Source organism: Streptomyces sp. NPDC017095, from assembly GCF_044332325.1.
Taxonomy (GTDB): Bacteria; Actinomycetota; Actinomycetes; order Streptomycetales; family Streptomycetaceae; genus Streptomyces.
On the sequence record NZ_JBIROU010000007.1, the window covers coordinates 257,399 to 371,936 of the forward strand.

The following is a 114,538-nucleotide window of genomic DNA, read 5'->3' on the forward strand; positions in this document are numbered from 1 at the left end:
CGCGGCCCTGCCCGCTGACGTGGTCGCCCCCCAGGACGCGGCCCTGCCCGCAGAGGCGGTCACCCCTCAGGACGCAGCGCCCTCCGCCGAGGCGGTGGCCGCCCAGGACGCGGCCCTGCCCGCTGACGTGGTCGCCGCCCAGGACGCGGCCCTGCCCGCAGAGGCGGCCGCCCCTCAGGACGCAGCGCCCTCCGCCGAGGCGGTCGCCGCCCAGGACGCGGCCCTGCCCGCCGAGGCGGTCGCCCTCCCGGATGCAGCGCCCTCCGCCGAGACGGCCGTCCTCCCGGACGCGGCCCCGTCCGCCGACGCCGGCGCCCTCCCGGACGCGGCCCAGCAGACCGCCGCCGCCCCTGAGGCCGACGCCGCCCTCGCGGCCACCGAGCCCGTCACGGCCGGGGAACCCGAAGCGGCAGCCCTCCCGGCGCAGCCGGCCCCGGACGCCCCCGTGGCCGCCGAGGTCCCGGAGTCCGCCGCCCCCGCTGCCGAGGCGGAACACCCTGCCGTACCCGATGCCCTCCAGGTGAGCGAGCCGGTCGCCGCCCCGGCCCCGCAGCTCGCCGAAGGCGCCCCGTACGCCGCCGAGTCCGCCGTACCGCAGCCGCAGCCGACGGACACCGCCGTACCGCAGCCCCACCCCCAGGGACAGAGCGCCGCCGAGCCGCAGCCCCACCCCCAGGCGCAGGACACCCCCGTACCCCCGCACCCGGAACACCCGGGCGTGCCGGGGGAGGGCCTGGTGTCCGCCGCCCCGCACCCGGAGGCCGCTCCGCACCCGGAGGCCGCTCCGCACCCGGAGGCCGCTCCGCACCCGGAGCCCGCCCCGCCGCACCCGCTCGTCCTGCCCGCGCAGAACCCCCCGGCACCCCAGGGGCCCCAGGGACAGTCCGAGCCGGTGGCCACCGTGCCCGCGCCCCGTGAGGGCGAGCCGGCCGGCGTACCGGGCACCGAGCCGGACCCCGACGTCGTACCGCACCCGGCGGACCTGGAGACCAGGGCCGCCGGCCAGGAAGAGAGCACGGCCGCAGTGGCGGAAGCACGACAGTCCACCGGCCCGGCCGCGCCCGGCTACGCCGACGCCGAACGCGAGGCCGTCCTGAAGGTGATGCGCGAACGCCGCGACATCCGCAACGGCTTCCGCGGCGACCCCATCCCGCACGAGGTGCTGCTCCGGGTCCTGGAGGCCGCGCACACCGCGCCCTCCGTCGGCCACTCGCAGCCCTGGGACTTCGTCGTCATCCGGTCCGCCGAGACCCGGCGGACGATGCACGAACTGGCGACGCGTCAGCGCGAGGCCTACGCCAAGTCGCTGCCGAAGGGCCGGGCGAAGCAGTTCAAGGAACTGAAGATCGAGGCCATCCTCGACACCCCGGTCAACATCGTCGTCACCGCCGACCCCACCCGCGGCGGCCGGCACACGCTCGGCCGTCACACCCAGCCGCAGATGGCGCCCTACTCCTCGGCGCTCGCGGTGGAGAACCTCTGGCTCGCCGCCCGCGCCGAAGGCCTCGGCGTCGGCTGGGTCAGCTTCTTCGACGAGCGGGAGATGGTCCGCGCGCTCGGCCTGCCCGAGCATCTGGAGGTCGTCGCCTACCTGTGTGTCGGGTACGTCGACGAGTTCCCGGACGAGCCGGAGCTGATGCAGGCCGGCTGGTCCAAGCGACGCCCCCTGTCCTGGGTGGTGCACGAGGAGACGTACGGCCGCCGCGCCCTGCCCGGAGAGGAACCCCACGACCTGCTCGCCGAGACCGTCGCACAGATCCGCCCGCTCGACGCCAAGGCGCTCGGCGAGGCATGGGAGCGCCAGAAGCGCATGACCAAGCCGGCCGGCGCGCTCGGCATGCTGGAGATCATCTCCGCGCAGTTGTCGGGGCTGTCCCGGCAGTGCCCGCCGCCGATCCCGGAACCCGCCGCCGTCGCCATCTTCGCGGGCGACCACGGCGTACACGCCCAGGGCGTCACTCCCTGGCCGCAGGAGGTCACCGCCCAGATGGTGGCCAACTTCCTCGGCGGAGGAGCCGTCTGCAACGCCTTCGCCGCCCAGGTCGGCGCCGAGGTGTGCGTCGTGGACGTGGGCGTCGCCGCCGACCTGCCCGCCACGCCGGGTCTGCTGCCGCGCAAGATCCGCGGTGGCACGTCCGACATGACCGCCGGTCCCGCGATGACCCGCGAGGAGGTCAAGGCGGCCATCGAGGTGGGCATCGAGACCGCCCGCGACCTCGTGGCGGCCGGCAACAAGGCGCTGCTCACCGGTGAGATGGGCATCGCCAACACCACCGCGTCCGCCGCGCTGATCTCCGTCTACACCGGCGCCGATCCGGCCGAGGTGACCGGCCGCGGCACCGGCATCAACGACGAGACGCTGGCCCGTAAGACCGAGGTGGTCCGGCGCGCGCTGGAACTGCACCAGCCGGACCCGGCCGACCCGGTCGGCGTCCTCGCGGCCGTCGGCGGCTTCGAGCACGCGGCCCTGGTCGGCCTGCTGCTCGGCGGCGCGTCCCTGCGTACGCCGGTGATCCTGGACGGCGTCAGCGCCGGCGCCGCCGCCCTCGTCGCCCGCGCGATCGCCCCCGAGGTCCTCGCGGCCTGCATCGCCGGCCACCGCAGCGCCGAGCCGGGCCACGTCGCGGCGCTGAACAAGCTGGGCCTGCGCCCGCTGGTCGACCTGGACCTGCGGCTCGGGGAGGGCACGGGCGCGCTGCTCGCCCTGCCGCTGGTGCAGAGCACGGCCCGGGCGATGCACGAGGTGGCGACGTTCGACGCGGCAGGGGTCACCGAGAAGTAGCCGGGCGCCCCCGGGAAGCGGCCGTCGCGGCCCGGGGCGGGCGGTCCGGTGTTCAGCTGCCGGACCACCCGTGCCGGCTGCCGCGTACACGGCATAAAATCCGCACGTCAGGGCCGCTCCAAAGGTGCGGCGTGCCCGTCTCACCGCTGCACGAGGAGCCGTACCTCATGGCCGAACACCCCGCCTACCCCGTAGGTCTCCGCCTCGCCGGCCGCCGCGTGGTCGTCCTCGGCGGCGGGCAGGTCGCCCAGCGCCGCCTCCCGGCGCTCATCGCGGCCGGTGCGGACATCGTCCTCGTCTCCCCGCACGCGACGCCCTCGGTCGAGGCCATGGCGGACGCCGGCGAACTCGCCTGGGTGCGGCGCGGCTACCAGGACGGCGACCTCGCCGACGCCTGGTACGCCCTCATCGCCACCAGCGACCCCGACGCCAACACCCGGGCCTCCGCCGAGGCGGAGCGGCACCGCGTCTGGTGCGTCCGCTCCGACGACGCCGACCAGGCGACGGCCTGGACCCCGGCGACCGGCCACAGCGAGGGTGTCACCGTCGCCGTGCTGACCACGCACGCGCGGGGCCGCGACCCCCGGCACACCGCCGCCATCCGGGACGCCGTGGTGGAGGGCCTGCGCGACGGCACCCTCGTCGCCCCGCACCACCGCACCCGCACGGCGGGCGTGGCGCTGGTCGGCGGCGGCCCCGGCGACCCCGACCTGATCACGGTCCGCGGCCGGCGGCTGCTCGCCGGGGCGGACGTCGTCATCGCCGACCGGCTGGGCCCGCGCGATCTGCTCGCCGAGCTGCCGCCGCACGTCGACGTGATCGACGCGGCCAAGATCCCCTACGGCCGCTACATGGCCCAGGAGGCCATCAACAACGCGCTCATCGAGCACGCCAAGCAGGGCAAGGCGGTGGTCCGGCTCAAGGGCGGCGATCCGTACGTCTTCGGGCGGGGCATGGAGGAGGTCCAGGCACTCGCCGAGGCGGGCATCCCCTGCACGGTGGTCCCGGGCATCTCCAGCTCCATCTCGGTGCCGGGGGCGGCCGGCATTCCGGTCACGCACCGGGGCGTCGCCCATGAGTTCACCGTGGTCAGCGGCCATGTCGCGCCCGACGACGAGCGCTCCCTGGTCGACTGGCCCGCGCTGGCCCGGCTCACCGGCACCCTGGTGATCCTGATGGGCGTCGACAAGATCGGGAAGATCGCCGAGACGCTCATCGCGCACGGCAAGGCGCCGACGACGCCGGTGGCCCTGGTCCAGGAGGGCACGACGGCCGCCCAGCGCCGCGTGGACGCCACCCTGGCCACGGTCGCCGGGACGGTGACGGCCGAGGACGTCAGGCCCCCGGCGGTCATCGTCGTCGGCGAGGTCGTGCGGGTCGGCCCCGAGCCCGTCGCCTGAGCACTCCCCACCGGGGGTGAGACCACCCCTGACCAGCCGTTGGCAGCCCCTACAGAGCAAGGCAGTATCACCCCGTGGCCGATCTCATCACCGTCGACGACCCCGACGACCCGCGCCTGGCCGACTACACGGACCTGACCGACGTCGAGCTGCGCCGCAGGCGGGAGCCCGCCGAGGGCCTGTTCATCGCCGAGGGCGAGAAGGTCATCCGCAGGGCCAGGGAAGCGGGCTACGAGATGCGGTCGATGCTGCTCTCGGCCAAGTGGGTCGACGCCATGCGCGACGTCATCGACGAACTCCCGGCCCCGGTGTACGCCGTGAGCCCGGACCTCGCCGAACGGGTCACCGGCTACCACGTGCACCGCGGCGCCCTCGCGTCCATGCGGCGCAAACCGCTGCCGGCGGCCGCCGGACTCCTCGGCTCCGCCCGCCGGGTGGTGATCATGGAGTCGGTGAACGACCACACCAACATCGGCGCCATCTTCCGCTCGGCGGCGGCCCTCGGCATGGACGCCGTGCTGCTGTCGCCGGACTGCGCCGACCCGCTGTACCGGCGGAGCGTCAAGGTCTCCATGGGCGCGGTGTTCTCCGTGCCGTACGCCCGTCTGGAGACCTGGCCGAAGGGCCTGGAGGCGGTCCGCGAGGCCGGCTTCACCCTGCTCGCCCTCACCCCGGACGAGCAGGCCGTCCCCCTGGACGAGGCCGCCCCGCACCGGATGGACCGGGTGGCGCTCATGCTCGGCGCGGAGGGCGACGGGCTCACCCGGCAGGCCCTGGCCGCCGCCGACCGGTGGGTCCGCATCCCGATGTCCCACGGCGTCGACTCCCTCAACGTGGGCGCGGCGGCGGCGGTGGCGTTCTACGCGGTGACGACGGGCCGCCCGGAAGCGTGACGCGACGGCCCGGCTGACCAGGAGCATGGCCCGGTGGCCCGGCAGCGTGACCCGACGGCCGGCTGACCAGGAGCATGGCCTGGCGGCCCGGGACCGGCCGGGCAGGAGGCGGGTCGCCAGGCGTTGCGTCCCGGCCTGGCCGCCTTTTCGCGCGGGCCCCGGTGCGTGTGGCCCGGCACCGGCCCGGGACTCTGCCGCCTGGCTCCGGTGTTCCGTTCGGTTCCCGGTCGCGGCTCGGGGCCAGCACCCTTTCGCCCGGCGTGAGGTCCGCGCGGGCCCTGGTGCGCGTGGCCCGGCACCTGCCGGAGACCCTGACGCCTGGCTCCGGTGTCCCCTTCAGTTCCCGGTGTCGCGGCTCGGTGCGGGCACCTTTCCGTCCGGCACGAGTGCCTCGGCGCCCGTCGACGCGGGGCCGGACTGGGCGTACCGCTGCCGCGGGACGCCGCCGCCGTCGCCGCCGAGTCCGCGCGCCGGACCCTGGCAGCCCTGGGCCAGCGCGATACCGAGCGCCACCAGCAGCGTCACCACCACGAACACGAACAGCCGCTGCCGTAGCAGCCGGGGATTGGCGGGCCGCCGCCCGGTGCCCGCCGGCCGCCGCCCGGGCCGGGCTCCACCGCCACGCGGAGCGGACCGGCCGCCGCCGGGCCGCTGGCCGCCGCGCGGCGCCGGCGTATTGCGTGCCGTACCCGGCCGGCCGGCGGCACCGCCGCGCGCCCCGTTGCCGCCGCGTGCGGACATCCCGCCGCGGGACGGCACGTCAGCGCGCGCGGACATCCCGTTCCTGGACGGCGCGCCGCCCCGCGCCGGGGTGCCGCCCCGCGGCAGCGGCGTACCGGGCGAGGCGCGCCGCTGGGTGCGCTGCGGCTCGGGGTAGGTGTCGACGAGCCGCCCGGTGGGCCGGTCGGCCTCGGCGGCACGCGGCGCGGGCGGCCGTACGTCGGTCAGGCCCTGCGCCTCCCGGGCGGCGATCTCCTTCAGCCGCAGCGAGAGCTGGAGCGTGCTGGGCCGCTCCTCGGGGTCCTTCGCCAGACAGGCCCGGAGCAGCGGGGCCAGCGCGTCCGGCACGCCGGCGAGTTGGGGCTCCTCGTGCACCACCCGGTACAGCATCACCTCGGAACTGCCCTGTCCGAAGGGGGAGTCACCGGTCGAGGCGTACGCCAGGGTCGCGCCCAGCGAGAACACGTCGGTGGCCGGCGTGACCGTCGCGCCGCGCACCTGCTCCGGGGCGAGGAAGCCGGGGGAGCCGACGGCGGTGCCCACATGGGTGAGCGTGGAGGCGCCGGTGGCCCAGGCGATGCCGAAGTCGATGATCCGCGGCCCCTTGGGGGACAGCAGGATGTTGGAGGGCTTCAGGTCCCGGTGGACGACACCGGCCTCGTGCACGGCGACCAGCCCCTCGGACAGGGCCGCGCCGATCGCCGCGGTGTCCGCGGCGCCGAGGGCGCCCTCCCCGGCGACCTTGTCGTGCAGGGAGGGGCCGGGCACGTACTGGGTGGCGAACCAGGGCCGCTCGGCCTCCAGATCGGCGGCGACCAGACGGGCCGTGCAGCCGCCTCGGATGCGCCGGGCCGCGGACACCTCGCGCGCGAACCGCGACCGGAACTCCTGGTCCTCGGCCAGATCGGGCCGGATGACCTTGAGCGCCACCCGCTGGCCCTTCTTGTCGGAGCCGAGGTAGACCACGCCCATCCCGCCCGCGCCGAGCCGTCGGTGAAGCCTGAACGAGCCGACGACGCGCGGGTCCTCGCGCCTCAGGCGCATCATCGCCATGTTCATCCCCGCTGCCCGGTCCCTGTGACGTGGCACAGCTTACGTTTCCCCGGCCGCCCGCGCGCAGAGGCCGCGCCCTCCGGGCCGGACGGATTGTGCGGGCCGTCCGGGTGAGGTGAAACGAAGTCAGCAGGACGGCTCTTACGGCGACTTTGAGCCGAACGACCTGTCAACCACCCGATACGGCAAGGAGGTTGGGCTCGCGCGGGGACGCGGTGCGCGGGGCGGTGCGCCGGCCGGCCGGCGGACGCCGACCGACCGCGGACGGGACCGGGCGCCGGATCCCGGCGGGCCCCCGCCACCCCTTCCGGCAGCGGCCCGAGTGAGGGAAGTCACTCCTTCCGGTGGGCGGGATGCTTCCGAAATGACCGGACAGAGCGGGCGGCCTCTCAGGGAAGACCCCGAGAGCCGGGTCCGTGTCTCCACCCAGGGGAGTACTCCGCAGGTCGGGGCTCCTCCTCGGGGAGGCCCGGCAAGCGGTACGAGGGCATGACGTGCCCCGTGCGCGGCGGCCCTAGATTTGAGGACAAGCGGCGGGTGCGGTACTCGTCCCCCGAGGTTCGAACACTCGCCGCTGCCGATGACAACCGAAACGGTCAGGAGAGGGACCATGGCCCAGACGGCACCGCGACGTACCGCGTTCGCCCACCGCCGCACGGGCCGTCGCCATCCACTGGTGGCGACGCTCATGGCCCTTCCCCTGGCGGCCCTGCTCCTGCTGGTCTTCGACGGCTGGGAGACGGTGGCCACACAGGCGTCGTCCGTGGGTGCGATGCTGGGGCGCTGAGCGGCGACCCCAGGCCCGGAAGAGCGGTCCGGGCGGGGACATCCAACCATGAAACCCCGTGGGGACGGGGGTACGGCGGACGGCACGAATGCCGGCGCAGCTGGGGAGCTGCGCCGGCATGAGCCGTTTCCCGCCATAACGAAGACGGCACGGGCGCGACCGTCGCCCACGCTCACGCCGCCCCTGGGTGCCGCCGGGGTGGGACGGGCGGCACCTCGCGCACACGGATGAGCGTCCCCGCCCGCCACCGGCCCCAGTACTCTCGGCCGAACAGCCCACCCGCACGAGGCAGCCTTGACCGCAGACACAGCCGCAGCCACGCATACCGGCACGAGCACCGGCGCGGACACCGACCCCCACCCCACCGCTCCCGCCCTCCCCGCGCAGGCCGAAGCCAGGGTCGTCCGGCCCGCCGGCACCGTCGCCGTCGCCAAGTCCCACGCTCCGGACACCGACCCCGCGGAGGCCGGAGCCACCGGCGCCAAGCCCCACGCCCCGGACACCGACCCCGCCGGCCCGCACCCCGCTGCCCCGCGACCCACCGCTCCCGCCCTCATACCCGCGCTCGCCGCGGCGGCCGAGGCCGCCGCCCACCCCGGCGACTCCGCCGCCCCCTGCTCGTGCCGCAGCGGCCTCCTCGCCGACCGCCCCGACGCCACCGTCGTCCGGCACGCCGGCGCCGTCGCCAAGGCCCACGCCCCGGACACCGACCCCGCCGGGCTCGCCCTCCGTATCGCCACGGCCGCCCGCCTCCCCGGCGTACTGCTGCCCCCGCTCGCCCCCGGCCCGGCCCCGCTGCACGACCGGCTCGTCACCCTCTGGCCGTACGGCGCTCCCGTGGACCCGGACGACCCGGACGCGGCCCCCTGGGAGGCCGCCGGCACCCTCCTGGCCCGGCTGCACCGCGCCCCCGTCCCCGCCGGGCTCCCCCTGATGCGCGGCCCCGCCAAGGCCGCCCGCGCCCTCGACCGGCTCCACGCGGCCCTGCGCACCGCCCCGCCGGACGCGCCGGCCCGTTCCGCCGCCCGCCCCGTCCTGGCCGCCTGGTCCGCCCTGCCCGCCTGGGCCCGGGCGGCGGCCCCGATGCCCGGCCCGGCGGCCCTCTGCCACGGCGACCTGCATCTGGGCCAGCTCGTCCGGCACCCGGCCCCGGACGGACCGTGGCGGCTGATCGACGTGGACGACCTGGGCGCCGGCGTGCCGGCCTGGGACCTCGCCCGGCCCGCCGCCTGGTACGCCTGCGGACTCCTCCCGCCCGCCGAGTGGACCCGTTTCCTGACCGCCTACCGGCAGGCCGGCGGCCCGGCCGTGCCCGCGGACGGCGACCCGTGGGCCGCCCTGGACGTCCCGGCCCGCGCGCTCACCGTGCAGACGGCCGCTCTGGCCACCGGCAAGGCGCTCGCCGCCGGCCGCCCGCTGGACGAGGTGGAGCAGGCCGTGGCCGACGCCTGCGCGCGCATGCCGTCCGCCCCCGCTCACCCTGCCCAATCCGTGCCCGGCATCCCGGGCTAGGGCCTCTCGTTTGGATCATGCCGGGCTCGCGGGCCCTGGTGCCGCACCTCGCGGCGTTGTCGTCGGTTGCCATGGCTCCGCCATGGCGCCCTCCTCCGCCTTGCGATGCACGGCACCAGACCCCGCTCCCTGATCCGGCCTGATCCAAACGAAAGACCCTAAGCTGCAACCGCCCGGGGCCGGACGGAGTCTGTCCTGGGGAAACACCAAGCAGGACCGACCGGCGAGGAGTTGAGCCGACCATGCAGTGTCCGAAGTGCCATGCGCCGATGCACACCTACAACCGCAACGGCGTCCAGATCGAGCAGTGCAGCGGCTGCCGCGGCATCTTCCTCGACTACGGCGAGCTGGAGGCGCTGACCCGGCTGGAGTCCCAGTGGTCGCAGCCCGCCCCGCCCCCGCCGCCCGCCCCGCAGGCGTATCCCGCCGCCCCGCCCGCGCCCGCCTGGGGCGCCCCGCACGGCGGTCACCACGGCGACCACGGTCACTACGGCCACCAGCGCCACAAGAGCTTCGGCCGCATGCTGTTCTCCAGCTGAGGACACGCGAAAGCCCCCGGCCGTACGAGACGGCCGGGGGCTTCCTGCGGTGTGGACGATACTGGGATTGAACCAGTGACCTCTTCCGTGTCAGGGAAGCGCTCTCCCGCTGAGCTAATCGTCCGCGGACCGTGACCCAGGGGTCACAGGCGGTGCGCGATACTGGGATTGAACCAGTGACCTCTTCCGTGTCAGGGAAGCGCTCTCCCGCTGAGCTAATCGCGCGGGTGGGACCTTCGAGAAGATCCGGGATCCGGGGATCCAGTGGACGATACTGGGATTGAACCAGTGACCTCTTCCGTGTCAGGGAAGCGCTCTCCCGCTGAGCTAATCGTCCTTGGAGGTGGAGACGGGATTTGAACCCGTGTAGACGGCTTTGCAGGCCGTTGCCTCGCCTCTCGGCCACTCCACCAGGAGTGTAGGGGATCGGGACGACCCCTTCTTCCTGCGAGCGGACGACGAGGTTCGAACTCGCGACCTCAACCTTGGCAAGGTTGCGCTCTACCAACTGAGCTACGTCCGCCTGTCGTTTCGGTCCGCTTCCGCGTCCCGGCGACGTGTTGAACTCTAGCGGATTCCCGGGCCAGCACAAAAACGCGTTTGCGCAGCGTGCTGCGGTGCGCCCCGCGTACCCGGTGGTCAGGGGCCCCTGCGGGACATCCCGGGGCCCCCGGACGGGCACCCGGCCTAGACTCGACCCCGTGCTCCCTCACCCCTCCGGACTCCCTCCTCTCGCCCGTTTCGGCGACCGTGTCGCCACCGGACTGCTCGACGTCACGAGCGACCCGGCCGCCCTGGACTCCACCGGTTTCTGGGCCGTGTGCGCGGACTTCGAGGGCGGGCTGACCTGCGCCCGCTTCGCGGACGTGCGCGAGGAGCCGGTGCCGGCGCCGGTGCCCGGCCGGTGGCGGGGCCCGGAGCGGGGGCAGTGGTCCTCCTCGCTGGACCGCGCCGCGTACACGGCGGCGGTCCGCCGCATCCGGGAGCACATCGCGGCCGGCGAGGTCTACCAGGTCAACCTCTGCCGGGTCCTCGGCGCGCCCGTCGCCCCCGACGCCGACGTGGACGCCCTGGCCGCCGTGCTGGCCCGCGGCAACCCGGCGCCGTACGCCGGAACCGTCCGGCTGCCCGGCCACGGCGTGGAGATCGCCACCGCCTCGCCCGAGCTGTTCCTGCGCCGGCGCGGCCGTACGGTCGAGTCGGGGCCGATCAAGGGCACCGGGCGCACCGAGGCGGACCTCACGGAGAAGGACCACGCCGAGAACGTGATGATCGTCGACCTGGTCCGCAACGACATCGGACGGGTCTGCGTTCCCGGCAGCGTCGGCGTCCCCGACCTGTGCGCCGTGGAGAAGCACCCGGGGCTCGTCCACCTCGTCTCCACCGTCCGCGGCGAACTGCGCGGGACCGCCGGCTGGCCGGAGCTGCTGGCCGCGGCCTTCCCGCCCGGCTCGGTCAGCGGCGCCCCCAAGCAGAGCGCCCTGAGCATCATCGCGGCGCTGGAGACGGCACCGCGCGGCCCGTACTGCGGCGGCATCGGCTGGGTGGACGCCGACCGGGGCACCGCCGAGCTGGCCGTCGGCATACGCACCTTCTGGATCGACCGCGCCGAGGGCGTCCTGCGCTTCGGCACCGGGGCCGGCATCACCTGGGGATCCGACCCGGAGGGGGAGTGGCGGGAGACCGAGCTGAAGGCGTCCCGGCTGCTCGCGGTGGCGTCGGGGACGTACACGGAGACCGACGACACCGAGGAGACCCGCGCATGAGGATCTGGCTGGACGGCGCCCTGCGCGAGGCGGACTCCGCCCGGGTCTCCGTCCTCGACCACGGCCTGACGGTCGGCGACGGCGTCTTCGAGACCGTGAAGGTGGTCGCAGGCCAGCCCTTCGCGCTCACCCGGCACCTCGACCGGCTGACCCGCTCGGCCCGCGTCCTCGGCCTGCCCGACCCCGACCACGACGAGGTCCGCCGCGCCTGTACGGCCGTACTGGAGGCCGGTCCCATGCCGCTGGGACGGCTGCGGATCACCTGCACCGGCGGCCACGGCCCGCTCGGCACCGGCCGCGGCCCGCACGGTCCGACCCTGGTCGTCACCGCCGCCGAGACCACCCGCCGTCCCGGCTCCACCGCGGCGGTCACCGTCCCCTGGACCCGTAACGAACGCGGCGCCCTCGCCGGCGTCAAGAGCACCTCGTACGCCGAGAACCTCGTCGCCCTGGACCACGCCCGCCGGCTCGGCGCCTCCGAGGCGCTGCTCGGCAACACGGTCGGGCAGCTCTGCGAGGGCACCATGTCGAACGTCTTCGTCGTCCTGGACGGCGAGATCCACACCCCGCCCGTCTCCTCCGGCTGCCTGCCCGGCGTCACCCGCGCCCTGGTCGTCGAGTGGACGGGCGCCAAGGAGACCGATCTGCCGCTGGACGTCCTCGGACGCGCCGACGAGATCTTCCTCACCTCGAGCCTGCGGGACGTGCAGGCGCTGCACCGGATCGACGGACGCGAACTGCCCGGCGCCCCGGGCCCGGTGACCGCCGAGGCCATGCGGATCTTCGACGAGCGCTCCGGCCGGGACCTGGACCCCTGACCCGGACACCGGACCGACGGCGGCGGCCCGCCGCGGACCACGGGCCGGGCCGTCGGCCCGCCGTCGCGCACGTACGTCGGGCCGACGACAGCGGGCCGCCGTTGCGCCCGCGGCCGCGAACGGTGGCGAAAACCGGCTGACTCGGCCGGTCGGCGCGGGTAGAACACCTGTTGATGACCACGACCCTGCGGCCGGCCGAGCCGCTCCAGCAGAACCCCGACGGAACCCGCTCCCGGCGCTTCACGGTGTGCGTGAACAGCCGCCCCGTCGGCGAACTCCACCTCGGCACCTCGCCCGCCCTCGGCGACTCGGTGGCCCGCGTCATCGACCTGCGGATCGCCGGGCCCGACCGGCGGCGCGGCCGGGGCACCGTGGCCGCGCTCGCCGCGGAGGAGGTGGCCCGCGGCTGGGGCTGCGGGCAGATGGAGGCCCTGGTGCCCGCCACCGCGGACGCGGCGCTGCGCCTGTTCGGCGCCCTCGGCTACACCCCGCGCAACCGCGGCATGGAGAAACAGCTCGGCGGCACCGCGCCCGAGCTGCCCGCGGGCAGTCACGCACGGCCCATGACCGGGGCCGAGTTCGGCGCGTGGCAGGAGGCGGAGGCCGAGCGGTTCGCGCGGACCTGGATGGAGCGGGGCGTCCCGGAGGCCGTGGCCCGCGCCAAGTCCCGCGACGACCACGCGCGGCTGCTGCCGGACGGGCTCACGACCGACGGCATGGTCTTCACCGTGCTGGAGCACGCGGGCAGCCGGGTGGGCACCCTGTGGGTGGCCCTCCAGGACACCAAGGCGTACGTGTTCGACGTGGCGACCGAGGAGGCGCACCGCGGCCGGGGGCACGGCCGTACGCTCATGCTGCTGGCGGAACGCCAGGCGATCGGGGCCGGCCACCCGGTGCTCGGCCTCAACGTCTTCGCGGGCAACACCCCGGCCGAGCGCCTGTACGCGTCACTCGGTTATGAGACCGTCACCCACTCCTTGAGCAAGCCCTTGCTCTAGGAGGTCTCGTCCTGGTCGGCCGGGCGCGGCGCCCCCGGTCCCCCGGCCGGTGGCCGCCGCTTCAGTCCGTCCCCCGGCCGGTGGCCGCCGCTTCCGTCCGTCGGCCGCTCAGGCCGGGTCGGCCAGCAGCCGGTCCGCGATCTCCTCGATACGCGCGCGCAGACCCTCCTGGCTCTTGCCGCCGTCCAGCCGCTCGCCGCCGATGACGTACGTCGGCGTGCCGGTCACACCGATCGCCTTGCCCTCGGCCTGGTCGGCGTCCACGATCAGGATGTGCCGGCCGTCGATCAGCGCGGTGTCGAACTCCTCGGCGTCCAGGCCGAGTTCGCCCGCAACCTCGACCAGGAAGGGTTCTCCCCGGCGGTCCAGCTCCGCCACCCGCTCCAGCACGGCCTCCACATACGGCCAGCCCTTGCCCTGCTCCAGCGCCTCCTCGGCGGCCTGCGCGGCGGCGAAGGCGTGCCGGTGCTTCTCCAGCGGGAAGTGCCGCAGCCGCAGCTCCAGCCGGTCGCCGTAGCGGGCGCGCAGGGCGCGTACGTCGTCCAGGGCGGTGCGGCAGTCGGGGCACTGCAGTTCGCACCACACGTCGAGGACGACGGCAGCGGTGCGTGCGGGGGAGGAGTCGCTCATGCCCACCAGTCTCCCAGGCCGGACGCGGACGGCCCAACCTGGCCTCGGCGGGCGCACGCCGTCCCGCGCCGGCACCGTCCCGGGACCGGCCCTCCCCTTAGGACCGTCCCGTAGGAGAGGACCCGGAGATGCCCCTGATGTCCGGCTGGACCATGGCCACGCGGGGACCCGGCGGTGCACGATGGAAGCGATCGAACCCAGCCAGCCGGGAGGACCGGATGATTGCCGAGACAGTCTGCTCCGCCGTGTCGGCGGCGGGCCTGGGAATCGCGGTGGTCACGGCCTACCGCAGACGCTTCCTGGCGGCCGCCCGCGTCGCGGCCTACGCGCTGGTGCCGATCGGCCTGGTGATGACCGGTGTCGTCGGCTGGCTCACCCGCACCGCGCTGAGCCCCACCGCCTGGGTCGGCCTCGGCGTGCTGGGCGCGGCCTGGCTGCTGTTGGCCGGCACGCGCGCCGTGGAGCGCCGCCGCGGCGGCCGTGCCGGGCGCGCGGCGGCCGGCACGGCGGACCGGGACCCGGTGGCGCCCGCGGCACCGGCACCGCCCCTGGGCGGCGCGGCCCGGACCGCGGCACGCCCGACCGCGCCCCGGTCCGCCGCGCCCCGGACCGGGGACTCCGCGGACGACTTCAGCGACATCGAGGCCATCCTCAAGAAGCACGGCATATGACAGTCACATAACTGGCTGAAGTGACACAGTGGGTCACGCGGGTGGCCGGAATCGTTCACCAGCCGAACGAGACCTCGCGGTATCGGCGCACTCCCGCACGATCCATGGGCGCCGATCGCGGGCGGGGTGTCCGGTGCGTCATGATCTGCGCGAGATGCTGGACACGTCACAGAGCGAGGCCCCGCCACAGGAGGACGAGCCTCGCGGGTGCCTCTACGCCCTTTCCCAGCCACCGCTGATGATCTTCCTTGCGGTGATCGGGTGTCTGCTGCTCATGGCTGCGCTGCACGACCTGCTGCTGCTGTGAGCCGTACACGTCCGTCCCGGCGCCACCCGCCGGGACCGACGTCGCACCGGGCAGCGGTCGCGCCCTTCTCCGGTCCGGCCCGGTGGCCTCCGGCCCGCCCCGCCCCCTCCTCAGCCCGCCGCCTCCTTGCGCCGGGCGCGGTAGGCGGCGACATGCAGCCGGTTGCCGCAGGTGCGGCTGTCGCAGTAGCGGCGCGAGCGGTTGCGGGAGAGGTCCACGAAGGCGCGCCGGCAGTCCGGTGCCTCGCAGCGCCGCAGCCGTTCCCGCTCGCCGGCCACCACGAAGAAGGCGAGCGCCATCCCGCAGTCGGCGGCGAGGTGATCGGCCACGGAGGCGCCCGGCGCGAAGTAGTGCACATGCCAGTCGTAGCCGTCGTGGTCCGTCAGCCGGGGGGTGGTGCCCGCGGCGGCGACCAGTTCGTTGATCATCAAGGCCGCCGACCGGGCGTCGGGGGCCGCGAAGACCGCCGCGAACCGGCCCCGGACCCTGCGCACCGCCGAGAGATCGAACTCGGACAGCACGCCGACGTCGCTCATTTTGTGGTTCCGCACGAAATCCGCGAGCGCCGGGACATCGGGCAGGCCGTCCGCCGCCGCGTCGTCCTCGGGCGCGGTGTTCACCAGATCCACCATGGTGTCGAGGGCGCACCGGGTGTCGTGGGTGATCAGCACGTTTCGCTCCCTGGCGTGGAGGTCGGGCGGGCGCCCGCCGATGCTGGCCGATCGTAGCGACAACCGCGCCGACCGCACCCGTCCTTGCCCGACCCCGGTCGCCGGGAGAACGCCTCGGCGGGGTGACCGGGTTCCCGGCGGCCCGTCCAGCCGTCCGGGCCCGACGCGGTCCGTGGACGCACGGTGGCCGCGCGGGCGCGCACCGCGACCGGCACCCCGCAGCCCGACGCCGCCCCGTGAGCGCTCACGGAGACGGCGTCGGTCCCATGCCGTATGCGGTTGTCTCGGCCCGCGCCGTCTCCCCGAGTGGACGGCGTCGGGCTGCTCCGAAGGGCCGCGGCCTAGCTCTCCGCAAGGATGTGCGACAGCTCCTGATCCAGGTCGAAGTGCCGGTGTTCCGTGCCGGGCGGCACGGCGGCGTCGGTTCGCTTCAGGAAGGACTCCAGGGCTCGCGCCGGAGCCTCCAGCAGGGCCTCCCCCTCCGGGGAGCTGAGGGCGATGCACACGACGCCCTGGCCATGACTGCGCGATGGCCAGACGCGGACGTCGCCGGTGCCGGTGGGCCGGTGCAGGCCCTCGGCGAGGAGGTCGCGGGCGAACACCCACTCGACGGTCTCCTCGGCTCCGGTGTGGAAGGTGGCGTGCACGGCGTAGGGGTCGGCCGTGTCGTACCGCAGGCCTGCGGGGACAGGCAGGGAGGACTCGCTCGACACAACGAGGCGCAGGTGCAGCTCGCAGCTGACCGTGGTGTTCATAAGCGCCAGGGCCTTTCGCTCAGTGTGCGCTCGGGGATTCGCACGTCGGCGAAATCGACATGCCACCTACGGTGCCGTTGTAAACCCCTCTGAGGGTTTTGCGTGGGTTTACGTAACTCTTCCGGCCGAGAACTCGTACCGGATCTGCGGCCATTCCGGTGACTGGATTCACTCGGGTAGGGTTTGTCTGTATGAATACGGGGAGTGACGAACCGGGCGAGGTCGCCGTGATGGCAGACGAAGCGGGGACGGACCGGCCGGAGGCCGGCCAGGAGAGCGGGGACGGAAGCGGGCTCGGCTCGCGGGCGCCGGAGTTCGTCAGGTCCCGCCGGCTGCTGCATCTGAGCTGGCAGGTCGGCATCTTCGTGATCGGCCTGGCGGTGGTCGTGGCGGGCATCGTCATGCTCCCGCTGCCCGGCCCCGGCTGGGTGGTGATCTTCGGCGGCATGGCGATCTGGGCGACCGAGTTCGTCTGGGCCCAGCTCGTGCTCCGCTGGACCAAGCGCAAGGTCACCGAGGCGGCCCAGCGGGCCCTCGACCCCAAGGTGCGGCGCCGCAACATCACCCTGACCGTGCTCGGCCTGGTGATCATCGGGGTGCTCGCCGGGATCTACCTGTGGAAGTTCGGCCTCGTCATGCCGTGGAAGATCAAGGACCAGTGACAGGCCGGCGGGGCCCGGCGGCACCCGCCGCCCGGCCCCGGTCGGAAGCACCCTCTGACATGCGGTAATGTTCTTCCTGCGCCCGGGCGATTAGCTCAGTGGGAGAGCGCTTCGTTCACACCGAAGAGGTCACTGGTTCGAACCCAGTATCGCCCACCCGGACCGACGGCCCACCTGCGACCAGCAGGTGGGCCGTCGGCGTTCGTGCAGTCGTCACAGGGTGAAGCCGACCGCTGGCGCCTGTCGCCGTCAGCCGTCAGAGGGTGATGACGAGCTTTCCCTGGGTGTGGCCGCGTTCGGCCTCCCGGTGCGCCTCGGTGATCTCGTCCAGCGGGTACGTCGCGGCGAGGTGGGGGGTGAACCTGCCCCGGCTGCCCAGGGCGGCACCTTCCGCGAGCACCGCGGCATCGTTCTCCGCGTACAGGTGCCGTACTCCGAGATCGCCCGCCCGAGCCGCGTCGGCGACCGTCACGACGCGGTCCGCGTGGCCGGCGATGGCGACCAGGTCGGCGAGCGAGCCGGAGGCGGCCAAGTCGAGCACGGCGTCCACTCCCGCGGGGGCGAGTGCGTGGACCCGGTCGGCCAGTCCCTGGCCGTACGTCGTGGGCAGAGCTCCCAGGGTGCGCAGATAGGCGTGCTTGCCCGCGCTCGACGTGCCTATGACGGTGGCGCCGCGGGCCGCCGCCATCGCGACGGCGGCGCTGCCCACACCGCCGGCGGCCCCTTCGATCAGCAACGTGCGGCCGGACAGGTCGCCGAGCGCGTTGAGCGCCCGGCCGGCGGTGGCGACCGCCAGTCCGGCCCCGGCGGCCTGTTCCAGGGTCCACGGTTCCGGCACCGGGGCCCAGGCGCTCAGCACGGCGTACTGCGCGGTCGCGCCGAACAGGCCGCCGAGACCGAACACCCGGTCACCCGCAGTGACACCCGTGACGCCCTCGCCGACCTCGTCCACCACACCGGCGGCGTCGCGACCTGGGATCGCCGGGAAGTCGACCGGGAAGTGGGCGCGGGACGCCCCCGAGCGCAGCTTCCAGTCGACGGGGTTGACGCTGGCCGCGGCGACCTGGATACGGATCTCGCCGGGACCGGCGTGAGGCTCCGGGATGTCCTCGATGACGATCACGTCGGCGGAGCCGTAGTCGTGGTAGCGGGCAGCATGCATGGAAGACTCCTCGGGCAGCGGTTGCTTGCTTCGGAAAGTAATCTAGTAGCCCCATGCTTTCCGTAGCAAATAACGTACAGTCACTTTCCGGGGAAAGTGACACATGCTACGATCAGGCGTGTGGAAGCGGAATACGAGCTCGCCCCGGCCGAGGCGGAAGCGTGGGACTCGCTGCTGTCGGTGCTCCTCTGGCTTCCGGCAGCCCTGGACGGGCGGCTCAGGCAGCAAGGCCTCAGTCATCACGAGTTCCTGATCCTTTGGTGTCTGACGCGGCATCGGGACCGCGCCCACACCATGAGTTCGCTCGCGGAGCTGTCCCGGGTCACCCCGTCGCATCTGTCCCGCATCGCGTCCCGGCTGGAGAGGCAGGGCTGGCTCGTGCGCCGGCAGGACCCCTCGGACGCCCGCGTCACGATCGCGTCACTGACCGAGGCGGGATCACTGAAGTACGCGGAGTCGGCTCCCGGCTACTACGCGACCTTGCGCGAACACCTCTTCGGCCGGCTCACCGAGGAACAGGCCGGGCAGCTCGGCGGGATCGCCGCGCGTATCGCCCGGTCCCTCGATCCCCGCGCTGACAGGCGCGGTGCCGAGCCGGAATCTTCAGGCGGGTCGGCCGCGGAGCCGGGGAAGGGTGCCGCGTAGGCGGAGTCCGGCGAGGCGGCTGCGTCACGTTCCGGCTCGCCGCGACGCCCAGGTGCGGTGGCCACCGTGGCTCCGGAAGCGGGACGGTGACGGTCCGTTACTCGTGGTGGGATGCCGAGGCGAGGGCCGAGGGAATCCACCGGAGCGCCACGTCCCTCGCGAAGAAATACCTGAAGACCGGGGGGGAAGACGGACTTCCGGACGTACCAGTCCTTCCGGGGGAAATTCCCGACACGGGCGGCGGGCGGAAATCCACCGGACGTTTTCCAAAGCCCCGTCACATTCCTGCGGAAGTGCGACAAGCGAGGAATTCTCCTCGATCTCAAGCCGCAGGTGCAGGCCGGACATCTGAGGCCGGATCACTTCCGTGCGGGCCGCGACCGCGTGCCGGCCCGGGGCAGTGGGGGAGCGCCGTCGCACGGGCGGCGGCGCTCGTCCTCCCAGCGTGCGGGCGGCCACGGCCCGGCGCATGAGTACCCGTACTCAGATCCACGCCCCCGTTGCCACCCGCCCACCCCGGGCAGACTCACCCCATGGACTGGAACCACTACCGTTTCCGCAGCCTGTGGCCCCTGCCCGCACCGCCCGCCGACGTGTACACGGCACTGGAGCGGCCCGAGGACTACCCCCGCTGGTGGCCCCAGGTGCGGTCGGTGACCCTGCTCGGCGAGGACACCGGAGTGATCACCATCCGGTCGGCGCTGCCGTACGGCCTCACCTCCACCCTGCGGGCGGCCCGCCGCGACCCGGCCGCCGGCGTCCTGGAGGTCACCCTCAGCGGAGACATCGACGGCTGGGCCCGCTGGTCGGTGACCGGCGACGGCACCGGCTCGCTGGTCCGCTACGAGCAGGAGGTCACCGTGCGCAAGGCGCTGCTCAGGCGGCTCGCCGTACCCGGACGGCCGCTGTTCCGCCTCAATCACCGCCTGATGATGCGGTCCGGGCGGCGCGGGCTGCGGCGGCACCTGGCCGCGGTTTGAACGAAGGGCGCCCGGGCCTGTATGGTTCAGTGCGTTCCCGGGCGATTAGCTCAGTGGGAGAGCGCTTCGTTCACACCGAAGAGGTCACTGGTTCGAACCCAGTATCGCCCACCGGGAAAGGCCGGTCCGCAGCAGCGGACCGGCCTTTTTGCCGTCGCCCTTGCCGTCGTCCGCCGCTCACGCCGCCGCCGGCACCTCCGGGCGCAGCGGCCAGTCGGTGCACACCGTCTCCGCCGAGCCGCTGCGCGCGAACCACGCCTGGAGCCCCCGCGCCTGCGCCGCGTGCCAGTCCGCCTGGAGCGCGTGCAGCTCGGCGGGAGACAGCCGCTCCAGCCGGGCGGCGAAACGGTGCCCCAGGGCCCGGACGACCTCCAGCGCGGCCAGCGCGTCCGCCGCCGCGTCGTGCGCGTCCTGGAGCGTCACGCCGTAGTGCCCGCACAGGTCGGTCAGCGTGCGGCGGCCCTTGCGGTACCGGTCGAGCTGCTTGTCCAGCACCCGCGGGTCCAGCACCAGCAGCGGCACCGAGGGAAACCACCGCTCCAGCGGAGACGCCCGGTGCCGGCGCAACTCCCGGTCCAGCAGTGTCAGGTCGAACGGCGCGTTCATCACCACCAGCGGGCGGCCCAGCGTCGCGTGCTCCGCCAGCTGCTCGGCTATCTCGTACATCACCGGCGCCGGCCAGCGCCCGTGGTGCTGCAGGTGCTCCTCCGTCAGCCCGTGCACCGCCGTCGCCGCCTCCGGCACCGGCACCCCCGGGTTCACCAGCCAGCGCGACACCCGGGGCCGGGTCCCCGGCGCGTCCTGGACGACGACGGCGGCCGAAACGATCCGGTCGGCCTCGACGTCCACGCCCGTCGTCTCCGTGTCGAAGGCGGCCAGCGGCCCCTCGTACCAGGTCGTCATCGCAACCCCAACTCCTCGCTCACCCATGGCGGGTGACGTTCCGTCTTCCGCCCGTTTGGTGATACCCGGGCCGTTTGCGCCGTACGCCGCGAGGAGACAACAGGTGTACGGGTCCTGGCTGTTCAGTGATCCGTGGCACAACGCACCGGGTTCGAAAGGCTGTTGGTCATGGCCATCGCGCAGCCCGAGCGGGGCGGGCCTGGCACCTCGGCCACAGCGCGCCCGGCCACACCGTGGACGACGAGGTCACCACCAAGGTGCAGCTGAAGGCCACCTACCAGATCGCGCCCCACGCGCCGGGCCGCTTCTTCTCCTTGCCGCTCGACAACGCCCACCTGCGCAAGCTGGCCCGCACGCCCGTCTCGGTGCACAAAATCCTGGTCGTCATGCTCGTGCCGCGCTCCCGGGACGACTGGCTGCGCGCCGGCCACGACCGGCTCGACCTCAGGCACTGCTGCTACTGGACCAACCTCGCCGGCCACCCCGTCACCGGCCGGCACCGGACCACCGTGCGGGTACCGACCTCGCGCATCTTCGACGATCGGGCCCTCTGCGAGATCATGACGCGGGTCGGGGCGGGAGGCAGACCATGAGGAACCGCCCCGACGGCCCGCCGGCCGGACGGATCCCGCCCCGCCCCGACGGCCCGCCCCCGCCCCGGCACCCGCGGCCCGCCGACGTCGATCCCGCCGTGCTCGGCGTCCTGCTGCACCGGCACGGCTGGCAATGGCGCGGCGGCACGCCCGGCCGCTACGGCCGCTGGACCCCGCCCGGCCCGGCCGGCCGCGGCACCAGCCTGCTCGTCCCCGAGGACCGCGCCTTCCCCGACAGCGACGACCTGCTCGGCGAGGCCCTCGGCGCCCTCGCCCGCAGCGGCACCGTCCACGCCCGCGAGGTGCTGCTCGCCCTCGCCGTGCCCAGCGACGAGATCCGCTGGTGGCGCGACACACCCGGCGCGGCCGCCGGCGCCGCCTCCTGGGGCGCCGACGAGCACCTGCGCGGCGCCGCCCGGCAGGCGCTGCTCGCCGCCGCGCTCGCCACCCGGGCGCGGGCCGGCTACCACGGCGCCGCCACCGCCGCGCCGCCACCGCCCTCCTCGACGGCGTCCTGGTCGCTCCCGCCGCCGCGCCCTGGCCGCCTTCGTGCCCGTGCCCGCCGGCCGCGCCCTCACCGTCCGCCTCCACCAGGCCCTCCACGCGGCCCGCGAGGCCGTCGACTACCGGCGGGCCACCGGCCGGATGGACGCCTTCGAGGCCGGCGTCAGCCGGGAGCCGACCGAGGCGCTGGCCGCGCTCGTCCGGGGCATGCAGGGCGCCCGCCTCGCCGTCGCCTGGGCCCCCGGCGCCGGCGTCCCGGACGGCTGCGCGCCCCTCGCCGGCCCCGTCGAGTTCTCGCCCGGCGACCTGCCCGCGCTCCGCGAGGCCGCCGCCCGCTATCTGCGCGCGGAGCCGTCCGTCCCGGTCGGCATCACCGGCGCCGTCGTCCGTATGCGCCGCGGCGGACACGGCGGCGAGGGCACCGTGCGCCTGCGCGTCCTCGCCGGCGCCGAGGTGCCCTACGTCCGCGCCACCCTGGGCGAGGCCGACTACCGCACCGCAGGCCACGCCCACCTCGACGGCCTGCCCGTGCGCGTGCACGGCCGGCTGGAGCGCCGCGGCGGCTTCCGCGGGCTCACCGGCGCCTCGGGCGCCGTCCCCGTCCCGGTGGACGAGGCCGAGCGGGACCGGCTGCTGAAGGCCCTCCAGGAGAACCCCGTGCACCCCGGCCTCTTCGAGGAGGCCGGCGGGGACGGGTGAGGGCCCGGGGACGCAGCGTAACCGTTTCGCGGTCTCAGCCGTCGGGTCGGTACGATCGCCCTGCGCGCGCTCCTGGTATGGCGCCGCACCCCCCTTCAGTCAGGAGAGACCGGTGTCAGACGTCCGTGTGATCATCCAACGCGATTCCGAGCGGGAAGAACGCGTGGTGACGACGGGCACCACGGCCGCCGACCTGTTCGCGGGCCAGCGCTCGGTCATCGCCGCGCGCGTGGGCGGCGAGCTGAAGGACCTCACCTGGGAACTGTCCGACGGCGACGAGGTCGAGGGCGTCGAGATCTCGTCCAAGGACGGCCTGGACATCCTGCGCCACTCCACCGCGCACGTCATGGCGCAGGCCGTGCAGGAGCTGTTCCCCGAGGCCAAGCTGGGCATCGGCCCGCCCGTCAAGGACGGCTTCTACTACGACTTCGACGTCGAGAAGCCGTTCACGCCCGAGGATCTCAAGGCCATCGAGAAGAAGATGCAGGAGATCCAGAAGCGGGGCCAGAAGTTCGCCCGCCGCGTCGTCACCGACGAGCAGGCGCGCACCGAACTGGCCGCCGAGCCGTACAAGCTGGAGCTGATCGGCCTCAAGGGCGCCGCCTCCAGCGACGACGGCGCGGACGTCGAGGTCGGCGCCGGCGAGCTGACGATCTACGACAACCTGGACGCCAAGACCGGCGAGCTGTGCTGGAAGGACCTGTGCCGCGGTCCGCACCTGCCCTCGACCCGGCTCATCCCGGCGTTCAAGCTGATGCGCAACGCCGCCGCCTACTGGCGCGGCAGCGAGAAGAACCCGATGCTCCAGCGCATCTACGGCACCGCCTGGCCGTCCAAGGACGAGCTGAAGGCGCACCTGGACTTCCTCGCCGAGGCCGAGAAGCGCGACCACCGCAAGCTGGGCGCCGAGCTGGACCTCTTCTCGATCCCCGAGCAGATCGGCTCCGGCCTCGCCGTCTTCCACCCCAAGGGCGGCATCGTCCGCCGGGTCATGGAGGACTACTCGCGCCGCCGCCACGAGGCGGAGGGCTACGAGTTCGTCTACACCCCGCACGCCACGAAGGGGAAGCTCTTCGAGACGTCCGGGCACCTGGACTGGTACGCCGACGGCATGTACCCGCCCATGCAGCTCGACGAGGGCGTGGACTACTACCTCAAGCCCATGAACTGCCCGATGCACAACCTGATCTTCGACGCGCGCGGCCGGTCGTACCGCGAACTGCCGCTGCGCCTCTTCGAGTTCGGGACCGTGTACCGGTACGAGAAGTCGGGCGTCGTGCACGGCCTGACCCGGGCGCGGGGCTTCACCCAGGACGACGCGCACATCTACTGCACCCGTGAGCAGATGTCCGAGGAGCTGGACAAGACGCTCACCTTCGTCCTCGGCCTGCTGCGGGACTACGGCCTGACCGACTTCTACCTGGAGCTGTCCACCAAGGACCCGGAGAAGTTCGTCGGCTCCGACGAGGCCTGGGAGGAGGCGACCGAGACCCTGCGCCAGGTCGCCGAGAAGCAGGGCCTGCCCCTCGTCCCGGACCCGGGCGGCGCGGCCTTCTACGGCCCGAAGATCTCCGTCCAGGCCAAGGACGCGATCGGCCGGACCTGGCAGATGTCGACCATCCAGCTCGACTTCAACCTGCCCGAGCGGTTCAACCTGGAGTACACCGGCCCGGACGGCTCCAAGCAGCGCCCGGTCATGATCCACCGCGCGCTGTTCGGCTCCATCGAGCGGTTCTTCGCCGTCCTGCTGGAGCACTACGCGGGCGCCTTCCCGGCGTGGCTGGCCCCGGTCCAGGCGATCGGCATCCCGATCGGCGACGCGCACGTGGAGTACCTGGAGAAGTTCGCGGCCGCGGCCAGGAAGAAGGGCCTGCGCGTCGAGGTGGACTCCTCCTCGGACCGCATGCAGAAGAAGATCAGGAACGCGCAGAAGCAGAAGGTGCCGTTCATGGTCATCGTCGGCGACGAGGACATGTCGAACGGCTCGGTCTCCTTCCGCTACCGCGACGGCTCCCAGGAGAACGGCATCCCGTTCGACGAGGCCATCGCGAAGATCGAGGGGATCGTGGCCGAGAGGACCCAGGTCTGAGCCGCCGCCCGCACCGCGAGGGCCCCCGGGAACACCGTCCCGGGGGCCCTTTGCCGTGCCTTTCCGGTGAGGCCATATGCTGCCTGGTATGACGAGTGAGCCGGAACAGCAGATCGGAGTGGGGACCCAGGACGCGTTCCAGCGTCTGTGGACGCCTCACCGGATGGCCTACATCCAGGGCGAGAACAAGCCGACCGGCCCGGGAGCCGACGACGGCTGCCCCTTCTGTTCGATTCCGGCCAAGTCGGACGAGGACGGGCTGATCGTCCGGCGCGGGGAGCGGGTGTACGCCGTCCTCAACCTGTACCCGTACAACGGCGGCCACCTGATGACCGTGCCGTACCGGCACGTGGCCGACTACACCGAACTGACCGACGCGGAGACCGCCGAGCTGGCGGAGCTGACCAAGCAGGCGATGACGGCGCTGCGTACCGCCTCCGGCGCGCACGGCTTCAACATCGGCATGAACCAGGGCACGGTCGCGGGTGCGGGCATCGCCGCCCATCTGCACCAGCACATCGTCCCGCGCTGGGGCGGCGACACCAACTTCATGCCGGTCGTGGGCCACACGAAGGTGCTGCCGCAGCTGCTGGCCGACACCAGGACGATGCTGGCGCAGGCCTGGCCGGCGTAGGACGGGCCCGGCCCTTGCGCGTGCGGGTGACGGCGGCCCAGGGGCCCGTCACCCGCGGGCGGCCTACGCGTCGTACAGGTCGGCTTTCCTCGGGCTCGGGTCCTGGACGTTGCCGCTGAGGAACGACGAGCGGGCGCCGAACTTCTCGGTGTCCACGCCGTTCTCCTTGAGCACCTTGATCGCGGCCGAGTGCACCACGCGCAGCACCGGAGTGGCCGCGCGCAGCGCGTCGTCGGCCATGAAACGATGACGCCACGGCTGGTCGGCCCAGGCGTGCCGCAGACCGAACGGCTCGGGCAGCCCGAGCGAGCCGCCCAGCCAGTTCAGCAGCGGCGGATACCAGGTCAGCGGGGCGCGGGCGGCGAGCCGCACCACCTCGTCGGTGGTGACCAGCGGCAGCTTGACGGTGCGGTTCTCCCAGGGCTTGAGGGACTTCGCGACCTCCTTGGTCGGCGCCTCCGGCTTGCTGGTGAACAGCGAGTTGACCGGCCCCAGCGCATGGCCGGTGACCTCGATGCGCAGGGTCTGGTGCAGCACGGTCACCGTGATCAGCATGGTGATGACCAACTGCCCGTCCCAGAGGGTCCACTGCACGCCCAGATAGTGCCGGTCGCCGCTGCCGAACTGCTGGTTGTTGCAGATCTCCTGTATGGCGTGCGGCTTCACCCGGAACGCCTCCACGTCGGTGCCCTCGGGCCGGGACACCGACCCGGCCTTCTCACCGATCGGCGTGACGATCCAGTGCCGTACCGACGGCTTGGGGAAGCCGCCCGTGTGCAGCGGGCCGCGCTCCAGCAGGGCCAGCTGGTCGTGGATCGCGCGTATCACGTCCCAGCTGCGGAAGGGATGGATCTCCCGGCCGGCCTCGGCGGGCACGAGATCCTCGGCGAGCTGCCAGGCGCCCCAGCGGGTGCCCATGCCGAGTATGCCCTTGGGCCCGGCGTAGAAGACCGAGTTGGACTGCTGCTCGGCGCTCAGCCGGGCCAGGGACTGGCGCAGGTCCTCGGCGGAGGTGTGGCCGGGCCCGCGCGGCACGGCCTCCGGGACCTTGGCGCCGACGCTGGTCCCGGACAGCAGGCCGTCCCAGCGGGCCCGCAGGTCGTGGGCGGTGCGCTCACAGATCCGCCGGGCCCAGAACCAGCCGAGCACGGGGACGACGACGCAGGCGCGGGCGTACCACGCCCAGAAGCCGGTGAACGGCATCTTGACCAGGAACAGCGCCGCGAGCAGGCCGAAGCCCAGCAGGAGCGTGGTGGCCAGCGTCCCGGCCCGTCGGTCGTCGCGCCGGGCGACGAAGGAGCGCAGCAGGAAGACGAGCAGCCAGCCGAGCAGACCGGGCAGGAAGAGCAGGCCGCAGACGACGGTGATGACGCTGAGCAGATTGTCCCGTTCCCGGCGGATGTTGTTCGCGGCCAGCGCGTGCTCCACCACGAACTGCGGCTCGACGCCGAAGGACTGGATGAGCGCCTTGCGGCCCGGGGCCAGCATCCGGTCCACCAGGGCCCGGGAGAACGCCTCGCCCAGATTGGGCCGGAGCATCTTGATCCGGCCCGCCTTGACGGTCGACTGATGCCACTCGTTGTCGGCCTTCTTGATCTCCTCGACAGGGCTGTCCCGGTACGCCGCCGAGGCCAGCGCGGCCGTCGCCGCCTGACCCTCGCCGCCCGAGACGGGCACCTGGGGCCCGTCCCACTCCGTGCCAAACGACATTCCCGCCCCCATCGCCGCCGGTGCCGTTCCTGCGGCCTTCCCGACTTCCCTGCTCCGCACACCTGTTGGACCACGCGCCGTGCCCTACCGGCCGACTGCGGACGGTCGTGGCACGACGTGATCAGGGTATCCGCCGGCACCGGCGGCCCGCGGGCGGACGGCGGAAGCCGCCCGTCCGTGCGCCCGGTCCGTGCTCCCGTGCTACCCCTCGTCCCCGGCCAGTTCGCGCAGGCGGGCGGCGATCTGCGGCGGCATAGGCTCGTGCCGGGCGTAGGCACGGTCGAAGCGGGCCGTGCCGTGCGAGAGCGAGCGCAGGTCGACCGCGTACCGGCCGATCTCGAACTCGGGTACCTCCGCGTGGATCAGCGTCCGTCCGGAACCCGCCTGTTCGGTGCCGAGCAGCCGGCCGCGCCGGCCGGACAGGTCGCTCATCACGGCGCCCACGTAGTCGTCGCCGACCAGCACGCTCACCTCGGCCACCGGCTCCAGCAGATGGATCCCGGCGTCGGCCGCGGCCTCGCGCAGGGCGAGCGCGCCCGCGGTCTGGAAGGCGGCGTCGGAGGAGTCCACCGAGTGGGCCTTGCCGTCCAGCAGGGTGACCCGCACGTCCACCAGCGGATAGCCGGCCGTGACGCCCTTGGCGGCCTGGGCCCGTACGCCCTTCTCGACGGACGGGACGAACTGCCGGGGCACGGCGCCGCCGACCACCTTGTCGACGAACTCGATGCCCGAGCCGACCGGCAGCGGCTCCACCTCGATCTCGCAGATGGCGTACTGGCCGTGACCGCCGGACTGCTTCACGTGCCGGCCCCGCCCGGTGGCCCTGGCCGCGAACGTCTCGCGCAGCGGCACCCGGTGCGGGACGACGTCGACCTGGACGCCGTAGCGGCTGCGCAGCAGCTCCAGGGCGACGTCGGCGTGCGCCTCGCCCAGACACCACAGGACCACCTGGTGGGTGTCCTGGTTCTGCTCCAGGCGCATCGTCGGATCCTCGGCGACCAGCCGGGCGAGGCCCTGGGACAGCTTGTCCTCGTCGGCCTTGCTGTGCGCCTGGATGGCGAGCGGCAGCAGCGGGTCGGGCATCCGCCAGGGCGCCATCAGGAGCGGGTCGTCCTTGGCGGAGAGGGTGTCGCCGGTCTCGGCGCGGCTCAGCTTGGCCACGCACACCAGATCGCCGGCGACGGCGTGGGTCACCGGGCGCTGCTGCTTTCCGAACGGCATGGACAGGGCGCCGGTCTTCTCGTCGACGTCGTGGTCCTCGTGCCCGCGGTCGGCGAGGCCGTGCCCGCAGACGTGCACCGTCTGGTCCGGGCGCAGGGTCCCGGAGAAGACGCGGACCAGTGACACCCGGCCCACGTACGGGTCGGAGGCGGTCTTGACGACCTCGGCGACCAGCGGGCCGTCCGGGTCGCATGGCTTCAGCTCGCGCGGCTCGCCGCCGGTCGTGGTGACCGCGGGCAGCGGGTGCTCGGACGGGGTCGGGAAGCCGCCGGTGACCAGTTCCAGCAGCTCCACCGTGCCGAGGCCCTGCCGGGCACCCTCGGCGGCGGGGGCGGCGGCCAGCACGGGGAAGAACGAGCCGCGCGCCACGGCCCGCTCCAGGTCCCGGACGAGGGTCTCGACGTCGACCTGCTCGCCGCCCAGATAGCGGTCCATCAGGGTCTCGTCCTCGCTCTCCGCGATGATCCCCTCGATAAGCCGGTCGCGGGCCTCCTCGATGCCGGGCAGCTGCTCCTCGCCGGGCTCGGACTCCTTGCGCTCGCCGGTCGAGTAGTCGAACAGCTTCCGTGACAGCAGCCCGACCAGCCCGGTCACCGGTGTGTGCCCGTCCGGGCCCTCGGGGGCGCGCAGCGGCAGGTACAGGGGCAGGACCGCGTCGGGGTCGTCGCCGCCGAAGACCTCGGCGCACACCCGGGTCGTCTCCTCGAAGTCCGCGCGCGCGGCCTCCAGGTGCGTGATCACGATCGCGCGGGGCATGCCGACGGCCGCGCACTCCTCCCACACCATCCGCGTCGAGCCGTCCACCCCGTCGGCGGCGGACACCACGAAGAGGGCCGCGTCCGCGGCGCGCAGCCCGGCCCGCAGCTCCCCGACGAAGTCGGCGTAGCCGGGGGTGTCCAGCAGGTTGACCTTGATGCCGTCCCAGGCGACCGGCACCAGGGAGAGCTGGACCGAGCGCTGCTGGCGGTGCTCGATCTCGTCGTGGTCGGAGACGGTGCCGCCGTCCTCCACGCGGCCCGCCCGGTTCACCGCCCCCGCGGTCAGCGCGAGGGCCTCCACCAGGGTCGTCTTTCCCGAACCGGAGTGGCCGACCAGCACCACATTGCGCAGGGACGCGGGCCGGTGGGCCGTGAGAGCCCTGCCGGCGGCCCCGGGGTGGTGTGACTGTGCCTTGTCGCCCATGATCCTGCCTCCCGTGCACGGTGAGGTCACTGTGGGCGCGGACACGCGGGATCCGCGTGCTCTGGCGGCTCCGGCGACGCCCGCGGTTATTCGAGCTTTCCACTCCCGTCACGCCCCGTCCATACGAAGGACTACGAAGCGTGCGCGCGGGTGACCGTTTCCGTGACCGGCGGGCCCGTGCGCCGCCGCGCGCACCGCTCGCCGGCGCCGCCGCCGGGTGCCCGCCCGCCGGCCCCGTGCGCGCCTGGCTACGATGGGCCAGCCGGCGGCCAGCAGGGCCGCGGCGTCACCGACCGTCGGGAAGGCCATGCTGAACAAGTACGCGCGTGCATTCTTCACGCGTGTCCTCACACCGTTCGCCACGTTTCTCATCCGCCGGGGCGTGAGCCCCGACACGGTCACGCTCATCGGCACCGCCGGCGTGGTCGCGGGAGCGCTGGTCTTCTACCCCAGGGGAGAGTTCTTCTGGGGCACGGTCGTGATCACCCTGTTCGTCTTCTCCGACCTGGTCGACGGCAACATGGCCCGTCAGCTGGGCCGCTCCAGCCGCTGGGGCGCCTTCCTCGACTCCACCCTGGACCGGGTCGCCGACGGCGCGATCTTCGGCGGCTTCGCGCTCTGGTACGCGGGACAGGGGCACGACAACGCGCTGTGCGCGGTGTCGATCTTCTGCCTGGCCAGCGGGCAGGTGGTGTCGTACACCAAGGCGCGCGGCGAGTCGATCGGCCTGCCGGTCGCCGTCAACGGCCTCGTCGAACGCGCCGAGCGGCTGGTGATCTCGCTGGTCGCGGCCGGTTTCGCGGGCCTGCACAAGTTCGGGGTGCCGGGCATCCAGTGGCTGCTGCCGATCGCGCTGTGGATCGTCGCGGCGGGCAGCCTCGTCACCCTGGTCCAGCGGGTCGTCACCGTCCGCCGCGAGTCCGCCGAGGCCGAGGCGGCCGCCCGGCAGAGCACCGGCGGAGCCGCGCAGTGAGCACCGCCGACCGGCTCACCGACGCGCTGTACGGCCTGGGCTGGAGCGGCGTCAAGAAGCTCCCCGAGCCCGCCGCCGTGCGCCTCGGCCGCACCATCGCCGACCTCGCCTGGAAACAGCGCGGCAAGGGCGTGCTGCGGCTGGAGGCGAACTACGCGCGCGTGGTGCCCGGCGCCGGCCCCGAGCGGCTGGCGGAGCTGTCCCGCGCGGGCATGCGTTCGTACCTGCGTTACTGGATGGAGTCCTTCCGGCTGCCGGCCTGGAGCGCCGAGCGGGTGCGGACCGGCTTCGACCCCCAGGACGTCCACCACCTGACCGACGGGCTCGCCGCCGGCCGGGGCGTCATCCTCGCCCTGCCGCACCTGGCCAACTGGGACCTGGCCGGCGCCTGGGTCACCACCGCGCTGCGGACCCCGTTCACCACGGTCGCCGAGCGGCTCAGGCCGGAGACGCTCTACGACCGCTTCGTCGCCTACCGCGAGGGCCTGGGCATGGAGGTCCTGCCGCACAGCGGCGGCACCGCCTTCGGCACCCTGGCCCGGCGGCTGCGCGACGGCGGCCTGGTCTGCCTGGTCGCCGACCGCGACCTGTCCGCCTCCGGCGTCCAGGTCGACTTCTTCGGCGAACCGGCCCGGATGCCGGCCGGTCCGGCGCTGCTCGCCCAGCAGACGGGCGCGCTGCTGCTGCCCGTCACCCTCTGGTACGACGACTCACCCGTCATGCGGGGCCGGGTCCACGCCCCGGTCGACGTACCGGAGTCGGGCACGCGCGTGGAGAAGACCTCCGTCATGACACAGGCGCTGGCCGACGCCTTCGCCACCGGGATCGCCGCGCACCCGGAGGACTGGCACATGCTGCAGCGCCTGTGGCTCGCCGACCTCGACCCCGCGAAGGGACCCGCGTGAGAATCGGGATCGTCTGCCCGTACTCCTGGGACGTGCCCGGTGGCGTCCAGTTCCACGTCCGCGACCTCGCCGAGTACTTCATCCGCCTCGGCCACCACGTCTCCGTCCTCGCCCCGGCCGACGACGACACCCCGCTGCCGCCGTACGTCGTCTCGGCCGGCCGCGCGGTCCCGGTGCCGTACAACGGCTCGGTGGCCCGGCTGAACTTCGGGTTCCTGTCGGCCGCGCGGGTACGGCGCTGGCTGCACGACGGCGCGTTCGACGTGGTGCACATCCACGAGCCGACCTCGCCCTCGCTGGGCCTGCTGACCTGCTGGGCGGCCCAGGGCCCCATCGTCGCGACGTTCCACACCTCCAACCCGCGCTCGCGCGCCATGATCGCCGCCTACGCGATCCTCCAGGCGGCGCTGGAGAAGATCAGCGCGCGGATCGCGGTCAGCGAGTACGCCCGGCGCACGCTGGTCGAGCACCTCGGCGGGGACGCGGTCGTCATCCCCAACGGCGTCGACGTCGACTTCTTCGCCGGAGCCGAGCCGCGGCCCGAGTGGCAGGGCGGGACCATCGGCTTCATCGGCCGGATCGACGAGCCCCGCAAGGGCCTGCCCGTCCTGATGAAGGCGCTGCCGGCGATCCTGGCGGCCCGGCCGGGGACCCGGCTGCTGGTGGCCGGCCGGGGCGACGAGGAGGCGGCCGTCGAGCACCTGCCCGAGGAGCTGCGCCCGCGCGTGGAGTTCCTCGGCATGATCAGCGACGAGGACAAGGCCCGTCTGCTGCGCAGCGTCGACCTGTACGTGGCGCCCAACACCGGCGGCGAGAGCTTCGGCATCATCCTGGTCGAGGCGATGTCGGCGGGCGCGCCCGTGCTCGCCTCGGACCTGGACGCGTTCGTGCAGGTCCTCGACCAGGGCGAGGCCGGCGAGGTGTTCGCCAACGAGGACGCCGACGCGCTGGCCGAGGCGGCCGTACGGCTGCTGGCGGACCCGGCCCGCCGCGCCGGGCTGCGCGAGCGCGGCAGCGCCCATGTGCGGCGCTTCGACTGGTCGACGGTCGGCGCGGACATCCTGTCCGTGTACGAGACGGTGACGACCGGCACGTCGGCCGTCGCCACGGACGAGCGCACGGGTCTGCGGGCGCGGCTCGGCCTGGCCCGGGACTGACCGGCGTACGGCGCGGGACGCCGGTCGGCGCCCCGCCCCGCCGGGCCCGCCCCGTATCGCGCCTTGGAGGCCGTACCCCGCCTGCCGATAGCCTTCCGCCGTGACCGCAACCCTCATCTGGATCCTCGTCGCCCTGCTCGCCGTCGGCGTGTACCTCGGCTGGACGGCCGGCCGGCTGGACCGGCTGCACGTGCGGATGGAGGCGGCCCGCGCCGCGCTCGACGCCCAGTTGCTGCGGCGGGCCTCGGTGGCCCAGGAGCTGGCGACCTCGGGCGTCCTGGACCCGGCCGCCTCGATCGTCCTGTACGAGGCGGCGCACGCGGCCCGGCAGGCCGAGGAGGAGCAGCGCGAGGTCGCCGAGAGCGAGCTGAGCCAGGCGCTGCGGGCGGTCTTCCGGGACGCGGCCCAGGTGGAGGCCGTCCGCGTGGCCCCGGGCGGCGACGAGGCCGCCCGTGAGCTGGCCGAGGCGGTCCGCCGGGTGCCGATGGCCCGCCGCTTCCACAACGACGCCGTGGGAGCCGCCCGCAGGCTCCGCGAGCACCGCAAAGTCCGCTGGTTCCGGCTGGCCGGCCACGCCCCCTTCCCGCTGGCCTTCGAGATGGACGACGAGCCGCCCGCGGCGCTGGTCGAGCGGGTGTCCTGACCCCGGACCGGCCGAAAACGATCCACCGGCTTTCCATTGGCCCTTGCTGTGGCCTGGTCCGCTCGCGTTTTCTCGGGAGTGCAGAAACCCTCTTTCACCACCAGCGAGGTCACCCGTGTCCACCATCGACAACCAGGCTCCCGAGACCGGCACCGCCCGCGTGAAGCGCGGCATGGCCGAACAGCTCAAGGGCGGCGTGATCATGGACGTCGTCACGCCGGAGCAGGCGAAGATCGCCGAGGACGCGGGCGCCGTCGCGGTCATGGCCCTGGAGCGGGTCCCGGCCGACATCCGCAAGGACGGCGGCGTGGCCCGCATGTCCGACCCGGACATGATCGAGGGCATCATCGAGGCCGTCTCGATCCCGGTCATGGCCAAGTCCCGCATCGGCCACTTCGTCGAGGCCCAGGTGCTCCAGTCCCTCGGCGTCGACTACATCGACGAGTCCGAGGTGCTCACCCCGGCCGACGAGGTCAACCACTCCGACAAGTGGTCCTTCACCACGCCGTTCGTGTGCGGTGCGACCAACCTGGGCGAGGCCCTGCGCCGCATCTCCGAGGGCGCCGCGATGATCCGCTCCAAGGGCGAGGCCGGCACCGGCAACGTCGTGGAGGCCGTCCGCCACCTGCGTCAGATCAAGGGCGACATCGCCCGGCTGCGCGGCCTGGACAACCACGAGCTGTACGCCGCCGCCAAGGAGCTGCGCGCCCCGTACGAGCTGGTCAAGGAGGTCGCCGAGCTGGGCAAGCTGCCGGTCGTGCTGTTCTCCGCCGGCGGTGTCGCCACCCCGGCCGACGCGGCCCTGATGCGGCAGCTCGGCGCCGAGGGCGTGTTCGTCGGCTCCGGCATCTTCAAGTCCGGCGACCCGGCCAAGCGCGCCGCCGCCATCGTGAAGGCCACCACCTTCTACGACGACCCGAAGATCATCGCGGACGCGTCCCGCAACCTCGGCGAGGCCATGGTCGGCATCAACTGCGACGTCCTCCCCGAGTCCGAGCGCTACGCGAACCGCGGCTGGTAACCCACAGGTACGACACCCCATGAACACTCCTGTCATAGGCGTCCTGGCCCTCCAGGGCGACGTCCGGGAGCACCTCATCGCCCTGGCCGCGGCCGACGCCGTGGCCAGGCCGGTGCGGCGCCCCGAGGAACTCGCCGAGGTCGACGGCCTCGTCCTGCCCGGCGGCGAGTCGACCACCATCTCCAAGCTGGCCGTCCTCTTCGGAGTGATGGAGCCGCTGCGCGCCCGCGTGCGCGCCGGCCTGCCCGTCTACGGCACCTGCGCCGGCCTCATCCTGCTCGCCGACAAGATCCTCGACCCGCGCTCGGGCCAGGAGACGGTCGGCGGCATCGACATGATCGTGCGCCGCAACGCCTTCGGCCGGCAGAACGAGTCCTTCGAGGCCGCGGTCGACGTCAAGGGCGTCGCGGGCGATCCTGTGGAGGGCGTCTTCATCCGCGCCCCCTGGGTGGAGTCCGTGGGCGCCGCGGCGGAGGTGCTCGCCGAGCACGAGGGACACATCGTCGCCGTGCGCCAGGGCAACGCGCTGGCCACCTCCTTCCACCCGGAGCTGACCGGCGACCACCGCGTGCACGCCCTGTTCGTGGACATGGTGCGCGCCAACCGGACGCACGAGTCCTTGTAGGATCTCTGCCGTTCGTACAGAGATGGGTTACGCGAAGGAGACAGGCAGATGTCCGGCCACTCTAAATGGGCCACGACGAAGCACAAGAAGGCCGTGATCGACGCCAAGCGCGGCAAGCTCTTCGCGAAGCTGATCAAGAACATCGAGGTCGCGGCCCGGATGGGCGGTGCCGATCCGGACGGCAATCCGACGCTGTACGACGCCATCCAGAAGGCGAAGAAGTCGTCGGTCCCGAACAAGAACATCGACTCCGCGGTCAAGCGCGGCGCGGGCCTGGAGGCCGGCGGCGCCGACTACGAGACGATCATGTACGAGGGCTACGGTCCGAACGGTGTCGCGGTGCTCATCGAGTGCCTCACCGACAACCGCAACCGCGCCGCCTCCGAGGTCCGCGTCGCCATGACCCGCAACGGCGGCTCCATGGCCGACCCCGGCTCGGTGTCGTACCTGTTCCACCGCAAGGGCGTCGTCATCGTCCCCAAGGGCGAGCTGTCCGAGGACGACGTGCTCGGCGCGGTGCTGGACGCCGGTGCCGAGGAGGTCAACGACCTCGGGGAGAACTTCGAGGTGCTCAGCGAGCCGACCGACCTCGTCGCGGTGCGCACGGCCCTCCAGGACGCCGGCATCGACTACGAGTCCGCCGAGGCCAACTTCGTCCCGACCATGCAGGTCGAGCTGGACGAGGAGGGCGCCAAGAAGATCTTCAAGCTGATCGACGCGCTGGAGGACAGCGACGACGTGCAGAACGTCTTCGCCAACTTCGACGTGAGCGACGAGATCATGGAGAAGGTCGACGCGTAACGCGCACGGCTGGCCGACCGGGCCGACGGGACACGTCCCCCGTCGGCCCGTCGCGTTGTACGGCGTTGTCAGTGTCACCCGATAGCCTGCACAAACATGTGTTTGGGTGAGGGAGGGAGCGGCGCGTGCGTGTCCTCGGGGTGGACCCCGGCCTGACGCGGTGCGGTGTCGGTGTCGTCGAAGGGGTCGCGGGCCGTCCGCTCACCATGGTCGGCGTCGGCGTCGTCCGGACCCCGGCGGACGCCGAACTCAGCCACCGCCTCCTCGCCGTGGAGCAGGGCATCGAGCAGTGGCTGGACGAGCACCGGCCCGAATGCGTCGCCGTGGAGCGCGTCTTCAGCCAGCACAACGTGCGGACGGTCATGGGCACCGCCCAGGCCAGCGCCGTCGCCATGCTGTGCGCCGCCCGGCGCGGCATCCCCGTCGCCCTGCACACCCCCAGCGAGGTCAAGGCCGCCGTCACCGGCAGCGGACGCGCGGACAAAGCCCAGGTGGGCGCCATGGTCACCCGCCTGCTGCGGCTCAGCGCCCCGCCCCGGCCGGCCGACGCCGCCGACGCCCTCGCGCTCGCCATCTGCCACATCTGGCGGGCCCCCGCGCAGAACCGGCTCCAGCAGGCCGTCGCCCGGCACGCCGTCCATGCAACGAAAGGCCCCACGGCATGATCGCCTTCGTCAGCGGCACGGTCGCCGCGCTCGCCCCGGACGCCGCGGTCGTCGAGGTCGGCGGCGTCGGCATGGCCGTCCAGTGCACCCCGAACACCCTGTCCACGCTCCGGGTGGGCCAGGCGGCCCGGCTGCACACCTCCCTGGTGGTCCGCGAGGACTCGCTCACCCTGTACGGCTTCGCGGACGACGACGAGCGCCAGGTCTTCGAGCTGCTGCAGACCGCGAGCGGCGTCGGCCCGCGCCTCGCCCAGGCCATGCTGGCCGTGCACACCCCGGACGCGCTGCGCCGCGCGGTCGCCACCGGTGACGAGAAGGCCCTCACCGCGGTCCCCGGCATCGGCAAGAAGGGCGCCCAGAAGCTGCTGCTGGACCTGAAGGACCGGCTCGGCGAGCCCGTCGGCGGGCCGGCCGTCGGCGCCCCGGCCGGCCAGGGCTGGCGCGACCAGCTGCACGCGGCCCTGATCGGCCTCGGCTACGCCACCCGCGAGGCCGACGAGGCCGTGGCCGCCGTCACGCCGCAGGCCGAGGCCGCCGGCGGCGCCCCGCAGGTCGGGCAGCTGCTGAAGGCCGCCCTGCAGACCCTGAACCGCGCCCGCTGACCCGAACCGTCGTAAGGCAATCACATGAACTGGGACGACCCGACCGAAACGCCGGCCCCCGACCCGGCAGGCGAGCGGCTCGTGGACTCCGTCGCCGACCGGGAGGACCAGGCCGTCGAGGCCGCCCTGCGCCCCAAGGACCTCGGCGAGTTCATCGGACAGGAGAAGGTCCGCGAACAGCTCGACCTGGTGCTGCGCGCCGCACGCGCGCGCGGCGCCACCGCCGACCACGTGCTGCTCTCCGGCGCGCCCGGCCTCGGCAAGACCACCCTGTCGATGATCATCGCGGCCGAGATGGGCGCCCCCATCCGCATCACCTCCGGACCGGCCATCCAGCACGCCGGCGACCTCGCCGCGATCCTCTCCTCCCTCCAGGAGGGCGAAGTCCTCTTCCTCGACGAGATCCACCGGATGTCCCGGCCCGCCGAGGAGATGCTGTACATGGCGATGGAGGACTTCCGGGTCGACGTCATCGTCGGCAAGGGCCCCGGCGCCACCGCCATCCCGCTGGAGCTGCCGCCGTTCACGCTGGTCGGCGCCACCACGCGCGCGGGCCTGCTGCCGCCGCCGCTGCGCGACCGCTTCGGCTTCACCGCGCACATGGAGTTCTACGAACCGCGCGAGCTGGAGCGCGTCGTCCACCGCTCGGCGCGTCTGCTGGACGTCGAGATCGAGCCGGCCGGTGCCGCCGAGATCGCCGGCCGGTCCCGGGGCACGCCCCGGATCGCCAACCGCCTGTTGCGCCGCGTCCGGGACTACGCACAGGTCAAGGCCGACGGCGTGATCACCCGCGAGATCGCCGGGGCGGCCCTCGCCGTCTACGAGGTCGACGCGCGCGGTCTCGACCGGCTCGACCGCGCGGTCCTGACGGCGCTGCTGAAGCTGTTCGGCGGCGGACCGGTCGGACTGTCCACGCTGGCCGTCGCGGTGGGGGAGGAGCGGGAGACGGTGGAGGAGGTCGCCGAACCGTTCCTGGTCCGCGAGGGACTGCTCGCCCGCACCCCGCGGGGCCGGGTCGCCACCCCCGCGGCCTGGGCCCACCTCGGCCTGACCCCGCCGCACGCGCCGGCCGCCGGAACCGGACAACAGGACCTGTTCGGGGCGTGAGGGCCGTCCCGCGGCGAGGGCGGTGGCCCGGCAGGAACCCAGGTGCCATGCTGAGCGTTGTTCCATGAGAGCGGACTCGCTTAGACTCCGCCGATGCCGCCCTTGCGGGCGGCGCCGACCACACCCCCGTCAACAGGCCGCTCACCGCGCGGTCGCGCGAAGGAAATGCCCGTCCCGTGAATGCCTATACCCTCCTCCCGTTCATCGTGCTCATCGCGGCCATGTTCCTGATGACGCGTTCGGCCAAGAAGAAGCAGCAGCAGGCCAGTCAGATGCGGAACGAGATGCAGCCCGGCTCGGGCGTCCGCACGATCGGGGGGATGTACGCGACGGTCAAGGAGGTCAACGAGGACACGGTCCTCCTCGACGCCGCACCGGGCGTCGACCTCCTCTTCGCCAAGAACGCCATCGGCGCCGTCCTCACCGACGACGAGTACAACCGCATCGTCCACGGCATCGAGCACGACCTGAAGTCCGACGCCGGCCTCGTCCCGGACGACGCCTCCTCCCTCACCGAGGCGGACGAGACCGACGGATCGGCCGCTGCCGCCGGCTCCGACGACCGGATCGACCTCGGCAAGAAGGACGCCGCCGCCGAGCGCGGCGCGGACGCCGTCCAGGCCGCCGAGGACAAGGCGGCCGCCGCCGAGGCCAAGACGGAGGAAGACGCCAAGAAGACCGACGGCGACTCCGACGCGAAGTAGTCACGCCCCGGGAGGCGCGGCGGCGGCATGACGACGCCCCCGCGAGTCCCGGGCGCGTCTGTTCCCGCAGGGGAGCCCGACACCATGTCATGGCCGACCGCGCCGACCGGGCGCGGGGCGGCCCGAGAGGGAGTACGAGAAGGTGGCAGCACCTAAGAGGGGCCGTAGCGCGAGCGCCCAGAGCAAGCCAGGGCGCTCGCTGGCCCTCATCCTGATCGCCATCGTGGCGCTCACCGGAGGGATGTTCGCCTCCGGGCACACCACTCCGCGTCTCGGTATCGACCTCGCCGGTGGTACGAGCATCACGCTCAAGGCGAAGGCCGACCAGGGGTCCGCGATCAACAAGGCCAACATGGACACCGCGGTCGACATCATGAACCGCCGGGTCAACGGCCTGGGCGTCTCCGAGGCGGAGGTGCAGACCCAGGGGAACGACAACATCATCGTCAACATCCCCAAGGGCACCAACTCCAAGGAGGCCCAGGAGCAGGTCGGCACCACCGCCAAGCTGTACTTCCGGCCGGTCCTGACGAGCGAGCCCAGCGGCCCCGCCGCGAAGAGCCCGTCGCCGAGCGCCTCCTCCGGCTCCAGCTCCTCGCCGAAGCCGGGCGCCAGCGCGTCCGCCTCCGCCTCCGACAAGGAGACGGCGACCTCGACCGGCGGCTCCGCTTCCCCCTCCGCTTCGGCGACCTCCCAGGGCCGTGCCGTCACCGACGCCCTGAAGGCCGACTCGACCCCCTCGCCGGGCGCCTCCGCCTCGGGCGGCGGCAAGCCGTCGGCGAGCCCCTCGGCCCCGGCCGGCGGCTCGGACGCGAACGCCAGGCTGCAGGCCCAGTACGCGGCCCTGAACTGCGCCAAGCCCACCGACCGGGCCAACGCCGGCAAGAACGTCAAGCCCGGCCAGCCGACCGTGGCCTGCGGCCAGATCGACGACGCCTGGTTCAAGTACCTGCTCGGCCCGGCCGCCGTCGACGGCACCGAGGTGAAGAAGGCGCAGGCCGTCTTCGACACCCAGGGCGCCGCCGGCTGGCAGGTCCAGATGACCTTCACCTCCGGCGGTGCCAAGAAGTTCGCCGACATCACCGGCGAGCTGGCCACGAAGACCCAGCCGCAGAACGAGTTCGGCATCGTCCTGGACGGCGAGGTCGTCTCCAGCCCGACCGTGCGCCAGGCCATCACCGGCGGCCAGGCGGAGATCTCGGGCAGTTTCCAGCAGGACGAGGCGCAGAACCTCGCCAACATGCTGTCGTACGGCGCGCTCCCGCTCTCCTTCCAGGAGCAGTCCGTCACCACCGTCACCGCCGCGCTCGGCGGCGAGCAGCTGCACGCCGGTCTGCTCGCGGGAGCGATCGGCCTGGCGCTGGTCGTGATCTACCTGGTGGTCTACTACCGCGGTCTGTCGCTCGTCGCCATGGCCTCCCTGCTGGTCTCCGCGATCCTCACCTACGTGATCATGGCGCTGCTCGGCCCGGCCATCGGCTTCGCGCTGAACCTGCCGGCGGTCTGCGGTGCCATCGTCGCCATCGGTATCACCGCGGACTCGTTCATCGTGTACTTCGAACGCATCCGGGACGAGATCCGCGAGGGCCGTACGCTGCGCCCGGCGGTGGAGCGGGCCTGGCCGCGTGCCCGGCGCACCATCCTGGTCTCCGACTTCGTGTCCTTCCTCGCCGCCGCCGTGCTGTTCATCGTCACCGTGGGCAAGGTGCAGGGCTTCGCCTTCACGCTGGGCCTGACCACCCTGCTCGACGTGGTCGTGGTCTTCCTGTTCACCAAGCCGCTGATGACGCTGCTGGCCCGCCGCAGGTTCTTCGCCGACGGCCACAAGTGGTCCGGGCTCGACCCGAAGGGCCTGGGCGCCAAGCCGCCGCTGCGCCGCACCCGCCGTCCCGCCGGTCCCGCCGCCGGCCCCGTCGACCCGAAGGAGGCGTGAGCGATGTCGAAACTCGGCAACCTCGGCGCTCGACTGCACCGCGGCGAGATCTCCTACGACTTCATCGGCAAGCGCAAGATCTGGTACGGCATCTCGATCCTGATCACCATCACGGCCATCGTCGGCCTGGCGGTGCGCGGCCTGAACATGGGCATCGAGTTCCAGGGCGGCGCGGTCTTCACGACGCCCACGAAGATGAGCGCGTCGGTGGCGCAGGCGGAGAAGTTCGCCACGGACGCCTCCGGCCACGAGGCGATCGTGCAGAAGCTGGGCAACGGCAGCCTGCGCATCCAGATCGCCGGCATCGACACCGCCCAGTCCGACCGGATCAAGCAGGAGCTGGCCAAGGACCTGAACCTCGACTCCGAGAAGCTGGCCGCCGACCTGGTCGGCCCGAGCTGGGGCGAGCAGATCGCCAACAAGGCCTGGGAGGGCCTGGCGATCTTCATGGTCCTGGTGGTGATCTACCTGGCGATCGCCTTCGAGTGGCGGATGGCCATCGCGGCGCTGGTCGCGCTGATCCACGACATCACCATCACGACCGGCATCTACGCCCTGGTCGGCTTCGAGGTCACGCCCGGCACGGTCATCGGTCTGCTCACCATCCTCGGTTACTCGCTCTACGACACGGTCGTCGTCTTCGACAGCCTCAAGGAGCAGACGAAGGACATCACCAAGCAGACCCGGTTCACCTACAGCGAGATCGCCAACCGGTCGATCAACGGCACCCTGGTCCGCTCCATCAACACCACGGTCGTCGCCCTGCTGCCGGTCGCCGGTCTGCTCTTCATCGGCGGCGGCTTCCTCGGCGCGGGCACGCTCAACGACATCTCGCTGTCGCTGTTCGTCGGTCTCGCGGCCGGTGCCTACTCGTCGATCTTCATCGCCACCCCGCTCGTCGCCGACCTCAAGGAGCGCGAGCCGGCGATGAAGGCCCTCACCAAGCGCATCCTGGCCAAGCGCGCCCAGGCCGCCGCGGACGAGGACGTGACCGAGCCCCGTACCACCGCCGGTGACGACGACGGCGCTCCCGCCGTCGTCGGCCCGCGCAGCCAGCCCGTCTCCCGCGGCCGGGGCCGCGGCCGTGCCTCGGGGAAGCGCCGATGACCGACATCCGGGACCTGCTGCTCAGCCGCATCCGGGACGTGGCCGACTATCCGGAGCCGGGCGTGATGTTCAAGGACATCACCCCGCTCCTGGCCGACCCGGCGGCCTTCACCGCGCTCACCGACACGCTGGCCGAGATCGCCGCCGGCACCGGCGCGACCAAGATCGTCGGCCTGGAGGCCCGGGGCTTCATCCTCGGCGCGCCGGTCGCCGTCCGCGCGGGCCTGGGCTTCATCCCGGTCCGCAAGGCGGGCAAGCTGCCCGGAGCCACCCTGCGCCAGGCCTACGACCTAGAGTACGGCTCGGCGGAGATCGAGGTGCACGCCGAGGACCTGGCCGCCGGCGACCGCGTCCTGATCGTGGACGACGTCCTGGCCACGGGCGGTACGGCCGAGGCCGCGATCCATCTCATCCAGCGGGCCGGTGCCGATGTGGCCGGTCTGGCGGTGCTGATGGAACTGGGCTTCCTGGCCGGACGCTCCCGGCTGGAACCGGCCCTGGGCGACGCCCCGCTCGAGGCGCTGCTCCAGGTCTGACCGGTCCGCACGGCCCGGTCCGGCCGGTACCCACGGCACGACGGCCGCCCCGCGAGCACCGGGGCGGCCGTCGCCGTACCGGGACGCGCCGTACCCCCGCGGGCCCGTCGCTGGATATTTCCCAAAATCCCCGGGGAGTCCCGTGTGTTGCGGGGGTACACGGTCCTCACAGCCGCCTGAAGGCGATGACCGGGCGCAGGATCGCTACCATGGGGTTTCCGGAGCCTGACCGGGGACCCGGATCGCGCACGAGGAGCCCTCTTGCCAGACGAGGCCCAGCCACTGACCGCCGCCAAGCCCGAGTCCGCCTCGGCCGCCGCGGCGAAGCCCGCGCCGCACGCGTCCCAGGTGAAGAACGACACCCGCGGGCCGGTGGAGCACGCCCACTCGGCGCCCGTCGAGAAGAGCGCCGAGTCCGTGCGGCCCAAGCAGGCCCCGGCCGAGCGTCCGGCGCAGCCCCCGGTGGTGCGTCAGCCGGCCGCGCAGCCCGCCCGCAGCGGCTCCTCCAACCGGGTCCGGGCCCGCCTCGCCCGCCTCGGCGTCCAGCGCGCGAACCCCTACAACCCGGTCCTGGAGCCGCTGCTGCGGATAGTGCGCAGCAACGACCCCAAGATCGAGAACTCCACGCTGCGCCAGATCGAGCGCGCCTACCAGGTCGCCGAGCGCTGGCACCGCGGCCAGAAGCGCAAGAGCGGCGACCCGTACATCACGCATCCGCTCGCCGTCACCACCATCCTCGCCGAGCTGGGCATGGATCCGGCCACCCTGATGGCCGGGCTGCTGCACGACACGGTCGAGGACACCGAGTACGGCCTCGACCAGCTCCGCCGGGACTTCGGCGACACCGTCGCCCTGCTCGTCGACGGCGTGACCAAGCTGGACAAGGTCAAGTTCGGCGAGGCCGCGCAGGCCGAGACGGTGCGCAAGATGGTCGTGGCGATGGCGAAGGACCCGCGGGTCCTGGTCATCAAGCTGGCCGACCGGCTGCACAACATGCGCACCATGCGCTACCTGAAGCGCGAGAAGCAGGAGAAGAAGGCGCGCGAGACGCTGGAGATCTACGCTCCGCTCGCCCACCGCCTCGGCATGAACACCATCAAGTGGGAGCTGGAGGACCTCGCGTTCGCGATCCTCTACCCCAAGATGTACGACGAGATCGTACGGCTGGTGGCCGAGCGGGCGCCCAAGCGCGACGAGTACCTGGCCATAGTGACCGACGAGGTCCAGTCCGACCTGCGCGCCGCCCGCATCAAGGCGACCGTCACCGGCCGCCCGAAGCACTACTACAGCGTCTACCAGAAGATGATCGTGCGCGGCCGCGACTTCGCCGAGATCTACGACCTGGTGGGCATCCGCGTCCTCGTCGACACGGTCCGCGACTGCTACGCCGCGCTCGGCACGGTGCACGCGCGCTGGAACCCGGTCCCCGGCCGGTTCAAGGACTACATCGCGATGCCCAAGTTCAACATGTACCAGTCGCTGCACACGACGGTCATCGGGCCCAACGGCAAGCCGGTCGAACTGCAGATCCGCACGTTCGACATGCACCGCCGCGCCGAGTACGGCATCGCCGCGCACTGGAAGTACAAGCAGGAGGCCGTCGCCGGCGCCTCCAAGGTCCGCACCGACGTGCCGAAGGCGTCCGGGAAGGACAAGGACGCCATCAACGACATGGCGTGGCTGCGGCAGCTGCTGGACTGGCAGAAGGAGACCGAGGACCCCAGCGAGTTCCTGGAGTCCCTGCGCTTCGACCTGTCCCGCAACGAGGTCTTCGTCTTCACCCCCAAGGGCGACGTCATAGCGCTGCCGGCCGGGTCCACCCCGGTGGACTTCGCGTTCGCGGTCCACACCGAGGTCGGCTACCGCACCATAGGAGCGCGGGTCAACGGCCGCCTCGTACCGCTGGAGTCCACCCTGGACAACGGCGACCTGGTGGAGGTCTTCACCTCCAAGGCCACCGGCGCCGGCCCGTCCCGGGACTGGCTCGGCTTCGTCAAGTCGCCGCGGGCGCGCAACAAGATCCGCGCCTGGTTCTCCAAGGAGCGCCGCGACGAGGCGATAGAGCAGGGCAAGGACGCCATCGTGCGGGCCATGCGCAAGCAGAACCTGCCGATCCAGCGCATCCTGACCGGCGACTCGCTCGTCACGCTCGCCCACGAGATGCGCTACTCGGACATCTCCGCGCTGTACGCGGCGATCGGCGAGGGCCATGTCTCCGCGCAGAACATCGTGCAGAAGCTGGTGCAGGCCCTGGGCGGCGAGGAGGCGGCCACCGAGGAGATCGACGAGTCGGTCCCGCCGTCCCGCGGCCGCAGCCGTAAGCGGCGCTCCAGCGCCGACCCGGGCGTCGTGGTCAAGGGCGTCGAGGACGTGTGGGTGAAGCTGGCCCGCTGCTGTACGCCGGTGCCGGGCGACCCGATCATCGGCTTCGTCACCCGCGGCAGCGGTGTGTCGGTGCACCGCAGCGACTGCGTCAACGTCGACTCGCTCTCGCGCGAGCCGGAGCGCATCCTCGACGTCGAGTGGGCGCCCACCCAGTCCTCGGTCTTCCTGGTCGCCATCCAGGTGGAGGCCCTGGACCGCTCCCGGCTGCTCTCGGACGTCACCCGGGTGCTGTCCGACCAGCACGTCAACATCCTGTCGGCGGCCGTCCAGACCTCCCGGGACCGGGTGGCCACCTCCCGGTTCACCTTCGAGATGGGCGACCCCAAGCACCTCGGCCACGTCCTGAAGGCCGTCCGGGGCGTGGAGGGCGTGTACGACGTGTACCGCGTGACCTCGGGCCGCAGCCGGTCCTAGGACCCGGCCGCCACGACGCGGCACCCGGAACGGCGAAGGGCCCCGTACGCGCGTACGGGGCCCTCGTGGCTTCGGCTGGGGAAATCAGCCGCCGAACTCCTGCAAGCCCTTCAGGGCCTGCTCCAGGAGTGCCTGGCGGCCCTGCAGCTCCTTCTCCAGCTTGTCGGCCCTGGCGTTGTTGCCCTGGGCGCGCGCCTGCTCGATCTGCGCCGTCAGCTTGTCCACGGCGGCCTGGAGCTGGCCGGTCAGACCCTCGGCACGCGCGCGTGCCTCCGGGTTCGTCCGGCGCCACTCGGCCTCCTCGGCCTCCTGGATCGCGCGCTCGACGGCGTGCATGCGGCCCTCGACCTTCGGCCGGGCGTCCCGCGGGACGTGGCCGATGGCCTCCCAGCGCTCGTTGATCGAGCGGAAGGCGGCGCGCACGGCCTTCAGGTCGCCGATCGGCAGGAGCTTCTCGGCCTCCTCGGCCAGCTCCTCCTTCAGCTTCAGGTTCTCCGACTGCTCGGCGTCCCGTTCGGCGAAGACCGAGCTGCGGGCGGCGAAGAACACGTCCTGGGCGCCGCGGAAGCGGTTCCACAGGTCGTCCTCGTGCTCGCGCTGCGCCCGGCCCGCGGCCTTCCACTCCGCCATCAGGTCGCGGTAACGGGCGGCCGTCGGCCCCCAGTCCGTCGAGCCCGACAGCGCCTCCGCCTCGGCGACCAGCCGTTCCTTGACCCGGCGTGCCTCCTCGCGCTGCGCGTCCAGCTGCGCGAAGTGCGCCTTGCGGCGCTTGGAGAACGCCGACCGGGCGTGCGAGAAGCGGTGCCACAGCTCGTCGTCGGACTTGCGGTCCAGGCGCGGCAGCCCCTTCCAGGTGTCCACCAGCGCCCGCAGCCGCTCGCCGGCGGCCCGCCACTGGTCGGACCGGGCCAGCTCCTCGGCCTCGGTGACCAGGTCCTCCTTGGCCTTGCGGGCCTCGTCGGACTGCTTGGCCCGCTGGGCCTTGCGCTCCTCGCGGCGGGCCTCGACGGTGGCGACCAGCTTGTCCAGCCGGACGCGCAGCGCCTCCAGGTCGCCGACCGCGTGGTGCGCGTCCACCTGCTCGCGCAGGTGACCGATGGCGGCCTGGGCGTCCTTCGCCGACAGGTCGGTGGTCCGCACGCGCTTCTCGAGGAGGTCGATCTCCACAACCAGGCCCTCGTACTTGCGTTCGAAGTAGGCGAGCGCCTCGTCGGGCGATCCTGCCTGCCAGGAACCGACGACCTGCTCGCCGTCGGCCGTCCGCACGTACACGGTGCCCGTCTCGTCGACGCGGCCCCACGGGTCGCTGCTCACAGCGCCTCCTCCACATGATGCCTGCGGGGGGCCTCAGCACCCCCGGGCATCGTCCACAGTTTCGTCACGGCCAACATAGGCGACCAGCGGGTTGCCTGTCCGCATCCAGCGCCACAGAATTGCGCCGACCGCCCTGCTCAGCTCCGGGGTCCGGCACCGGCGGGCGGTCGCGCGGAGTCAGGACTTGGCGACCGTGGCCTTGTCGATCACGACCGTCGCGTTCGGTGCGCCGTCACCGCCGCCGGTGTTCTCGCCGGCCGCCGCGATCTTGTTCAGCACCTTCATGCCCGCCGCGTCGATCGTGCCGAACGGCGTGTAGCTGGGCGGCAGCGGACTGTCCTTGTAGACCAGGAAGAACTGGCTGCCGCCGGTGTGCTTCTGCCCGGTGTTGGCCATCGCCACCGTGCCCGCCGGGTAGGTGTTGTTCTTCAGGCTCTTGTCCTCGAGGTTCTCGTCCGGGAGCGTGTAGCCGGGGCCGCCCGAGCCGGTGCCCTGCGGGTCGCCGCACTGCAGGACGTAGATGTCCTTGGTGGTCAGCCGGTGGCACTTGGTGTGGTCGAAGTACCCCTGGCCCGCCAGGAAGTCGAACGAGTTCACCGTGTGCGGCGCCGCCGACGTCTTCAGCGCGATGCCGATGTCGCCGCAGGTCGTCGCCAGCTTGAGGGTGTAGTCGGCCGACGTGTCGACCGTCATCGCCGGCTCCTTCTTCCAGCTCAGCTTCTTCACCGAGCCGGCCGCGGGCTTCGCGCACGGGTCCGGGGCCTTGCTGGTGGGCGGGGCGCTCGGGGTGACCTGGGCGCTCGCGTCCGTCTTCTTGCCGTCGTCGTCCTTGAGCACCCCGGTCGTGTACAGGGCGACACTGCCGATCACGACCACGCCCAGTACCGACGCGATCACGGAGTTGCGCAGGCGGCCCTTGCGGCGCGCCTCGGTGCGCCGCTGCTGCTGCCGCAAGAACTTCTCCCGGGCGAGCTGACGCCGCCGCTGCTCCTGGCTGACCACCGGGTTGTCTCCTCATGCGTGTCGTGTGTCGGGCGGTACGCGTGCGTCCTCGTGCTCCGACCGCTGCGTGTAGCCCCGTACCGTATATGGGTTGGCTGAGGAAACGGCAGCGCCGGTAGGCTCTGAGGGCGGCCGAAGCCGCCTGTAGCCGCCCGTAACCGACACAACGAAGGACGATCGTGCTCATTGCCGGGTTCCCCGCCGGGGCCTGGGGGACGAACTGTTATCTCGTCGCCCCCGCCGCCGGCGAGGAGTGCGTGATCATCGACCCCGGCCACCAGGCCGCCGAAGGCGTCGCGGAGACGCTCCGGAAACACCGGCTCAAGCCCGTCGCCGTCGTCCTCACCCACGGCCACATCGACCACGTGGCCTCCGTCGTCCCCGTCTGCGGCGCACACGACGTACCGGCCTGGATCCACCCCGAGGACCGGTACATGATGAGCGACCCCGAGAAGGCGCTCGGCCGCTCCATCGGCATGCCGCTGCTGGGCGAGCTGACCGTGGGGGAGCCGGACGACGTCCGCGAGCTGTCGGACGGGGCCGCGCTGGAGCTGGCCGGACTCACGTTCTCCGTCGCGCACGCGCCGGGCCATACCAAGGGGTCGGTGGCCTTCCGGATGCCCGAGAGCGCCGACGTGCCGTCGGTGTTCTTCTCCGGGGACCTGCTGTTCGCCGGCTCCATCGGACGCACCGACATGCCGGGCGGATCCATGGCGGACATGATGCGGTCGCTGGCCCGGGTGTGCCTGCCGCTCGACGACTCCACCGTGGTGCTGTCCGGCCACGGCCCCCAGACGACCATCGGCCAGGAGCGCGCCACCAATCCCTATCTGCGGCAGGTGGCCGCCGGCCCGGGAGCCCAGGAGGCTCCCCGACGAGGAATGTGACGAAAGACTCCGTGAGCACCTTCAAGGCCCCCAAGGGCACCTACGACCTGATCCCGCCGGACTCCGCGGCCTACCTGGCGGTCCGCGAGGCGATCGCCGCCCCGCTGCGCAACTCCGGCTACGGCTACGTCGAGACGCCCGGCTTCGAGAACGTCGAGCTGTTCGCGCGCGGTGTCGGGGAGTCCACCGACATCGTGACCAAGGAGATGTACGCCTTCGAGACCAAGGGCGGCGACCGGCTCGCCCTGCGCCCCGAGGGCACCGCGTCCGTGCTGCGGGCGGCCCTGGAGGCCAACCTGCACAAGACGGGCAACCTCCCGGTCAAGCTCTGGTACTCCGGCTCCTACTACCGCTACGAACGCCCCCAGAAGGGCCGCTACCGGCACTTCTCCCAGGTCGGCGCCGAGGCGATCGGCGCCGAGGACCCCGCGCTGGACGCCGAGCTGATCATCCTGGCCGACCAGGCGTACCGCTCGCTGGGCCTCAGGAACTTCCGCATCCTGCTCAACAGCCTCGGCGACAAGGAGTGCCGCCCGGTCTACCGGACCGCGCTCCAGGACTTCCTGCACGGCCTGGACCTGGACGAGGACACGCGCCGCCGCGTCGACATCAACCCGCTGCGCGTCCTGGACGACAAGCGCGAGTCGGTGCAGGCGCAGCTCGCCGGCGCCCCGCTGCTGCGCGACTACCTGTGCGACGCGTGCAAGGCGTACCACGAGGAGGTCCGCGAGCTGATCACCGCCGCCGGCGTCTCCTTCGAGGACGACCCGAAGCTGGTGCGCGGCCTGGACTACTACACCCGCACCACCTTCGAGTTCGTGCACGACGGCCTCGGCTCGCAGTCCGCGGTGGGCGGCGGCGGGCGGTACGACGGCCTGTCCGAGATGATCGGCGGCCCCGCGCTGCCGTCGGTCGGCTGGGCCCTCGGCGTCGACCGCACGGTCCTCGCACTGGAGGCGGAGGGCGTCCGGCTCGACCTGCCCTCCACCACCTCCGTCTACGCCGTGCCGCTCGGCGAGGAGGCCCGCCGGGTGCTGTTCGCCAAGGTCACCGAGTTGCGCAAGGTCGGCATCGCGGCGGACTTCTCCTACGGCGGCAAGGGCCTGAAGGGCGCCATGAAGAACGCCAACCGCTCGGGCGCCCGCTACACCGTCGTCGCCGGCGAGCGCGACCTCGCCGAGGGCGTCGTCCAGCTCAAGGACATGGAGTCCGGCGAGCAGACGGCGATCGGCGTCAACGAGATCGTGGCGGAGCTGGAGTCCCGGCTCGGCTAGCCGCACCCGCGCGCATGGGCGCCGGACCCCCTCCCGGAGGGCGTCCGGCGCCCTTGCCGTAAGGGCGGAACCTGGCAGGCGGTAACCGTCGTACGCACATCCTTATGCGGAGTGAACGGCCCCGGCACCGGCGCGTGCGGCACAATGGCCGGTGCCCGAAGATGGTCCAACTCTCAAGTGACGGAATCGGCGTGATGAGCAAGACGACAGTGAACGACGTCTCCGCGAAGCCCGGTCCGGAGCGCGCCGCCGACGCCCCGCGCGCGGCCGGCGGCAGCCGTGCCTTCGCCATCCTGCTCGTGCTCACCGGCGCGGCCGGACTGCTGGCCGCGTGGGTCATCACGATCGACAAGTTCAAGCTCCTGGAGGCGAAGGTCGCGGGCACGACCTTCACCCCCGGGTGCAGCCTCAACCCGGTGGTCTCCTGCGGCAGCGTCATGGAGAGCAAGCAGGCCGCCGCCTTCGGCTTCCCCAACCCCATGCTCGGCCTGGTCTGCTACGGCATCGTCGTCTGCGTCGGCATGAGCCTGCTGGCCCGCGCCCGGTTCCCGCGCTGGTACTGGCTGACGTTCAACTTCGGCACGCTGTTCGGCGTCGGCTTCTGCACCTGGCTGCAGTTCCAGTCCCTGTACCGGATCAACGCCCTGTGCCTGTGGTGCTCGCTGGCCTGGGTCGCCACGATCACCATGTTCTGGTACGTCACCTCGTTCAACGTCCGCAACGGCTTCCTGCCGGCCCCGCGCCCGCTGAAGTCCTTCTTCGGCGAGTTCACCTGGGTCCTGCCGGTCGTGCACATCGGCATCATCGGCATGCTGGTGCTGACCCGCTGGTGGGAGTTCTGGACCAGCTGACGGTCCCGAGGGGATTGTCGGTGCGGTGATTTAGGGTTTCAGCGTGGAACCCGACCTCTTCACCGCCGCAGCAGAAGAACGCCAGGAGAAGGACCCGGCGGGCAGCCCCCTGGCCGTGCGCATGCGCCCGCGCACGCTCGACGAGGTCATGGGGCAGCAGCACCTGCTCAAGCCCGGCTCGCCCCTGCGCCGCCTGGTCGGCGAGGGCTCCGGCGGCCCCGCCGGACCGTCCTCGGTGATCCTCTGGGGCCCGCCCGGCACCGGCAAGACCACCCTGGCGTACGTCGTGTCGAAGGCGACCGACAAGCGGTTCGTGGAGCTGTCCGCGATCACCGCGGGCGTCAAGGAGGTCCGCGCGGTCATCGACGGCGCCCGCCGCGCCACCGGGGGGTACGGCAAGGAGACCGTCCTCTTCCTGGACGAGATCCACCGCTTCAGCAAGGCCCAGCAGGACTCCCTGCTGCCGGCCGTGGAGAACCGCTGGGTGACCCTGATCGCGGCCACCACGGAGAACCCGTACTTCTCGGTCATCTCGCCCCTGCTCTCCCGCTCCCTGCTGCTCACCCTCGAACCCCTCACCGACGACGACATCCGGGGCCTGCTCCGGCGGGCGCTCGCCGACGAACGCGGCCTGGCGAACGCCGTCACGCTCCCCGAGGACACCGAGGAACACCTGCTGCGGATCGCCGGCGGCGACGCCCGCCGCGCCCTGACCGCCCTGGAGGCTGCCGCCGGCGCCGCCCTGGACCAGGGCGAGAGCGAGATCACCCTGGGGACCCTGGAGCAGACCGTCGACCGCGCCGCGGTGACGTACGACCGCGACGGCGACCAGCACTACGACGTCGCCAGCGCCCTCATCAAGTCCATCCGCGGCTCCGATGTGGACGCGGCCCTGCACTACCTGGCCCGCATGATCGAGGCCGGCGAGGACCCCCGGTTCATCGCGCGCCGCCTGATGATCTCCGCCAGCGAGGACATCGGCCTGGCCGACCCGAACGCGCTGCCGATCGCCGTCGCCGCCGCCCAGGCCGTCGCCATGATCGGCTTCCCGGAGGCCGCCCTCACCCTCAGCCACGCCACCATCGCCCTGGCCCTCGCCCCCAAGTCCAACTCGGCGACCACCGCGATCGGCGCCGCCCTGGCGGACGTCCGCAAGGGCCTGGCCGGACCGGTGCCGGCGCACCTGCGCGACGGGCACTACCAGGGCGCCGCCGCACTGGGCCACGCCCAGGGCTACGTGTACCCGCACGACCTGCCCGAGGGCATCGCCCGGCAGCAGTACGCCCCGGACGCCCTGAAGGACCGGGAGTACTACACACCGGGCCGGCACGGCGCGGAGGCCAGATACGCGGACGCCGTGGAATGGACCCGCGGACACCTCGGTCGCAAGCGGTCCTGACCGCCCTGTAGACTGCTGCGAAGTGCCGAGTCCTGTGCTGTCAGAGCGGGACGTCCGGCCGGAGGCCCGGTCCCCCGGGACAGGGCTCCAGGAGCGTCGCGCACCGTCGAACGGTGTCGCGGGCAGCCCACCACCACCCGCATCCCGGGATCGGTCGGTGGGCCACTCGCGTGCTGCACGTATGTGCCCAGACCAGGGAAGCGGCTGCCCGGCAGGTCCCTTTCGAGGACCCGGCGGGTTTTCCCGGCTGCGGATGCGACCTCCGTAAACCCTGACGAGCCGAAAATTCACGAAAAGAGACAGAGACAGTGGCGAACCAGTCCCGCCCCAAGGTCAAGAAGTCGCGTGCCCTCGGCATCGCGCTGACCCCGAAGGCCGTCAAGTACTTCGAGGCCCGCCCCTACCCGCCGGGCGAGCACGGCCGCGGCCGCAAGCAGAACTCGGACTACAAGGTCCGTCTGCTGGAGAAGCAGCGTCTGCGCGCGCAGTACGACGTGTCCGAGCGCCAGCTCGTCCGCGCCTACGAGCGTGCCTCCAAGGTCCAGGGCAAGACCGGTGAGGCCCTGATCATCGAGCTCGAGCGCCGTCTCGACGCGCTGGTCCTGCGTTCGGGCATCGCCCGCACGATCTACCAGGCCCGCCAGATGGTCGTCCACGGCCACATCCAGGTCAACGGCCAGAAGGTCGACAAGCCGTCCTTCCGTGTCCGTCCGGACGACGTCGTGCAGGTCCGCGACCGCTCCAAGGACAAGACGCTGTTCCAGATCGCCCGTGAGGGTGGCTTCGCCCCCGACGGCGAGACCCCGCGCTACCTCCAGGTGAACCTCCGCGCCCTGGCCTTCCGCCTGGACCGCGAGCCGAACCGCAAGGAGATCCCGGTGATCTGCGACGAGCAGCTCGTCGTCGAGTACTACGCCCGCTGATCCCAGCCCCGGCGCAGCACCTCAGCCCGCCGTCTCCCCGCCCTTCCGGGTGGGCGAGGCGGCGGGTTCGCACTGTCCGGGACGGGTCCGCGCGACCGGGCCGCGCGGCGCCGGCAGCGCGCCCAGCGCGCCCGTCTCCCGGCGGCGCAGCGCCCGGGCCACCGCCGCCTCCCGGTCCAGCCCGGCACCCTCCCGCACGCACTCCGCGTACCGGACATCACCGAGCGCCTCCCGCGCGGCGGCCTCGCACCGCTCGTGCGGCGCGCTGTAGTACGCCGAGCCGAACAGCCTCAGCCCGACCGAGGGCCACAGCCGCCCGGCGGCGCCCTGGAGCACCGCCGCCTCCACCGGATCGCCCTGCGCCACCGTCACCAGCGCCAGCAGCTCCAGGGAGAGCACCGAGCCCAGCAGGTCACGGAAGGCGTGCGCGTGGGCCAGGCTCTCCGTCAGCAGCTCCCGCGCACCGGCCGGATCCCCGCCGGCCCAGGCCGCGTACGCCAGCACGTACAACGCGTACGACCGCGCCCACCGCTCCCCGTGGTCCTCGCACACCCGGCGCACGTCCTCGCACAGGCGCACCGCCTCCGGCAGGTCGCCCTGGAACGCCCGGGCCATCGCCAGCTCCACCTGGGCCATCAGGACGTTGCCGTTCAGCTCGCCGAGCTCCCGGTAGCGCTCCAGCGCCGCGCGCAGCAGCGTCTCCGCGCGGGCCAGGTCATCGCCGACCAGCGCCAGACAGCCGGTGCGGTGCTCGGCGTAGGCCACCGCCGTCGCGTCGGCCGCCCGCTCCGCCCGCTCCCGGCACGTCCGCAGCGTCCGCAGCGCCGGCACGGTGTCGCCCTGGAGGATCGTGACGTAGCCGAGCACCCACAGCGCCTTCAGCCGGGACCGCTCGTAGCCCGACTCGCGCTCCAGGCCGCGCTCCAGCCAGCGCCGTCCCTCCGACAGCCGGCCGCAGCCCACCCAGCAGAACCACAGCGAGCCCGCCAGGTGCTGGCCGAGGTGCGCCTCGCCCGGCCCGGTCAGGCAGAACTCCAGCGCGGCCCGCAGATTCGGCAGCTCGGCGTCCACCCGCGCGGCCACCTCCCGCTGCCGGGGCGAGAACCACTCCAGCTCGCACCAGGTCGCCAGGCCCAGGTACCAGTCCCGGTGCCGTCTGCGCAGCCGGTCGGCGTCCCCGGTCGCCGCCAGCCACTCGGCGCCGTAGGCCCGGACGGTGTCCAGCATCCGGTAGCGGGGACCGGCCGGGCTCTCCTCGCGGGCGAGGACCGACTGCGCGAGCAGCTCCGACAGCACGTCCAGCACGTCCCCGGCGGGCAGCCCGTCCCCGCTGCACACGTACTCGGCCGCCTCCAGGTCGAAGGTGCCCGCGAACACCGACAGCCGCGCCCACAGCAGCCGCTCGGCCGGCGTGCACAGCTCGTGGCTCCAGCCGATCGCCGTGCGCAGCGCCTGATGCCGGGGCAGGGCGTCCCGGCCGCCGCCGGTCAGCAGCCGGAACCGGTCGTCGAGGCGGCGCAGCACCTGACCCGGGGACAGCGCCCGCAGCCGGCCGGCCGCCAGTTCCAACGCCAGCGGGATCCCCTCCAGCCGGCCGCACAGCTCCCGCACCTCGTCGCCGTCGGACACCGTCACACCCTGTGCCCGGGCCCGGTCCGCCAGCAGCCGCACCGCGTCGTCCGCGCCGAGCGGCGCAAGCGGGTACAGCCGCTCGCCCGCCAGGGACAGCGGACGCCGGCCCGCGGCCAGCACCCGCAGCCCCGGCAGCTCGCGCAGCAGCTCCGCCACCAGCTCGGCGCAGGTTGCCACCAGGTGCTCGAACCCGTCCAGCACCAGCAGGGCCCGGCGGTCCGCCAGATGCTCCAGCAGCGTCTGCCGGGGCGAGCGGGTGGTGTGGTCGGTCAGCCCGAGCGCCTCCACGACCGCGTACTCCACGAACTGCGGATCGCGCACCGGGGCCAGCTCCACCCGGGCCCAGCCCGCGCCGCCCGCCGGCTCACCGGCCGCCCACCGGGCCGCCGCCCGCACCGCCAGCCGCGACTTGCCGACGCCGCCCGTGCCGGTGACGGTCACCAGCCGGGCCTGGCCGAGCGCCTCCGTCAGCTCGGCCAGCTCGGCCGAGCGCCCGACGAAGGCGGTGAGTTCGAGGGGCGGATCGCCGTCCGTCCAGGGGCCGGGACTGTGAGGACCTCGCATGGGACACGGAGGGTACTGAACTGTGTGCAATCCGTACAATCGCTTCCCGTGACTCCGTCCGGGCCGCCGGGTAATCGGGTACGGAGCCGCGGCCCCGGCGCGATAGGCTCGGGGCACGACTTTTCCGATGCTCAGGCACGTTTCAGGGAGCGGGTGCGCACAGTGTCCGGTGGCGAGGTGGCCGGGATCCTGGTGGCCGTCTTCTGGGCGATCCTGGTCTCCTTCCTCGCGGTGGCTCTGTCGAGGCTGGCCCAGACGCTCAAGGCGACCACCAAGCTGGTCGCGGAGGTGACCGACCAGGCGGTCCCGCTGCTCGCCGACGCCTCCCGGACGGTGCGCTCGGCGCAGACCCAGATCGACCGGGTCGACGCGATCGCCTCCGACGTCCAGGAGGTCACGTCGAACGCCTCCGCGCTGTCGACCACCGTCGCCTCCGCCTTCGGCGGCCCGCTGGTCAAGGTCGCGGCCTTCGGCTACGGCGTCCGCCGGGCGCTCGGCGGACGCAAGGGGGAGGGCGCGCCCGCGAAACCGCCCCGGCGTACCGTGATCGTGGGCCGGACCGTCCCCGCCGCACGGCGCAAGCGGAAGTAAGGACTGAGACCGAGCGATGTTCCGCCGTACGTTCTGGTTCTCCACCGGTGTCGCCGCCGGTGTGTGGGCCACCACCAAGGTCAACCGCAAGCTCAGGCAGCTGACCCCGGAGAGCCTGGCCGCCACCGCGGCGAACAAGGCCCTGCAGACCGGTCAGCGCCTGAAGGACCGCGCGGTCGGCTTCGCGCTCGACGTCCGCGAGAACATGGCCCAGCGGGAGGCCGAGCTGGGGGAGGCGCTGGGCATCGACGCCGACCCGGACACCGGGCTCCCGGCCCCCCGGCGGTACACCGCCATCGAGAACAACCGCAGCAACCCGCAGTACATCGAGAACACGACGTACTCGTACAACCGGAATGAGGACCACTGATGGAGTCGGCCGAGATTCGCCGCCGCTGGCTGAGCTTCTTCGAGGAGCGCGGGCACACCGTCGTCCCTTCGGCGTCGCTCATCGCGGACGACCCGACTCTGCTCCTCGTCCCCGCCGGCATGGTGCCCTTCAAGCCCTACTTCCTGGGTGAGGTCAAGCCGCCGTTCCCGCGCGCCACCAGCGTGCAGAAGTGCGTGCGCACGCCCGACATCGAAGAGGTCGGCAAGACCACGCGGCACGGCACCTTCTTCCAGATGTGCGGCAACTTCTCCTTCGGCGACTACTTCAAGGAAGGCGCCATCAAGTACGCCTGGGAGCTGCTCACCACGCCCCAGGACAAGGGCGGTTACGGCCTGGAGCCGGAGCGGCTCTGGATCACCGTCTACCAGGACGACGACGAGGCCGAGCGCATCTGGCACGAGGTCGTCGGGGTGCCGAAGGAGCGCATCCAGCGCCTCGGCATGAAGGACAACTTCTGGTCCATGGGCGTCCCCGGACCCTGCGGCCCCTGCTCCGAGATCAACTACGACCGCGGCCCCGAGTTCGGCGCCGAGGGCGGCCCTGCCGTCAACGACGAGCGGTACGTGGAGATCTGGAACCTCGTCTTCATGCAGTACGAGCGCGGCGAGGGCATCGGCAAGGACAACTTCGAGATCCTCGGGGACCTGCCGAGCCAGAACATCGACACGGGCCTCGGCCTGGAGCGGCTCGCCATGATTCTGCAGGGCGTGCAGAACATGTACGAGATCGACACCTCCATGGCCGTCATCGAGAAGGCCACCGAGCTGACCGGCGTCCGCTACGGCGACGCCCACGGCTCGGACGTGTCCCTCCGCGTGGTCACCGACCACATGCGCACCGCCACGATGCTCATCGGCGACGGTGTCACCCCGGGCAACGAGGGCCGTGGCTACGTCCTGCGCCGCATCATGCGCCGCGCCATCCGCAACATGCGCCTGCTCGGCGCCACCGGCCCGGTCACCAAGGACCTCGTCGGCACCGTGATCGGCGTGATGGGCCGGCAGTACCCGGAGCTGATCACCGACCGCGAGCGCATCGAGAAGGTCGCCGTCGCCGAGGAGAACGCCTTCCTCAAGACGCTGAAGGCCGGCACCAACATCCTCGACACCGCCGTCACCGAGACCAAGGCCGCCGGCGGCTCGGTGCTCGCCGGCGACAAGGCGTTCCTGCTCCACGACACCTGGGGCTTCCCGATCGACCTCACCCTGGAGATGGCCGCCGAGCAGGGCCTGTCCGTGGACGAGGAGGGCTTCCGCCGCCTGATGAAGGAGCAGCGGGAGCGCGCCAAGGCCGACGCCCAGGCCAAGAAGACCGGCCACGCCGACATGGGCGCCTACCGGGAGATCGCCGACAACGCCGGCGCCACCGACTTCATCGGTTACACCGACACCGAGGGCGAGTCCACGATCGTCGGCATCCTGGTCGACGGCGTCTCCTCGCCGGCCGCCACCGAGGGCGACGAGGTCGAGGTCGTCCTGGACCGCACCCCGTTCTACGCCGAGGGCGGCGGCCAGATCGGCGACACCGGCCGGATCAGGGTCGACTCCGGTGCCGTCATCGAGGTCCGCGACTGCCAGAAGCCGGTCCCGGGCGTGTACGTCCACAAGGGCGTCGTCCAGGTCGGCGAGGTGACCGTCGGTGCCAAGGCCCACGCCGCCATCGACTCCCGCCGCCGGCACGCCATCGCCCGCGCCCACTCGGCCACCCACCTCACCCACCAGGCGCTGCGCGACGCCCTCGGTCCGACGGCCGCCCAGGCCGGTTCCGAGAACCAGCCCGGCCGCTTCCGCTTCGACTTCGGCTCCCCGGCCGCCGTCCCGACGGCCGTGATGACCGACGTCGAGCAGAAGATCAACGAGGTGCTGGCCCGCGACCTCGACGTGCGCGCCGAGGTCATGGGCATCGACGACGCCAAGAAGCAGGGCGCCATCGCCGAGTTCGGCGAGAAGTACGGCGAGCGGGTGCGCGTGGTCACCATCGGCGACTTCTCCAAGGAGTTGTGCGGCGGCACGCACGTGCACAACACCGCCCAGCTCGGTCTGGTGAAGCTGCTCGGCGAGTCCTCCATCGGCTCGGGTGTCCGTCGTATCGAGGCCCTGGTCGGCGTGGACGCCTACCACTTCCTCGCCCGTGAGCACACGGTCGTCAACCAGCTGACCGAGCTGCTCAAGGGCCGCCCGGAGGAGCTGCCCGAGAAGGTCTCCGCCATGCTCGGCAAGCTGAAGGACGCCGAGAAGGAGATCGAGCGGTTCCGCGCCGAGAAGGTGCTCCAGGCCGCCGCCGGTCTCGCCGAGTCCGCCAAGGACGTGCGGGGCGTCGCCGTGGTCACCGGACGGGTCCCGGACGGCACCACCCCGGACGACCTGCGCAGGCTGGTCCTCGACGTGCGCGGCCGTATCCAGGGCGGACGCGCCGCCGTGGTCGCCCTGTTCACGGTGAACAACGGCAAGCCGCTGACGGTCATCGCCACCAACGACGCCGCGCGCGAGCGCGGTCTGAAGGCCGGTGACCTGGTCCGTGCCGCCGCCAAGACCCTCGGCGGCGGCGGTGGCGGCAAGCCGGACGTCGCCCAGGGCGGCGGCCAGAACCCGGCCGCCGTCGGCGAGGCCGTCGAGGCCGTCGAGCGGCTCGTCGCCGAGACCGCCAAGTAGGGACGGCCGGACGGATGCGCAGAGGACGCCGGCTCGCGATCGACGTCGGGGACGCCCGGATCGGGGTCGCCTCGTGCGACCCCGACGGGATCCTCGCCACCCCGGTGGAGACCGTCCCCGGCCGGGACGTGCCCGCCGCCCACCGCCGGTTGCGTCAACTGGTGGAGGAGTATGAGCCGATCGAGGTCGTCGTCGGCCTCCCTCGCTCCCTCAAGGGGGGCGAGGGCCCGGCCGCCGTCAAGGTCCGCGCCTTCGCCCGGGAGCTGGCCGGGGGCATCCGGCCGGTGCCGGTGCGCCTGCTGGACGAGCGGATGACGACCGTCACGGCCGGTCAGGGACTGCGCGCCTCGGGCGTGAAGGCCAAGAAGGGCCGCGCGGTCATCGACCAGGCGGCGGCCGTCGTCATCCTGCAGCAGGCCCTGGAATCCGAACGGGTGTCAGGCAAGGCACCCGGTGAGGGCGTCGAAGCGGTCGGCTGATCGCGATACGGTAACGTTCCGCGCGATGCGCCGGTGTTCGAACAGCCGGGGCACAGCAAGAGGCGGAGCGGGAACCGGACCGTACACCGGACGCGTGCCCGTCGGCCTCGCGGCTCTAGGGGATCGATGACTGAGTATGGCCGGGGCCCAGGCTCCGAACCGTGGCATCCGGAGGACCCGTTGTACGGGGACGGCGGATGGAGTGGACAGCAGGCCCAGGACGGCCGGCAGTCCTACGGCGGCCGGCCGCAGCAGCATCCGCAGGCGCCCGTGTACGGCGACTGGAGCCAGGAGCAGCAGTCCGGGTACGGCGAGCAGCACCACCACGACGGTCCGCCGCGGTACGAGGAGCAGTTCGCCGGGCAGGGCCAGCACCAGTTCCAGCAGGGCGCCTGGGACGCGACCGGCAGCCACGGCCACGTGCCCTACGCCGCCGACCCGGGCGACCCGTACGGCCAGCAGCCCGTGGCCTACGGCGCGGAGCAGCCCGACCTCTACGGCACCGAGGACGCCTACCCGCCGCCGGAGCCGCCCGGCCGCAGACGCCCCGAGCCCGCCCCGGAGCCCGGGGTCGCGGACGACGAGGACCAGGCCCTCCCGGTGGCGGGCGGCGGCGGGGACGACGAGGAGTACCCGCTGAGCCGCCGCGAGCGGCGCGGCAAGGGCCGCAAGCCGGACAAGGACAGGAAACGGCGCACCGGCTGCGCCTGCATGGTGGTCGTCCTGGTCTTCGGCGGCGGCCTCGCCGGCGTCGGCTATTTCGGCTACACGTTCTACCAAAATCGTTTCGGCACGGCCCCGGACTACGCGGGCGACGGCATCAGCCGGACGGTGACCGTGGAGATCCCCAAGGGCGCGGGCGGCTGGGAGATCGGCCGCCGCCTGAAGGAGGCCGGCGTCGTCAAGAGCGCCGAGGCGTTCGTCCACGCCCAGGGCCAGACCCCGGGCGGCGACGGCATCCAGGCCGGCGCCTACCTCCTGAGGAAGGAGATGTCCGCCGCCAGCGCCGTCAAGCTGATGATGGACCCGCGCAGCCAGAACAACGTGATCGTCACACCGGGCGAACGCAACTCGGGCGTCTACGCGGCCGTCGACAAGCAGCTCGAACTGCCCAAGGGCAGCACCAAGACGATCGCCCGCAAGCAGTACAAGGCGCTCGGCCTGCCCGCCTGGGCGAAGAACACCGGCGACCTCATGGACCCGCTGGAGGGCTTCCTCTTCCCCGGCACCTATCCCGCGGCCAAGGGCATGAAGCCCGAGGCGGTCCTGCGCCAGATGGTCACCCAGGCCAAGCAGAAGTACGCCGCCTACGGCCTGGACGACAAGGCCCGGGAACTCGGCGTGGAGAACGCGTTCGAGCTGGTCACGGTCGCCAGCCTGGTCCAGGCGGAGGGCAAGACGCACGAGGACTTCCGCAAGATGGCCGAGGTGGTCTACAACCGCCTCAAGCCCACCAACACCGAGACCAACCGGCTGCTCCAGTTCGACTCGACCTACAACTACCTCAAGGGCACGAGCAACATCCACATCTCCGAGAAGGAGATCAACAGCAACGCGAGCCCGTACAACACCTACCGCCACCAGGGGCTTCCGCCCGGCCCGATCGGCAACCCCGGCGAGGACGCGCTGAAGGCCACGCTGAACCCGACGCACGAGGGCTGGATCTACTTCGTGGCGACCGACGGCACGAACAACACCGAGTTCGCCAAGACCTACGCCGAATTCCTGGAACTGAAGGACAAGTTCAATGCCAACGCGGGCAACTGACGGCCGCCGGGCCGCGGTGCTCGGTTCGCCGATCGCCCACTCCCTCTCCCCGGTGCTGCACCGGGCCGCGTACGAGGCCGCAGGCCTCACCGGCTGGTCGTACGACAGCTACGACGTGGACGAGGCGGCGCTGCCCGGCTTCCTCGACGGGCTCGGGACCGGGTGGGCGGGCCTGTCGCTGACCATGCCGCTGAAGCGGGCCGTCATCCCGCTGCTGGACGAGATCAGCGACACCGCGGCCTCGGTCGACGCGGTCAACACGCTCGTGTTCACCGAGGACGGCCGTCGGCGCGGTGACAACACCGACATCCCGGGCATGGTGGCCGCCCTGCGCGAGCACGGCATCGAAGAGGTCGGCTCCGCCGCCATCCTCGGCGCCGGCGCCACCGCCTCCTCCGCGCTCGCCGCGCTGGCCCGGGTCTGCACCGGCGAGGTCGTCGCCTACGTCCGCGGCGAGGCCCGCGCCGCCGAGATGCGGCAGTGGGGCGAGCGGCTCGACGTGGAGGTCCGCACGGCGGACTGGGCCGACGCCGCGGAGGCACTGCGCGCCCCGCTGGTGATCGCCACCACGCCCGCCGGCGCGACCGACGCCCTCGCCGCCGCCGTGCCCGAACGCCCCGCCACCCTCTTCGACGTGCTCTACGACCCGTGGCCCACCGCGCTGGCGGCCCGCTGGTCCATGTACGGCGGCGCGGTGGTCAGCGGTCTCGACCTGCTGGTCCACCAGGCCGTGCTCCAGTTCGAGCAGATGACCGGGCACACCCCGGGTCCGCTGGAGGCGATGCGGCACGCCGGCGAACGGGCGCTCGCGGCCCGCTGACGCTCCCGCCCGCGTCCGCCTGCTGGACCGGCGGCCGGATCCCGGCGCCGGACGTGGGAGGATCGGAGGTGGCGTACCGGGGTCGCGCACCCGGTGGCGCCGTCGCCGTGCGCCAGACGCGCGTACGCCGGGCAGTACCGGGCGCGAGCACTGAGGAGCATCGTTGAGCAGGCTGCGTTGGCTGACCGCCGGGGAATCCCATGGTCCCGCACTTGTCGCGACGCTGGAGGGTCTTCCCGCCGGCGTGCCGGTCACCACGGAGATGGTGGCGGATCACCTGGCGCGGCGGCGGCTCGGCTATGGGCGCGGTGCGCGGATGAAGTTCGAGCGGGACGAGGTGACCTTCCTCGGCGGTGTCCGGCACGGTCTGACCCTCGGCTCGCCGGTGGCGGTCATGGTGGGCAACACCGAGTGGCCGAAGTGGGAGCAGGTCATGTCCGCCGACCCGGTGGACCCGGCGGTGCTGGCCGAGCTGGCGCGCAACGCGCCGCTGACCCGGCCGCGGCCCGGACACGCGGACCTGGCGGGCATGCAGAAGTACGGCTTCGACGAGGCCCGCCCGATCCTGGAGCGCGCCTCCGCCCGGGAGACCGCCGCACGGGTGGCGCTGGGCGCGGTGGCCCGCTCCTACCTGAAGGAGACGGCCGGCATCGAGATCGTCTCCCACGTGGTGGAGCTGGCCTCGGCCAAGGCGCCCTACGGCGTCTACCCGACCCCGGCCGACGTGGCGAAGCTGGACACGGACCCGGTGCGCTGCCTGGACGCCGACGCCTCCAAGGCGATGGTCGCGGAGATCGACCAGGCCCACAAGGACGGCGACACGCTCGGCGGCGTGGTCGAGGTGCTGGCCTACGGCGTCCCGGTGGGCCTCGGTTCCCACGTGCACTGGGACCGCCGGCTGGACGCCCGGCTGGCCGCCGCGCTGATGGGCATCCAGGCGATCAAGGGCGTCGAGGTCGGCGACGGCTTCGACCTGGCCCGGGTGCCCGGCTCCCAGGCCCACGACGAGATCCTGACCACGCCCGAGGGCATCAAGCGGGCCACCGGCCGGGCCGGCGGCACCGAGGGCGGACTGAGCACGGGCGAGCTGCTGCGGGTGCGGGCGGCGATGAAGCCGATCGCGACGGTGCCGCGGGCGCTGCGCACGGTGGACGTGGTGACCGGTGAGCCGGCGCAGGCCCACCACCAGCGGTCCGACGTGTGCGCGGTGCCGGCGGCCGGCATCGTGGCCGAGGCCATGGTGGCGCTGGTGCTGGCGGACGCGGTGGCCGAGAAGTTCGGCGGCGACAGCGTGCCGGAGACCCGCCGCAACGTGCGTGCGTACCTCGACGGCCTGGCGATCAGGTGAGCGAGGTGGGCGGGGCCCCCGTGGTCGTCCTGGTCGGCCCGATGGGCGTGGGCAAGTCCACGGTGGGCCGGCTCCTCGCCGGGCACCTGGACGTCGCCTACCGGGACACCGACGACGACATCGAGGCCGCCGAGGACCGGACCATCGCCGAGATCTTCGTCGACGAGGGCGAGGCGGCCTTCCGCGCCAAGGAGAAGGCGGCGGTGCGCGCGGCGCTCGCCGCACACCGGGGCGTGCTGTCGCTGGGCGGCGGCGCGGTCCTGGACCCGGACACCCGGGCGCTGCTGGCCGGACACCGGGTGGTGTACCTGTCGATGGACGTCGAGGAGGCCGTCCGGCGCACCGGCCTGAACGTGGCGCGCCCGTTGCTCGCGGTCAACCCGCGCAAGCAGTGGCGCGAGCTGATGGAGGCGCGCCGGCATCTGTACGAGGAGGTCGCCACCGCGGTCGTGGCGACGGACGGACGCGGCCCCGACGAGGTCCTGCGCGGCGTCCTGGACGCACTGGAGTTGAAGCAAGGATGAGCGAGGCAGTCACCCGCATCCAGGTGGGCGCCACGGCGGGCACGGACGCGTACGAGGTGCTCGTGGGCCGGCAACTGCTGGGCGAGCTGGGCGGACTGATCGGGCGGCGGGCCAAGCGCGTCGCGGTGATCCACCCGGAGGCGCTGGCCGAGACCGGTGAGGCGCTGCGCGCCGACCTGGCCGGGCAGGGCTACGAGGCCGTCGCCGTCCAGGTGCCGAACGCGGAGGAGGCCAAGACCGCCGAGGTCGCCGCCTACTGCTGGAAGGCGCTGGGCCAGTGCGGCTTCACCCGGACCGACGTCATCGTCGGCGTCGGCGGCGGCGCGACCACGGACCTGGCCGGCTTCGTCGCCGCCACCTGGCTGCGCGGGGTCCGCTGGATCGCGATCCCGACCACCGTGCTGGCCATGGTGGACGCGGCGGTCGGCGGCAAGACCGGGATCAACACCGCGGAGGGCAAGAACCTGGTCGGCGCCTTCCACCCGCCGGCCGGCGTGCTGTGCGACCTGGCCGCGCTGGACTCGCTGCCGGTCCACGACTACGTCTCCGGACTGGCCGAGGTCATCAAGGCCGGGTTCATCGCCGACCCGGTGATCCTGGATCTGATCGAGTCCGACCCGCAGGCCGCCCGCACCCCGGACGGCCCGCACACGGCCGAGCTGATCGAGCGCTCGATCCGGGTGAAGGCGGAGGTCGTCTCCGCGGACCTGAAGGAGTCCGGGCCGCGGGAGATGCTGAACTACGGCCACACGCTCGGCCACGCGATCGAGAAGAACGAGCGCTACAAGTGGCGGCACGGGGCCGCGGTCGCGGTCGGCATGCACTTCGCCGCCGAACTGGGCCGGCTGGCGGGCCGGCTGGACGACGCGACGGCCGACCGGCACCGCAGCATCCTGGAGTCCGTCGGGCTCCCGCTGCACTACCGCTACGACCAGTGGCCCAAGCTGCTGGAGACGATGAAGGTCGACAAGAAGTCCCGCGGCGACCTGCTGCGCTTCATCGTCCTGGACGGGCTGGCCAAGCCGACCGTCCTGGAGGGCCCGGACCCGGCGGTCCTGCTGGCCGCCTACGGCGAGGTCGGGCAGTAGGTCCCGCTCCGTACGCTCCGTCCCCTCCGTGCGATGTCCCGTACCGGGCCGGGCACTTCGGGCCGTCCCCGGCCGTTTCACCGAACGACGGCCGGGGACGGTACCGTTCGGTAGGCGGCGCGGGCGTGCCCCCGCCGCCGGCAGCAGAGCGCCTGTACGAGACGGAGTGGCAACGGATGCAGCACGCAGTGGGGTCTCCGCTGCCGCCGCCCCACCAGCCGGGGCAGGGCCCGCACGCCGGCTGGGCGGCGGCCGCACACCACCCGGGAGCCTCCCCGGGCCCGGCACCCGTGCCTCCACCGCCACCAGGCCTCCCGGTCCCACCGGGTACTGTGCCCCCGGTCCCACCGGGCTCCGTGCCTCCGGCCCCGCCCGGTCCCGTGCCCCCGGCCCCTCCGGGTGCCGTGCCTCCGGCTCCGCAGCAGCTTCCGGCTCCCGCCGGACCGCTGCCCGGGCAGCACATACCGGCCCCGCCGGCTCCCGATAGCACCGGTCACGTGCCGCTGCCACCCGGCGGCCCGGCCGGCGCCCCCGCGACGCCGCCCGGCGCGGTCGCCGACCCCACGGCCACCACCCTCGCCGTCCTCCTCATCGGCCCGGCCGGCGCGGGCAAGACCAGCGTCGCCAGGTACTGGGCGGACCACCGCCGGGTGCCCACGGCCCACATCAGCCTGGACGACGTGCGCGAATGGGTGCGCTCCGGCTTCGCCGACCCCCAGTCCGGCTGGAACGAGAACTCCGAGGCCCAGTACCGCCTGGCCCGCCGCACCTGCGGCTTCGCCGCCCGGAACTTCCTGGCCAACGGCATCTCCTGCATCCTGGACGACGCCGTCTTCCCGGACCGCCCGGTCGTCGGCCTCGGCGGCTGGAAGCGGCACGTCGGCCCCGGGCTGCTCCCGGTGGTCCTGCTGCCGGGCCTGGACATCGTCCTGGAGCGCAACGCGGAGCGCACCGGCAACCGCCGCCTCACCGACGAGGAGGTGGCCCGCATCCACGGCCGCATGGCCGGCTGGTACGGCTCGGGCCTGCCGATCATCGACAACTCCCAGCTGGACGTCCCCGGGACGGCCCGCGTCCTGGACGAGGTCCTGGCGCGGGCGATAGCCAGCCCGCCGAGCTGGTGAGCGAGCGGCACACCGCCACCGACTAGCGGCACACCCCCACGGCCCCGCACCCGGCCGGCGCACGGCACCGCCGCCCACCTGCCCCGCAGCCCCACTCGGCCCCCAAGAATCAGCACAATCCGGACAAAACTCCTACGCTCGTCTCATGTCAGAGGTGTACGCGAACCGCCGATCCCGGCTGAGGGACCATGTCACCGCGGCCGGCACCGCGGCAGCGCTCGTCACCCGTCCGGCCAACGTCCGCTATCTCGCCGCCGCCGCCCCGCGGGACGCCGTCCTGCTGCTCGGCAGGCGGGAAGACCTCCTGGTGTGCGCGGGGCCGCCGGACGACCGCCCCCACGAGGGCAGACCGGACGAGAGCGTGCGCCTGCACGTCCTGCCGGCCAACGGCGGCGACACGGCGGTGGCCGCGGCCGGCCTGGCCGTGGCCCAGGGCGCCGACTCCCTGGCGGTCGAGGAGCACCACCTCACCGTGGCCCGGCACCGCGCCCTCGCCTCCGTCGCCCCCGGACTCCGCCTCACCGACGTCGGCGGGGCCGTCGAGCAGCTGAGGGTGGTCAAGGACGAGGAGGAGATCTCCTGTCTGCGCATCGGCGCCGAGATCGCCGACCAGGCCCTCGGCGAGCTGCTGGAATCCATCCTGGTCGGCCGCACCGAGCGGCACCTCGCGCTGGAGCTGGAACGGCGCCTGGTCGACCACGGCGCCGACGGCCCGGCCTTCCCCACCTCCGTGGCCACCGGACCGCACGCCGGCCGGCGCGGCCACCGGCCCACCGACCGGCGCGTGGAGGAGGGCGACTTCCTCTCCGTCTGCCTCGGCGCCACCTACCGCGGCTACCGCTGCGAGATCGGCCGCACCTTCGTCATCGGCACCTCGCCGGCCGACTGGCAGATCGAGCTGTACGACCTCGTCTTCGCCGCCCAGCGCGCCGGCCGGGAGTCCCTCGCCCCCGGTGCCGCCTGCCGTGACGTGGACCGCGCGGCCCGGCAGGTGCTGGACTCGGCGGGCTATGCGGAAGCCCTGCCACCGCTGACCGGACACGGTGTCGGACTCGAAATCGACGAGGACCCGCAGTTGGGTCCCGCGGCCATGGGTAAACTGGACGCTTGCGTGCCGGTCACCGTCGAACCGGGGGTCCACCTCCCGGGACGGGGCGGTGTCCGGATCGATGACACGCTCGTCGTACGCCCCGAGGCGGACGGCGGACCCGAGCTACTCACCATCACGACCAAGGAGCTGCTCGCGCTGTAGCGCGTGTCCCGGGGTCGTACGTCAGTCCAGGAGATTCCGCAACCGTGGCTTCCACGAACGACCTCAAGAACGGCCTGGTGCTCAAGCTGGAAGGCGGCCAGCTCTGGTCCGTCGTCGAGTTCCAGCACGTCAAGCCCGGCAAGGGCCCGGCCTTCGTGCGCACCAAGCTCAAGAACGTGCTCTCCGGCAAGGTCGTCGACAAGACCTTCAACGCCGGCGTCAAGGTCGAGACGGCCACTGTCGACAAGCGCGACATGCAGTTCTCGTACATGGACGGCGACTACTTCGTCTTCATGGACATGGAGACCTACGACCAGCTGATGGTCGACCGCAAGGCCGTCGGCGACGCCGCCAACTTCCTGATCGAGGGCTTCACCGCCACGGTCGCCCAGCACGAGGGCGAGGTGCTCTTCGTCGAGCTGCCGGCCGCCGTCGAGCTGACCGTGGCCGAGACCGAGCCGGGCGTCCAGGGCGACCGCTCCACCGGTGGCACCAAGCCCGCCACCCTGGAGACCGGCCACCAGATCCAGGTGCCGCTCTTCATCACCACCGGTGAGAAGATCAAGGTCGACACCCGCACCAGCGACTACCTCGGCCGGGTGAACAGCTAACCGTGGCTGCCCGCAACACGGCCCGCAAGCGCGCCTTCCAGATCCTCTTCGAGGGCGACCAGCGCGACGCCGACGTCCTGACCGTCCTCGCGGACTGGGTCCGGCTCTCCCGGTCCGACACCCGGCAGCCGCCGGTCAGCGAGTACACGATGCAGCTGGTCGAGGGCTACGCCGAGCACGCGCGGCGGATCGACGAGCTGATCTCGCAGTACGCGGTGGGGTGGACGCTGGACCGTATGCCGGTCGTCGACCGCAACATCCTGCGGCTGGGCGCGTACGAGCTGATCTGGGTCGACGAGACCCCGGACGCCGTCGTCCTGGACGAGATGGTGCAGTTGGCGAAGGAGTTCTCGACGGACGAGTCGCCGTCGTTCGTCAACGGCCTGCTGGGCCGGCTGAAGGAGCTCAAGCCGACGCTGCGGCGCGCCTAGCCCGCGCCGGCGAGAAGGGGCGCCGTGGGACCACGGCCGGCCAGGGACGACCCGAGCGTCGTCGTCGGCCGGCTCGGTTCCCGGCGCCCCTTCGGCATACCCCGCCCCCGTCGGGCGTGCCGTGTGGCTCCCTGGCGCGCCGTGCCGTCCCTTCGCGGGGCAGGCAGGGCCCGGTTGCCCGGGGAGGTGCCCGTACGGCCGCAGAAAGCCGCCGGGGCGGCCGGAACCGTTAAGTTCCAGCCACCCCGGCGGCACGTTTCTGCTGAATTCGTGGGAGCGGTTACGCCTCTTCGTGCGTGGCGACCGCGCGGCGCGCGTCCGCGTCCAGCACGCCCCAGCTGATCAGCTGCTCGGTGAGGACCGAGGGCGACTGGTCGTAGATCACGGCGAGTGTGCGCAGGTCGTCCTGGCGGATCGAGAGCACCTTGCCGTTGTAGTCACCGCGCTGCGACTGGATCGTCGCCGCGTAGCGCTGGAGGGGGCCCGCCTTCTCGGCCGGCACCGTGGCCAGCCGCTCCAGGTCCAGGACCAGCTTCGGCGGCGGCTCGGCGGCGCCGCCCGGCGTGGTGCCCGGCAGGAGTTCCTGGACCGGAACGCCATAGAAATCGGCCAGCTCGGCCAGCCGCTGAACGGTCACGGCACGGTCGCCGCGCTCGTACGAACCGACCACCACGGCCTTCCAGCGACCCTGGGACTTCTCCTCGACACCGTGGAGGGAAAGGCCCTGCTGGGTGCGGATGGCCCGGAGCTTGGCCCCGAGCTGTTTGGCGTATTCGCTGGACATATGGCTCCCCGGACACTGTGTCGACGCGGCCGGCTGTTTTCCCGCCGCGGCTGGTAACTCACTGTGAGGTTACGCAGCGTGACTCTGCTGCGTCAAGCCGGATGGTCCACACCGACTCTTCCGTGCCGGTGGCCGCCCGTTACGCCAAGCGGGTGACAAGAGGACGCCGGATGACCTGCTACGGTGGATGGCGCAATTACGACGTCCTTTAAGGTCCGTCCCGTGAGGCGGAGAAGGAGGTCCGTTTCGTATGGACACGCACGACACGCCCACACATCCGCACGCGACCGACGCGCGGCCCGTACTCGAAGGCCCCGACATCGCGCGGGTGCTGACCCGCATCGCCCACGAGATCGTCGAACGCGCCAAGGGCGCCGACGACGTGGTGCTCCTCGGCATTCCGACCCGGGGCGTCTTCCTCGCCCGGCGGCTCGCCGACAAGCTGGCGCAGATCACCGACCGCACCGTTCCGGTCGGCTCGCTCGACATCACCATGTACCGCGACGACCTGCGCATGCACCCGCCGCGTGCGCTGGCCCGCACGGAGATCCCCGGTGACGGCATCGACGGCAAGCTCGTCGTCCTCGTCGACGACGTGCTCTTCTCCGGCCGCACCATCCGCGCCGCCCTGGACGCCCTGAACGACATCGGCCGCCCGCGCGCGGTGCAGCTCGCCGTGCTGGTCGACCGCGGCCACCGCGAACTGCCCATCCGCGCCGACTACGTCGGCAAGAACCTCCCCACGTCGCTGCGGGAGACGGTCAAGGTCCAGCTCGCCGAGGAGGACGGTCGCGACACCGTGCTGCTCGGTGTGAAGCCGGCCGCTCAGTAGCACGCCGGGCGCACGGCACGCCCCCGCGTGTCACGGCCTGCGCCTGCCTGCCCGAAATCTCCCGAATGAACTGCCTTACGGAGCCTGTCAGATGCAGCGTCATCTCATCTCGGCCGCCGACCTCACCCGCGACGACGCCGTCCTGATCCTCGACACCGCCGAGGAGATGGCCCGGGTCGCGGACCGGCCGATCAAGAAGCTGCCGACCCTGCGCGGCCGGACGATCGTCAACCTCTTCTTCGAGGACTCCACGCGCACCCGGATCTCCTTCGAGGCCGCCGAGAAGCGGCTGTCCGCGGACGTCATCAACTTCTCCGCCAAGGGCTCCTCGGTGTCCAAGGGCGAGTCCCTGAAGGACACCGCCCAGACCCTGGAGGCCATGGGCGTCGACGCCGTGGTCATCCGGCACGGCGCCTCCGGGGCCCCGTACCGGCTCGCCAACTCCGGCTGGATCGACGCGGCCGTCATCAACGCCGGCGACGGCACCCACCAGCACCCCACCCAGGCCCTGCTGGACGCCTTCACCCTGCGCCGCCGGCTGATCGGCCGGGACGCCGGGCTCGGCCAGGACCTGTCCGGCAAGCGGATCACCATCGTCGGCGACGTCCTGCACAGCCGGGTCGCCCGCTCCAACGTCGACCTGCTGCACACCCTCGGCGCCGAGGTCACCCTGGTCGCCCCGCCCACCCTGGTGCCGGTCGGCGTCGAGAGCTGGCCGTGCGCGGTGTCGTACGACCTCGACAGCGCCCTGCCCAAGTGCGACGCCGTGATGATGCTCCGCGTGCAGCGCGAGCGCATGAACGCGGCCTTCTTCCCCACCGAGCGCGAGTACGCGCGCCGCTACGGCCTGGACGGCGACCGCATGGCGCGGCTGCCCGGGCACGCCGTCGTGATGCACCCCGGCCCGATGGTGCGCGGCATGGAGATCACCGCCGAGGTCGCCGACTCCGGCCGCTGCACCGCCGTCGAGCAGGTCGCCAACGGCGTCTCCATCCGGATGGCCGTGCTGTACCTGCTGCTCGGTGGCAACGAGCCCGCCGTCACCCACTCTCGTACCGAGGAGAAGTAAGACCATGAGCAAGATCCTGATCCGTGGTGCGAAGGTGCTCGGCGGCGAGCCGCAGGACGTGCTGATCGACGGCGAGACCATCGCCGAGGTCGGCGCGGGGCTGTCCGCCGAGGGCGCGGAGGTGGTCGAGGCCGGCGGCAAGGTACTGCTGCCGGGCCTGGTCGACCTGCACACCCATCTGCGCGAGCCGGGCCGCGAGGACTCCGAGACGGTGCTGACCGGCACCCGCGCGGCGGCGAGCGGCGGCTTCACGGCCGTGTTCGCCATGGCCAACACCTTCCCCGTCGCCGACACCGCCGGCGTGGTCGAGCAGGTCTGGCGGCTGGGCAAGGAGCACGGCTACTGCGACGTGCGGCCCATCGGCGCCGTCACCGTCGGCCTGGAGGGCCGCAAGCTGGCCGAGCTGGGCGCCATGCACGAGTCCGCGGCCGGCGTCACCGTCTTCTCCGACGACGGCAAGTGCGTGGACGACGCGGTGATCATGCGCCGCGCCCTGGAGTACGTGAAGGCCTTCGACGGGGTCGTCGCCCAGCACGCGCAGGAGCCGCGGCTGACCGAGGGCGCCCAGATGAACGAGGGCGTCGTCTCCGCCGAGCTGGGCCTGGGCGGCTGGCCCGCCGTCGCCGAGGAGTCGGTCATCGCCCGGGACGTGCTGCTCGCCGAGCACGTCGGCTCCCGCGTCCACATCTGCCACCTCTCGACCGCCGGCAGCGTCGAGATCGTCCGCTGGGCCAAGTCCCGCGGCATTCAGGTCACCGCCGAGGTCACCCCGCACCACCTGCTCCTCACCGACGAGCTGGTGCGCACCTACAACCCCGTCTACAAGGTCAACCCGCCGCTGCGCACCGAGCGCGACGTGCTGGCCCTGCGCGAGGCGCTCGCCGACGGCACGATCGACATCGTCGCCACCGACCACGCCCCGCACCCGCACGAGGACAAGGACTGCGAGTGGGCCGCCGCCGCCATGGGCATGGTCGGCCTGGAGACCGCGCTGTCGGTGGTCCAGGAGACCATGGTCGACACGGGCCTGCTGGACTGGGCCGGCGTGGCCGACCGCATGTCCGTCAAGCCGGCGCGGATCGGCCGGGCCACCGGCCACGGCCGCCCCGTCTCGGCTGGTGAGCCCGCCAACCTCACCCTGGTCGACACGGCATACCGTGGTCCGGTGGACCCCGCGGGCTTCGCCTCGCGCAGCCGCAACACCCCGTACGAGGGACGTGAGCTGCCGGGCCGTGTGACGCACACCTGGCTGCGGGGCAAGGCCACGCTCGTCGACGGGAAGCTCACGTGACACCTGTAATCCTGCTGGCCGAGGCGAAGAAGTCGGCCGAGGTCACCGACTGGGGGGCCCGGATCGGCTGGCTCGTCGGGCTGCTCCTGTTCATCGCGCTCCTCTACTGGCTGATGCGCGAGGGCTGGAAGTGGCGCGGCACCCTCCAGGGCGACCTGCCGGCCCTGCCCGGCGCGCCGCAGGACACCGGCCCGGCCAGACTGAGCATGAGCGGCCGCTACCACGGCTCCACCACCGCCGGGCAGTGGCTGGACCGCATCGTGGCCCACGGGCTCGGCACCCGCAGCCGGGCCGAGCTGACCCTGACCGACGCGGGCCTGGAGGTCGAGCGCCCCGGCGCCACCGACTTCTTCGTCCCCGTGGCCGCCCTGCGCGGCGCCCGCCTGGACAAGGGCATCGCCGGCAAGGTCCTCACCGAGGGCGGACTGCTGGTGGTGACCTGGCAGCACGGCGACAGACTGATCGACTCCGGATTCCGCTCGGACCGCTCGGCCGAGCACGCCGAGTGGGCCGACACCCTGAACAAGATGACCAACGACACGGAAGGCGCACGATGACGACCTCCACCAGGGGAGCCGCCAGGGTTCCCGCCGTACTCGTCCTGGAGGACGGCCGCATCTTCCGCGGCCGCGCCTACGGGGCCGTGGGGGAGACCTTCGGCGAGGCCGTGTTCTCCACCGGCATGACCGGCTACCAGGAGACCCTCACCGATCCGTCGTACGACCGGCAGATCGTCGTCGCGACCGCTCCCCAGATCGGCAACACCGGCTGGAACGACGAGGACGACGAGTCGGGCCGCATCTGGGTCTCCGGTTACGTCGTGCGCGACCCCTCGCGGGTGCCGTCCAACTGGCGGGCCACGCGCTCCCTGGACGACGAGCTGGAGCGCCAGGGCGTGGTCGGCATCTCCGGCATCGACACCCGCGCCCTCACCCGCCACCTGCGCGAGCGCGGCTCGATGCGGGCCGGCGTCTTCTCCGGCACGGCCCTCGCCCCGGACAGCGAGCTGCTGGCGCGCGTGCAGGCCCAGCCGCAGATGAAGGGCGCGAGCCTGTACGAGGAGGTCGCCACCAAGGAGGCGTACGTCGTCCCGGCGGTCGGCGAGAAGCGGTTCACCGTCGCCGCCGTCGACCTCGGCATCAAGGGCATGACCCCGCACCGCATGGCCGAGCGCGGCATCGAGGTGCACGTCCTGCCCGCCACCGCCACCCCCGACGACGTCTACGCCGTCGAGCCGGACGGCGTCTTCTTCTCCAACGGCCCCGGCGACCCGGCCACCGCCGACGGCCCGGTCGCGCTGATGACCGCCGTCCTGGAGCGCCGGACCCCGCTGTTCGGCATCTGCTTCGGCAACCAGATCCTCGGCCGCGCCCTCGGCTTCGGCACCTACAAGCTGAAGTACGGCCACCGGGGCATCAACCAGCCGGTGCAGGACCGTACGACCGGCAAGGTCGAGGTCACCGCGCACAACCACGGCTTCGCCGTGGACGCGCCGCTCGACCGGGTCAGCGAGACGAGGTTCGGCCGCGCCGAGGTCTCGCACGTCTGCCTGAACGACGACGTCGTGGAGGGGCTCCAGCTGCTCGACCAGCCCGCCTTCTCCGTCCAGTACCACCCCGAAGCGGCAGCCGGTCCGCACGACGCCGCCTACCTGTTCGACCGCTTCGTTTCCCTGATGGAGGGCCAGCGTGCCTAAGCGCACCGATATCCAGTCCGTCCTGGTCATCGGCTCCGGCCCGATCGTCATCGGCCAGGCCGCCGAGTTCGACTACTCCGGCACCCAGGCCTGCCGCGTGCTCAAGGCCGAGGGCCTGCGCGTGGTCCTGGTCAACTCCAACCCGGCGACGATCATGACCGACCCGGAGATCGCCGACGCCACCTATGTCGAGCCGATCACGCCCGAGTTCGTCGAGAAGATCATCGCCAAGGAGCGCCCGGACGCCCTGCTGCCCACCCTGGGCGGCCAGACGGCCCTGAACACCGCGATCTCGCTGCACGACAACGGCGTCCTCGCCAAGTACGGCGTGGAGCTGATCGGCGCCAAGCCCGAGGCCATCCACAAGGGCGAGGACCGCGACCAGTTCAAGGCGGTCGTGGAGGAGGTCCGCAAGAAGATCGGGCACGGCGAGTCCGCCCGCTCGGTCATCTGCCACTCCATGGACGACGTCCTCCAGGGCGTCGAGACCCTCGGCGGCTACCCGGTGGTCGTCCGCCCGTCCTTCACCATGGGCGGCGCCGGCTCCGGCTTCGCGCACGACGAGGAGGAGCTGCGCCGCATCGCCGGCCAGGGCCTCACGCTCTCCCCGACCACCGAGGTGCTCCTGGAGGAGTCCATCCTCGGCTGGAAGGAGTACGAGCTGGAGCTGATGCGCGACAAGAACGACAACGTCGTGGTCGTCTGCTCCATCGAGAACTTCGACCCGATGGGCGTGCACACCGGTGACTCCATCACCGTCGCGCCCGCGATGACCCTGACCGACCGCGAATACCAGATCCTGCGGGACGTCGGCATCGCCGTCATCCGCGAGGTCGGCGTCGACACCGGCGGCTGCAACATCCAGTTCGCGGTCGACCCCGAGGACGGCCGGGTCATCGTCATCGAGATGAACCCGCGCGTGTCGCGCTCCTCCGCGCTGGCCTCCAAGGCGACCGGCTTCCCGATCGCCAAGATCGCCGCCAAGCTGGCCGTCGGCTACACGCTGGACGAGATCCCGAACGACATCACCGCCGAGACCCCGGCCTCCTTCGAGCCGACCCTGGACTACGTGGTCGTCAAGGCCCCGCGGTTCGCCTTCGAGAAGTTCCCGCAGGCCGACTCCTCGCTGACCACCACCATGAAGTCGGTCGGCGAGGCCATGGCCATCGGCCGCAACTTCCCCGAGGCCTTCCAGAAGGCGCTGCGCTCCCTGGAGAAGAAGGGCAGCCAGTTCACCTTCGTCGGCGACCCGGGCGACAAGGACACTCTGCTGGAGGAGTCCCGCCGCCCCACCGACGGCCGGATCAACACCGTCATGCGGGCCATCCGCGCCGGTGCCACGCCCGAGGAGGTGTTCGCCCACACGAGGATCGACCCCTGGTTCGTGGACCAGCTCTTCCTGATCAAGGAGATCGCGGACGAGCTGGCCGAGGCGCCCGAGCTGACCGCCGGCCTGATCGACGAGGCCAAGCGGCACGGCTTCTCCGACCAGCAGATCGGCGAGATCCGCGGCCTGCGCGAGGACGTCGTCCGCGAGGTCCGGCACGCCCTCGGCATCCGCCCGGTCTACAAGACGGTCGACACCTGCGCCGCCGAGTTCGCCGCGAAGACGCCGTACTTCTACTCCTCCTACGACGAGGAGACCGAGGTCGCGCCGCGCGAGAAGCCGGCCGTCATCATCCTGGGCTCCGGCCCGAACCGCATCGGCCAGGGCATCGAGTTCGACTACTCCTGCGTCCACGCCTCCTTCGCGCTGGCCGACGCCGGGTACGAGACCGTGATGGTCAACTGCAACCCGGAGACCGTCTCCACGGACTACGACACCTCCGACCGCCTGTACTTCGAGCCGCTGACGCTGGAGGACGTGCTGGAGATCGTCCACGCGGAGCAGCAGGCAGGCCCGGTCGCGGGCGTCGTCGTCCAGCTCGGCGGCCAGACCCCGCTGGGCCTCGCGCAGGCCCTGAAGGACAACGGCGTGCCGATCGTCGGCACCCCTCCGGAGGCCATCCACGCGGCCGAGGACCGCGGCGCCTTCGGCCGCGTCCTCGCCGAGGCGGGCCTGCCGGCCCCCAAGCACGGCACGGCCACCACCTTCCAGGAGGCCAAGGTCATCGCCGACGAGATCGGCTACCCGGTCCTGGTCCGGCCCTCGTACGTGCTCGGCGGCCGTGGCATGGAGATCGTCTACGACGAGACCCGCCTCGCCTCCTACATCGCCGAGTCCACCGAGATCAGCCCCTCCCGGCCGGTCCTCGTCGACCGCTTCCTGGACGACGCCATCGAGATCGACGTCGACGCGCTCTACGACGGCGAGGAGCTGTACCTCGGCGGTGTGATGGAGCACATCGAGGAGGCCGGCATCCACTCCGGCGACTCGGCGTGCGCGCTGCCCCCGATCACCCTCGGCGGCTTCGACATCAAGCGCCTGCGCGCCTCCACCGAGGCCATCGCCAAGGGCGTCGGCGTGCGCGGCCTGATCAACATCCAGTTCGCGATGGCCGGCGACATCCTCTACGTCCTGGAGGCCAACCCGCGCGCCTCGCGCACGGTCCCCTTCACCTCCAAGGCGACCGCCGTGCCGCTGGCCAAGGCCGCCGCCCGGATCTCGCTGGGCACGACCATCGCCGAGCTGCGCGCCGAGGGCCTGCTGCCGAAGACGGGGGACGGCGGCGAGCTGCCGCTGGACGCGCCGATCTCGGTCAAGGAGGCCGTCCTGCCGTGGTCGCGCTTCCGCGACATCCAGGGCCGCGGCGTGGACACCGTCCTCGGCCCGGAGATGCGCTCCACCGGCGAGGTCATGGGCATCGACTCCGTCTTCGGCACGGCGTACGCCAAGTCGCAGGCGGGCGCCTACGGGCCGCTGCCCACCAAGGGCCGCGCGTTCATCTCGGTCGCCAACCGCGACAAGCGCTCGATGATCTTCCCGGCGCGCGAGCTGGTCGCCCACGGCTTCGAGCTGCTCGCCACCTCCGGCACCGCCGAGGTCCTCAAGCGCAACGGCATCAACGCCACCGTGGTGCGCAAGCAGTCCGAGGGCACCGGCCCGAACGGCGAGCGGACGATCGTCCAGCTCATCCACGACGGCGAGGTCGACCTCATCGTCAACACCCCGTACGGCACCGGTGGCCGCCTCGACGGCTACGACATCCGTACCGCGGCCGTCGCCCGCTCGGTGCCGTGCCTGACGACCGTCCAGGCGCTCGCCGCGGCCGTCCAGGGCATCGACGCCCTCAACCGCGGCGACGTGGGCGTCCGCTCGCTCCAGGAACACGCGGAACACCTGACCGCGGCCCGCGACTAGCAGCCCGCCCCGAGGGGGACACCGTCAAACGGTGTCCCCCTCTTCACGAGGACACCATGTACAAGATCTTCTTCAACCTCGTCTTCCGCCGCATGGACCCCGAGCGCGCCCACCACCTGGCCTTCCGCTGGATCCGTCTGGCCGTCCGCGTGCCCGGCCTGCGCACCTTCGCCGCGGCCGCCCTGGCGCCCCGCCACAAGGAACTGCGCACCGAGGCGTTCGGGCTGCGGATGCACGGCCCGTTCGGGCTCGCCGCCGGCTTCGACAAGAACGCCGTCGCCATCGACGGCATGTCGATGCTGGGCTTCGACCACGTCGAGATCGGCACGGTGACCGGGGAGCCGCAGCCCGGCAACCCCAAAAAGCGGCTGTTCCGCCTGGTGGCGGACCGGGCGCTGATCAACCGCATGGGCTTCAACAACGACGGCTCGCTGGCCGTCGCCGCCCGCCTGGCCGCCCGTGAGCCGGTCTTCAGGACCGTCGTCGGCGTCAACATCGGCAAGACCAAGGCCGTCCCCGAGGCGGAGGCCGTCGCCGACTACGTGAAGTCGGCCGAGCGGCTCGCGCCGTACGCGGACTACCTGGTCGTCAACGTCTCCTCGCCCAACACGCCCGGCCTGCGCGACCTCCAGGCGGTGGACCACCTGCGCCCGCTGCTGACCGCCGTGCGCGAGGCCGCCGACCGCGCGGTGACCGGCCGGCGCGTGCCGCTGCTGGTGAAGATCGCCCCCGACCTCGCCGACGAGGACATCGACGCGGTCGCCGACCTGGCCGTGGAACTGGGCTTGGACGGCATCATCGCCACCAACACCACCATCGCCCGCGAGAGCCTCGGCCTGCGCTCCGCGCCCGCGCTGGTGCGGGAGACCGGCGGGCTGTCCGGGGCGCCGCTCAAGGAGCGCTCCCTGGAGGTCCTGCGCCGCCTGTACGCGCGCGTGGGCGACCGGCTCACCCTGGTGGGCGTCGGCGGCGTGGAGAGCGCCGAGGACGCCTGGCAGCGCATCCTGGCCGGTGCGACGCTGGTCCAGGGCTACAGCGCCTTCATCTACGAGGGCCCCTTCTGGTGCCGGTCCCTGCACAAGGGCCTCGCCGCCCGGCTGCGCACCAGCCCGTACGCCACCCTCGCCGACGCGGTCGGCGCCGACGTGAGGAAGCCCGCATGAGCCCGTTGGAGCCCTTCGGCGCCCGGTTGCGCCGCGCCATGGACGAGCGCGGCCCGCTGTGCGTCGGCATCGACCCGCACGCCTCGCTGCTCGCCGAATGGGGCCTGGCGGACGACGTGGCCGGTCTGGAGCGGTTCAGCCGCACGGTGGTGGAGGCGCTGGCCGGCCGGGTGGCCGTGCTGAAGCCGCAGAGCGCCTTCTTCGAGCGGTTCGGCTCGCGCGGCCTCGCCGTCCTGGAGAAGTCGGTCCAGGAGGCGCGCGCGGCCGGCGCCCTGGTGGTGATGGACGCCAAGCGCGGCGACATCGGCTCCACCATGGCCGCCTACGCCGAGGCGTTCCTGCACCCGGACGCCCCGCTGTTCTCCGACGCCCTGACCGTCTCGCCGTACCTCGGCTACGGCGCGCTCGCCCCGGCCGTGGCACTGGCCCGGCAGAGCGGTGCCGGGCTGTTCGTGCTGGCGCTGACCTCGAACCCGGAGGGCGGCGAGGTGCAGCACGCGGTGCGCGCGGACGGCCGGACCGTGGGCGCGGCCATGCTGGCCCATCTGGCGGCCGAGAACGCGGGCGAGGAGCCGCTCGGCTCCTTCGGCGCGGTGGTCGGCGCCACGCTCGGCGATCTGTCCTCCTACGACCTGGACATGGGCGGCCCGCTGCTCGCGCCCGGCATCGGTGCCCAGGGCGCGACGCCCGCGGACCTGCCCGGCGTGTTCGGCGCGGCGGTGCGCAACGTCGTGCCGAACGTCAGCCGGGGTGTCCTTCGTCACGGTCCCGACGTCAGCGCGCTGCGCGGGGCGGCCGAGCGGTTCGCGGCGCAGATCCGGGCGGCCGTCGCCGGGGTCTGAGCCCCGGCGGCGGGCCCGGCTGGGCGGCATCCTGCCGGCTTGAGCATGGATACATCCTCAAATCGAGGGCATTATGTCCCAAATGTCTGGCCTGACGGAGGCTGACCAGGACTTTTCCGCTGTTCTCGCTGACTCTGGCGGACTAGCCCGCTAGTCTCCGAGCAGAGGGAACGGGTAAGTGTGTTGCTCGTAACTCCCCAGGTGTGGGGCGACTAGGTTCCTCACCGGTCCGTATCCGACAGTTCGACATCCGAGGTGACGTAGGCGTGGCTCTTCCGCCCCTTACCCCTGAACAGCGCGCAGCCGCGCTCGAAAAGGCCGCCGCGGCTCGCCGGGAGCGGGCCGAGGTCAAGAATCGACTCAAGCACTCCGGCGCCTCCCTGCACGAGGTGATCAAGCAGGGCCAGGAAAACGACGTCATCGGCAAGATGAAGGTCTCCGCGCTGCTGGAGTCCCTGCCGGGCGTGGGCAAGGTCCGCGCCAAGCAGATCATGGAGCGTCTGGGCATCTCCGAGAGCCGTCGCGTGCGCGGTCTCGGATCCAACCAGATCGCCTCCCTGGAGCGTGAGTTCGGCAGCACCGGCTCCTGAGTCCGCCTCCCCGGCGGGCACGGAGTCCCGGGCACTCCGGGATTACTGGAATAATCGCTGCATGAGTGAACGTCCGCGGCTGACCGTGCTCTCCGGCCCCTCGGGGGTCGGCAAGAGCACGGTCGTCGCCCATATGCGCAAGGAACACCCCGACGTCTGGCTCTCGGTGTCGGCGACCACCCGCACGCCGCGCCCCGGCGAGCAGCACGGAGTCCACTACTTCTTCGTCACCGACGAGGAGATGGACAAGCTGATCGCCAACGGCGAGCTGCTGGAATGGGCCGAGTTCGCCGGCAACCGCTACGGCACGCCCCGCGCGGCCGTGCTGGAGCGGCTGGAGAACGGCGAGCCCGTCCTGCTGGAGATCGACCTCCAGGGCGCGCGGCAGGTCCGCGAGTCCCTGGCCGAGGCCCAGCTGGTGTTCCTGGCCCCGCCCTCCTGGGAGGAGCTGGTGCGCAGGCTGACCGGCCGGGGCACCGAGTCGCCCGAGGTCATCGAGCGGCGCCTGGCGGCGGCGCGGACCGAGCTGGCGGCCGAGCCGGAGTTCGACGTGACCTTGGTCAACACCTCCGTCGAGGACGTGGCCCGCGAGCTGCTAGCCTTGATGGACGTAGTGTGATCGGTGACTGTGATCACCTGTCTGATTCTTTTCCATCCATCGGAAGGTAGAGCGTGTCCTCTTCCATCACCGCGCCCGAGGGCATCATCAACCCGCCGATCGACGAGCTCCTCGAGGCGACCGACTCGAAGTACAGCCTCGTGATCTACGCGGCCAAGCGTGCGCGTCAGATCAACGCGTACTACTCGCAGCTCGGTGAGGGCCTCCTCGAATACGTCGGTCCGCTCGTCGACACCCACGTGCACGAGAAGCCGCTCTCGATCGCCCTGCGCGAGATCAACGCGGGTCTGCTGACCTCCGAGGCCGTCGAGGGCCCGGCGCAGTAGCACGAACGTCTCGTCCACAGGCCCGGCGGCCGGTCCGCCGGGCCTGTGGTGTGTCATGGAGTCGTACGTGTTCGTCGTACGCAGTCGAGTCCGGGAGACACGGTGGACAAGCCGAGGGTGGTACTGGGGGTCAGCGGTGGCATCGCCGCCTACAAGGCCTGTGAGCTGCTGAGAAGGCTCACGGAGTCGGGCCACGACGTCCGGGTGGTGCCCACCGCCTCCGCACTGCACTTCGTCGGCGCCGCCACCTGGTCCGCGCTGTCCGGCAACCCCGTCGCCACCGAGGTCTGGGACGACGTGCACGAGGTCCCGCACGTCCGCATCGGCCAGCACGCCGACCTGGTCGTGGTGGCCCCGGCCACCGCCGACCTGCTCGCCAAGGCCGCCCACGGCCTCGCCGGCGACCTGCTCACCAACACCCTGCTGACGGCCCGCTGCCCGGTGGTCTTCGCCCCGGCGATGCACACCGAGATGTGGGAGCACCCCGCCACCCAGGAGAACGTGGCCACGCTGCGCCGCCGCGGCGCCGTCGTCGTCGAGCCCGCCGTCGGCCGCCTCACCGGCGTCGACACCGGCAAGGGCCGGCTGCCCGACCCGGCCGAGATCTTCGAGATCTGCCGCCGGGTGCTGGCCCGCGGCGAGACCCGGCCCGACCTGGAGGGGCGGCACGTCGTCGTCTCCGCCGGCGGCACCCGCGAACCCCTGGACCCGGTCCGCTTCCTCGGCAACCGCTCCTCCGGCAAGCAGGGCTACGCCCTCGCCCGCACCGCCGCCGCCCGCGGCGCCCGGGTCACGCTGATCGCGGCCAACACCGGCCTGCCCGACCCGGCGGGCGTGGACGTCGTCCCGGTCGGCACCGCCGTGCAGCTGCGCGAGGCCGTCCTGAAGGCCGCCGCGGACGCCGACGCCGTGGTCATGGCCGCCGCCGTGGCCGACTTCCGCCCGGCCGCCTACGCCACCGGGAAGATCAAGAAGAAGGACGGCCAGGACCCGGACCCGATCGTCCTGGTGCGAAATCCGGACATCCTCGCGGAGGTCTCCGCCGACCGGCCGCGGCCCGGACAGGTGATCGTCGGCTTCGCCGCCGAGACCGACGACGTCCTCGCCAACGGCCGCGTCAAGCTGGCCCGCAAGGGCTGCGACCTGCTCGTGGTGAACGAGGTGGGGGAGCGCAAGACCTTCGGTTCCGAGGAGAACGAGGCCGTGGTGCTGGGCGCGGACGGCAGCGAGACCCCGGTGCCGCACGGCCCCAAGGAGGCCCTCGCCGACACCGTCTGGGACCTGGTCGCCGGCCGGCTGGGCTGAAGGGGCGGCGCCCGGCCGGGTGACCCGTACGTCAGGTTCACGCCACGCTGGAATTGGGTGTGGCGGCCCTGGCCAACGCCGCTCGGCATTGGGCAGAATGCTCGTGCCGCAGGTCACAGCGCTCCCGAGAGGCGAGACGGTGGCCCATTGGCCGAGTGCGACCGATAAACTGTTCGCGGACGACGCCGGGCGCAGCCACGCGTCGTCCGCAAATGATCAGCCAGCAGCCGCTGCAACCACAGGGAGCGTTGTGTCCCGTCGCCTGTTCACCTCGGAGTCCGTGACCGAGGGTCACCCCGACAAGATCGCTGACCAGATCAGCGACACCATTCTCGACGCGCTCCTGCGCGAGGACCCGACCTCCCGGGTCGCCGTGGAGACGCTCATCACCACCGGCCTGGTGCACGTGGCCGGCGAGGTGACGACGAAGGCCTACGCGGACATCGCGACCCTCGTCCGCGGCAAGATCCTGGAGATCGGCTACGACTCCTCCAAGAAGGGCTTCGACGGCGCCTCCTGTGGCGTCTCGGTGTCCATCGGCGCGCAGTCCCCGGACATCGCGCAGGGCGTCGACGCGGCGTACGAGACCCGGGTCGAGGGCGACGACGACGAGCTGGACCGGCAGGGCGCGGGCGACCAGGGCCTGATGTTCGGCTACGCGTCCGACGAGACGCCGACCCTGATGCCGCTGCCGGTCTTCCTGGCGCACCGCCTGTCCAAGCGCCTGTCCGAGGTCCGCAAGAACGGCACCATCCCCTACCTGCGCCCGGACGGCAAGACGCAGGTCACCATCGAGTACGACGGCGACAAGGCCGTCCGCCTCGACACGGTCGTGGTCTCCTCCCAGCACGCCTCCGACATCGACCTGGAGTCGCTGCTCGCCCCCGACATCCGCGAGTTCGTCGTGGAGCCGGAGCTGAAGGCGCTCCTGGACGAGGGCATCAAGCTGGACACCGAGGGCTACCGCCTGCTGGTCAACCCGACCGGCCGCTTCGAGATCGGCGGCCCGATGGGCGACGCCGGGCTGACCGGCCGCAAGATCATCATCGACACCTACGGCGGCATGGCCCGCCACGGCGGCGGCGCGTTCTCCGGCAAGGACCCGTCCAAGGTCGACCGCTCGGCCGCCTACGCGATGCGCTGGGTCGCCAAGAACGTCGTGGCCGCCGGTCTGGCCTCCCGCTGCGAGGTCCAGGTCGCCTACGCGATCGGCAAGGCCGAGCCCGTCGGTCTGTTCGTGGAGACCTTCGGCACCGAGAAGGTCGACATCGACCGGATCGAGCAGGCCATCGACCAGGTCTTCGACCTCCGTCCGGCCGCGATCATCCGCGACCTCGACCTGCTCCGCCCGATCTACGCCCAGACCGCCGCCTACGGCCACTTCGGCCGTGAGCTGCCCGACTTCACCTGGGAGCGCACCGACCGCGTCGACGCCCTGCGCGCCGCCGCGGGCCTGTAACCCGCACCCGCCCGTCCGCCGAGGCCCGGCTCCCCGCACCGGGGGCCGGGCCTCGGCGCGTCCCGCCGTCGGTTCCCTCCGGTGCACTGTGGCCGGAACCGCACCGCAGCCGGTGCCGCCATCGCCCGGGGCACCGCCGACCGGGTGTTGTCGGTGGCGTTTGGTAAGAATGCAGGCGTGAGCAGCGAGGACGGGGTGTCCCGGAAAGACGGGGACGGCGGGGCCGAAGGGGCGCCGCCGGAGCAGCTCGCGCTCATCCGGGAGAGCGTGCGCCGGGCGAAGGTGCCGCGGGCCAAGCCGCGGACCTGGCGGGGCGCGGCGCTCGCCGGGGAGCTGCCGGTCGCGCGGGTCCTGGTCGACAAGGGCGTGCTGCACCTCGACCGGTACTTCGACTACGCCGTGCCCGCGGAGCTGGACGCCGAGGCACAGCCCGGCGTGCGGGTGCGGGTGCGGTTCGGGGCCGGACGGCACCGGGTGCGCGAGGGGCGCCGGGAGGGCGGCGGCCTCGTCGACGGCTTCCTCGTCGAGCGCCGGGCCGACTCCGACTACTCCGGACCGCTGGCCGCGCTCGCCCAGGTGGTGTCGCCCGAGCCGGTGCTGGGCGAGGAACTGCTCGGCCTCGCGCGAGCCGTCGCCGACCGGTACGCGGGCAGCCTCGCCGATGTGCTGCAACTGGCCGTGCCGCCGCGCAGCGCCCGCGCCGAACAGCGGCCCTCCCCGGCACCGCTGCCCCCGCCCGCGCCGCCCGGCACCGGCTCCTGGGAGCGGTACGAGCACGGCGGCGCCTTCCTCGACGCGCTGGCCTCCGGCGGATCGCCCCGGGCCGTGTGGACCGCGCTGCCGGGACCGCTGTGGAGCGAGGAACTGGCCCGGGCCGTCGCCGCCACCCTCGCCTCCGGGCGCGGCGCCCTCGTCGTCGTACCGGACGGCAGGGCCGCGGCACGCGTCGACGCCGCGCTGACCGCGCTGCTCGGCCCCGGCCGGCACGCGCTGCTCACCGCCGACGCCGGACCCGAGAAGCGGTACGCGCGGTGGCTGGCGGTGCGGCGCGGCTCCGTGCGGGCCGTCGTCGGCACCCGGGCGGCGATGTTCGCACCCGTGCGGGACCTCGGGCTCGTCGCCGTCTGGGACGACGGGGACGACAGCCACAGCGAGCCGCACGCCCCGCAGCCGCACGCCCGCGATGTGCTCCTGCTGCGGGCCGCGCTGGACAAGTGCGCCTTCCTGCTCGGCGGCGTCACCTGCACCGTGGAGGCCGCCCAGCTGGTGGCGAGCGGCTGGGCCCGGCCGCTGGCCGCCGGGCGCGAGCAGGTGCGCCGGGCCGCGCCGCTCGTCCGCACGGTCGGGGACGGCGACCTCGCGCGCGACGAGGCCGCCCGCGCCGCCCGGCTGCCCACCCTGGCCTGGCAGGCGGCCCGCGAGGGGCTGCGGCACGGGCCGGTGCTGGTGCAGGTGCCCCGGCGGGGCTACGCGCCGCGGATGGCCTGTGCCGCGTGCCGGGCGCCCGCGCGGTGCCGGCACTGCGCGGGCCCGCTCGAAGGCCAGGACGCGGGCGTCCTGCGGTGCGGCTGGTGCGGGCGCCAGGAGAGCGCCTGGCACTGCCCGGAGTGCGGCGGCTTCCGGCTCCGCGCCCAGATCGTGGGCGCCCGCCGCACCGCCGAGGAACTGGGCCGCGCCTTCCCCGCCGTACCGGTGCGCACCTCCGGACGCGAGCACGTGCTGGACACCGTGCCCGGCACCCCCGCGCTGGTCGTCAGCACGCCCGGCGCCGAACCGGTGGCCGAGGGCGGCTACGCGGCGGCCCTGCTCCTGGACGGCTGGGCCATGCTCGGCCGGCCCGATCTGCGGGCCGGCGAGGACGCGCTGCGCCGGTGGATCACGGCCGGCGCGCTGGTACGGCCGCAGGGCGAGGGCGGCACCGTGGTCGTGGTGGCCGAACCCACCCTGCGGCCCGTGCAGGCCCTGGTGCGCTGGGACCCCGTCGGGCACGCCGTCCGGGAACTGGCCGAGCGGGCCGAGCTGGGCTTCCCGCCGGTGTCCCGGATGGCGGCCGTGTCCGGTCCGGCGGCGGCCGTCGCGGAGTTCCTGACGGCCGCCGGACTGCCGCCGGACGCCGAGGTGCTGGGGCCCGTACCGCTGCCGGCCCCGCCGCCCGGCCGGCCGCGCAGGCCCGGCGCGCCGCCGCCCGGCGAGCACTGGGAGCGGGCGCTGATCCGGGTCCCGCCGGGCAGCGGCGCCGCGCTGGCCGCGGCGCTGAAGACCGCGCAGGCCGCGCGGATGGCCCGGGGCGGGGAGGAGCAGGTGCGCGTCCGCATCGATCCGCCGGACATCGGCTGAGCCGCCGGGCGCGGGTGCCGGGAAGGCCGCGCTCCCCCGGGCGGAAGTCGGAGGGGGCGTCAGCCGTTGCGCGGGCTGGGGAAGGCCGCCGGGCGGGCGTCCTCGCGCAGGGCCGGGCCGGCCGCGGCCGGCTGGGCGGGCATGGAGCGGGCCGCCGGGACGGTCGGCACGGCGAGCGGCCCCGCGGTGGTGCTCAGCGTGCGGGTGCCGGACGGCTCGGGCGTCCGCTCGCCCTCGGTCACCGTCTGGGACGCGGCGCGGCGGGCGCCGTACCGGCGGTGCACCGCCTGCTTGGTGACCCCGAGCGCGGAGCCCACCGCGTCCCACGAGAAGCCGAGCGAGCGGTCGAAGTCGACGGCGGCCGTCACCAGGGTCTCGACGCTGTCCCGCAGTTCCTGGGCGAGGCGGACCGTCGGGGCGGGCGCGCGTCCGTAGACGACGAAGCCCGTGGACGGGCCGGTGCGGCGCGGGCGGTAGACGTTGCCCAGCTGGGCGGTGAGCGTACGCAGCGCGTCCACCTGCCGGCGGACCCGCTCGATGTCCCGCACCAGCAAGTGCAGGCTGGCCCGGGCCTGGGCGTCGTGGGTGGCGTGGTCGGCCATGAACAAGCCTCTCGAACCGGCGTTGAAAGGAACTGGGCCGTGCGAACAGCCCGAGGGGTCAACTCTTTCTTGACCAACGCGCCGACGCTCCGCTGGTCACGGGCTGGGGGCGTACGGGCATATGCGTACGCCGGTCGCCCGCCCACGCGCCGCCCGTGGTCCTAGACTGGTGCGCTGCCCGCCCCCTTCCCGCCCGAGAGGCCCGATCCCGCCCATGAAGCTGGTCTTCGCCGGTACCCCCGAGGTCGCCGTTCCCGCCCTGGACGCTCTGCTCGCCGCCGGGCGGCACGAGGTGGCCGCCGTCGTCACGCGGCCCGACGCGCCGGCCGGGCGCGGGCGCAGGCTGGTCGCGTCACCCGTGGCCGAGCGGGCGGCGGAGGCCGGGATCGAGGTGCTCAAGCCGTCCAAGCCCCGGGACCCGGAGTTCCTGGAGCGGCTGCGGCAGATCGCCCCGGACTGCTGCCCGGTCGTCGCCTACGGCGCCCTGCTGCCCAGGGCCGCCCTGGACATCCCGGCCCACGGCTGGGTCAACCTGCACTTCTCGCTGCTGCCCGCCTGGCGCGGCGCCGCGCCCGTGCAGCACGCCGTCATGGCGGGCGACGAGATCACCGGCGCGTCCACCTTCCTGATCGAGGAGGGCCTGGACTCCGGTCCGGTCTACGGCACCGTCACCGAACGGGTCCGCCCCACCGACACCAGCGGCGACCTGCTGACCCGGCTGGCCTTCGCGGGCGCCGGGCTGCTGGCCGCGACCATGGACGGCATCGAGGACGGCACCCTGAAGGCCGTGCCGCAGCCCGCCGACGGCATCACCCTGGCACCGAAGATCACCGTCGAGGACGCCCAGCTGGACTGGGCGGCACCCGCGCTGCGCGTCGACCGGGTCGTGCGCGGCTGCACCCCGGCGCCCGGTGCCTGGACCACCTTCCGCGGCGAGCGGCTGAAGCTGATCCAGGTCACGCCGGTGCCCGAGCGGACCGACCTCGCGCCCGGCCGGCTCGCGGTGGGCAAGAACAGCGTGCACGCGGGCACCGGTTCGCACGCCGTCGAGCTGCTCTGGGTGCAGGCCCAGGGCAAGAAGCCGATGCGGGCGGCCGACTGGGCGCGCGGGGCGCGCATCGCGGAGGGCGAGACACTGGGCGGCTGACCGCCCCGCCCGCCGGCGGGTAGGCGCTGACCACCCGCCCGCCGGCGAACCGGCCGGCCGTGCCTTCCCGGCCGGCCGGGAAGGCACGGCCCGCCCGGCTGGCCCCGGCGGGGGAGGCGCCGCCCGTCCGGCCCCGGCCGGGAAGGCGCCGCCCGCCCGGCCCGGCCCGGTCCCGGCCCGGGAGGCACGGCCCGCCCGGCCCGGCCCGGAAGGCACGGCCCACCCGCCCGGTCCCGGCCGGGAAGGCACCGCCCACCCGCCCGGCCGGGAAGGCACCGCCCACCCGCCCGGCCCCCGGGAGCGGCAAGGCGCCGCCCACCCGGCGCGCGGTCGCGGGGTGGCGCCGACGTACGCTGGAGGCGCATCCCCCTCTTCACACCCGGAGCACCTTTTCGTGAGCGAGCAGTCCCGGCGGCCGCACCGGTCCGCCAAGCCCTACCGCCGTCCTCAGAAGGACCCCGTCCGTATCCTCGCCTTCGAGGCGCTGCGCGCGGTGGACGAGCGGGACGCGTACGCCAACCTCGTGCTGCCCCCGCTGCTGCGCAAGGCCCGCGAGACGGGCGGCTTCGACACCCGGGACGCGGCGCTCGCCACCGAGCTGGTCTACGGCACGCTGCGCCGGCAGGGCACCTACGACGCCGTCGTCGCCGCCTGTGTCGACCGGCCGCTGCGCGAGGTCGACCCGCCGGTCCTGGACGTGCTCAGCCTGGGCGCGCACCAGCTGCTCGGCACCCGGATCCCGACCCACGCCGCCGTCTCCGCCTCCGTGGAGCTGGCCCGGGTGGTGCTCGGGGACGGCCGCGCCAAGTTCGTCAACGCGGTGCTCCGCAAGGTCGCGCAGGACGACCTCGCGGGCTGGATCGAGAAGGTCGCGCCGCCCTACGACGAGGATCCCGAGGACCACCTAGCCGTGGTGCACTCGCACCCGCGCTGGGTCGTCTCCGCGCTCTGGGACTCCCTCGGCGGCGGCCGGGCCGGCATCGAGGAGCTGCTGGCGGCGGACAACGAGCGGCCCGAGGTGACGCTGGTCGCCCGGCCCGGGCGGGCCACCACCGAGGAACTGCTGCGCGAGGAGGCCGCCGTACCCGGCCGCTGGTCGCCGTACGCCGTGCGGCTCGCGGAGGGCGGCGAGCCGGGCGCGGTCGACGCCGTCCGCGAGGGCCGGGCCGGCGTGCAGGACGAGGGCAGCCAGCTGGTCGCCCTCGCGCTGGCGAACGCCCCGCTCGACGGGCCCGACGAGAAGTGGCTCGACGGGTGCGCCGGACCCGGCGGCAAGGCCGCGCTGCTCGGCGCCCTCGCCGCCGAGCGCGGCGCCGTCCTGCTCGCCTCCGAGAAGCAGCCGCACCGGGCCGGCCTGGTCGCCAGGGCGCTGCACGGCAACCCGGGTCCGTACCAGGTCATCGCGGCCGACGGCACCCGCCCGCCGTGGCGCCCCGGCACCTTCGACCGGGTCCTGGTGGACGTGCCGTGCACCGGGCTCGGCGCCCTGCGCCGCCGTCCCGAGGCCCGCTGGCGCCGCCGCCCCGAGGACCTGGACAGCTTCGCCCCGCTCCAGCGCGGACTGCTGCGCACCGCCCTGGACTCCGTCCGCGTCGGCGGAGTCGTCGGCTACGCCACCTGCTCCCCGCACCTGGCCGAGACCAGGGCGGTCGTCGCCGACGTCCTCAAGCAGTTCCCGCACACCGAGCTGATCGACGCCCGCCCCCTGCTCCCCGGCGTCCCCGACCTGGGCGAGGGCCCCGACCTCCAGCTCTGGCCCCACCTGCACGGCACGGACGCGATGTACCTGGCGCTGCTGCGCCGTACGGCCTGACAGCGGCCACCACCACCTCACGGCACCGCGGTTACGGTCCGGCGCGGCGGCATGGCAGGCTGGGACCATGCCCGCGCAGATCAACCCCAGCATCCTGTCCGCCGACTTCGCCCGCCTCGCCTCGGAGGCGGAGGCGGTCCGAGGCGCCGACTGGCTCCATGTGGACGTGATGGACAACCACTTCGTCCCGAACCTGACGCTCGGCGTGCCGGTCGTGGAGTCCCTGGCCCGTGCGACGGACACCCCGCTGGACTGCCACCTGATGATCGAGGACCCCGACCGGTGGGCGCCGCAGTACGTGGAGGCGGGCGCGTCCTCGGTCACCTTCCATGTGGAGGCCGCCGCCGCCCCGGTACGGCTCGCCCGGGAGATCCGCGCCAAGGGCGCCCGCGCCTCGATGGCGCTGAAGCCGGCGACGCCCGTCGAGCCGTACGAGGACCTGCTGCCGGAACTCGACATGCTGCTGATCATGACGGTCGAGCCCGGCTTCGGCGGCCAGGCGTTCCTGGACATCATGCTGCCGAAGATCCGCCGCACCCGGGAGCTGATCAAGAAGCACGGACTGCAGCTGTGGCTCCAGGTCGACGGCGGTGTCTCGGCCGGCACGATCGAGCGGTGCGCGGAGGCGGGAGCGGACGTGTTCGTCGCCGGTTCGGCCGTGTACGGGGCCGGGGACCCGGCGGAGGCGGTGCGCGCGCTGCGCGCCCAGGCGGACGCGGCCACCGCCAAGGCGTCCTGGGCATGCGACCACTGAGCCACGGAGAAGTGAACGGTTGAATGAAGGCCGCCCATCAGGGCGGATCAGTCGCCCCGAATCTGCGAGGATGAACGGCGAATCCAGAGTGTGAACAGCAGTGAGGAGATCGCCGTGTCGGGTATGTCGGCGGGCCGGTCAGCCATGCGGATGGGACCCGCTGAGCTGGTGCAGGCGGCGGCCATGGCCCGCCGCTTCTACCTCGAGGGCAAATCCAAGATCCAGATCGCGGAGGAGTTCGGCGTCAGCCGCTTCAAGGTGGCCCGGGTCCTGGAGACGGCTCTCGAACGGGATCTCGTGCGCATCGAGATCCGTGTGCCGGCCGAGCTGGACGCCGAGCGCTCCGACGCGCTCCGCGCCCGCTACGGTCTGCGGCACGCCGTCGTGGTCGAGTCACCGGCCGAGGCCGAGGAGACCCCGGACCCGGAGAACCTCGGCGAGGTCGCCGCCGACCTGCTCGGCGAACTCGTCAACGAGGGGGACGTGCTCGGGCTGGCCTGGGGCCGGTCCACCATCCACATGGCGGCGGCGCTCGACCGGCTGCCGCCGTGCACGGTGGTGCAGCTGACGGGCGTGTACGACGCCGGGACCGCCGAGCGCGGCTCGGTGGAGGCCGTCCGCCGGGCGGCCCAGGTGTCGGGCGGCGACGCGCACCCCATCTACGCGCCGATGCTGCTGCCGGACACGGCCACTGCGGTGACGCTGCGCAACCAGACCGGGATCGCCCGGGCCTTCGAGTACTTCGACAAGGTCACGGTCGCCTGCGTCTCGATCGGCTCCTGGGAACCGGGCATCTCGACCGTGCACGACATGCTCAGCGACGAGGAGCGCGCGCACTACGCCTCGCTCGGCGTCGCCGCCGAGATGTCCGCGCACCTCTTCGACGCCGACGGCCGCCGGATCGGCCGGGACCTGGGGGAGCGGTGCATCACGGTCAAGGCCGACCAGCTGCGCCGTATCCCGGAGGTCGTGGCGATCGCGGGCGGGCAGCGCAAGGCCGCCGCGATCGACGCGGTGCTGCGCTCCGGGCTGGTCACCAGCCTGGTGACGGACACCTCGGCCGCCGACTACCTGCTGACGGCGGGCCCGGCGCCGAAGCCGGCGCTCAGCCGCCAGGACCCCGACGGGGTCTGACCCGGGCCGCGGCGGGCGCGTGAGGGGAGGTCCGTGGCAGCATCGGGGCATGCTGTCGCGGTCCGTTCCCCGTCTCCTGGCCGGCCTGCTGGTCTGCCTCGCCGTCCTGCTGACCGGATGCTCCGGCGGCGGCCCCGCCCCGGCCCCGCCGGGCGCCTCCGCGCCCGCCCGGGCCCACGGCATGGCCACCGTGCCGGCGTCCCGGCTGCCCGCCGAGGCCCGCCGCACGCTCGCCCTCATCGACCGGGGCGGCCCGTTCCCGTACGCCAGGGACGGTGTCGTGTTCGGGAACTTCGAGGGCCGGCTGCCGCGGCACCCGCGCGGCTACTACCACGAGTACACCGTGCCCACGCCCGGCTCGCGCGACCGCGGGGCCCGGCGCCTCGTCGCCGGACAGGGCGGCGAGTTCTACTACACCGATGACCACTACAAGTCGTTCCGGGCGGTACTGAGATGACGGAAGACCTAAGCGGCCGGTACCCGGTCACCCTGGACCTGGACGGGGTCACGGACAAGGCGGGCCTGATGGACCGCGTCGCCCGGGCCCTGGCGCTGCCCGGCTGGTTCGGCCGCAACTGGGACGCGCTGGCCGACTCCCTCGCCGACCACACGGTCTGGCCCGAGGGCGCCGTGGAGCGCGGGCTGCTGATCGTCGTCCGCGGCTGGCGGGCGTACGCCGAGGCGCGGCCGGAGGAGTGGCGGACGGCCGAGGAGGTCTTCACGGAGGCCGCCGACCGGACCCCCGCCCTCACGGTCGTCCTCGCCCTTGGAGGAACCTCCTAGGCAACCCCGCGCCGCCTGGATGTTCTGTCAGGGCCTGACAGCCGGGACGTCATGGGACAATGAAGTACGTGCTCTTTCCCCCTGGCACACCTGTCCGGGGGCCGCCTCTGATCGACTGGGATGTGCAGCACGTGCGTTTCCTCAATGACATCCAGCCCGCGTACGACCTGACGTACGACGACGTGTTCATGGTGCCGAGCCGCTCCGCGGTGGGCTCGCGTCAGGGCGTGGACCTCTCCTCGCCGGACGGCACGGGCACCACCATCCCGCTCGTCGTCGCCAACATGACCGCCATTGCCGGCCGCCGCATGGCCGAGACGGTGGCCCGCCGGGGCGGGCTGGTGGTCATCCCGCAGGACATCCCGATCGACGTCGTCACCGACGTGATCTCCTGGGTGAAGAGCCGCCCCCTGGTGCTGGACACCCCGATCGTGCTGGCCCCGCACCAGACCGTCGCCGACGCCCTGGCGCTGCTGCCCAAGCGGGCCCACAACGCCGGCGTGGTCGTGGACGAGAACCAGCGGCCCGTCGGCGTCGTCACCGACACCGACCTCACCGGAGTCGACCGCTTCACCCAGCTCGAAGTGGTCATGTCCAAGGACCTGCTCCTGCTGGACGCCGGCATCGACCCGCGCGAGGCCTTCAACACCCTCGACCAGCACAACCGCCGCTACGCCCCGGCCGTCGACGAGGACGGCAGGCTGGCCGGCATCCTCACCCGCAAGGGCGCCCTGCGCGCCACGCTGTACACGCCCGCCGTGGACGCGCACGGCAGGCTGCGGATCGCCGCCGCCGTCGGCATCAACGGCGATGTGGCGGGCAAGGCCAAGCAGCTGCTCGACGCGGGCGTGGACACGCTCGTCATCGACACCGCGCACGGCCACCAGGAGTCGATGATCAGCGCCGTCCAGGTGGTGCGCGCGCTGGACCCGCAGGTGCCGATCGCGGCCGGCAACATCGTCTCCGCGCAGGGCGTCAAGGACCTCGTCGACGCCGGCGCGGACATCATCAAGGTCGGTGTCGGCCCGGGCGCCATGTGCACCACCCGCATGATGACCGGCGTGGGCCGCCCGCAGTTCTCCGCCGTGCTGGAGTGTGCCGCCGAGGCGCGCAAGTACGGCAAGCACGTGTGGGCCGACGGCGGTGTCCGCCACCCGCGCGACGTCGCCATGGCCCTCGCCGCCGGCGCGTCCAACGTGATGGTCGGCTCCTGGTTCGCGGGCACCTACGAGTCCCCGGGCGACCTCCAGCACGACGCCAAGGGCCGCGCCTACAAGGAGTCCTTCGGCATGGCCTCCGCGCGTGCCGTGCGCAACCGCACCTCGGAGGAGTCGGCGTACGACCGCGCCCGCAAGGCCCTGTTCGAGGAGGGCATCTCCACCTCCCGGATGTTCCTCGACCCGGCCCGCCCGGGCGTCGAGGACCTGATCGACTCGATCATCGCGGGCGTCCGCTCCTCCTGCACCTACGCCGGCGCCGGCTCGCTGGAGGAGTTCGCCGAGAAGGCGATCGTCGGCATCCAGAGCGCGGCCGGCTACGCCGAGGGCAAGCCGCTGCACGCCAGCTGGACCTGACCGCTCCCGCACCTCCGACGGCCCCCGCCGCTCCCGCATCCGGGAACGGCGGGGGCCGTCGGCGTTCCCCGCCGAGGGCCCCGCGGGAGCGCCGTGCAAGGGTCGACAGCCCGCGCGCAACGATTTGTCATCCGGGCCGGATGAACGCAATGATCCTGCGGGGATGCGCAAGGTTGCTGCATTACGCCCGTGAAGTCCGGCCTCGTAGGGTGCTGCGCTAGGGCCTCCCGTTCGGATCAGGCCGGGCTCGCGGGTCCTGGCACCATGCCTCGCCGCGTTGTCGTCGGTTGCCATGGCTCCGCCATGGCGCCTCCGCCTTGCGATGCACGGCACCAGACCCCGCTCCCTGATCCGGCCTGATCCAAACGACAGACCCCAGTACGTGGCGTGGCGGGGACCCCGCTCGGTGGGTTCCTGCCCGCGCAGGCCCACCGGTCCCCGTCCACGAGGGCCGGCGTTCGAGCCGGTCCGCGTCCGCACCACACCGGCAGCGATAAGGAGCCAGCGCGTGCTCGACCAAGGCGCACCCCCGCACCACCCGATACCGGCCGCCCCCGCGTCCCCGGGCGTCGCCGCGCGCCTGTTGCGTCGCAAGCCCGTGGAACGCCTGGTCGCCGAGGGCGGCCAGGGCGAGGGAGGACAGCTCCGGCGCTCCCTCGGGCTGTGGCAGCTGACCATGATCAGCATCGGTGCCACCCTCGGCACCGGCATCTTCGTCGTCCTCGGCGACGCCGTGCCGGAGGCCGGCCCCGCGGTCACCCTGTCCTTCGTGATCGCCGGCCTCACGGCCCTGTTCTCGGCCCTGTCGTACGCCGAGCTGGCGGGCAGCATCCCGGTCGCCGGCTCCTCGTACTCGTACGCATACGCAACGCTCGGCGAGCTGGTCGCCTGGATCTGCGGCTGGTGCCTGGTCCTGGAGTACGGCGTGTCGGTGGCCGCCGTCGCCGTCGGCTGGGGCGAGTACCTGAACGAACTGCTCGACGGCACCATCGGCGTCACCATCCCGGACGTGCTGTCCTCGGCCCCCGGCGAGGGCGGTGTCATCAACCTGCCCGCCCTCGTCGTCGTCCTGCTGGCGATGGTGTTCCTGCTCGGCGGCGCCCGGGAGTCCGCCCGCGCCAACACGATCATGGTCTGTGTGAAGATCGCCGCGCTGGTGCTGTTCTGCTCGATCGGCTTCATGGGCTTCAAGTCCGGCAACTACGCCGACTTCATGCCGCTCGGCATGACCGGGGTCAGCGCCGCCGGTGCCACGCTGTTCTTCTCGTACATCGGCTTCGACGCCGCCTCCACCGCCGGTGAGGAGGCGCGGGACCCCAAGCGGGACCTGCCGCGCGCGATCATGCTCTCGCTGATCATCGTCACCGCGCTGTACGTGCTCGTCGCGGGTGTCGCCGTCGGCGCCTGGAACTGGAAGAAGTTCGACGGCTCCGAGGCCACCCTCGCCGCGATCATGAACGATGTCACCGGCCAGACCTTCTGGGGCACGATGCTCGCCCTGGGCGCGGTCATCTCCATCGCCAGCGTGGTGCTCACCGTGCTGTACGGCCAGACCCGCATCCTCTTCGCGATGTCCCGCGACGGCCTGGTGCCCAAGGCGCTCGGCAAGGTGCACGCGAAGTCCGGCGCGCCCCGCCTGAACACGGTGCTCGTGTCCCTCTTCTGCGGGGTGCTCGCCGCCCTGATCCCGCTGGGCAAGCTGGTCGACGCCACCAGCATCGGCACGCTGTTCGCCTTCGGACTGGTCAACATCGCGGTCGTCCTGCTGCGGTACCGGCGACCGGAGCTGGAGCGCACGTTCAAGGTGGCGTTCGGGCCGGTCCTGCCGGTGCTGGGCTTCCTGTTCTGCGCGTACAACATGTTCAGTCTCGACACCGTCACCTGGGTCGTCTTCGGATGCTGGATGGCCGCCGGGCTCGTGTTCTACTTCCTCTACGGCTATCGCCGTTCCCGTCTCGCGACCGGTGACGGTCCCGCGGTGACGGCAGTGAAGTGACCGAACCGAAGAAGTGAACCACCCCCTGTGCTGAACGATCTCGACGAACGCATCGTGCACGCCCTCGCCGAGGACGCCCGCCGCTCCTACGCGGACATCGGGCAGCTGATCGGTCTGTCCGCGCCCGCGGTGAAGCGGCGCGTGGACCGGCTGCGGGCCACCGGAGCCATCACCGGATTCACCGTGCGGGTGGATCCGGCGGCGCTCGGCTGGGAGACCGAGGGGTACATCGAGATCTACTGCCGGAGCAACACCTCCCCGGAGACCATCCAGCGGGGTCTGGAGCGCTACCAGGAGGTCGTGGCCGCGTCGACCGTCACCGGCGACGCGGACGCGATCGCCCAGGTCTTCGCCTCCGACATGCGGCACTTCGAGCGGGTGCTGGAGCGGATCGCGGGCGAGCCGTTCGTGGAGCGCACCAAGTCGGTCCTGGTGCTGTCACCGCTGCTGCGCCGCTTCTCCTCCGGGGCGCCGGGGTAGAGCCGATCGCTGGCTGGGGCGCCCCGCCGGGCGCCGGCCGCGGGCCGGACGGGAACCGCGCGAGCGATCCCGTCCGGCCCGCGCCGGGTCCACGGCGGGGCGCCCCGAGCGTTTTCCGGGGCCGCGTGATCCCGCCGCGCAACGAATCGCCGCCTGCCGCGCGCCGCACGCAACAAACCGCGCACCGGCGCGCAACGGCTCCTTCTTGTCCGGCCGAGCGCGCCGACCGTACCGTCTTTCTGGCCCCCCAACCCCCTTCCCGGTGAGGATCCCGCATGCGCACCGCCCTGCTCCAGAGCTCCGGCCGCCCCGGTTCGGTCGCCGGGAACCTCAAGGTCCTCGACGAGGCCGCGGGCCGGGCCGCCGCCACGGGCGCGGGGCTGCTGGCCGCACCGGAGATGTTCCTCACCGGGTACGCGATCGGCGACGACATCGCCCGGCTCGCCGAGCCCGCCGACGGCGACTCCGCCGACGCGATCGCCGAGATCGCCACCCGGCACGGCCTGGCGATCGCCTACGGCTACCCGGAGCGCGACGGCGACACCGTCCACAACTCCGCCCAGTTGATCTCCGCCGACGGCACCCGGCTCGCCAACTACCGCAAGACCCACCTCTTCGGTTGCTTCGAGCGCGACCACTTCACGCCGGGCGAGCGGCAGATCGTCCAGGCCGAGCTGAACGGGCTGACCGTGGGCCTGCTGATCTGCTACGACGTCGAGTTCCCGGAGAACGTCCGCGCCCACGCGCTGGCCGGCACCGACCTGCTCGTCGTGCCGACCGCGCAGATGCACCCGTTCCAGTTCGTCGCCGAGTCGGTGATCCCGGTGCGCGCCTTCGAGAACCAGATGTACGTCGCGTACGTCAACCGGGTCGGCCGGGAAGGGGAGTTCGAGTTCGTCGGCCTCTCCGTCCTCGCCGGTCCCGACGGGGTCGCCCGCACCCGCGCCGGCCGGACCGAGCAGCTCGTGACCGCCGACGCCGACCCCGTCTTCCTGGCCGCCTCCCGGGAGGACAACCCGTACCTGAAGGACCGCCGCCCCGGTCTGTACGGGTCCCTCGTCTGAGCCACGGCCGCCCCCGCTTCCCCCTGGTTTCACCACCCGCAAGGAGTCCGTACCCCATGACGTCCACGGTGCCCAACGCCGTCGAGCACACCGACGAGCAGCAGCCGCCGATCACCATGTTCGGCCCGGACTTCCCCTACGCCTACGACGACTTCCTCGCCCACCCGGCGGGCCTCGGCCAGATACCGGCGACCGAGCACGGCACCGAGGTCGCCGTCATCGGCGGCGGCCTGTCCGGCATCGTGGCCGCCTACGAGCTGATGAAGATGGGCCTCAAGCCCGTCGTCTACGAGGCCGACCAGATCGGCGGCCGGCTCCGCACGGTCGGCTTCGAGGGCTGCGACCCGTCGCTGACCGCCGAGATGGGCGCGATGCGCTTCCCGCCGTCCTCCACCGCCCTCCAGCACTACATCGACCTGGTGGGCCTGGAGACCAGGCCGTTCCCGAACCCGCTGGCCGAGGCCACCCCCTCGACCGTGGTCGACCTCAAGGGCGAGTCGCACTACGCCGTCACCGTCGACGACCTGCCCCAGGTCTACCGGGACGTCGCCGCGGCCTGGAACAGGTGCCTGGAGGAGGGCGCCGACTTCTCCGACATGAACCGCGCGATGCGCGAGCGGGACGTGCCGCGCATCCGGGAGATCTGGGCGAAGCTGGTCGAGAAGCTGGACAACCAGACCTTCTACGGCTTCCTCTGCGACTCCGAGGCGTTCAAGTCCTTCCGGCACCGCGAGATCTTCGGCCAGGTCGGCTTCGGTACCGGCGGCTGGGACACCGACTTCCCGAACTCCATCCTGGAGATCCTGCGCGTCGTCTACACCGAGGCCGACGACCACCACCGCGGTATCGTCGGCGGCTCCCAGCAGCTGCCGCTGCGGATGTGGGAGCGCACCCCGGAGAAGATCGTCCACTGGCCGTACGGCACCTCGCTCGCCGCGCTGCACGAGGGCGGCCGGCCGCTGCCTGCCGTGACCCGGCTGCACCGCACCGCCGGCAACGGGATCACCGTGACGGACGCGCGCGGCGACATCCGCACCTTCCGGGCGGCGATCTTCACCGCCCAGTCCTGGATGCTGCTGTCCAAGATCCAGTGCGACGACTCGCTGTTCCCGATCGACCACTGGACCGCGATCGAGCGCACCCACTACATGGAGTCCAGCAAGCTCTTCGTCCCCGTCGACCGGCCGTTCTGGCTGGACGAGGCCGTCGACGACAAGGGAAATCCGACCGGCCGGGACGTCATGTCGATGACGCTGACCGACCGCATGACGCGCGGCACCTACCTGCTGGACGACGGCCCGGACAAGCCCGCCGTGATCTGTCTGTCGTACACCTGGTGCGACGACAGCCTGAAGTGGCTGCCGCTGTCCCCGAACGAGCGGATGGAGGTCATGCTGAAGTCGCTTGGCGAGATCTATCCGAAGGTCGACATCCGCAAGCACATCATCGGCAACCCGGTGACGGTCTCCTGGGAGAACGAGCCCTACTTCATGGGCGCGTTCAAGGCCAACCTGCCCGGCCACTACCGCTACCAGCGGCGCCTGTTCACCCACTTCATGCAGGACCGGCTGCCCGCGGACAAGCGGGGCATCTTCCTCGCGGGCGACGACATCTCCTGGACGGCCGGCTGGGCCGAGGGCGCCGTGCAGACCGCGCTCAACGCGGTCTGGGGCGTGATGCACCACTTCGGCGGCACGACCGACCCGACGAACCCGGGCCCGGGTGACGTGTACGACGAGATCGCGCCGGTGGAGCTTCCCGAGGACTGACGCGGGAGACGGGCCAGGGCGCGGGCGGCCGGAGTCGGACTCCGGCCGCCCGCGCCTTCGCCGTCCGGCGGCGCGGCGGGTCCGGTCAGCCGTCGAGCGGGGTCAGCAGTCGAGCGGGACCGGCCGTCGAGCGGGCCGGCCGTCGAGCGGGGTCAGCAGCATCCGGCCCGCGAAGCCCACCACCGCGTCCAGCCGTTCGGTGAACTCCTCGACGACGTCGGCGCAGTGCCGCAGCGCCCACAGCGCGCGGGCCGCCGCCCAGCTCGCCTCCCGGGCCCGCTCCAGGCTCCAGGAGCCCAGCAGATGGGTGAGCGGGTCGGCGATCTGGAGGAGATCGGGGCCCGGCATCAGGTCCTCGCGCACGCGTTCCTCCAGCGCCACGAGCACCTCGCCCACCTGGTCGAACTCGTCCTCCAGAGCGGCCGGTTCGCAGCCGAGCGCATGGCAGGTGTCGACCACGGCCAGGGCCAGGTCGTGCCCGACGTGGGCGTTGACGCCGGCCAGGGCGAACTGGAGCGGGCGCACTCCGGGATGGCGGCGGAGCTGGAACAGGGGCCGCCAGCAGGCGGGCGGGCGGCGGTCCGCGGCGGTCGCGTCGACCGCCGCCAGATAGCGCTCGGCGAACCGCGCGCCCAGCGTGCCCGCCGCGCGCGGGTCCGCGAACTCCCCGGCGGCCAGCCGCAGGTCCACCTCCTCGGTGACGGTGAGGTAGACGCGGTTGAACACGGCGACGCCGTCCCGCGCGGGCAGGGCCGCGTCGAGCGCGCGCATCCGCGCGACGACGGTGTCGACCGGGGTGGTGAGGTATGCCGGCTGCGTCATGGAGGAAGGCTCCCAGCCCGGGGCCGGCCGGTGTGCCGACCGGCCCGGTGCTTCGCCGGAACGAGGGAACGCCGGGCTACGGCTCGGCGTGCGGCGTCCTCGCGCCGGCTCCCGTCCCGGTGTCCGCGCCGGTGTCCGCGGCCTCCGGGTCGTAGGACGACGTGCCCTCGTCCAGCAGCGGTGCCTGCGTCTTGAGGTGGGCCGGGGCGAAGGCGCGCAGCGCGTGGTAGCCGGTGATGACGACCAGGGTGCCGAGGGCGATGCCGCTGAGCGAGAAGGTGCTCGTGAACTTCATGCTCACGTTGCCGACACCGATGATGATGCCCGCGGCGGCCGGGACCAGGTTCAGCGGGTTGCGCAGGTCCACCTTGGCGTTGAGCCAGATCTGCGCGCCGAGCAGGCCGATCATGCCGTAGAGGATGACGGTGATGCCGCCGAGCACCCCGCCCGGGATCGCGGCCACCACCGCGCCGAACTTCGGGCAGAGGCCGAAGAGCAGCGCGAAGCCGGCGGCGGCCCAGTAGGCGGCGGTGGAGTAGACGCGAGTCGCGGCCATCACGCCGATGTTCTCCGAGTACGTGGTGTTCGGCGGGCCGCCGACCGCCGTGGACAGCACGGAGGCGACGCCGTCCGCGGAGATCGCCGTGCCCAGCTTGTCGTCCAGCGGATCGCCGGTCATCTCGCCGACGGCCTTGACGTGCCCGGCGTTCTCCGCGACCAGCGCGATGACCACCGGCAGGGCGACCAGCACGGCCGACCACTGGAAGGACGGCCCGTGGAAGTGCGGCAGGCCGATCCAGTCGGCCTTGCCGACACCGGAGAGGTCCAGCCGCCAGTGGTCGGTGACCTTGCCGCCCGGACCCATGGAGTGGATCTTGCCGAAGATCCGGTCGAACACCCAGGAGATGCCGTAGCCGAAGACCAGGCCCAGGAAGATCGCGATGCGCGACCAGAAGCCGCGCAGGCACACCACCGCGAGGCCGGTGAAGAGCATCACCAGCAGGGCGGTCCACTGGTCCTGCGGCCAGTAGGTGGACGCGGTGACCGGGGCCAGGTTGAACCCGATCAGCATGACGACCGCGCCGGTGACGATGGGCGGCATCGCGGCGTGGATGATCCGCGCGCCGAACCGCTGCACGGCGAGGCCCACCAGGAACAGCACGGCGCCGACGACGAGCACCGCGCCGGTCACGGTGGCGCTGGTGCCGCCCTGGGCGCGGATGACGGCGGCCACGCCGACGAACGACAGGGAGCAGCCGAGGTAGCTCGGCACCCGGCCGCGGGTGGCGAGCAGGAAGATCACCGTCGCCACGCCCGACATCATGATGGCCAGGTTCGGGTCCAGGCCCATCAGCACGGGCGCCACGAAGGAGGCGCCGAACATGGCGACCACGTGCTGGGCGCCCAGGCCCACGGTGCGCGGCCAGGAGAGCCGTTCGTCGGGGCGTACCACCGCTCCGGGCGCGGGCGTGCGCCCGTCACCGTGCAGTTTCCAGCGCACGCCGAGGTCCATGGTGGGGTTTCGCTTTCTTACGTACGTGAGGTCGGTCCGCACCATTGTCAGGGCTAACCGGCGACTTCTCGCCCGCGTGTTCCCGTACGTGAACTCTGTGCGAAAGGGTGATCCGGGTCGCCCGTCGAGAGGGCTGAGCGGTCGCTTAGTATGGTGGTGTACCAGGGGTGCCGCCACCCCGCCAGCGCATCCCAGGAGCCCAGCCCGTGACCGCCGAAGCCCCGACCGTGCCCGCCGTCTCCTACGGCCGGCTGATCCCCGTCACCGTCCACTTCGACGACCTCGACGCGCTCGGGCTGCTGCACAACGCCCGCTACCCGCTCATGGTCGAGCGGGCCTGGACCGAGCTGTGGGCCGGGCACGGCGTCCGCTTCGACGGCGACTGGACGGCGGCCGGCGACGCCTGCAACGCGGTCCGCGAGCTGCGCATCGGCTACGAGGCGCCGGTCACCCGCCCCGGCTCCTACGCCGTCCATCTGTGGCTGGAACGGCTCGGCACCACCGGCCTGACCTACGGCTTCCGGTTCTGCTCGGCCGACGGCGCCGTGACCTACGCCCGGGGCAGCCGGGTCCTCGTCCGGCTGGACCCGGCGACCATGCGCCCGGCGCCCTGGAGCGAGACCTTCAGGACGGCGGGCCGGGAACTGCTGCGCCCGGCGGACTGACCTCCCGCGCGCGGCCGCCGCGCTCGGCGCTGCGCAGGACGCCCGCGAACGCCACGAGCCCGCACGCCAGCGCCGTGACCACGCAGAAGGACACCATCAGGCTGGTCGCCTGGGCCACCCCGCCGATCAGGCTCGGCGCGATCAGCCCCGAGGTGTAGGTGATGGTCGCCACGCCCGCGATGGCCTGGCTGGGCCGGGGGCCGGCGTGTCCGGCCGCCGCGAAGCAGAGCGGCACGACCACCGCGATGCCGAGCCCCATCAGCGCGAACCCGGCCATCGCCGCCGCCGGGTGCCCCGCGCCGACGACCAGCAGCCCGCCGAGCGCGGCCAGCACGCCGCCGCCCCGCACGGTGCGGACCGCACCGAAACGATTCACCACCGCGTCCCCGACGATCCGGGCCACGGCCATGGTCAGCATGAACCCGGTCGTGCAGGCCGCCGCCAGCCCCGCCGAGCTGTCCAGCCGGTCCCGCAGGAACACCGCCGACCAGTCCAGGCTCGCGCCCTCGGCGAACACCGCGCAGAACCCGACCGCGCCGATCAGCAGCGCGGAGCGCGGCGGCAGCGCGAACCGCGGCGGCGGCTCCTCGTCCTCGGCGGGCTGGAGGTCGGGCACCCAGCGGCAGACCGTGTACCCGAGGAGGGTGAGGACGGCCGAGGCGAGCGCGAAGTGCGTCCGCGCGTCCGCGCCCAGATGCGCGGCGAGCGTGCCGGCCGCCGAGCCGGTCAGGGCGCCCGCGCTCCACAGGCCGTGCAGACTCGACATGATCGACTTCTCCAGCAGCCGCTCGACCTCCACGCCGAGCGCGTTCATCGCGACGTCGGACATGCCCGAGGACGCGCCGTAGGCGAACATCGCCAGGCACAGCGTGACGAGGTTCGGCGCGACGGAGGGCAGCACCAGGGCCAGCGTCCACAGGGCCAGCAGTCCGCGCAGCGCCGTACGGCTGCCGAACCGGTGGCTGATCCGGCCCGCCAGCGGCATCGAGCAGGACGCCCCGAACGCCGTGAAGGCCAGCGCGAAGCCGAGCTGGCCGGCGCCGAGCGAGGTGTGCTCCTGGATCCACGGCACGCGGGTGGCGAACGAACCGGTCACCGCGCCGTGCACGGCGAACACGGCCGCCACGGCGTACCGGGCGCGCCTCACCTCGCCGCGCGCTTGGCTCACGTCACTCATCTTCCGTCCTTCCCCGGGGCGCCCGGCCCGGTCCTCCCTGCGACGCCGCGTAAACTATCAGGAACCCTGCCTGATAGATAGAGTGCAGAGAGGGCGCGGACACGGGCCCATGCGGTCGGCCGGTCCGCGCGGATCTGGGAGGATTCCCGTCATGCCCGCATCACCCAGCACCGCCCGGGCCATCAACGACCGGCTGGCCCTGCGGCTGTTGCAGCAGGAGGGCCCGCTGACGGCCGGGCAGTTGAAGCAGCTCACCGGGCTGTCCCGGCCCACCGTGGCCGACCTGGTCGACCGGCTCACGGCCGCCGGGCTGATCACGGTGGTGGGCGAGGCCGGCGAGCAGCGCCGCGGGCCCAACGCCCGGCTCTACGGCATCGTCGCCGGCCGCGCCCATCTCGCCGCGCTCGACGTCCGCACCGAAGGCGTGCTCGTCCTGGTCTCCGACCTCCTCGGACGGGTGCTCGCGGAGGCGTCCGTGCCGATCTGCGGGGACACCGGGACCGGGCCTGCGGTGGAACGGGCGGTGGCCGCGGTGGAGAGCGCCGCGAAGGAGGCCGGCGCCGACCGGCTGCACACCGTCGGCATCGGCGCGCCGGGCCTGATCGACCCGGCCACCGGAGACCTCCGGGACTCGGCCGGGCTGCCCGCCTGGCACCGCAGCCTGGCCGCCGCCCTCCAGGAGCGGCTGCCCGGCGCCCGGGTCACCGTCGAGAACGAGACCAATCTGGCCGCCCTCGCCGAACAGCGCGAGGGCGCCGCCCGCGACCGGGACACCTTCGTCCTGCTCTGGCTCGGCCACGGCGTCGGCGCCGCCGTCGTCCTGGACGGCGCCCTGCGCCGCGGCGCCTCCGGCGGCACCGGCGAGATCGGCTTCCTGCCCGTCCCCGGCACGAGGGGCCTGCCCTCGGCGGTCGACTGCGACGGCGGCTTCCACTCGCTGGCCGGCGCGGCGGCGGTCGTCTCGCTGGCCGCGGAGTACGGCCTGCCGGTGCCCGCCGCACCGGACGGACCGGGCGCGGCGGACGTGGTGCGGCGGGCGGTGGCGGACGCGGCCGGGGGAGCGGCGGCGCCCGTCTCCGGAGACGAGGACGCGGGGGTGCCCGGCGGCGAGGGCGGCCGGAGGGCCGGTGAACACGGCGCCTCAGGGCCGGAGTCCGGCGGCCGTCCGGACGCCGTGGGCTTCCTCGGGGTGCTGGCCGACCGGGTCGCCGTCGGTGTCGCCTCGGTCGTCGCCGTGCTGGACCCGGGCTGCGTGGTGCTCGGCGGGGAGGTCGGGCGGGCCGGCGGGGGAGTGCTCGCCGGGCTGGTGCAGGAGCGGCTGCGCCGGATGTCGCCGCTGGCCACCGAGGTGCGGGCGAGTGGGCTCGGGGGCACGGCCGTCCTGCGCGGAGCCCTGCTCACCGCGCGGGAACGGGCCCAGGACGACCTGTTCTCGCCACCGGAGCGCCCGGGCGGGTGAGCGGGGTGACGGTCGGGGCCGCGCGCGGTGGCCTTCACACCGGCCCGTCCGCCCTTCCTGGGTCGTCCGCTTTGGTCCGGACCATTGACCGCACTGGTCTAGTCCTTTTAGGGTGCGGACGGGCTCGGCGGCGGTGACGACGGCCCTTGCCCGCCGCCGGGCCGCCAACGGCGACCGCATGGCGCGATACCGATGGTACGCACTGTGAGGGAACCCACACGGCCCACCCGCAGGGACGCCCATCAGGCGTGGCACACTGGGCCCTGTACCAGAAGCAGCGCACTCCGGGGTCGGTGAAAGTCCGAACCGGCGGTTACAGTCCGCGACCCGGCCGCTTCCAGCGGCCGGTTGACCAGGTGAAATTCCTGGACCGACGGTTAAAGTCCGGATGGGAGGCAGTGCGCGGCGGGCGGGCACGCGTCTTCCGTGTGCGCGCCGCCGTATCAGGACACGTCCCTCTGCGGACGCGTGTCCGTGACGGCGACGCCCCCGGTCTGTGCTCACCCGTGAACTCTGTCGTCAGACAGGCCCCGGAGTCCGTGCCCGAAGAGGCAGGAGGACCCGGGAAGTGTTCACCGGAATCGTCGAAGAGCTGGGCGAGGTCACCGCCGTCGAGAACCTCGGCGACGCCTCCCGCTTCCGGCTGCGCGGCCCCGTCGTGACCGAGGGCGCGCGCCATGGCGACTCCATCGCCGTGAACGGGGTCTGTCTCACCGTCGTCGAGCACGAGGGTGACGTGTTCACCGCCGACGTCATGGCCGAGACCCTCAAACGCTCCAGCCTGGGCGCGCTCACCGCCGGCTCCCGCGTCAACCTGGAGCGCCCCACCGCCGTGGGCGCCCGCCTCGGCGGACACATCGTGCAGGGACACGTGGACGGCACCGGCGAGATCCTCCGGCGCACCCCGTCCGAGCACTGGGAGATCGTCGAGATCTCCCTGCCCGCGGAGCTGTCCCGCTACGTCGTGGAGAAGGGTTCCATCACGGTCGACGGCATCAGCCTGACCGTCGTGGACGCGGGCGCCGGCCACTTCACCGTCAGCCTCATCCCGACCACCCTCGCCCTCACCACGCTCGGCGTGAAGCAGCCCGGCGACCCGGTCAATCTCGAAGTCGACATCATCGCCAAGTACGTGGAGCGGCTGCTGGCGGCCGGACAGGGGGCACACCGGTGAACTGGCTGAACTCCGAGGCGTTCACCCTGTTCGGCCAGCACATCATCTGGTCGGACATGACCGGCAACATCCTGGGCCTGATCACCCTCGCCCTCGGCTGGCGCCGCTCCCTGTGGACCTGGCCCGTGCAGTTCCTGTCCGGCCTCGTCCTCTTCGCCGCCTTCTACGGCCACCTCACCGGCAGCGCCGGCAAGCAGGTCGTCGTCATGGTCGTCGCGCTGTACGGCTGGTGGCAGTGGCAGCGTTCCAGGAACGGCAGCGGCGACGGCCACATCACCCCCCGGTTCGCCACCTGGCGCGAGCGCGCGGGCATGCTCGCCGCGGCCGCGGCCGGCACGGTCGCGGTGGCCCTGCTCTTCACGGCCTACCCCAGCCTGTCCTGGGACCCCTGGCCCGACGCCTACATCTTCGTCGGCACCATCGTCGCGATGTACGCCCAGGCCAAGAGCATGGTCGAGTTCTGGTTCGCCTGGCTGCTCGTCGACCTCGTCGGCGTCCCCCTGAACTTCGCCAACGGCTACGCCTTCTCCGGCTTCGTCTACGTCATCTACGGCGCACTCGTCCTGTGGGGCATGCGCGACTGGTGGCTGCGCTCCCGCAGGCAAGCGCGGCCCGCACTGGAAGGAGCGCCGGCATGACCTCGGCACCCGTCCTCTACGACACCGAGCACATCGAGAACTTCGGGCTGGACCCGGTCGAACGGGCCATCGCCGACATCGCCGCCGGCCGGCCGATCGTCGTCGTCGACGACGAGGACCGGGAGAACGAGGGCGACCTCGTCGTCGCCGCGGAGAAGGTGACGCCCGAGATCGTCGCCTTCATGATGAGCGAGTGCCGCGGCCTGATCTGCGCCCCCATGGAGGGCGAGGAACTGGACCGGCTCGGCCTGCCGCAGATGGTCGAGGAGAACTCCGAGTCCATGAAGACCGCCTTCACGGTCTCCGTGGACGCCTCGGCCGCCCACGGGGTGAGCACCGGCATCTCGGCCGCCGACCGGGCGGCCACGCTCCGGCTGCTGGCGGGCGGCACCGCCGAGCCGGCCGACTTCGTCCGCCCCGGCCATGTCTTCCCGCTGCGCGCCCGGCCCGGCGGCGTCCTGGCCCGCGACGGCCACACCGAGGCCGCCGTCGACCTCGCCCGGCTCGCGGGTCTGCGCCCGGCCGGCGCCATCGTGGAGATCGCCGGCGAGGACGGCCGGATGCTCCGCCTGCCCGAGCTGATCCCGTTCGCCCGCAAGCACGGACTGACGATCATCTCCATCGAGGACCTGATCGCCTACCGCAAAAGCAGCGAGCCCACCGTCCGCCGCGAGGCCCGCACCCGCCTGCCCACCCGGCACGGCACCTTCACCGCCTACGGCTACCGCTCCACCGTCGACGGCGTCGAGCACGTCGCCCTCGTCCACGGCGAGATCGGCGACGGCGAGGACGTCCTGGTCCGCGTCCACTCCGAGTGCCTCACCGGGGACGTCTTCGGCTCCCTGCGCTGCGACTGCGGCCCCCAGCTCGACACCGCGCTGGAGCGCATCCAGCGACAGGGCCGCGGAGTCGTCGTCTACCTGCGCGGACACGAGGGCCGCGGCATCGGCCTGCTGTCCAAGCTGCGCGCCTACGAACTCCAGGAGCAGGGCCGCGACACCCTCGACGCCAACCTCGAACTCGGACTGCCCGCCGACGCCCGCGACTACGGCGCCGGCGCGCAGATCCTCGCCGACCTCGGCGTGCGCGGTGTGCGGCTGATGACCAACAACCCCGAGAAGACCGACGCGCTGCTGCGCCACGGACTGAAGGTCACCGGCCGCGAACCGATGCCCGTCCAGGCCGGCGAGCACAACCTCCGCTACCTGCGCACCAAGCGGGACCGGATGGGGCACGACCTGCCCTGGCTCGACACGCCCGCCGTGTCGGGCTCCGTGGCCGCGTCCGCGGCCACCTGCGGCAACCAGTAAGCACGACAGCACTGAGGAGAGACGTGAGCGGCAAGGGCGCACCGGAGTTGTCCGTACGCGATGTGAGCGACCTGCGGGTCGCCGTCATCGCGGCGCAATGGCACGAGAAGGTGATGGACGGTCTGGTCGACGGCGCCCTGCGCGCCCTGGGCGAACTGGGCATCGACGAGCCGACCCTGATCCGGGTCCCCGGCAGCTTCGAACTCCCGGTCGCCGCCAAGGCCCTGGCGAGCCGCGGCTACGACGCCGTGGTCGCCCTCGGCGTCGTCATCCGGGGCGGCACGCCCCACTTCGACTACGTGTGCCAGGGCGTCACCCAGGGCCTCACCCAGGTCTCCGTGGAGACCGGCGTCCCCGTCGGCTTCGGCGTGCTCACCTGCGACACCGAGGAGCAGGCCCTGGACCGGGCCGGCATCGAGGGCTCCCGCGAGGACAAGGGCCACGAGGCGGTGACGGCCGCGGTCTCCACCGCGGCCACGCTGCGTTCAGTATCCGAACCCTGGCACTAGCCCGGCCGCCGCAACGGCTAGGGTGGGGCTCACCATGTCCAAGAAGACGTTCGAGCAGCTCTTCGCCGAGCTGCAGCACAAGGCCGCCGACGGCGATCCCGCCACCTCCCGTACCGCGGAGCTGGTCGGCAAGGGTGTCCATGCCATCGGCAAGAAGGTCGTCGAAGAGGCCGCCGAGGTCTGGATGGCCGCCGAGTACGAGGGCAAGGAGGCGGCCGCCGAGGAGATCTCGCAGCTGCTGTACCACGTCCAGGTGATGATGGTCGCCCGCGGCATCTCCCTGGACGACGTCTACGCCCATCTGTAAGCCGTACCCCGCACCCACTCCCCAGAGAACGAACGAAGGAAGCCGACCTCATGCTGCGCATCGCCGTCCCCAACAAGGGTTCCCTGTCCGGCCCTGCGGCGGAGATGCTGCATGAGGCCGGCTACCAGCAGCGCCGCGAGTCCAAGGAGCTGCGCATCGTCGACCCGGAGAACGAGGTCGAGTTCTTCTACCTCCGCCCCCGCGACATCGCGATCTACGTCTCCTCCGGCCGCCTCGACATCGGCATCACCGGCCGTGACCTGCTGATCGACTCCGCCGCCGACGCCGAGGAGATCCTGCCGCTCGGCTTCGCCCGGTCCACCTTCCGCTTCGCCGCCAAGCCCGGCACCGCGCACGGCATCGAGGACCTCAAGGGCCACACGGTCGCCACCTCGTACGAGGGAATCGTCCAGAAGCACCTCGCGGACAGCGGCGTCGACGCCTCCGTCGTGCACCTGGACGGCGCCGTCGAGACCGCGATCGAACTGGGTGTCGCCGAGGTCATCGCCGACGTCGTCGAGACCGGCACCAGCCTGCGCAACGCCGGCCTGGAGGTCTTCGGCGAGCCGATCATGCAGTCCGAGGCCATCGTCATCCGCCGCACCGGCGCCGACGCCGACGAACCCAAGGTCCAGCAGTTCCTGCGCCGCCTCCAGGGCGTCCTGGTCGCCCGGACGTACGTGATGATGGACTACGACTGCCGGGTCGAGCAGCTCGAGAAGGCCGTCGCGCTCACCCCCGGCCTGGAGTCCCCGACCGTCTCCCCGCTGCACAACGAGGGCTGGGTCGCGGTGCGCGCCATGGTCCCCGCCAAGGAGGCCCAGCGGATCATGGACGATCTCTACGCCATCGGCGCCCGCGCCATCCTGACCACGGCCATCCACGCCTGCCGCCTCTAAGAGGTACGCCCGATGCCCGACCTGCCCGACCTGCCCGACCTGCCCGTCACCTTCCGGCCCGGCCACACCCGGGCGATCTTCCTCACCGCCGGGGTCGTGATCTTCGCGGTGATCAGCGCGGTCGCGCTGCTGCTGGAGCACATGGGCCCCGGCTCACGGCTCAGCTTCGTCGTCACCGGCGCGCTCTGCTTCTGGGCCCTGGCCCGGCTGTCCCGGGTCAAGGTGGTCGCCGACGAGACCGGCGTCACCGTCGTCAACATCGCCGGCACCCGGCGGCTGGCCTGGGCGGAGATCCTCCGGGTGAACCTCCGGCCGGGCGACCCCTGGGTGTTCCTCGACCTCAGCGACGGCACCAGCCTGCCCGCGCTCGGCATCCAGCCCGGCCTGGCCAGGCAGCGGGCCATCGCCGACGCCCGGACCCTCAGGGCGCTCGCCGAGGCCCACTCGGACCCCTCCGCCCTGCCGCATCAGCCCACATCTTGATTAATCTGGTGGGCGGAGGCCGCCCCGCTGCGCCTCCGCCCCTGTGCACCGCCCGGTGCCAGGGGTTCCTGCTACCCGAGGAGTGACTCCCTCCGGCGATGGACGGATCGTCCTGTAGTACCCACGCCACCCCTGCCCGGCCTCACGGGAAGGCGGTGGCAGCGTGACCACCCCTCTGCTGCTGCTCGCCGCGGCCTTCGCGCTGATCCTCGCCAACGGCTTCTTCGTCGCCGCCGAGTTCGGCCTGGTGACGGTCGAACGCCCGGACGCCGAGAAGGCCGCCGCCGACGGCGACGCCCGCGCCCGTACGGTCGTGGAGTCGCTGAAGGAGCTGTCCTTCCAGCTCTCCGGCACCCAGCTCGGCATCACCATCACCTCCCTGGTCGTCGGCATGCTCGCCGAACCGGCCCTGGCCGCGCTGCTGCGCGGCCCGTTCGCCGCGCTCGGCATCCCCGGCGGCGCCGCGTCCGGCATCGCCGTGGTCGCCGGCATGCTGCTGGCCTCGGCCGTCCAGATGGTGATCGGCGAACTCGTCCCCAAGAACTGGGCGGTGTCCCGGCCGCTCCAGGTCGCGCGCTTCGTCGCTGGCCCGCAGCACCGCTTCGCCCGGCTGTTCCGCCCGGTGATCTCCGCGCTGAACACCGTCGCCAACCGGCTGGTCCGCGCCCTCGGCGTGGAACCCGCCGACGAACTGGCCTCCGCCCGCACCCCCGGCGAGCTGGTCTCCCTGGCCCGGCACTCCGCCCAGGCCGGCGCCCTGGAACAGGACACGGCCGACCTGTTCGTGCGCACCCTGTCCCTGGGCGAACTGACCGCGCAGCACGTCATGACGCCCCGCGTGAAGGTGAGCGCGCTCCAGGTCTCGGCCACCGCCGAGGACGTCGTCAACCTCACCCGGGCCACCGGCCTGTCCCGCTTCCCCGTCTACCGGGAGAAGATCGACGAGATCGTCGGCATGGCCCACCTCAAGGACGCGCTGGCGATACCGGCCCGCGACCGGCTGCGCACCCCGGTCGGCCGCATCGCCCGCAAGGCGCTCCTCGTCCCCGAGAGCCTGCCCGTGCAGCCCCTGCTCGCCCGGCTGCGCAGCGAGCAGCCCATCGCGGTCGTCGTCGACGAGTACGGCGGCACGGCCGGCGTGGTCACCCTGGAGGACATCGTCGAGGAACTGGTCGGCGAGGTCCGCGACGAGCACGACGCCAAGGACATGCCCGAGCTGGCCCCGGCACCGCCCGAGGACGGCAGGCCCGCCTGGGACGCCGACGGCAGCTGCCGTGTCGACATCCTCCAGCGCATAGGCCTGGAGGTGCCCGAAGGACCGTACGAGACCGTCGCGGGGCTCGTCGCCGATCTGCTCGGCCGCATCCCGGCCCCCGGCGACCGGGCCGAACTGCCCGGCTGGCGGCTCTCGGTCCGCCAGGTCGGCCACTACCGCGCCGAACGGGTCCGCCTGGTCAGGACGGCCCCGGCGGCCGGCGTCCCGGAGGCCGTCCGATGAGCCTGCTGCAACTGGTCTTCGCCGGGCTGCTCGTGCTCGTCAACGGCTTCTTCGTCGCCGCCGAGTTCGCGCTCGTCTCCGTGCGCCGCAGCCAGATCGAACCGCTCGGCACGGCCCGGGCGCGCCAGGTGCTGTACGGCCTGGAACGGCTGCCGCAGATGATGGCCGCCGCGCAGTTCGGCATCACCGTCTGCTCCCTGACACTCGGCGCGGTCGCCGAGCCGACGGTGGCGCACCTGCTGGAGCCGCTGTTCGAGTGGATCCGGCTGCCGCACGGTGTGATCCACCCGCTCGGCTACGTCATCGCGCTGGCCGCGGTGGTCTTCTTCCACCTGGTCATCGGCGAGATGGTGCCGAAGAACCTCGCGATGGCGGCGCCCGAGAAGGCGGCGCTGTGGGCCAGCCCCGGGCTGGTCTGGTTCGCCCGGCTCTGCAAGCCGGTCACGGTGGCCCTCGGCGCCTGCGCCCAGGGCGTCCTGCGGCTGTTCCGGGTCGAGCCGAGGGACGAGGTGGAGGCGGTCGTCACCACCGAGCAGCTCAACCGTCTGCTGGAGGACTCCGGCCAGGCGGGCCTGCTCGGCCCCGAGGAGCGGGAACGGCTGGAGGACGCCCTGGAACTGGGCTCCCGCCCGGTGACGGACGTCCTGCTGCGCCGCGAGTCCCTGGTCACGGTGGACCCGTCGGTCACCCCGGGCGAGATCGTGCGGCTCACGGCCCGCACCGGCTACTCCCGCTTCCCGGTCGCGGCGGGCGACAAGGGCCCCTTCATGGGATACGTGCACGTGAAGGACGTCCTCGACGTGGAGGACTCCGACCGGGCCGTGCCGCAGCAGGTCTGGCGGCCGATGGCCACGCTCCGCGCCGAACTGCCCCTGGACGACGCCCTCACCGTGATGCGCCGGGCCGCCACCCATCTGGCCCAGGTCGCCGACGCCACCGGCCGGGTGCTGGGCCTGGTGGCGCTGGAGGACGTGCTGGAGATGCTGGTGGGCGAGGTCCGCGACCCGGCGCACCGGGACATGCCGGAACCGCGCGTGACCGGGGCACCCGAGCAGGCACTCGCCGGCTGACCCGGACGGCGACGGGAGACCGCGGGGCCGCCGGCCGCGCGGTCTCCCGCACCCCGCGGGACACCCGCCCCGGGCCGCCTACAGGCCCGGCGGATCCTGCGGCCCCCGCCCCGACAGCACCTCGCCGTACGCCTGCATCAGATCGGGCAGCCGCAGGGTCGCCAGGTCCTCCCGGGACAGCGCCCCCGCGTACGCCGACAGCCGCAGGTCCCGGTACGCGCAGCTCTTCTCGTACAGCGTGCGCAGGAACCGTCCGTTGCCCAGCTCGTCGATCCACCCCTGGCCGACCACGTGCCCGGCGATCGAGCGCAGCTCCTCCAGCGCCTCGTCGTCCCACAGGTCCCCGTTCTCCGCCGCGAGCACCTTGCCGATCTCGGTGAGTTCCGGCGGCCGGTACGAGGGGAAGTCCACCCGGGTGGTGAAGCGGGACGACAGCCCGGGATTGGCGGCGAGCAGGCGGTCCATGCCCTCCGGATAGCCGGCCAGGATCACCACCAGGTGGTCCCGGTTGTCCTCGGCCCGCTTCAGCAGCACCTGGAGCGCCTCGTCGCCGTAGGCGTCCCCCTTGCCGTACCCGGAGTTGGACAGCGAGTACGCCTCGTCCACGAACAGGACCCCGCCGATCGCGGAGTCGATCAGCTCGTTCGCCTTCACGGCCGTCTGGCCCAGGTACTCGCCGACCAGGTCGGCCCGCTGCGCCTCCACGAGGTGGTCGCCGCCGAGCAGGCCCAGGGCGTAGAACACCCGGCCCAGGATGCGCGCCACCGTGGTCTTGCCGGTGCCGGACGGCCCGGAGAAGACGAAGTGCCGTTTGGGAGGCTGCACCGGCAGCCCCTGACCGGCTCGCAGCCGCGCCATGTTCAGCTGTGCGGACAACGCCTTGACCTGGCGCTTGACCGGTTCCAGCCCCACCATGCGCTCCAGTTCGGCGAGCGCCTGCGCGAGTAAAGCGGGGTCGGTGGGCCCGGCCGGCACCGGCGAGACGGCCACCCCGGGCGCGCCCGTCCTGGTCCGCACCGAGGGATCGGGCACCGGCGCCGGCGGGCCGGCCGGCCCCTCGGGTTCCGGCAGCCGCAGATCGCGGGCCTCCACGCCGAACAGCGGATCGAAGCCGTCCGGCCCGTCCACCGTCTCCTGGCCCGTGCCGGCCAGCGTGATCGCGGCGAGGCCGGCCGTCTCGTCGTACCCGTCGCCCTCGGCGATCGCGGCGAGCCGGGCGGAGGTGTCCATGAAGGCCGGGTCGACGCGGTGCACCGCCCGGTACAGCGGGAGCGCGGCGGCCGACCGCCCCGTGCCCTCGTGCGCCCGCGCCAGCCAGTACCGCAGCTCCTTGCGCTGCGGCTGCTCGCTGCGGCACCGCATCAGCGCCGCCGACAGCAACGGCTCGGCCTGGCCGTACATCTCCAGCCGGACCCGGGCCATACCGCCGAACAGACCGGCCTCGATGCCCAGCAGGGGATCGTCCAGCAGCGGATCGGTGTGCCGGATCAGCTGCTCCCAGTCCTTGACCAGATAGGCGCGGCAGGCGTGCAGGAAGCGGACCTGCGCGTCGGTGTCGACCGGGGGCAGTCCGGCCAGGGCGCGGTCCAGCTCGGGCACGTGCCGGCCGTCCAGCCAGTGCGAGGCGTGCGCCAGCAGCAGATCACGCGGGCTCTCCAGCACCGGCTGCACCCACCAGCCCAGCCAGTACCAGGAGTTGAGGGGACGGCGGTGCCGGGTGCGCTGTTCGCCGAAGCGGTCGCGGTGCCGGAACATCCGCAGCAGCGCGGTGGTCGTGTCGACCCGGAGCGCGTGCAGTCCGAGCCAGGCGTCCGCCATGCCCGGGTCCAGCCGCACCGCGGTGCGGAACTCCTCTTCCGCCTGCGGATAGGCGCCCATCGTGTAGGCGTCCACGCCCCGCAGCCAGGCGAGGGCGGCCGGGGCCTCGGGGCCCTGCGTGCCGAAGTCCATCCGTCCCCCCACAGACCGTGCCCCCGTGGTTCGCCACCGGACATCCGCCCGACGGCCGCCGCGGTCGAACCGCTGTGCCGCGGACCGGAGTTGCCGGTGCGCGAGGCAGTCGAAGGCCGCCGAGGGCATCGTACCCGTGGTACACGCGCGTGCCGAAGGGTGCCGTACCGCGCGAAGGACGGGGCGGGGGCGGACGGGACGCACGGCGTTCGGTGACCGAGGGTGAGAGAACCGGCGTGCGGGGCGCCCGGGAACCGGGTCCCGCGGCAGAACGAAGCCCCCGGTCACGGGGGAACAACCGGGGGCTTCGTGTCGGCGGGCGACTGTCGAAAGCCGCACATTGAGAACGTAAGTCCTGTCCGGCCCCCCGGTCAAGCGAAGTTGAGGCACTCGGGGAAGTTGTCCCGCAAGGCTCTTCACCACTTCACCACATCGCGGAGAGGCCGTCACCCAGCGTCACACCGGGCGCGTCTCCGGGGCCCTCGCGCCCGGTCCCGGCAGCACCTCGTACCCCTCCGGTCGCTGGAGCACCAGCAGATCGGCATGG

Annotated in this window: 104 protein-coding genes, 7 tRNA genes, 1 pseudogene and 1 riboswitch (1 of these 113 only partly in view); of the genes and pseudogenes, 89 read left to right on the forward strand and 23 right to left on the reverse strand. The window is 72.8% G+C overall.

The features are described 5' to 3' along the window. The 3 genes from cobT to ACH4OA_RS16465 form a co-directional block, all read left to right on the forward strand. Positions 1–2,782 (forward strand): nicotinate-nucleotide--dimethylbenzimidazole phosphoribosyltransferase (gene cobT / locus ACH4OA_RS16455; protein WP_397969512.1); only part of this gene is annotated, 2,782 nt, incomplete at its 5' end. Between the two features lie 167 nt (positions 2,783–2,949). Beyond that, complete coding sequence (cobA, locus tag ACH4OA_RS16460; RefSeq protein ID WP_397969596.1) at positions 2,950–4,182, forward strand: uroporphyrinogen-III C-methyltransferase; 1,233 nt, start codon at positions 2,950–2,952, stop codon at positions 4,180–4,182. 74 nt (positions 4,183–4,256) lie between these two features. After that, the gene (locus ACH4OA_RS16465) at positions 4,257–5,075 is read left to right on the forward strand and encodes a TrmH family RNA methyltransferase (RefSeq protein WP_397936938.1); all 819 of its coding nucleotides are present in this window, start codon (positions 4,257–4,259) and stop codon (positions 5,073–5,075) included. A gap of 336 nt (positions 5,076–5,411) precedes the next feature. Here ACH4OA_RS16465 and ACH4OA_RS16470 read toward each other — a convergent pair whose 3' ends face one another. Then, entirely contained in the window at positions 5,412–6,854 is a 1,443-nt protein-coding gene (locus ACH4OA_RS16470; protein WP_397969513.1) for a serine/threonine-protein kinase, read from the reverse strand. Between the two features lie 604 nt (positions 6,855–7,458). On the opposite strand from ACH4OA_RS16470, the gene ACH4OA_RS16475 reads away from it, so the two are divergent. The 3 genes from ACH4OA_RS16475 to ACH4OA_RS16485 all read left to right on the forward strand — a co-directional run bounded on the left by ACH4OA_RS16475 (position 7,459) and on the right by ACH4OA_RS16485 (position 9,686). Beyond that, complete coding sequence (locus ACH4OA_RS16475) at positions 7,459–7,635, forward strand: hypothetical protein (RefSeq protein WP_365883338.1); 177 nt, start codon at positions 7,459–7,461, stop codon at positions 7,633–7,635. A gap of 555 nt (positions 7,636–8,190) precedes the next feature. Next, the gene (locus tag ACH4OA_RS16480; protein ID WP_397969597.1) at positions 8,191–9,147 is read left to right on the forward strand and encodes a phosphotransferase family protein; all 957 of its coding nucleotides are present in this window, start codon (positions 8,191–8,193) and stop codon (positions 9,145–9,147) included. 242 nt (positions 9,148–9,389) lie between these two features. Further along, entirely contained in the window at positions 9,390–9,686 is a 297-nt protein-coding gene (locus tag ACH4OA_RS16485) for a zf-TFIIB domain-containing protein (protein ID WP_397936934.1), read from the forward strand. Between the two features lie 52 nt (positions 9,687–9,738). Here the strand turns inward: ACH4OA_RS16485 and ACH4OA_RS16490 are convergent. The 5 genes from ACH4OA_RS16490 to ACH4OA_RS16510 form a co-directional block, all read right to left on the reverse strand. Further along, a tRNA-Val gene (locus tag ACH4OA_RS16490) sits at positions 9,739–9,810 on the reverse strand. Positions 9,811–9,839: 29 nt separating this feature from the next. Continuing rightward, positions 9,840–9,911: transfer RNA gene (locus ACH4OA_RS16495), tRNA-Val, on the reverse strand. Between the two features lie 40 nt (positions 9,912–9,951). Beyond that, a tRNA-Val gene (locus ACH4OA_RS16500) sits at positions 9,952–10,023 on the reverse strand. 1 nt (position 10,024) lies between these two features. Then, positions 10,025–10,098, reverse strand: a tRNA-Cys gene (locus tag ACH4OA_RS16505). Between the two features lie 38 nt (positions 10,099–10,136). Beyond that, a tRNA-Gly gene (locus ACH4OA_RS16510) sits at positions 10,137–10,209 on the reverse strand. Between the two features lie 178 nt (positions 10,210–10,387). Between ACH4OA_RS16510 and ACH4OA_RS16515 the strand changes: the two genes are divergently transcribed. The 3 genes from ACH4OA_RS16515 to ACH4OA_RS16525 all read left to right on the forward strand — a co-directional run bounded on the left by ACH4OA_RS16515 (position 10,388) and on the right by ACH4OA_RS16525 (position 13,268). Further along, positions 10,388–11,452: a chorismate-binding protein gene (locus ACH4OA_RS16515; protein WP_397969515.1), complete on the forward strand. Its 1,065-nt coding sequence runs from the start codon at positions 10,388–10,390 to the stop codon at positions 11,450–11,452. Then, a complete protein-coding gene (locus ACH4OA_RS16520) occupies positions 11,449–12,270 on the forward strand; it encodes an aminotransferase class IV (protein ID WP_397969517.1) in 822 nt (273 codons plus the stop codon). The genes ACH4OA_RS16515 and ACH4OA_RS16520 overlap by 4 nt, the downstream gene beginning before the upstream one ends. A gap of 173 nt (positions 12,271–12,443) precedes the next feature. Next, entirely contained in the window at positions 12,444–13,268 is an 825-nt protein-coding gene (locus ACH4OA_RS16525) for a GNAT family N-acetyltransferase (RefSeq protein WP_397936928.1), read from the forward strand. A gap of 108 nt (positions 13,269–13,376) precedes the next feature. On the opposite strand, the gene ACH4OA_RS16530 is transcribed toward ACH4OA_RS16525, so the two are convergent. Then, positions 13,377–13,898: a DsbA family protein gene (locus ACH4OA_RS16530; protein ID WP_365884264.1), complete on the reverse strand. Its 522-nt coding sequence runs from the start codon at positions 13,896–13,898 to the stop codon at positions 13,377–13,379. Positions 13,899–14,116: 218 nt separating this feature from the next. Here ACH4OA_RS16530 and ACH4OA_RS16535 point away from each other — a divergent pair, with 218 nt between their 5' ends. Together ACH4OA_RS16535 and ACH4OA_RS16540 are read left to right on the forward strand one after the other, a co-directional pair. Further along, entirely contained in the window at positions 14,117–14,569 is a 453-nt protein-coding gene (locus tag ACH4OA_RS16535; RefSeq protein WP_397969519.1) for a hypothetical protein, read from the forward strand. Positions 14,570–14,702: 133 nt separating this feature from the next. Then, the gene (locus ACH4OA_RS16540; RefSeq protein WP_397937208.1) at positions 14,703–14,876 is read left to right on the forward strand and encodes a hypothetical protein; all 174 of its coding nucleotides are present in this window, start codon (positions 14,703–14,705) and stop codon (positions 14,874–14,876) included. A 110-nt stretch (positions 14,877–14,986) separates the two neighbouring features. Here ACH4OA_RS16540 and ACH4OA_RS16545 read toward each other — a convergent pair whose 3' ends face one another. Both ACH4OA_RS16545 and ACH4OA_RS16550 read right to left on the reverse strand, forming a co-directional pair. Then, positions 14,987–15,547: a CGNR zinc finger domain-containing protein gene (locus ACH4OA_RS16545; RefSeq protein WP_365884025.1), complete on the reverse strand. Its 561-nt coding sequence runs from the start codon at positions 15,545–15,547 to the stop codon at positions 14,987–14,989. Between the two features lie 341 nt (positions 15,548–15,888). After that, entirely contained in the window at positions 15,889–16,302 is a 414-nt protein-coding gene (locus ACH4OA_RS16550; RefSeq protein WP_004002642.1) for an SsgA family sporulation/cell division regulator, read from the reverse strand. 191 nt (positions 16,303–16,493) lie between these two features. Between ACH4OA_RS16550 and ACH4OA_RS16555 the strand changes: the two genes are divergently transcribed. Together ACH4OA_RS16555 and ACH4OA_RS16560 are read left to right on the forward strand one after the other, a co-directional pair. Beyond that, complete coding sequence (locus ACH4OA_RS16555) at positions 16,494–16,964, forward strand: TIGR02611 family protein (protein ID WP_397936923.1); 471 nt, start codon at positions 16,494–16,496, stop codon at positions 16,962–16,964. An 84-nt stretch (positions 16,965–17,048) separates the two neighbouring features. Next, positions 17,049–17,120 (forward strand) — tRNA-Val (locus ACH4OA_RS16560). A 100-nt stretch (positions 17,121–17,220) separates the two neighbouring features. Here the strand turns inward: ACH4OA_RS16560 and ACH4OA_RS16565 are convergent. Then, positions 17,221–18,126 carry an NADP-dependent oxidoreductase gene (locus ACH4OA_RS16565; protein ID WP_397936921.1) on the reverse strand — a complete coding sequence of 302 codons (906 nt, stop codon included), beginning with the start codon at positions 18,124–18,126 and terminating at the stop codon, positions 17,221–17,223. A 120-nt stretch (positions 18,127–18,246) separates the two neighbouring features. Here ACH4OA_RS16565 and ACH4OA_RS16570 point away from each other — a divergent pair, with 120 nt between their 5' ends. The 3 genes from ACH4OA_RS16570 to ACH4OA_RS16580 all read left to right on the forward strand — a co-directional run bounded on the left by ACH4OA_RS16570 (position 18,247) and on the right by ACH4OA_RS16580 (position 19,862). After that, positions 18,247–18,771 (forward strand): MarR family winged helix-turn-helix transcriptional regulator, encoded by a 525-nt coding sequence (locus ACH4OA_RS16570; protein WP_397969521.1) that lies wholly within the window; start codon positions 18,247–18,249, stop codon positions 18,769–18,771. 533 nt (positions 18,772–19,304) lie between these two features. After that, positions 19,305–19,751, forward strand: coding sequence for an SRPBCC family protein (locus ACH4OA_RS16575; protein WP_397936917.1), 447 nt, complete (start codon positions 19,305–19,307; stop codon positions 19,749–19,751). A 39-nt stretch (positions 19,752–19,790) separates the two neighbouring features. Further along, positions 19,791–19,862, forward strand: a tRNA-Val gene (locus ACH4OA_RS16580). Between the two features lie 66 nt (positions 19,863–19,928). On the opposite strand, the gene ACH4OA_RS16585 is transcribed toward ACH4OA_RS16580, so the two are convergent. Beyond that, positions 19,929–20,654, reverse strand: coding sequence for a 3'-5' exonuclease (locus ACH4OA_RS16585; RefSeq protein ID WP_397936915.1), 726 nt, complete (start codon positions 20,652–20,654; stop codon positions 19,929–19,931). Positions 20,655–20,779: 125 nt separating this feature from the next. Here ACH4OA_RS16585 and ACH4OA_RS16590 point away from each other — a divergent pair, with 125 nt between their 5' ends. The 4 genes and pseudogenes from ACH4OA_RS16590 to ACH4OA_RS16605 all read left to right on the forward strand — a co-directional run bounded on the left by ACH4OA_RS16590 (position 20,780) and on the right by ACH4OA_RS16605 (position 25,173). Next, a complete protein-coding gene (locus tag ACH4OA_RS16590; RefSeq protein ID WP_397969523.1) occupies positions 20,780–21,247 on the forward strand; it encodes a DUF4365 domain-containing protein in 468 nt (155 codons plus the stop codon). Further along, positions 21,244–22,450 (forward strand): annotated as a pseudogene (locus tag ACH4OA_RS16595) (hypothetical protein). The gene ACH4OA_RS16590 and the pseudogene ACH4OA_RS16595 overlap by 4 nt, the downstream one beginning before the upstream one ends. Positions 22,451–22,562: 112 nt before the next feature. Then, entirely contained in the window at positions 22,563–24,539 is a 1,977-nt protein-coding gene (gene thrS, locus ACH4OA_RS16600) for a threonine--tRNA ligase (RefSeq protein WP_365881826.1), read from the forward strand. 76 nt (positions 24,540–24,615) lie between these two features. Then, positions 24,616–25,173: an HIT domain-containing protein gene (locus ACH4OA_RS16605; protein WP_365881828.1), complete on the forward strand. Its 558-nt coding sequence runs from the start codon at positions 24,616–24,618 to the stop codon at positions 25,171–25,173. A gap of 63 nt (positions 25,174–25,236) precedes the next feature. Here ACH4OA_RS16605 and ACH4OA_RS16610 read toward each other — a convergent pair whose 3' ends face one another. Next, positions 25,237–26,883 carry a hypothetical protein gene (locus ACH4OA_RS16610; protein ID WP_397969525.1) on the reverse strand — a complete coding sequence of 549 codons (1,647 nt, stop codon included), beginning with the start codon at positions 26,881–26,883 and terminating at the stop codon, positions 25,237–25,239. 201 nt (positions 26,884–27,084) lie between these two features. Next, positions 27,085–29,286 (reverse strand): elongation factor G-like protein EF-G2, encoded by a 2,202-nt coding sequence (locus ACH4OA_RS16615; RefSeq protein WP_397969527.1) that lies wholly within the window; start codon positions 29,284–29,286, stop codon positions 27,085–27,087. 253 nt (positions 29,287–29,539) lie between these two features. Between ACH4OA_RS16615 and pgsA the strand changes: the two genes are divergently transcribed. The 15 genes from pgsA (at position 29,540) to relA (ending at position 44,864) form a co-directional block, all read left to right on the forward strand. Further along, positions 29,540–30,259: a phosphatidylinositol phosphate synthase gene (pgsA, locus tag ACH4OA_RS16620; protein ID WP_365874921.1), complete on the forward strand. Its 720-nt coding sequence runs from the start codon at positions 29,540–29,542 to the stop codon at positions 30,257–30,259. After that, entirely contained in the window at positions 30,256–31,164 is a 909-nt protein-coding gene (locus ACH4OA_RS16625; protein WP_397936909.1) for a phosphatidylinositol mannoside acyltransferase, read from the forward strand. Before pgsA ends, ACH4OA_RS16625 begins: the two co-directional genes overlap by 4 nt. Further along, positions 31,161–32,321, forward strand: coding sequence for a glycosyltransferase family 4 protein (locus ACH4OA_RS16630; protein WP_397936907.1), 1,161 nt, complete (start codon positions 31,161–31,163; stop codon positions 32,319–32,321). Before ACH4OA_RS16625 ends, ACH4OA_RS16630 begins: the two co-directional genes overlap by 4 nt. 100 nt (positions 32,322–32,421) lie before the next feature. Then, positions 32,422–32,964: a hypothetical protein gene (locus ACH4OA_RS16635; RefSeq protein WP_397936906.1), complete on the forward strand. Its 543-nt coding sequence runs from the start codon at positions 32,422–32,424 to the stop codon at positions 32,962–32,964. Positions 32,965–33,079: 115 nt separating this feature from the next. After that, the gene (pdxS, locus tag ACH4OA_RS16640; protein ID WP_365874929.1) at positions 33,080–33,985 is read left to right on the forward strand and encodes a pyridoxal 5'-phosphate synthase lyase subunit PdxS; all 906 of its coding nucleotides are present in this window, start codon (positions 33,080–33,082) and stop codon (positions 33,983–33,985) included. Positions 33,986–34,004: 19 nt separating this feature from the next. Beyond that, entirely contained in the window at positions 34,005–34,610 is a 606-nt protein-coding gene (gene pdxT, locus ACH4OA_RS16645) for a pyridoxal 5'-phosphate synthase glutaminase subunit PdxT (RefSeq protein ID WP_365874931.1), read from the forward strand. Between the two features lie 48 nt (positions 34,611–34,658). After that, positions 34,659–35,411 (forward strand): YebC/PmpR family DNA-binding transcriptional regulator, encoded by a 753-nt coding sequence (locus ACH4OA_RS16650; protein WP_397936904.1) that lies wholly within the window; start codon positions 34,659–34,661, stop codon positions 35,409–35,411. 125 nt (positions 35,412–35,536) lie between these two features. Next, complete coding sequence (gene ruvC / locus ACH4OA_RS16655) at positions 35,537–36,076, forward strand: crossover junction endodeoxyribonuclease RuvC (RefSeq protein ID WP_397969528.1); 540 nt, start codon at positions 35,537–35,539, stop codon at positions 36,074–36,076. Continuing rightward, complete coding sequence (gene ruvA, locus ACH4OA_RS16660; protein ID WP_397936902.1) at positions 36,073–36,678, forward strand: Holliday junction branch migration protein RuvA; 606 nt, start codon at positions 36,073–36,075, stop codon at positions 36,676–36,678. Before ruvC ends, ruvA begins: the two co-directional genes overlap by 4 nt. 24 nt (positions 36,679–36,702) lie before the next feature. Next, a complete protein-coding gene (gene ruvB, locus ACH4OA_RS16665; RefSeq protein WP_365874939.1) occupies positions 36,703–37,785 on the forward strand; it encodes a Holliday junction branch migration DNA helicase RuvB in 1,083 nt (360 codons plus the stop codon). Positions 37,786–37,961: 176 nt separating this feature from the next. After that, complete coding sequence (yajC, locus tag ACH4OA_RS16670) at positions 37,962–38,489, forward strand: preprotein translocase subunit YajC (RefSeq protein WP_397946552.1); 528 nt, start codon at positions 37,962–37,964, stop codon at positions 38,487–38,489. A gap of 142 nt (positions 38,490–38,631) precedes the next feature. Continuing rightward, positions 38,632–40,422, forward strand: a complete 1,791-nt coding sequence (secD, locus tag ACH4OA_RS16675) for a protein translocase subunit SecD (protein WP_397936900.1) — start codon at positions 38,632–38,634, stop codon at positions 40,420–40,422. 3 nt (positions 40,423–40,425) lie between these two features. Continuing rightward, on the forward strand, positions 40,426–41,529 hold the full coding sequence (secF, locus tag ACH4OA_RS16680; protein WP_365874945.1) for a protein translocase subunit SecF: 1,104 nt from the start codon (positions 40,426–40,428) through the stop codon (positions 41,527–41,529). Next, complete coding sequence (locus ACH4OA_RS16685; RefSeq protein ID WP_365874947.1) at positions 41,526–42,065, forward strand: adenine phosphoribosyltransferase; 540 nt, start codon at positions 41,526–41,528, stop codon at positions 42,063–42,065. The genes secF and ACH4OA_RS16685 overlap by 4 nt, the downstream gene beginning before the upstream one ends. Before the next feature lie 261 nt (positions 42,066–42,326). After that, positions 42,327–44,864, forward strand: a complete 2,538-nt coding sequence (gene relA, locus ACH4OA_RS16690; protein WP_397969530.1) for a GTP pyrophosphokinase — start codon at positions 42,327–42,329, stop codon at positions 44,862–44,864. Between the two features lie 84 nt (positions 44,865–44,948). Here relA and ACH4OA_RS16695 read toward each other — a convergent pair whose 3' ends face one another. After that, complete coding sequence (locus ACH4OA_RS16695) at positions 44,949–46,178, reverse strand: DUF349 domain-containing protein (RefSeq protein ID WP_397969531.1); 1,230 nt, start codon at positions 46,176–46,178, stop codon at positions 44,949–44,951. 177 nt (positions 46,179–46,355) lie between these two features. Further along, positions 46,356–47,180, reverse strand: coding sequence for a peptidylprolyl isomerase (locus tag ACH4OA_RS16700; RefSeq protein WP_397969533.1), 825 nt, complete (start codon positions 47,178–47,180; stop codon positions 46,356–46,358). 179 nt (positions 47,181–47,359) lie between these two features. Between ACH4OA_RS16700 and ACH4OA_RS16705 the strand changes: the two genes are divergently transcribed. The 5 genes from ACH4OA_RS16705 (at position 47,360) to rpsD (ending at position 52,514) form a co-directional block, all read left to right on the forward strand. Next, positions 47,360–48,067, forward strand: a complete 708-nt coding sequence (locus ACH4OA_RS16705) for an MBL fold metallo-hydrolase (protein WP_365874955.1) — start codon at positions 47,360–47,362, stop codon at positions 48,065–48,067. 11 nt (positions 48,068–48,078) lie between these two features. Further along, positions 48,079–49,341: a histidine--tRNA ligase gene (hisS, locus tag ACH4OA_RS16710; RefSeq protein WP_365874957.1), complete on the forward strand. Its 1,263-nt coding sequence runs from the start codon at positions 48,079–48,081 to the stop codon at positions 49,339–49,341. A 194-nt stretch (positions 49,342–49,535) separates the two neighbouring features. Beyond that, positions 49,536–50,192 (forward strand): vitamin K epoxide reductase family protein, encoded by a 657-nt coding sequence (locus ACH4OA_RS16715; protein ID WP_365874959.1) that lies wholly within the window; start codon positions 49,536–49,538, stop codon positions 50,190–50,192. A 43-nt stretch (positions 50,193–50,235) separates the two neighbouring features. Then, positions 50,236–51,591 carry a replication-associated recombination protein A gene (locus tag ACH4OA_RS16720; protein ID WP_397936896.1) on the forward strand — a complete coding sequence of 452 codons (1,356 nt, stop codon included), beginning with the start codon at positions 50,236–50,238 and terminating at the stop codon, positions 51,589–51,591. Positions 51,592–51,899: 308 nt separating this feature from the next. Then, a complete protein-coding gene (rpsD, locus tag ACH4OA_RS16725; RefSeq protein ID WP_301975067.1) occupies positions 51,900–52,514 on the forward strand; it encodes a 30S ribosomal protein S4 in 615 nt (204 codons plus the stop codon). Positions 52,515–52,535: 21 nt separating this feature from the next. Here the strand turns inward: rpsD and ACH4OA_RS16730 are convergent, their stop codons facing one another. Beyond that, positions 52,536–54,710 carry an ATP-binding protein gene (locus ACH4OA_RS16730; protein WP_397969534.1) on the reverse strand — a complete coding sequence of 725 codons (2,175 nt, stop codon included), beginning with the start codon at positions 54,708–54,710 and terminating at the stop codon, positions 52,536–52,538. Positions 54,711–54,863: 153 nt separating this feature from the next. Between ACH4OA_RS16730 and ACH4OA_RS16735 the strand changes: the two genes are divergently transcribed. The 13 genes from ACH4OA_RS16735 (at position 54,864) to nusB (ending at position 67,787) form a co-directional block, all read left to right on the forward strand. After that, entirely contained in the window at positions 54,864–55,301 is a 438-nt protein-coding gene (locus ACH4OA_RS16735; protein ID WP_397969536.1) for a DUF948 domain-containing protein, read from the forward strand. Between the two features lie 16 nt (positions 55,302–55,317). Continuing rightward, entirely contained in the window at positions 55,318–55,671 is a 354-nt protein-coding gene (locus tag ACH4OA_RS16740) for a hypothetical protein (protein WP_397946548.1), read from the forward strand. Further along, on the forward strand, positions 55,671–58,343 hold the full coding sequence (gene alaS / locus ACH4OA_RS16745) for an alanine--tRNA ligase (RefSeq protein ID WP_365941553.1): 2,673 nt from the start codon (positions 55,671–55,673) through the stop codon (positions 58,341–58,343). Before ACH4OA_RS16740 ends, alaS begins: the two co-directional genes overlap by 1 nt. Positions 58,344–58,357: 14 nt before the next feature. Beyond that, positions 58,358–58,822: a Holliday junction resolvase RuvX gene (gene ruvX / locus ACH4OA_RS16750; protein ID WP_397936888.1), complete on the forward strand. Its 465-nt coding sequence runs from the start codon at positions 58,358–58,360 to the stop codon at positions 58,820–58,822. A gap of 126 nt (positions 58,823–58,948) precedes the next feature. Further along, positions 58,949–60,589, forward strand: a complete 1,641-nt coding sequence (mltG, locus tag ACH4OA_RS16755) for an endolytic transglycosylase MltG (protein ID WP_397936887.1) — start codon at positions 58,949–58,951, stop codon at positions 60,587–60,589. Then, a complete protein-coding gene (locus ACH4OA_RS16760; RefSeq protein WP_397936885.1) occupies positions 60,570–61,409 on the forward strand; it encodes a shikimate dehydrogenase in 840 nt (279 codons plus the stop codon). The genes mltG and ACH4OA_RS16760 overlap by 20 nt, the downstream gene beginning before the upstream one ends. A 163-nt stretch (positions 61,410–61,572) precedes the next feature. Then, positions 61,573–62,757, forward strand: a complete 1,185-nt coding sequence (gene aroC, locus ACH4OA_RS16765) for a chorismate synthase (RefSeq protein WP_397969537.1) — start codon at positions 61,573–61,575, stop codon at positions 62,755–62,757. 5 nt (positions 62,758–62,762) lie between these two features. Next, complete coding sequence (locus tag ACH4OA_RS16770; RefSeq protein WP_397969539.1) at positions 62,763–63,281, forward strand: shikimate kinase; 519 nt, start codon at positions 62,763–62,765, stop codon at positions 63,279–63,281. Beyond that, complete coding sequence (gene aroB / locus ACH4OA_RS16775; RefSeq protein ID WP_365875670.1) at positions 63,278–64,369, forward strand: 3-dehydroquinate synthase; 1,092 nt, start codon at positions 63,278–63,280, stop codon at positions 64,367–64,369. Before ACH4OA_RS16770 ends, aroB begins: the two co-directional genes overlap by 4 nt. Before the next feature lie 176 nt (positions 64,370–64,545). Then, positions 64,546–65,493 carry a Pro-rich N-terminal domain-containing protein gene (locus tag ACH4OA_RS16780; RefSeq protein WP_397969541.1) on the forward strand — a complete coding sequence of 316 codons (948 nt, stop codon included), beginning with the start codon at positions 64,546–64,548 and terminating at the stop codon, positions 65,491–65,493. A 145-nt stretch (positions 65,494–65,638) separates the two neighbouring features. Beyond that, complete coding sequence (locus ACH4OA_RS16785; protein WP_365875674.1) at positions 65,639–66,745, forward strand: aminopeptidase P family protein; 1,107 nt, start codon at positions 65,639–65,641, stop codon at positions 66,743–66,745. Positions 66,746–66,789: 44 nt separating this feature from the next. After that, entirely contained in the window at positions 66,790–67,356 is a 567-nt protein-coding gene (gene efp / locus ACH4OA_RS16790; protein ID WP_365875676.1) for an elongation factor P, read from the forward strand. Between the two features lie 2 nt (positions 67,357–67,358). Further along, positions 67,359–67,787 (forward strand): transcription antitermination factor NusB, encoded by a 429-nt coding sequence (nusB, locus tag ACH4OA_RS16795; RefSeq protein WP_365875678.1) that lies wholly within the window; start codon positions 67,359–67,361, stop codon positions 67,785–67,787. 280 nt (positions 67,788–68,067) lie between these two features. On the opposite strand, the gene bldD is transcribed toward nusB, so the two are convergent. Next, a complete protein-coding gene (gene bldD, locus ACH4OA_RS16800) occupies positions 68,068–68,571 on the reverse strand; it encodes a transcriptional regulator BldD (protein ID WP_014671524.1) in 504 nt (167 codons plus the stop codon). Positions 68,572–68,821: 250 nt separating this feature from the next. Between bldD and pyrR the strand changes: the two genes are divergently transcribed. The 14 genes from pyrR to ACH4OA_RS16870 all read left to right on the forward strand — a co-directional run bounded on the left by pyrR (position 68,822) and on the right by ACH4OA_RS16870 (position 85,401). After that, a complete protein-coding gene (gene pyrR / locus ACH4OA_RS16805; RefSeq protein ID WP_397969543.1) occupies positions 68,822–69,403 on the forward strand; it encodes a bifunctional pyr operon transcriptional regulator/uracil phosphoribosyltransferase PyrR in 582 nt (193 codons plus the stop codon). Positions 69,404–69,494: 91 nt separating this feature from the next. Further along, positions 69,495–70,472: an aspartate carbamoyltransferase catalytic subunit gene (locus tag ACH4OA_RS16810; RefSeq protein ID WP_365875682.1), complete on the forward strand. Its 978-nt coding sequence runs from the start codon at positions 69,495–69,497 to the stop codon at positions 70,470–70,472. A gap of 4 nt (positions 70,473–70,476) precedes the next feature. Next, on the forward strand, positions 70,477–71,763 hold the full coding sequence (locus tag ACH4OA_RS16815) for a dihydroorotase (protein ID WP_365875684.1): 1,287 nt from the start codon (positions 70,477–70,479) through the stop codon (positions 71,761–71,763). After that, positions 71,760–72,320, forward strand: coding sequence for a hypothetical protein (locus tag ACH4OA_RS16820; protein WP_365875686.1), 561 nt, complete (start codon positions 71,760–71,762; stop codon positions 72,318–72,320). Before ACH4OA_RS16815 ends, ACH4OA_RS16820 begins: the two co-directional genes overlap by 4 nt. Further along, entirely contained in the window at positions 72,317–73,459 is a 1,143-nt protein-coding gene (gene carA / locus ACH4OA_RS16825) for a glutamine-hydrolyzing carbamoyl-phosphate synthase small subunit (RefSeq protein WP_397936880.1), read from the forward strand. The genes ACH4OA_RS16820 and carA overlap by 4 nt, the downstream gene beginning before the upstream one ends. Further along, positions 73,452–76,760 carry a carbamoyl-phosphate synthase large subunit gene (gene carB / locus ACH4OA_RS16830; RefSeq protein WP_397936878.1) on the forward strand — a complete coding sequence of 1,103 codons (3,309 nt, stop codon included), beginning with the start codon at positions 73,452–73,454 and terminating at the stop codon, positions 76,758–76,760. The genes carA and carB overlap by 8 nt, the downstream gene beginning before the upstream one ends. A 56-nt stretch (positions 76,761–76,816) precedes the next feature. Continuing rightward, on the forward strand, positions 76,817–77,923 hold the full coding sequence (locus tag ACH4OA_RS16835; protein ID WP_397936876.1) for a quinone-dependent dihydroorotate dehydrogenase: 1,107 nt from the start codon (positions 76,817–76,819) through the stop codon (positions 77,921–77,923). Continuing rightward, positions 77,920–78,765: an orotidine-5'-phosphate decarboxylase gene (gene pyrF / locus ACH4OA_RS16840; protein ID WP_365875694.1), complete on the forward strand. Its 846-nt coding sequence runs from the start codon at positions 77,920–77,922 to the stop codon at positions 78,763–78,765. The genes ACH4OA_RS16835 and pyrF overlap by 4 nt, the downstream gene beginning before the upstream one ends. 266 nt (positions 78,766–79,031) lie before the next feature. Next, entirely contained in the window at positions 79,032–79,355 is a 324-nt protein-coding gene (locus ACH4OA_RS16845) for an integration host factor (RefSeq protein ID WP_003977346.1), read from the forward strand. Positions 79,356–79,416: 61 nt separating this feature from the next. Then, positions 79,417–79,974, forward strand: a complete 558-nt coding sequence (gene gmk, locus ACH4OA_RS16850) for a guanylate kinase (RefSeq protein ID WP_365875696.1) — start codon at positions 79,417–79,419, stop codon at positions 79,972–79,974. A 53-nt stretch (positions 79,975–80,027) separates the two neighbouring features. After that, on the forward strand, positions 80,028–80,300 hold the full coding sequence (gene rpoZ, locus ACH4OA_RS16855) for a DNA-directed RNA polymerase subunit omega (RefSeq protein WP_003982715.1): 273 nt from the start codon (positions 80,028–80,030) through the stop codon (positions 80,298–80,300). A 102-nt stretch (positions 80,301–80,402) separates the two neighbouring features. Continuing rightward, positions 80,403–81,605, forward strand: coding sequence for a bifunctional phosphopantothenoylcysteine decarboxylase/phosphopantothenate--cysteine ligase CoaBC (gene coaBC, locus ACH4OA_RS16860; protein WP_397936873.1), 1,203 nt, complete (start codon positions 80,403–80,405; stop codon positions 81,603–81,605). Positions 81,606–81,855: 250 nt separating this feature from the next. Next, entirely contained in the window at positions 81,856–83,064 is a 1,209-nt protein-coding gene (gene metK, locus ACH4OA_RS16865) for a methionine adenosyltransferase (RefSeq protein WP_365875700.1), read from the forward strand. 177 nt (positions 83,065–83,241) lie between these two features. Continuing rightward, a complete protein-coding gene (locus ACH4OA_RS16870; RefSeq protein ID WP_397969545.1) occupies positions 83,242–85,401 on the forward strand; it encodes a primosomal protein N' in 2,160 nt (719 codons plus the stop codon). Positions 85,402–85,460: 59 nt separating this feature from the next. On the opposite strand, the gene ACH4OA_RS16875 is transcribed toward ACH4OA_RS16870, so the two are convergent. Continuing rightward, a complete protein-coding gene (locus tag ACH4OA_RS16875) occupies positions 85,461–86,003 on the reverse strand; it encodes a hypothetical protein (RefSeq protein ID WP_397936869.1) in 543 nt (180 codons plus the stop codon). A 214-nt stretch (positions 86,004–86,217) separates the two neighbouring features. On the opposite strand from ACH4OA_RS16875, the gene fmt reads away from it, so the two are divergent. The 11 genes from fmt (at position 86,218) to ACH4OA_RS16930 (ending at position 98,517) form a co-directional block, all read left to right on the forward strand. Continuing rightward, complete coding sequence (gene fmt, locus ACH4OA_RS16880) at positions 86,218–87,150, forward strand: methionyl-tRNA formyltransferase (protein ID WP_397969546.1); 933 nt, start codon at positions 86,218–86,220, stop codon at positions 87,148–87,150. 394 nt (positions 87,151–87,544) lie between these two features. Then, on the forward strand, positions 87,545–88,963 hold the full coding sequence (locus ACH4OA_RS16885) for an RsmB/NOP family class I SAM-dependent RNA methyltransferase (RefSeq protein WP_397936868.1): 1,419 nt from the start codon (positions 87,545–87,547) through the stop codon (positions 88,961–88,963). 67 nt (positions 88,964–89,030) lie between these two features. Continuing rightward, the gene (rpe, locus tag ACH4OA_RS16890) at positions 89,031–89,717 is read left to right on the forward strand and encodes a ribulose-phosphate 3-epimerase (protein WP_365881756.1); all 687 of its coding nucleotides are present in this window, start codon (positions 89,031–89,033) and stop codon (positions 89,715–89,717) included. Positions 89,718–89,807: 90 nt separating this feature from the next. After that, entirely contained in the window at positions 89,808–90,851 is a 1,044-nt protein-coding gene (locus ACH4OA_RS16895; protein WP_365881754.1) for a sugar-binding domain-containing protein, read from the forward strand. A 49-nt stretch (positions 90,852–90,900) separates the two neighbouring features. Further along, positions 90,901–91,308: a ribonuclease domain-containing protein gene (locus ACH4OA_RS16900; RefSeq protein WP_397936865.1), complete on the forward strand. Its 408-nt coding sequence runs from the start codon at positions 90,901–90,903 to the stop codon at positions 91,306–91,308. Beyond that, positions 91,305–91,634, forward strand: coding sequence for a barstar family protein (locus ACH4OA_RS16905; protein ID WP_365881750.1), 330 nt, complete (start codon positions 91,305–91,307; stop codon positions 91,632–91,634). The genes ACH4OA_RS16900 and ACH4OA_RS16905 overlap by 4 nt, the downstream gene beginning before the upstream one ends. A 131-nt stretch (positions 91,635–91,765) precedes the next feature. Then, the gene (locus ACH4OA_RS16910; RefSeq protein ID WP_397937186.1) at positions 91,766–93,208 is read left to right on the forward strand and encodes a GuaB1 family IMP dehydrogenase-related protein; all 1,443 of its coding nucleotides are present in this window, start codon (positions 91,766–91,768) and stop codon (positions 93,206–93,208) included. A 508-nt stretch (positions 93,209–93,716) separates the two neighbouring features. Next, positions 93,717–95,204, forward strand: a complete 1,488-nt coding sequence (locus ACH4OA_RS16915) for an amino acid permease (RefSeq protein ID WP_397969547.1) — start codon at positions 93,717–93,719, stop codon at positions 95,202–95,204. A 27-nt stretch (positions 95,205–95,231) separates the two neighbouring features. After that, positions 95,232–95,684 carry an Lrp/AsnC family transcriptional regulator gene (locus tag ACH4OA_RS16920; RefSeq protein WP_030620185.1) on the forward strand — a complete coding sequence of 151 codons (453 nt, stop codon included), beginning with the start codon at positions 95,232–95,234 and terminating at the stop codon, positions 95,682–95,684. A gap of 275 nt (positions 95,685–95,959) precedes the next feature. Next, positions 95,960–96,748 (forward strand): carbon-nitrogen hydrolase family protein, encoded by a 789-nt coding sequence (locus ACH4OA_RS16925; RefSeq protein ID WP_397936861.1) that lies wholly within the window; start codon positions 95,960–95,962, stop codon positions 96,746–96,748. Positions 96,749–96,804: 56 nt separating this feature from the next. After that, the gene (locus tag ACH4OA_RS16930) at positions 96,805–98,517 is read left to right on the forward strand and encodes a flavin monoamine oxidase family protein (RefSeq protein WP_397969549.1); all 1,713 of its coding nucleotides are present in this window, start codon (positions 96,805–96,807) and stop codon (positions 98,515–98,517) included. A 102-nt stretch (positions 98,518–98,619) separates the two neighbouring features. Here ACH4OA_RS16930 and ACH4OA_RS16935 read toward each other — a convergent pair whose 3' ends face one another. Then, positions 98,620–99,339: a DUF5995 family protein gene (locus tag ACH4OA_RS16935; RefSeq protein WP_397969551.1), complete on the reverse strand. Its 720-nt coding sequence runs from the start codon at positions 99,337–99,339 to the stop codon at positions 98,620–98,622. A 76-nt stretch (positions 99,340–99,415) separates the two neighbouring features. Further along, complete coding sequence (locus tag ACH4OA_RS16940) at positions 99,416–100,852, reverse strand: uracil-xanthine permease family protein (RefSeq protein WP_397936856.1); 1,437 nt, start codon at positions 100,850–100,852, stop codon at positions 99,416–99,418. 206 nt (positions 100,853–101,058) lie between these two features. Here ACH4OA_RS16940 and ACH4OA_RS16945 point away from each other — a divergent pair, with 206 nt between their 5' ends. Next, complete coding sequence (locus tag ACH4OA_RS16945) at positions 101,059–101,517, forward strand: acyl-CoA thioesterase (protein ID WP_397936855.1); 459 nt, start codon at positions 101,059–101,061, stop codon at positions 101,515–101,517. Here ACH4OA_RS16945 and ACH4OA_RS16950 read toward each other — a convergent pair. Next, a complete protein-coding gene (locus ACH4OA_RS16950) occupies positions 101,477–102,694 on the reverse strand; it encodes an MFS transporter (protein ID WP_397936853.1) in 1,218 nt (405 codons plus the stop codon). The genes ACH4OA_RS16945 and ACH4OA_RS16950 overlap by 41 nt on opposite strands. A gap of 151 nt (positions 102,695–102,845) precedes the next feature. On the opposite strand from ACH4OA_RS16950, the gene ACH4OA_RS16955 reads away from it, so the two are divergent. The 10 genes from ACH4OA_RS16955 (at position 102,846) to ACH4OA_RS17000 (ending at position 112,041) form a co-directional block, all read left to right on the forward strand. Next, entirely contained in the window at positions 102,846–104,153 is a 1,308-nt protein-coding gene (locus ACH4OA_RS16955; RefSeq protein WP_397969552.1) for an ROK family transcriptional regulator, read from the forward strand. 275 nt (positions 104,154–104,428) lie between these two features. Next, positions 104,429–104,559, forward strand: a riboswitch (FMN riboswitch). Positions 104,560–104,721: 162 nt separating this feature from the next. Next, a complete protein-coding gene (locus tag ACH4OA_RS16960; protein ID WP_397969554.1) occupies positions 104,722–105,327 on the forward strand; it encodes a riboflavin synthase in 606 nt (201 codons plus the stop codon). Continuing rightward, entirely contained in the window at positions 105,324–105,965 is a 642-nt protein-coding gene (locus tag ACH4OA_RS16965) for a nicotinamide riboside transporter PnuC (RefSeq protein WP_397969555.1), read from the forward strand. The genes ACH4OA_RS16960 and ACH4OA_RS16965 overlap by 4 nt, the downstream gene beginning before the upstream one ends. Next, a complete protein-coding gene (locus tag ACH4OA_RS16970) occupies positions 105,962–107,275 on the forward strand; it encodes a bifunctional 3,4-dihydroxy-2-butanone-4-phosphate synthase/GTP cyclohydrolase II (protein WP_397936847.1) in 1,314 nt (437 codons plus the stop codon). The genes ACH4OA_RS16965 and ACH4OA_RS16970 overlap by 4 nt, the downstream gene beginning before the upstream one ends. Positions 107,276–107,298: 23 nt before the next feature. After that, a complete protein-coding gene (gene ribH, locus ACH4OA_RS16975; RefSeq protein ID WP_397936846.1) occupies positions 107,299–107,784 on the forward strand; it encodes a 6,7-dimethyl-8-ribityllumazine synthase in 486 nt (161 codons plus the stop codon). Between the two features lie 34 nt (positions 107,785–107,818). Then, positions 107,819–108,091 (forward strand): phosphoribosyl-ATP diphosphatase, encoded by a 273-nt coding sequence (locus tag ACH4OA_RS16980; RefSeq protein ID WP_397946533.1) that lies wholly within the window; start codon positions 107,819–107,821, stop codon positions 108,089–108,091. Between the two features lie 50 nt (positions 108,092–108,141). Continuing rightward, a complete protein-coding gene (gene hisG, locus ACH4OA_RS16985) occupies positions 108,142–108,990 on the forward strand; it encodes an ATP phosphoribosyltransferase (protein WP_397936844.1) in 849 nt (282 codons plus the stop codon). Between the two features lie 12 nt (positions 108,991–109,002). Beyond that, a complete protein-coding gene (locus tag ACH4OA_RS16990; protein ID WP_397969557.1) occupies positions 109,003–109,473 on the forward strand; it encodes a PH domain-containing protein in 471 nt (156 codons plus the stop codon). A gap of 163 nt (positions 109,474–109,636) precedes the next feature. After that, complete coding sequence (locus ACH4OA_RS16995; protein WP_397969558.1) at positions 109,637–110,971, forward strand: hemolysin family protein; 1,335 nt, start codon at positions 109,637–109,639, stop codon at positions 110,969–110,971. Then, entirely contained in the window at positions 110,968–112,041 is a 1,074-nt protein-coding gene (locus ACH4OA_RS17000; protein ID WP_397936840.1) for a hemolysin family protein, read from the forward strand. Before ACH4OA_RS16995 ends, ACH4OA_RS17000 begins: the two co-directional genes overlap by 4 nt. 78 nt (positions 112,042–112,119) lie before the next feature. On the opposite strand, the gene ACH4OA_RS17005 is transcribed toward ACH4OA_RS17000, so the two are convergent. Together ACH4OA_RS17005 and ACH4OA_RS17010 are read right to left on the reverse strand one after the other, a co-directional pair. Then, positions 112,120–113,991, reverse strand: a complete 1,872-nt coding sequence (locus ACH4OA_RS17005) for an AAA family ATPase (protein ID WP_397936839.1) — start codon at positions 113,989–113,991, stop codon at positions 112,120–112,122. A gap of 456 nt (positions 113,992–114,447) precedes the next feature. Next, on the reverse strand, positions 114,448–114,538 hold the final stretch of the coding sequence (locus ACH4OA_RS17010) for a uridine kinase (RefSeq protein ID WP_397936837.1). 506 nt of this gene lie beyond the right edge of the window; only the last 91 of its 597 coding nucleotides appear in the window; its start codon lies off the right edge, out of view; it ends in the stop codon at positions 114,448–114,450.

Excerpts from the sequence above, each read along its gene's own strand:
- ACH4OA_RS16740 (WP_397946548.1), top strand. The coding sequence starts at position 55,318 with ATGTTCCGCCGTACGTTCTGGTTCTCCACCGGTGTCGCCGCCGGTGTG.
- ACH4OA_RS16980 (WP_397946533.1), top strand. The coding sequence starts at position 107,819 with ATGTCCAAGAAGACGTTCGAGCAGCTCTTCGCCGAGCTGCAGCACAAG.
- ACH4OA_RS16610 (WP_397969525.1), bottom strand. The coding sequence starts at position 26,883 with ATGTCGTTTGGCACGGAGTGGGACGGGCCCCAGGTGCCCGTCTCGGGC.
- ACH4OA_RS16810 (WP_365875682.1), top strand. The coding sequence starts at position 69,495 with ATGCAGCGTCATCTCATCTCGGCCGCCGACCTCACCCGCGACGACGCC.
- cobA (WP_397969596.1), top strand. The coding sequence starts at position 2,950 with ATGGCCGAACACCCCGCCTACCCCGTAGGTCTCCGCCTCGCCGGCCGC.
- pyrF (WP_365875694.1), top strand. The coding sequence starts at position 77,920 with ATGAGCCCGTTGGAGCCCTTCGGCGCCCGGTTGCGCCGCGCCATGGAC.
- ACH4OA_RS16940 (WP_397936856.1), bottom strand. The coding sequence starts at position 100,852 with ATGGACCTCGGCGTGCGCTGGAAACTGCACGGTGACGGGCGCACGCCC.
- ACH4OA_RS16520 (WP_397969517.1), top strand. The coding sequence starts at position 11,449 with ATGAGGATCTGGCTGGACGGCGCCCTGCGCGAGGCGGACTCCGCCCGG.
- fmt (WP_397969546.1), top strand. The coding sequence starts at position 86,218 with ATGAAGCTGGTCTTCGCCGGTACCCCCGAGGTCGCCGTTCCCGCCCTG.
- aroB (WP_365875670.1), top strand. The coding sequence starts at position 63,278 with ATGAGCGAGGCAGTCACCCGCATCCAGGTGGGCGCCACGGCGGGCACG.
- ACH4OA_RS16585 (WP_397936915.1), bottom strand. The coding sequence starts at position 20,654 with ATGACGACCTGGTACGAGGGGCCGCTGGCCGCCTTCGACACGGAGACG.
- ACH4OA_RS16900 (WP_397936865.1), top strand. The coding sequence starts at position 90,901 with ATGCTGTCGCGGTCCGTTCCCCGTCTCCTGGCCGGCCTGCTGGTCTGC.
- hisG (WP_397936844.1), top strand. The coding sequence starts at position 108,142 with ATGCTGCGCATCGCCGTCCCCAACAAGGGTTCCCTGTCCGGCCCTGCG.
- ACH4OA_RS17000 (WP_397936840.1), top strand. The coding sequence starts at position 110,968 with ATGAGCCTGCTGCAACTGGTCTTCGCCGGGCTGCTCGTGCTCGTCAAC.
- ACH4OA_RS16955 (WP_397969552.1), top strand. The coding sequence starts at position 102,846 with ATGCCCGCATCACCCAGCACCGCCCGGGCCATCAACGACCGGCTGGCC.
- ACH4OA_RS16550 (WP_004002642.1), bottom strand. The coding sequence starts at position 16,302 with ATGAACACCACGGTCAGCTGCGAGCTGCACCTGCGCCTCGTTGTGTCG.
- ACH4OA_RS16990 (WP_397969557.1), top strand. The coding sequence starts at position 109,003 with ATGCCCGACCTGCCCGACCTGCCCGACCTGCCCGTCACCTTCCGGCCC.
- ACH4OA_RS16615 (WP_397969527.1), bottom strand. The coding sequence starts at position 29,286 with ATGGGCGACAAGGCACAGTCACACCACCCCGGGGCCGCCGGCAGGGCT.
- ACH4OA_RS16530 (WP_365884264.1), bottom strand. The coding sequence starts at position 13,898 with ATGAGCGACTCCTCCCCCGCACGCACCGCTGCCGTCGTCCTCGACGTG.
- ACH4OA_RS16650 (WP_397936904.1), top strand. The coding sequence starts at position 34,659 with ATGTCCGGCCACTCTAAATGGGCCACGACGAAGCACAAGAAGGCCGTG.
- ruvX (WP_397936888.1), top strand. The coding sequence starts at position 58,358 with ATGCGCAGAGGACGCCGGCTCGCGATCGACGTCGGGGACGCCCGGATC.
- ruvA (WP_397936902.1), top strand. The coding sequence starts at position 36,073 with ATGATCGCCTTCGTCAGCGGCACGGTCGCCGCGCTCGCCCCGGACGCC.
- ACH4OA_RS16785 (WP_365875674.1), top strand. The coding sequence starts at position 65,639 with ATGTCAGAGGTGTACGCGAACCGCCGATCCCGGCTGAGGGACCATGTC.
- mltG (WP_397936887.1), top strand. The coding sequence starts at position 58,949 with ATGACTGAGTATGGCCGGGGCCCAGGCTCCGAACCGTGGCATCCGGAG.
- ACH4OA_RS16950 (WP_397936853.1), bottom strand. The coding sequence starts at position 102,694 with ATGAGTGACGTGAGCCAAGCGCGCGGCGAGGTGAGGCGCGCCCGGTAC.
- ACH4OA_RS16565 (WP_397936921.1), bottom strand. The coding sequence starts at position 18,126 with ATGCATGCTGCCCGCTACCACGACTACGGCTCCGCCGACGTGATCGTC.
- ACH4OA_RS16605 (WP_365881828.1), top strand. The coding sequence starts at position 24,616 with ATGCTGCCTGGTATGACGAGTGAGCCGGAACAGCAGATCGGAGTGGGG.
- ACH4OA_RS16470 (WP_397969513.1), bottom strand. The coding sequence starts at position 6,854 with ATGAACATGGCGATGATGCGCCTGAGGCGCGAGGACCCGCGCGTCGTC.
- ACH4OA_RS16685 (WP_365874947.1), top strand. The coding sequence starts at position 41,526 with ATGACCGACATCCGGGACCTGCTGCTCAGCCGCATCCGGGACGTGGCC.
- pdxT (WP_365874931.1), top strand. The coding sequence starts at position 34,005 with ATGAACACTCCTGTCATAGGCGTCCTGGCCCTCCAGGGCGACGTCCGG.
- ACH4OA_RS16815 (WP_365875684.1), top strand. The coding sequence starts at position 70,477 with ATGAGCAAGATCCTGATCCGTGGTGCGAAGGTGCTCGGCGGCGAGCCG.
- ACH4OA_RS16535 (WP_397969519.1), top strand. The coding sequence starts at position 14,117 with ATGATTGCCGAGACAGTCTGCTCCGCCGTGTCGGCGGCGGGCCTGGGA.
- gmk (WP_365875696.1), top strand. The coding sequence starts at position 79,417 with ATGAGTGAACGTCCGCGGCTGACCGTGCTCTCCGGCCCCTCGGGGGTC.
- ACH4OA_RS16760 (WP_397936885.1), top strand. The coding sequence starts at position 60,570 with ATGCCAACGCGGGCAACTGACGGCCGCCGGGCCGCGGTGCTCGGTTCG.
- ACH4OA_RS16930 (WP_397969549.1), top strand. The coding sequence starts at position 96,805 with ATGACGTCCACGGTGCCCAACGCCGTCGAGCACACCGACGAGCAGCAG.
- alaS (WP_365941553.1), top strand. The coding sequence starts at position 55,671 with ATGGAGTCGGCCGAGATTCGCCGCCGCTGGCTGAGCTTCTTCGAGGAG.
- bldD (WP_014671524.1), bottom strand. The coding sequence starts at position 68,571 with ATGTCCAGCGAATACGCCAAACAGCTCGGGGCCAAGCTCCGGGCCATC.
- ACH4OA_RS16780 (WP_397969541.1), top strand. The coding sequence starts at position 64,546 with ATGCAGCACGCAGTGGGGTCTCCGCTGCCGCCGCCCCACCAGCCGGGG.
- ACH4OA_RS16730 (WP_397969534.1), bottom strand. The coding sequence starts at position 54,710 with ATGCGAGGTCCTCACAGTCCCGGCCCCTGGACGGACGGCGATCCGCCC.
- rpe (WP_365881756.1), top strand. The coding sequence starts at position 89,031 with ATGCCCGCGCAGATCAACCCCAGCATCCTGTCCGCCGACTTCGCCCGC.
- ACH4OA_RS17005 (WP_397936839.1), bottom strand. The coding sequence starts at position 113,991 with ATGGACTTCGGCACGCAGGGCCCCGAGGCCCCGGCCGCCCTCGCCTGG.
- ruvB (WP_365874939.1), top strand. The coding sequence starts at position 36,703 with ATGAACTGGGACGACCCGACCGAAACGCCGGCCCCCGACCCGGCAGGC.
- ACH4OA_RS16835 (WP_397936876.1), top strand. The coding sequence starts at position 76,817 with ATGTACAAGATCTTCTTCAACCTCGTCTTCCGCCGCATGGACCCCGAG.
- pyrR (WP_397969543.1), top strand. The coding sequence starts at position 68,822 with ATGGACACGCACGACACGCCCACACATCCGCACGCGACCGACGCGCGG.
- ACH4OA_RS16970 (WP_397936847.1), top strand. The coding sequence starts at position 105,962 with ATGACCTCGGCACCCGTCCTCTACGACACCGAGCACATCGAGAACTTC.
- ACH4OA_RS16575 (WP_397936917.1), top strand. The coding sequence starts at position 19,305 with ATGGACTGGAACCACTACCGTTTCCGCAGCCTGTGGCCCCTGCCCGCA.
- ACH4OA_RS16925 (WP_397936861.1), top strand. The coding sequence starts at position 95,960 with ATGCGCACCGCCCTGCTCCAGAGCTCCGGCCGCCCCGGTTCGGTCGCC.
- ACH4OA_RS16555 (WP_397936923.1), top strand. The coding sequence starts at position 16,494 with ATGAATACGGGGAGTGACGAACCGGGCGAGGTCGCCGTGATGGCAGAC.
- ACH4OA_RS16875 (WP_397936869.1), bottom strand. The coding sequence starts at position 86,003 with ATGGCCGACCACGCCACCCACGACGCCCAGGCCCGGGCCAGCCTGCAC.
- ACH4OA_RS16485 (WP_397936934.1), top strand. The coding sequence starts at position 9,390 with ATGCAGTGTCCGAAGTGCCATGCGCCGATGCACACCTACAACCGCAAC.
- carA (WP_397936880.1), top strand. The coding sequence starts at position 72,317 with ATGACGACCTCCACCAGGGGAGCCGCCAGGGTTCCCGCCGTACTCGTC.
- ACH4OA_RS16905 (WP_365881750.1), top strand. The coding sequence starts at position 91,305 with ATGACGGAAGACCTAAGCGGCCGGTACCCGGTCACCCTGGACCTGGAC.
- secF (WP_365874945.1), top strand. The coding sequence starts at position 40,426 with ATGTCGAAACTCGGCAACCTCGGCGCTCGACTGCACCGCGGCGAGATC.
- pgsA (WP_365874921.1), top strand. The coding sequence starts at position 29,540 with ATGGGCCAGCCGGCGGCCAGCAGGGCCGCGGCGTCACCGACCGTCGGG.
- ACH4OA_RS16525 (WP_397936928.1), top strand. The coding sequence starts at position 12,444 with ATGACCACGACCCTGCGGCCGGCCGAGCCGCTCCAGCAGAACCCCGAC.
- ACH4OA_RS16935 (WP_397969551.1), bottom strand. The coding sequence starts at position 99,339 with ATGACGCAGCCGGCATACCTCACCACCCCGGTCGACACCGTCGTCGCG.
- ACH4OA_RS16475 (WP_365883338.1), top strand. The coding sequence starts at position 7,459 with ATGGCCCAGACGGCACCGCGACGTACCGCGTTCGCCCACCGCCGCACG.
- ACH4OA_RS16715 (WP_365874959.1), top strand. The coding sequence starts at position 49,536 with ATGAGCAAGACGACAGTGAACGACGTCTCCGCGAAGCCCGGTCCGGAG.